The organism is Maribacter sp. MAR_2009_72 (assembly GCF_007827235.1).
GTDB classification, from domain to species: domain Bacteria; phylum Bacteroidota; class Bacteroidia; order Flavobacteriales; family Flavobacteriaceae; genus Maribacter; species Maribacter sedimenticola.
This window is the reverse complement of the sequence record NZ_VISB01000001.1, coordinates 3979329-4094671: the sequence shown is the minus strand read 5'-3', so window position 1 is coordinate 4094671 and position 115343 is coordinate 3979329. Positions and strand designations below refer to the sequence as shown.

At 37.1% G+C, this 115343-nt stretch carries 117 protein-coding genes (2 of these 117 cut by a window edge); 52 read left to right on the top strand and 65 right to left on the bottom strand.

Annotated elements, in window-relative coordinates; genetic code table 11:
* The 4 genes in view from JM81_RS17255 to JM81_RS17240 are tightly spaced (at most 50 nt apart) and all read right to left on the bottom strand, a layout consistent with a single transcriptional unit that may run on beyond the window.
* Nucleotides 1-866 carry the 5' portion of a glycosyltransferase family 39 protein gene (locus JM81_RS17255; protein ID WP_144805240.1) on the bottom strand. It extends 793 nt beyond the left edge of the window, so the window shows 866 of its 1659 coding nt (coding positions 1-866); it begins with the start codon at nucleotides 864-866; its stop codon lies off the left edge, out of view.
* Complete coding sequence (locus JM81_RS17250; RefSeq protein ID WP_144805238.1) at nucleotides 863-1432, bottom strand: phosphatase PAP2 family protein; 570 nt, start codon at nucleotides 1430-1432, stop codon at nucleotides 863-865. Before JM81_RS17250 ends, JM81_RS17255 begins: the two co-directional genes overlap by 4 nt.
* Before the next feature lie 5 nt (nucleotides 1433-1437).
* Nucleotides 1438-1665 (bottom strand): hypothetical protein, encoded by a 228-nt coding sequence (locus JM81_RS17245; RefSeq protein ID WP_089262132.1) that lies wholly within the window; start codon nucleotides 1663-1665, stop codon nucleotides 1438-1440.
* Between the two features lie 50 nt (nucleotides 1666-1715).
* Nucleotides 1716-3083 (bottom strand): MATE family efflux transporter, encoded by a 1368-nt coding sequence (locus tag JM81_RS17240; RefSeq protein WP_144805236.1) that lies wholly within the window; start codon nucleotides 3081-3083, stop codon nucleotides 1716-1718.
* Nucleotides 3084-3334: 251 nt separating this feature from the next.
* Here JM81_RS17240 and JM81_RS17235 point away from each other — a divergent pair, with 251 nt between their 5' ends.
* Nucleotides 3335-3751: a response regulator gene (locus JM81_RS17235; protein ID WP_144805234.1), complete on the top strand. Its 417-nt coding sequence runs from the start codon at nucleotides 3335-3337 to the stop codon at nucleotides 3749-3751.
* Here JM81_RS17235 and mazG read toward each other — a convergent pair.
* On the bottom strand, nucleotides 3748-4524 hold the full coding sequence (gene mazG, locus JM81_RS17230) for a nucleoside triphosphate pyrophosphohydrolase (protein ID WP_144805232.1): 777 nt from the start codon (nucleotides 4522-4524) through the stop codon (nucleotides 3748-3750). The two genes, JM81_RS17235 and mazG, sit on opposite strands and share 4 nt — an antisense overlap.
* A gap of 158 nt (nucleotides 4525-4682) precedes the next feature.
* Here mazG and JM81_RS17225 point away from each other — a divergent pair, with 158 nt between their 5' ends.
* The 6 genes from JM81_RS17225 (at nucleotide 4683) to JM81_RS17200 (ending at nucleotide 10570) form a co-directional block, all read left to right on the top strand.
* The gene (locus JM81_RS17225; RefSeq protein WP_144805230.1) at nucleotides 4683-5516 is read left to right on the top strand and encodes a sugar phosphate isomerase/epimerase family protein; all 834 of its coding nucleotides are present in this window, start codon (nucleotides 4683-4685) and stop codon (nucleotides 5514-5516) included.
* Nucleotides 5517-6437, top strand: a complete 921-nt coding sequence (locus tag JM81_RS17220) for an SMP-30/gluconolactonase/LRE family protein (protein WP_144805228.1) — start codon at nucleotides 5517-5519, stop codon at nucleotides 6435-6437.
* A 199-nt stretch (nucleotides 6438-6636) separates the two neighbouring features.
* The gene (locus tag JM81_RS17215) at nucleotides 6637-7365 is read left to right on the top strand and encodes an MIP/aquaporin family protein (protein WP_144805225.1); all 729 of its coding nucleotides are present in this window, start codon (nucleotides 6637-6639) and stop codon (nucleotides 7363-7365) included.
* Between the two features lie 10 nt (nucleotides 7366-7375).
* Nucleotides 7376-8251, top strand: coding sequence for an alpha/beta hydrolase (locus JM81_RS17210; protein WP_144805223.1), 876 nt, complete (start codon nucleotides 7376-7378; stop codon nucleotides 8249-8251).
* Nucleotides 8252-8272: 21 nt separating this feature from the next.
* Nucleotides 8273-8947, top strand: coding sequence for an SGNH/GDSL hydrolase family protein (locus tag JM81_RS17205; protein ID WP_144805221.1), 675 nt, complete (start codon nucleotides 8273-8275; stop codon nucleotides 8945-8947).
* Nucleotides 8948-8956: 9 nt separating this feature from the next.
* Nucleotides 8957-10570, top strand: a complete 1614-nt coding sequence (locus tag JM81_RS17200) for a family 20 glycosylhydrolase (RefSeq protein ID WP_144805219.1) — start codon at nucleotides 8957-8959, stop codon at nucleotides 10568-10570.
* Nucleotides 10571-10586: 16 nt separating this feature from the next.
* Here the strand turns inward: JM81_RS17200 and JM81_RS17195 are convergent, their stop codons facing one another.
* The 6 genes from JM81_RS17195 to ruvX all read right to left on the bottom strand — a co-directional run bounded on the left by JM81_RS17195 (nucleotide 10587) and on the right by ruvX (nucleotide 14474).
* Nucleotides 10587-10991, bottom strand: a complete 405-nt coding sequence (locus JM81_RS17195) for a response regulator (protein WP_144805217.1) — start codon at nucleotides 10989-10991, stop codon at nucleotides 10587-10589.
* 18 nt (nucleotides 10992-11009) lie between these two features.
* Entirely contained in the window at nucleotides 11010-12101 is a 1092-nt protein-coding gene (locus tag JM81_RS17190) for an ATP-binding protein (protein WP_144805215.1), read from the bottom strand.
* A gap of 196 nt (nucleotides 12102-12297) precedes the next feature.
* Nucleotides 12298-12726 (bottom strand): DUF5606 domain-containing protein, encoded by a 429-nt coding sequence (locus JM81_RS17185; RefSeq protein ID WP_089262156.1) that lies wholly within the window; start codon nucleotides 12724-12726, stop codon nucleotides 12298-12300.
* Nucleotides 12727-12784: 58 nt separating this feature from the next.
* A complete protein-coding gene (gene def / locus JM81_RS17180; protein WP_144805213.1) occupies nucleotides 12785-13375 on the bottom strand; it encodes a peptide deformylase in 591 nt (196 codons plus the stop codon).
* Between the two features lie 2 nt (nucleotides 13376-13377).
* Complete coding sequence (locus JM81_RS17175) at nucleotides 13378-14061, bottom strand: DUF1919 domain-containing protein (protein WP_144805211.1); 684 nt, start codon at nucleotides 14059-14061, stop codon at nucleotides 13378-13380.
* On the bottom strand, nucleotides 14058-14474 hold the full coding sequence (gene ruvX / locus JM81_RS17170; RefSeq protein ID WP_144805209.1) for a Holliday junction resolvase RuvX: 417 nt from the start codon (nucleotides 14472-14474) through the stop codon (nucleotides 14058-14060). Before ruvX ends, JM81_RS17175 begins: the two co-directional genes overlap by 4 nt.
* A gap of 101 nt (nucleotides 14475-14575) precedes the next feature.
* Here ruvX and JM81_RS17165 point away from each other — a divergent pair, with 101 nt between their 5' ends.
* Both JM81_RS17165 and JM81_RS17160 read left to right on the top strand, forming a co-directional pair.
* The gene (locus JM81_RS17165; protein WP_144805207.1) at nucleotides 14576-15391 is read left to right on the top strand and encodes a 2,3,4,5-tetrahydropyridine-2,6-dicarboxylate N-succinyltransferase; all 816 of its coding nucleotides are present in this window, start codon (nucleotides 14576-14578) and stop codon (nucleotides 15389-15391) included.
* A gap of 255 nt (nucleotides 15392-15646) precedes the next feature.
* Nucleotides 15647-16441 carry a glycosyltransferase family 2 protein gene (locus tag JM81_RS17160; RefSeq protein WP_144805205.1) on the top strand — a complete coding sequence of 265 codons (795 nt, stop codon included), beginning with the start codon at nucleotides 15647-15649 and terminating at the stop codon, nucleotides 16439-16441.
* On the opposite strand, the gene JM81_RS17155 is transcribed toward JM81_RS17160, so the two are convergent.
* Nucleotides 16423-17241, bottom strand: a complete 819-nt coding sequence (locus JM81_RS17155; protein ID WP_144805203.1) for a glycosyltransferase family 2 protein — start codon at nucleotides 17239-17241, stop codon at nucleotides 16423-16425. The genes JM81_RS17160 and JM81_RS17155 overlap by 19 nt on opposite strands.
* Nucleotides 17242-17339: 98 nt before the next feature.
* Between JM81_RS17155 and JM81_RS17150 the strand changes: the two genes are divergently transcribed.
* The 6 genes from JM81_RS17150 to JM81_RS17125 are packed head-to-tail and all read left to right on the top strand — an operon-like array spanning nucleotide 17340 to nucleotide 22851.
* Nucleotides 17340-18170 carry a zinc-binding alcohol dehydrogenase gene (locus JM81_RS17150; RefSeq protein WP_144805201.1) on the top strand — a complete coding sequence of 277 codons (831 nt, stop codon included), beginning with the start codon at nucleotides 17340-17342 and terminating at the stop codon, nucleotides 18168-18170.
* Nucleotides 18171-18183: 13 nt separating this feature from the next.
* A complete protein-coding gene (locus tag JM81_RS17145) occupies nucleotides 18184-18744 on the top strand; it encodes an L-threonylcarbamoyladenylate synthase (RefSeq protein WP_144805199.1) in 561 nt (186 codons plus the stop codon).
* A 4-nt stretch (nucleotides 18745-18748) separates the two neighbouring features.
* Nucleotides 18749-20173, top strand: a complete 1425-nt coding sequence (locus JM81_RS17140) for a CCA tRNA nucleotidyltransferase (protein ID WP_144805197.1) — start codon at nucleotides 18749-18751, stop codon at nucleotides 20171-20173.
* Nucleotide 20174: 1 nt separating this feature from the next.
* A complete protein-coding gene (locus JM81_RS17135) occupies nucleotides 20175-21245 on the top strand; it encodes a COX15/CtaA family protein (protein ID WP_144805195.1) in 1071 nt (356 codons plus the stop codon).
* Nucleotides 21235-21732, top strand: a complete 498-nt coding sequence (locus tag JM81_RS17130) for an IS1096 element passenger TnpR family protein (protein ID WP_144805193.1) — start codon at nucleotides 21235-21237, stop codon at nucleotides 21730-21732. Before JM81_RS17135 ends, JM81_RS17130 begins: the two co-directional genes overlap by 11 nt.
* Nucleotides 21733-21792: 60 nt before the next feature.
* Entirely contained in the window at nucleotides 21793-22851 is a 1059-nt protein-coding gene (locus JM81_RS17125; protein ID WP_089262180.1) for a nucleoid-associated protein, read from the top strand.
* 80 nt (nucleotides 22852-22931) lie between these two features.
* On the opposite strand, the gene JM81_RS17120 is transcribed toward JM81_RS17125, so the two are convergent.
* Entirely contained in the window at nucleotides 22932-24014 is a 1083-nt protein-coding gene (locus JM81_RS17120; RefSeq protein WP_089262182.1) for a hypothetical protein, read from the bottom strand.
* A 91-nt stretch (nucleotides 24015-24105) separates the two neighbouring features.
* Between JM81_RS17120 and JM81_RS17115 the strand changes: the two genes are divergently transcribed.
* The 7 genes from JM81_RS17115 to JM81_RS17085 all read left to right on the top strand — a co-directional run bounded on the left by JM81_RS17115 (nucleotide 24106) and on the right by JM81_RS17085 (nucleotide 34449).
* Nucleotides 24106-25008 carry an ABC transporter ATP-binding protein gene (locus JM81_RS17115; RefSeq protein WP_144805191.1) on the top strand — a complete coding sequence of 301 codons (903 nt, stop codon included), beginning with the start codon at nucleotides 24106-24108 and terminating at the stop codon, nucleotides 25006-25008.
* A gap of 10 nt (nucleotides 25009-25018) precedes the next feature.
* A complete protein-coding gene (locus JM81_RS17110; protein WP_144805189.1) occupies nucleotides 25019-25852 on the top strand; it encodes an ABC transporter permease in 834 nt (277 codons plus the stop codon).
* A gap of 95 nt (nucleotides 25853-25947) precedes the next feature.
* Nucleotides 25948-27714, top strand: coding sequence for a T9SS type B sorting domain-containing protein (locus JM81_RS17105; protein WP_144805187.1), 1767 nt, complete (start codon nucleotides 25948-25950; stop codon nucleotides 27712-27714).
* A gap of 4 nt (nucleotides 27715-27718) precedes the next feature.
* Nucleotides 27719-29152: a T9SS type B sorting domain-containing protein gene (locus tag JM81_RS17100; protein WP_144805185.1), complete on the top strand. Its 1434-nt coding sequence runs from the start codon at nucleotides 27719-27721 to the stop codon at nucleotides 29150-29152.
* 15 nt (nucleotides 29153-29167) lie between these two features.
* Nucleotides 29168-30637, top strand: coding sequence for a T9SS type B sorting domain-containing protein (locus tag JM81_RS17095; protein WP_144805183.1), 1470 nt, complete (start codon nucleotides 29168-29170; stop codon nucleotides 30635-30637).
* A gap of 159 nt (nucleotides 30638-30796) precedes the next feature.
* Entirely contained in the window at nucleotides 30797-32788 is a 1992-nt protein-coding gene (gene uvrB, locus JM81_RS17090; protein ID WP_089262192.1) for an excinuclease ABC subunit UvrB, read from the top strand.
* A gap of 134 nt (nucleotides 32789-32922) precedes the next feature.
* Nucleotides 32923-34449 carry a M20/M25/M40 family metallo-hydrolase gene (locus tag JM81_RS17085; protein WP_144805181.1) on the top strand — a complete coding sequence of 509 codons (1527 nt, stop codon included), beginning with the start codon at nucleotides 32923-32925 and terminating at the stop codon, nucleotides 34447-34449.
* Between the two features lie 69 nt (nucleotides 34450-34518).
* On the opposite strand, the gene JM81_RS17080 is transcribed toward JM81_RS17085, so the two are convergent.
* Entirely contained in the window at nucleotides 34519-34944 is a 426-nt protein-coding gene (locus JM81_RS17080; RefSeq protein ID WP_144805179.1) for an Hsp20/alpha crystallin family protein, read from the bottom strand.
* Nucleotides 34945-35153: 209 nt separating this feature from the next.
* Here JM81_RS17080 and JM81_RS17075 point away from each other — a divergent pair, with 209 nt between their 5' ends.
* The gene (locus JM81_RS17075) at nucleotides 35154-36422 is read left to right on the top strand and encodes a DUF2254 domain-containing protein (RefSeq protein WP_144805177.1); all 1269 of its coding nucleotides are present in this window, start codon (nucleotides 35154-35156) and stop codon (nucleotides 36420-36422) included.
* Here JM81_RS17075 and JM81_RS17070 read toward each other — a convergent pair.
* The 6 genes from JM81_RS17070 to JM81_RS17045 all read right to left on the bottom strand — a co-directional run bounded on the left by JM81_RS17070 (nucleotide 36419) and on the right by JM81_RS17045 (nucleotide 45188).
* A complete protein-coding gene (locus JM81_RS17070) occupies nucleotides 36419-36820 on the bottom strand; it encodes a TerB family tellurite resistance protein (RefSeq protein WP_144805175.1) in 402 nt (133 codons plus the stop codon). The genes JM81_RS17075 and JM81_RS17070 overlap by 4 nt on opposite strands.
* Nucleotides 36821-37026: 206 nt before the next feature.
* On the bottom strand, nucleotides 37027-38970 hold the full coding sequence (locus tag JM81_RS17065; protein WP_261375125.1) for an OmpA family protein: 1944 nt from the start codon (nucleotides 38968-38970) through the stop codon (nucleotides 37027-37029).
* A 10-nt stretch (nucleotides 38971-38980) separates the two neighbouring features.
* The gene (locus JM81_RS17060) at nucleotides 38981-39904 is read right to left on the bottom strand and encodes a type IX secretion system membrane protein PorP/SprF (RefSeq protein ID WP_144805173.1); all 924 of its coding nucleotides are present in this window, start codon (nucleotides 39902-39904) and stop codon (nucleotides 38981-38983) included.
* Between the two features lie 45 nt (nucleotides 39905-39949).
* On the bottom strand, nucleotides 39950-43621 hold the full coding sequence (locus JM81_RS17055) for a gliding motility-associated C-terminal domain-containing protein (RefSeq protein ID WP_144805171.1): 3672 nt from the start codon (nucleotides 43619-43621) through the stop codon (nucleotides 39950-39952).
* A 264-nt stretch (nucleotides 43622-43885) separates the two neighbouring features.
* Nucleotides 43886-44365: a CAP domain-containing protein gene (locus tag JM81_RS17050; RefSeq protein WP_186435601.1), complete on the bottom strand. Its 480-nt coding sequence runs from the start codon at nucleotides 44363-44365 to the stop codon at nucleotides 43886-43888.
* 343 nt (nucleotides 44366-44708) lie between these two features.
* A complete protein-coding gene (locus tag JM81_RS17045) occupies nucleotides 44709-45188 on the bottom strand; it encodes a CAP domain-containing protein (protein ID WP_186435601.1) in 480 nt (159 codons plus the stop codon).
* 323 nt (nucleotides 45189-45511) lie between these two features.
* On the opposite strand from JM81_RS17045, the gene JM81_RS17040 reads away from it, so the two are divergent.
* On the top strand, nucleotides 45512-45889 hold the full coding sequence (locus JM81_RS17040) for a DUF1456 family protein (RefSeq protein ID WP_144805167.1): 378 nt from the start codon (nucleotides 45512-45514) through the stop codon (nucleotides 45887-45889).
* A gap of 43 nt (nucleotides 45890-45932) precedes the next feature.
* Here JM81_RS17040 and JM81_RS17035 read toward each other — a convergent pair whose 3' ends face one another.
* The 3 genes from JM81_RS17035 to JM81_RS17025 form a co-directional block, all read right to left on the bottom strand.
* Nucleotides 45933-46268 (bottom strand): hypothetical protein, encoded by a 336-nt coding sequence (locus tag JM81_RS17035; RefSeq protein WP_144805166.1) that lies wholly within the window; start codon nucleotides 46266-46268, stop codon nucleotides 45933-45935.
* A gap of 381 nt (nucleotides 46269-46649) precedes the next feature.
* Nucleotides 46650-47843: an ADP-forming succinate--CoA ligase subunit beta gene (sucC, locus tag JM81_RS17030; protein ID WP_144805164.1), complete on the bottom strand. Its 1194-nt coding sequence runs from the start codon at nucleotides 47841-47843 to the stop codon at nucleotides 46650-46652.
* A gap of 150 nt (nucleotides 47844-47993) precedes the next feature.
* Nucleotides 47994-48632 carry an LON peptidase substrate-binding domain-containing protein gene (locus JM81_RS17025; RefSeq protein ID WP_144805162.1) on the bottom strand — a complete coding sequence of 213 codons (639 nt, stop codon included), beginning with the start codon at nucleotides 48630-48632 and terminating at the stop codon, nucleotides 47994-47996.
* Nucleotides 48633-48783: 151 nt separating this feature from the next.
* Between JM81_RS17025 and lysA the strand changes: the two genes are divergently transcribed.
* Both lysA and JM81_RS17015 read left to right on the top strand, forming a co-directional pair.
* Nucleotides 48784-50022 (top strand): diaminopimelate decarboxylase, encoded by a 1239-nt coding sequence (gene lysA / locus JM81_RS17020; protein WP_089259716.1) that lies wholly within the window; start codon nucleotides 48784-48786, stop codon nucleotides 50020-50022.
* Nucleotides 50023-50078: 56 nt separating this feature from the next.
* The gene (locus tag JM81_RS17015) at nucleotides 50079-50615 is read left to right on the top strand and encodes a thioredoxin family protein (RefSeq protein ID WP_089259715.1); all 537 of its coding nucleotides are present in this window, start codon (nucleotides 50079-50081) and stop codon (nucleotides 50613-50615) included.
* A gap of 63 nt (nucleotides 50616-50678) precedes the next feature.
* Here the strand turns inward: JM81_RS17015 and guaB are convergent, their stop codons facing one another.
* From guaB to JM81_RS16985, 6 genes are all read right to left on the bottom strand, one after another.
* Nucleotides 50679-52151 (bottom strand): IMP dehydrogenase, encoded by a 1473-nt coding sequence (guaB, locus tag JM81_RS17010; RefSeq protein ID WP_089259714.1) that lies wholly within the window; start codon nucleotides 52149-52151, stop codon nucleotides 50679-50681.
* 39 nt (nucleotides 52152-52190) lie between these two features.
* Nucleotides 52191-52703 carry a hypothetical protein gene (locus JM81_RS17005; protein WP_144805160.1) on the bottom strand — a complete coding sequence of 171 codons (513 nt, stop codon included), beginning with the start codon at nucleotides 52701-52703 and terminating at the stop codon, nucleotides 52191-52193.
* Entirely contained in the window at nucleotides 52703-53236 is a 534-nt protein-coding gene (locus tag JM81_RS17000) for an FMN-binding protein (RefSeq protein WP_186435600.1), read from the bottom strand. Before JM81_RS17000 ends, JM81_RS17005 begins: the two co-directional genes overlap by 1 nt.
* A 17-nt stretch (nucleotides 53237-53253) precedes the next feature.
* Entirely contained in the window at nucleotides 53254-54432 is a 1179-nt protein-coding gene (locus JM81_RS16995; RefSeq protein ID WP_144805158.1) for a hypothetical protein, read from the bottom strand.
* Between the two features lie 149 nt (nucleotides 54433-54581).
* On the bottom strand, nucleotides 54582-55451 hold the full coding sequence (locus JM81_RS16990) for a hydroxymethylglutaryl-CoA lyase (protein WP_144805156.1): 870 nt from the start codon (nucleotides 55449-55451) through the stop codon (nucleotides 54582-54584).
* Between the two features lie 49 nt (nucleotides 55452-55500).
* Nucleotides 55501-56124, bottom strand: coding sequence for a LysE family translocator (locus JM81_RS16985; protein ID WP_144805154.1), 624 nt, complete (start codon nucleotides 56122-56124; stop codon nucleotides 55501-55503).
* A gap of 176 nt (nucleotides 56125-56300) precedes the next feature.
* Between JM81_RS16985 and JM81_RS16980 the strand changes: the two genes are divergently transcribed.
* On the top strand, nucleotides 56301-56618 hold the full coding sequence (locus JM81_RS16980) for a Dabb family protein (RefSeq protein ID WP_245838815.1): 318 nt from the start codon (nucleotides 56301-56303) through the stop codon (nucleotides 56616-56618).
* Nucleotides 56619-56700: 82 nt separating this feature from the next.
* On the opposite strand, the gene JM81_RS16975 is transcribed toward JM81_RS16980, so the two are convergent.
* Both JM81_RS16975 and JM81_RS16970 read right to left on the bottom strand, forming a co-directional pair.
* On the bottom strand, nucleotides 56701-57738 hold the full coding sequence (locus JM81_RS16975; RefSeq protein WP_089259710.1) for a quinone-dependent dihydroorotate dehydrogenase: 1038 nt from the start codon (nucleotides 57736-57738) through the stop codon (nucleotides 56701-56703).
* A 62-nt stretch (nucleotides 57739-57800) separates the two neighbouring features.
* A complete protein-coding gene (locus JM81_RS16970; protein WP_144805152.1) occupies nucleotides 57801-58247 on the bottom strand; it encodes a hypothetical protein in 447 nt (148 codons plus the stop codon).
* Nucleotides 58248-58319: 72 nt separating this feature from the next.
* Between JM81_RS16970 and pepT the strand changes: the two genes are divergently transcribed.
* Together pepT and JM81_RS16960 are read left to right on the top strand one after the other, a co-directional pair.
* A complete protein-coding gene (gene pepT, locus JM81_RS16965) occupies nucleotides 58320-59543 on the top strand; it encodes a peptidase T (RefSeq protein ID WP_144805150.1) in 1224 nt (407 codons plus the stop codon).
* Between the two features lie 2 nt (nucleotides 59544-59545).
* Entirely contained in the window at nucleotides 59546-60142 is a 597-nt protein-coding gene (locus JM81_RS16960; RefSeq protein ID WP_144805148.1) for a YdeI/OmpD-associated family protein, read from the top strand.
* 14 nt (nucleotides 60143-60156) lie between these two features.
* On the opposite strand, the gene JM81_RS16955 is transcribed toward JM81_RS16960, so the two are convergent.
* From JM81_RS16955 to nusB, 4 genes are all read right to left on the bottom strand, one after another.
* Entirely contained in the window at nucleotides 60157-61506 is a 1350-nt protein-coding gene (locus JM81_RS16955; RefSeq protein WP_089259706.1) for a Gfo/Idh/MocA family protein, read from the bottom strand.
* Nucleotides 61507-61600: 94 nt separating this feature from the next.
* Entirely contained in the window at nucleotides 61601-61885 is a 285-nt protein-coding gene (gene yajC / locus JM81_RS16950; protein ID WP_089259705.1) for a preprotein translocase subunit YajC, read from the bottom strand.
* Between the two features lie 24 nt (nucleotides 61886-61909).
* Nucleotides 61910-62380: a DUF1573 domain-containing protein gene (locus tag JM81_RS16945; RefSeq protein ID WP_089259704.1), complete on the bottom strand. Its 471-nt coding sequence runs from the start codon at nucleotides 62378-62380 to the stop codon at nucleotides 61910-61912.
* Nucleotides 62381-62423: 43 nt separating this feature from the next.
* Nucleotides 62424-63368, bottom strand: a complete 945-nt coding sequence (gene nusB / locus JM81_RS16940; RefSeq protein ID WP_089259703.1) for a transcription antitermination factor NusB — start codon at nucleotides 63366-63368, stop codon at nucleotides 62424-62426.
* 170 nt (nucleotides 63369-63538) lie between these two features.
* Between nusB and JM81_RS16935 the strand changes: the two genes are divergently transcribed.
* Both JM81_RS16935 and JM81_RS16930 read left to right on the top strand, forming a co-directional pair.
* Nucleotides 63539-65290 (top strand): ABC transporter ATP-binding protein, encoded by a 1752-nt coding sequence (locus JM81_RS16935; RefSeq protein WP_144805146.1) that lies wholly within the window; start codon nucleotides 63539-63541, stop codon nucleotides 65288-65290.
* 65 nt (nucleotides 65291-65355) lie between these two features.
* On the top strand, nucleotides 65356-65739 hold the full coding sequence (locus JM81_RS16930) for a PUR family DNA/RNA-binding protein (RefSeq protein WP_089259701.1): 384 nt from the start codon (nucleotides 65356-65358) through the stop codon (nucleotides 65737-65739).
* Nucleotides 65740-65809: 70 nt separating this feature from the next.
* Here the strand turns inward: JM81_RS16930 and JM81_RS16925 are convergent, their stop codons facing one another.
* Genes JM81_RS16925 through JM81_RS16910 form a run of 4 tightly spaced genes read right to left on the bottom strand, consistent with a single transcriptional unit; the run spans nucleotide 65810 to nucleotide 68426 of the window.
* On the bottom strand, nucleotides 65810-66865 hold the full coding sequence (locus JM81_RS16925; protein ID WP_144805144.1) for a lysophospholipid acyltransferase family protein: 1056 nt from the start codon (nucleotides 66863-66865) through the stop codon (nucleotides 65810-65812).
* Nucleotides 66862-67782 carry a bile acid:sodium symporter family protein gene (locus tag JM81_RS16920; RefSeq protein ID WP_144805142.1) on the bottom strand — a complete coding sequence of 307 codons (921 nt, stop codon included), beginning with the start codon at nucleotides 67780-67782 and terminating at the stop codon, nucleotides 66862-66864. Before JM81_RS16920 ends, JM81_RS16925 begins: the two co-directional genes overlap by 4 nt.
* 3 nt (nucleotides 67783-67785) lie before the next feature.
* A complete protein-coding gene (locus tag JM81_RS16915; protein WP_089259698.1) occupies nucleotides 67786-68124 on the bottom strand; it encodes a tRNA-binding protein in 339 nt (112 codons plus the stop codon).
* The gene (locus JM81_RS16910; protein ID WP_089259697.1) at nucleotides 68124-68426 is read right to left on the bottom strand and encodes a phosphoribosylpyrophosphate synthetase; all 303 of its coding nucleotides are present in this window, start codon (nucleotides 68424-68426) and stop codon (nucleotides 68124-68126) included. Before JM81_RS16910 ends, JM81_RS16915 begins: the two co-directional genes overlap by 1 nt.
* A gap of 89 nt (nucleotides 68427-68515) precedes the next feature.
* Between JM81_RS16910 and JM81_RS16905 the strand changes: the two genes are divergently transcribed.
* Both JM81_RS16905 and JM81_RS16900 read left to right on the top strand, forming a co-directional pair.
* Complete coding sequence (locus JM81_RS16905; RefSeq protein ID WP_089259696.1) at nucleotides 68516-69079, top strand: thioredoxin family protein; 564 nt, start codon at nucleotides 68516-68518, stop codon at nucleotides 69077-69079.
* A gap of 14 nt (nucleotides 69080-69093) precedes the next feature.
* Nucleotides 69094-69618 (top strand): GNAT family N-acetyltransferase, encoded by a 525-nt coding sequence (locus JM81_RS16900; RefSeq protein ID WP_144805140.1) that lies wholly within the window; start codon nucleotides 69094-69096, stop codon nucleotides 69616-69618.
* Here the strand turns inward: JM81_RS16900 and JM81_RS16895 are convergent.
* Nucleotides 69615-70157 (bottom strand): YfiT family bacillithiol transferase, encoded by a 543-nt coding sequence (locus JM81_RS16895; protein ID WP_144805138.1) that lies wholly within the window; start codon nucleotides 70155-70157, stop codon nucleotides 69615-69617. The genes JM81_RS16900 and JM81_RS16895 overlap by 4 nt on opposite strands.
* Before the next feature lie 106 nt (nucleotides 70158-70263).
* Here JM81_RS16895 and JM81_RS16890 point away from each other — a divergent pair, with 106 nt between their 5' ends.
* Nucleotides 70264-70902, top strand: a complete 639-nt coding sequence (locus JM81_RS16890) for a peroxiredoxin (protein WP_144805136.1) — start codon at nucleotides 70264-70266, stop codon at nucleotides 70900-70902.
* Between the two features lie 129 nt (nucleotides 70903-71031).
* A complete protein-coding gene (locus tag JM81_RS16885; RefSeq protein WP_027064347.1) occupies nucleotides 71032-71226 on the top strand; it encodes a cold-shock protein in 195 nt (64 codons plus the stop codon).
* A 337-nt stretch (nucleotides 71227-71563) separates the two neighbouring features.
* Here JM81_RS16885 and JM81_RS16880 read toward each other — a convergent pair whose 3' ends face one another.
* Nucleotides 71564-72496 (bottom strand): peptidylprolyl isomerase, encoded by a 933-nt coding sequence (locus tag JM81_RS16880; RefSeq protein WP_089259692.1) that lies wholly within the window; start codon nucleotides 72494-72496, stop codon nucleotides 71564-71566.
* A 192-nt stretch (nucleotides 72497-72688) separates the two neighbouring features.
* Here JM81_RS16880 and JM81_RS16875 point away from each other — a divergent pair, with 192 nt between their 5' ends.
* Nucleotides 72689-73831 (top strand): acyltransferase family protein, encoded by a 1143-nt coding sequence (locus JM81_RS16875; protein WP_144805134.1) that lies wholly within the window; start codon nucleotides 72689-72691, stop codon nucleotides 73829-73831.
* A gap of 48 nt (nucleotides 73832-73879) precedes the next feature.
* On the opposite strand, the gene JM81_RS16870 is transcribed toward JM81_RS16875, so the two are convergent.
* Together JM81_RS16870 and JM81_RS16865 are read right to left on the bottom strand one after the other, a co-directional pair.
* On the bottom strand, nucleotides 73880-75286 hold the full coding sequence (locus JM81_RS16870; RefSeq protein ID WP_144805132.1) for a M28 family peptidase: 1407 nt from the start codon (nucleotides 75284-75286) through the stop codon (nucleotides 73880-73882).
* Nucleotides 75258-76139: a PPK2 family polyphosphate kinase gene (locus tag JM81_RS16865; protein ID WP_144805130.1), complete on the bottom strand. Its 882-nt coding sequence runs from the start codon at nucleotides 76137-76139 to the stop codon at nucleotides 75258-75260. Before JM81_RS16865 ends, JM81_RS16870 begins: the two co-directional genes overlap by 29 nt.
* Before the next feature lie 176 nt (nucleotides 76140-76315).
* Here JM81_RS16865 and JM81_RS16860 point away from each other — a divergent pair, with 176 nt between their 5' ends.
* Nucleotides 76316-77023: a hypothetical protein gene (locus tag JM81_RS16860; protein WP_144805128.1), complete on the top strand. Its 708-nt coding sequence runs from the start codon at nucleotides 76316-76318 to the stop codon at nucleotides 77021-77023.
* Between the two features lie 2 nt (nucleotides 77024-77025).
* Here JM81_RS16860 and JM81_RS16855 read toward each other — a convergent pair whose 3' ends face one another.
* From JM81_RS16855 to JM81_RS16810, 10 genes are all read right to left on the bottom strand, one after another.
* Complete coding sequence (locus JM81_RS16855; protein WP_089259687.1) at nucleotides 77026-78189, bottom strand: sigma-54-dependent transcriptional regulator; 1164 nt, start codon at nucleotides 78187-78189, stop codon at nucleotides 77026-77028.
* 12 nt (nucleotides 78190-78201) lie between these two features.
* Entirely contained in the window at nucleotides 78202-79101 is a 900-nt protein-coding gene (locus JM81_RS16850; RefSeq protein ID WP_222430313.1) for a DUF6268 family outer membrane beta-barrel protein, read from the bottom strand.
* Nucleotides 79094-79996 carry a mechanosensitive ion channel family protein gene (locus JM81_RS16845; protein WP_089259685.1) on the bottom strand — a complete coding sequence of 301 codons (903 nt, stop codon included), beginning with the start codon at nucleotides 79994-79996 and terminating at the stop codon, nucleotides 79094-79096. Before JM81_RS16845 ends, JM81_RS16850 begins: the two co-directional genes overlap by 8 nt.
* Nucleotides 79996-81336 (bottom strand): ABC transporter permease, encoded by a 1341-nt coding sequence (locus JM81_RS16840; protein ID WP_144805124.1) that lies wholly within the window; start codon nucleotides 81334-81336, stop codon nucleotides 79996-79998. The genes JM81_RS16845 and JM81_RS16840 overlap by 1 nt, the downstream gene beginning before the upstream one ends.
* Nucleotides 81329-82267 carry an ABC transporter ATP-binding protein gene (locus JM81_RS16835; RefSeq protein ID WP_144805122.1) on the bottom strand — a complete coding sequence of 313 codons (939 nt, stop codon included), beginning with the start codon at nucleotides 82265-82267 and terminating at the stop codon, nucleotides 81329-81331. Before JM81_RS16835 ends, JM81_RS16840 begins: the two co-directional genes overlap by 8 nt.
* Nucleotides 82268-82501: 234 nt before the next feature.
* Nucleotides 82502-83614: a molecular chaperone DnaJ gene (dnaJ, locus tag JM81_RS16830; RefSeq protein WP_089259683.1), complete on the bottom strand. Its 1113-nt coding sequence runs from the start codon at nucleotides 83612-83614 to the stop codon at nucleotides 82502-82504.
* 9 nt (nucleotides 83615-83623) lie between these two features.
* Entirely contained in the window at nucleotides 83624-84187 is a 564-nt protein-coding gene (locus JM81_RS16825) for a nucleotide exchange factor GrpE (RefSeq protein ID WP_089259682.1), read from the bottom strand.
* Nucleotides 84188-84329: 142 nt separating this feature from the next.
* Nucleotides 84330-85292 carry a TIGR01777 family oxidoreductase gene (locus tag JM81_RS16820; protein WP_144805120.1) on the bottom strand — a complete coding sequence of 321 codons (963 nt, stop codon included), beginning with the start codon at nucleotides 85290-85292 and terminating at the stop codon, nucleotides 84330-84332.
* Nucleotides 85293-85415: 123 nt separating this feature from the next.
* Nucleotides 85416-86078 (bottom strand): tRNA (5-methylaminomethyl-2-thiouridine)(34)-methyltransferase MnmD, encoded by a 663-nt coding sequence (gene mnmD, locus JM81_RS16815; protein WP_144805118.1) that lies wholly within the window; start codon nucleotides 86076-86078, stop codon nucleotides 85416-85418.
* Nucleotide 86079: 1 nt separating this feature from the next.
* Complete coding sequence (locus JM81_RS16810) at nucleotides 86080-86499, bottom strand: DUF4920 domain-containing protein (protein WP_261375124.1); 420 nt, start codon at nucleotides 86497-86499, stop codon at nucleotides 86080-86082.
* A gap of 186 nt (nucleotides 86500-86685) precedes the next feature.
* Here JM81_RS16810 and JM81_RS16805 point away from each other — a divergent pair, with 186 nt between their 5' ends.
* A complete protein-coding gene (locus tag JM81_RS16805; protein ID WP_089259678.1) occupies nucleotides 86686-87756 on the top strand; it encodes a branched-chain amino acid aminotransferase in 1071 nt (356 codons plus the stop codon).
* Nucleotides 87757-87779: 23 nt separating this feature from the next.
* Here the strand turns inward: JM81_RS16805 and JM81_RS16800 are convergent, their stop codons facing one another.
* Nucleotides 87780-88166: a nucleoside triphosphate pyrophosphohydrolase family protein gene (locus JM81_RS16800; RefSeq protein ID WP_144805114.1), complete on the bottom strand. Its 387-nt coding sequence runs from the start codon at nucleotides 88164-88166 to the stop codon at nucleotides 87780-87782.
* A 351-nt stretch (nucleotides 88167-88517) separates the two neighbouring features.
* On the opposite strand from JM81_RS16800, the gene JM81_RS16790 reads away from it, so the two are divergent.
* The 5 genes from JM81_RS16790 to JM81_RS16770 all read left to right on the top strand — a co-directional run bounded on the left by JM81_RS16790 (nucleotide 88518) and on the right by JM81_RS16770 (nucleotide 92125).
* The gene (locus tag JM81_RS16790) at nucleotides 88518-88697 is read left to right on the top strand and encodes a hypothetical protein (RefSeq protein WP_144805110.1); all 180 of its coding nucleotides are present in this window, start codon (nucleotides 88518-88520) and stop codon (nucleotides 88695-88697) included.
* An 18-nt stretch (nucleotides 88698-88715) separates the two neighbouring features.
* Entirely contained in the window at nucleotides 88716-89087 is a 372-nt protein-coding gene (crcB, locus tag JM81_RS16785) for a fluoride efflux transporter CrcB (protein WP_144805108.1), read from the top strand.
* A gap of 292 nt (nucleotides 89088-89379) precedes the next feature.
* On the top strand, nucleotides 89380-89718 hold the full coding sequence (locus JM81_RS16780; protein ID WP_089259673.1) for a P-II family nitrogen regulator: 339 nt from the start codon (nucleotides 89380-89382) through the stop codon (nucleotides 89716-89718).
* A gap of 30 nt (nucleotides 89719-89748) precedes the next feature.
* Nucleotides 89749-90987, top strand: coding sequence for an ammonium transporter (locus JM81_RS16775; RefSeq protein ID WP_144805106.1), 1239 nt, complete (start codon nucleotides 89749-89751; stop codon nucleotides 90985-90987).
* A 103-nt stretch (nucleotides 90988-91090) separates the two neighbouring features.
* A complete protein-coding gene (locus JM81_RS16770) occupies nucleotides 91091-92125 on the top strand; it encodes an outer membrane beta-barrel protein (RefSeq protein WP_144805103.1) in 1035 nt (344 codons plus the stop codon).
* Nucleotides 92126-92177: 52 nt separating this feature from the next.
* Here JM81_RS16770 and JM81_RS16765 read toward each other — a convergent pair whose 3' ends face one another.
* A complete protein-coding gene (locus JM81_RS16765; protein ID WP_144805101.1) occupies nucleotides 92178-92825 on the bottom strand; it encodes a DUF1684 domain-containing protein in 648 nt (215 codons plus the stop codon).
* A gap of 86 nt (nucleotides 92826-92911) precedes the next feature.
* On the opposite strand from JM81_RS16765, the gene JM81_RS16760 reads away from it, so the two are divergent.
* Nucleotides 92912-93652, top strand: a complete 741-nt coding sequence (locus JM81_RS16760; RefSeq protein ID WP_144805098.1) for a DJ-1/PfpI family protein — start codon at nucleotides 92912-92914, stop codon at nucleotides 93650-93652.
* Here JM81_RS16760 and JM81_RS16755 read toward each other — a convergent pair.
* Complete coding sequence (locus tag JM81_RS16755; protein WP_144805096.1) at nucleotides 93639-95051, bottom strand: alpha/beta hydrolase; 1413 nt, start codon at nucleotides 95049-95051, stop codon at nucleotides 93639-93641. The genes JM81_RS16760 and JM81_RS16755 overlap by 14 nt on opposite strands.
* Before the next feature lie 106 nt (nucleotides 95052-95157).
* Nucleotides 95158-95607: an Lrp/AsnC family transcriptional regulator gene (locus JM81_RS16750; RefSeq protein ID WP_144805094.1), complete on the bottom strand. Its 450-nt coding sequence runs from the start codon at nucleotides 95605-95607 to the stop codon at nucleotides 95158-95160.
* Between the two features lie 117 nt (nucleotides 95608-95724).
* On the opposite strand from JM81_RS16750, the gene JM81_RS16745 reads away from it, so the two are divergent.
* The 6 genes from JM81_RS16745 (at nucleotide 95725) to JM81_RS16720 (ending at nucleotide 104518) form a co-directional block, all read left to right on the top strand.
* Nucleotides 95725-96114 (top strand): hypothetical protein, encoded by a 390-nt coding sequence (locus JM81_RS16745; RefSeq protein ID WP_089259793.1) that lies wholly within the window; start codon nucleotides 95725-95727, stop codon nucleotides 96112-96114.
* Between the two features lie 86 nt (nucleotides 96115-96200).
* Nucleotides 96201-97052, top strand: a complete 852-nt coding sequence (gene purU, locus JM81_RS16740; protein WP_144805092.1) for a formyltetrahydrofolate deformylase — start codon at nucleotides 96201-96203, stop codon at nucleotides 97050-97052.
* Nucleotides 97053-97079: 27 nt separating this feature from the next.
* Nucleotides 97080-97790, top strand: coding sequence for a DUF4197 domain-containing protein (locus tag JM81_RS16735; RefSeq protein WP_379920844.1), 711 nt, complete (start codon nucleotides 97080-97082; stop codon nucleotides 97788-97790).
* Between the two features lie 383 nt (nucleotides 97791-98173).
* Nucleotides 98174-99535 (top strand): helix-turn-helix domain-containing protein, encoded by a 1362-nt coding sequence (locus JM81_RS16730; protein WP_186435599.1) that lies wholly within the window; start codon nucleotides 98174-98176, stop codon nucleotides 99533-99535.
* 319 nt (nucleotides 99536-99854) lie between these two features.
* Nucleotides 99855-103076, top strand: a complete 3222-nt coding sequence (locus JM81_RS16725) for a SusC/RagA family TonB-linked outer membrane protein (RefSeq protein WP_144805088.1) — start codon at nucleotides 99855-99857, stop codon at nucleotides 103074-103076.
* Nucleotides 103077-103087: 11 nt separating this feature from the next.
* Nucleotides 103088-104518 (top strand): SusD/RagB family nutrient-binding outer membrane lipoprotein, encoded by a 1431-nt coding sequence (locus tag JM81_RS16720; protein ID WP_144805086.1) that lies wholly within the window; start codon nucleotides 103088-103090, stop codon nucleotides 104516-104518.
* 89 nt (nucleotides 104519-104607) lie between these two features.
* Here JM81_RS16720 and JM81_RS16715 read toward each other — a convergent pair whose 3' ends face one another.
* Nucleotides 104608-105384, bottom strand: a complete 777-nt coding sequence (locus JM81_RS16715; RefSeq protein WP_089259662.1) for an alpha/beta fold hydrolase — start codon at nucleotides 105382-105384, stop codon at nucleotides 104608-104610.
* A gap of 223 nt (nucleotides 105385-105607) precedes the next feature.
* On the opposite strand from JM81_RS16715, the gene JM81_RS16710 reads away from it, so the two are divergent.
* A complete protein-coding gene (locus JM81_RS16710; RefSeq protein ID WP_089259660.1) occupies nucleotides 105608-105799 on the top strand; it encodes a hypothetical protein in 192 nt (63 codons plus the stop codon).
* Here the strand turns inward: JM81_RS16710 and pyrF are convergent.
* From pyrF to JM81_RS16680, 6 genes are all read right to left on the bottom strand, one after another.
* Complete coding sequence (gene pyrF, locus JM81_RS16705; RefSeq protein WP_144805084.1) at nucleotides 105782-106612, bottom strand: orotidine-5'-phosphate decarboxylase; 831 nt, start codon at nucleotides 106610-106612, stop codon at nucleotides 105782-105784. The two genes, JM81_RS16710 and pyrF, sit on opposite strands and share 18 nt — an antisense overlap.
* A gap of 3 nt (nucleotides 106613-106615) precedes the next feature.
* On the bottom strand, nucleotides 106616-107692 hold the full coding sequence (gene prfA / locus JM81_RS16700) for a peptide chain release factor 1 (RefSeq protein WP_089259658.1): 1077 nt from the start codon (nucleotides 107690-107692) through the stop codon (nucleotides 106616-106618).
* A gap of 109 nt (nucleotides 107693-107801) precedes the next feature.
* The gene (locus JM81_RS16695) at nucleotides 107802-108788 is read right to left on the bottom strand and encodes an FAD:protein FMN transferase (protein ID WP_261375122.1); all 987 of its coding nucleotides are present in this window, start codon (nucleotides 108786-108788) and stop codon (nucleotides 107802-107804) included.
* An 84-nt stretch (nucleotides 108789-108872) separates the two neighbouring features.
* Entirely contained in the window at nucleotides 108873-109316 is a 444-nt protein-coding gene (locus JM81_RS16690; RefSeq protein ID WP_144805082.1) for a Rieske 2Fe-2S domain-containing protein, read from the bottom strand.
* A 51-nt stretch (nucleotides 109317-109367) separates the two neighbouring features.
* On the bottom strand, nucleotides 109368-110546 hold the full coding sequence (locus tag JM81_RS16685) for an AIR synthase related protein (RefSeq protein WP_144805080.1): 1179 nt from the start codon (nucleotides 110544-110546) through the stop codon (nucleotides 109368-109370).
* A gap of 89 nt (nucleotides 110547-110635) precedes the next feature.
* Complete coding sequence (locus JM81_RS16680; RefSeq protein WP_089259789.1) at nucleotides 110636-112822, bottom strand: glutamine synthetase III; 2187 nt, start codon at nucleotides 112820-112822, stop codon at nucleotides 110636-110638.
* 192 nt (nucleotides 112823-113014) lie between these two features.
* Here JM81_RS16680 and JM81_RS16675 point away from each other — a divergent pair, with 192 nt between their 5' ends.
* Complete coding sequence (locus JM81_RS16675; protein WP_089259656.1) at nucleotides 113015-114031, top strand: glutamine synthetase beta-grasp domain-containing protein; 1017 nt, start codon at nucleotides 113015-113017, stop codon at nucleotides 114029-114031.
* A gap of 58 nt (nucleotides 114032-114089) precedes the next feature.
* On the opposite strand, the gene JM81_RS16670 is transcribed toward JM81_RS16675, so the two are convergent.
* Nucleotides 114090-115343: the 3' portion of a carboxypeptidase-like regulatory domain-containing protein gene (locus JM81_RS16670; RefSeq protein WP_144805078.1), read on the bottom strand. 342 nt of this gene lie beyond the right edge of the window; only the last 1254 of its 1596 coding nucleotides appear in the window; its start codon lies beyond the right edge, outside the window; its stop codon occupies nucleotides 114090-114092.

The window sequence follows — 115343 nt, the reverse complement described above, 5'->3', positions numbered from 1 at the left end:
CAATATGCAGTAATACCAATAATGGTCCAAGGAAGGAAAACCCATAAAAAAGTGTGGAAAAAGAAAAAGAAATCACTACTGTTCTTACCTATGCCCTCACCGCTTAAACGTTCAAAACTTTGTTCCCAAAATATAAAGAAAATACCGCTACGATTGCTTTTACCTCTAATCACCTTTTCCGGATGCAGATCAAACTGCGTGTAATAGGCATATAACATAGGAGTTATTGTAAGTCCAAAAATCAATAAAGCCAAAAGAACCTTCCAACTTAAAAAAGCATTCCATTTTCTAGTGTATGCTATATGACAGATCAAGGGCAAACCAATTACAAGAAGTGCTATTTGCCCTTTGGTAGAAAAGGCCATTCCGGCTGCAAAAGCACCTATGACAATACTATGTACCGATCCATGCTCCACATATTTAGCCAATTGCCAAATGGCCAGTATGCTAAAACCGGTCAAAACAGCATCTGTACGAACGTCAATTGCACCTAAGACTATGGTTTGGGCAGTCATGAATATTAAAGCTGCCAATCTACCCACATCTTTGTTATACAGTAAAGCGCCAAGTCCATAACAGCTATAAGCCGCAAGTAACGTTGCCAAAATTCCTGGAATTCTATAGGCCCATGCATGCAAGCCAAAAATTTTGTAGGAAATGGCGGCCAACCAATAATGCATATGGGGCTTATCCAAATATTCATTGGGACCTTTAAAAAGACTTAAAAAGTCATTTTCCTGGACCATCCTCATGGCCATCACGGAAAACTGGGCAGAATCGTTCTCAAATAAGGTTGCAAACATACCGGCCAGGTAGACCAAGAAAATCAAAGCAATTAAAAACCAATACCTTAGATTGGATATCATAGGGAAAATTTGCGAAGTGCAAATATAAATAACTTTATAAACAACCAACCAAACAACGAGCCCAATACCGCACCCGTAAAAATATCAAGCGGAAAGTGAACTCCAATATATACCCTACTATAGGCAACAAGAGCTGCCCATATCAACAGACCAACGCCTATGTACTTAATTTCAGATTTTAATAAAATGCTAAAAAACACGGCTACCGCAAATGCGTTTGCCGCATGGGCGGAAAAATAACCGTATTGGCCTCCACAATAACTTTTTACCAACCGCATTACCGGTGCAATTTCAGGATTGTGACAAGGCCGCAATCTAGCCACGCCATATTTAAAAAAATTGCTTAGTTGATCGGTGACGGTTATGAGCAAGGTAATGGTAACCAATAAAACCAAGGTTTGTTTTAGGCCTAGTTTTTTATAGGCAAGGACCAACAAAAACATATATAGAGGTAGTGCACTTAGCTTATGGGAGACAAACTGAAAAAAAAAATCCCATCGGTCTGTACCTAAACCGTTTAAGAATATAAATAAATCCTTGTCAAATTCTAGTAGTTCTTGAAGCATATTGATTACTCTTCATATCTGGAAACCTCACGATCGTAGAATGCAGTGGCGGCCGCAATTAGGTTCTCCGCCTCTTCTTCCAACTCCTTTTCATCTTCTTTTGAAAATTCCTCCAACCATTCTACCTCATCATTTTCCAGATTGATAATAAACCTGGGGAATTCAGTATGTACTACGAAAATTGCGGTAGGAAAATCGGTATTATCACCCAATAAAAATTTCGGAAACTCCATAATCTAAAAACTAATGTTCATTATAATCATATATTGATGGCGCAAACGCTTTAACCAACAATTAATTTTTTTGTCAAATAATTAAATCGAAGATACAACATAATGGCCGATGCCGATAATCCTATAAGAAGCCCGATCCAAATACCCGTGCTTTTAAAAGGTGTGTAGAGCCCTAAATAAAAACTGACAGGAAAACCTATTAACCAATACGCTATAAAGGTTATAATTGTAGGTATGCGCACATCTTGCAATCCCCTTAAAGCTCCTAAAACAACGACTTGTATACCGTCTGAAATTTGAAAAAAGGCGGCTACAAGCAATAATTCAGCGGCCATTATCAACACCTCTGTATTATCTGCCATATTAGCTACATCGTTTACATCTAGGTAGAGCGCCGGAAACCAGTGTCTACCCAAGAGAAAGAGTGCGGCAAAAACAATTTCCAGAAGCAAGGTCAAAAAGAAAATGGATTGTGCAATTCGTCTTAACTCTTTAAAATTGCCCAAGCCTTTTTGATTGCCCACGCGAATCATGGCGGCTATGCCCAGCCCCATACCGAACATAAAGGTCATACTACTCAAATTCAGTGCAATTTGATTGGCCGCCTGAGCATTTTTTCCAAGCACCCCGCTCAGCCATATTGCTCCGGTAAATATGGCCACCTCAAAGAACATCTGCAATGATGAAGGAAAGCCTAAGGCTATAATTTTACGAATAACCTTTTGCTCAATTATTCTAAAATTGAATCCGGTAACATAATAATTGAATTTTTCCTTACTCTTTAAAATATACCAAATGTAAAGCACCATTAATATTCGTGAAACCAAGGTACCAATAGCCGCACCTATAATACCCATTTTAGGAAAACCAAAATTGCCAAAAATGAGGAGGTAATTTAAAACAATGTTGATGATGTTGGCCACAATGGTAGCATACATAGGATATTTGGTCTGTGACAAGCCTTCCGAAAATTGCTTGAACGCCTGAAAAACGATCAGAGGCACCAAAGAAAAGGCAACCAAATCCAAATAAGGCATGGCAAGTTCCACAACCACCTCGGGCTGCTTCATGGCGTACATTAACGGTTTGGCCACTATAATCAACCCAAATAGGGACAGCCCCAATATGGTGCACAACACCAAACCGTGCTTTAATGCATTCTTTGCATCTTGTTTGTTTTCGGCACCATCAGCTTCTGCAACCAAAGGTGTTATAGCCGTTGAAAAGCCTATTCCCAAAGACATGGCTATGAATACAAAACTATTGCCCAACGAAACTGCAGCAAGTTCTGCGGTACCTAATTGACCCACCATAATATTATCCGCTAGCTGTACAAAAGTGTGGCCCAACATCCCCAGTATTACGGGAACGGACAATTTAATATTATAGCTAAACTCTTTTGTATATGCTTTGAACAAAACTAAGGAACTAAATTTCGGACAAAGGTACTTCTAATTCCAAAACCTAGGGTAAAGCACCGAATCTTAATACTATTAATTTAAAAACCATTAATTGCATAAGTCAGATGTTGGTTAGAAATCCATTCCTTTACCGAAATTTTAGGATAAATGCGATGTAATTTTTTACGCAATTTTTCTACTTTACAGAACACTATTTTAGCATATAAAACGTTATTGTTGTAACCATTAACTAATTCCCCCAAAAAAAAATGATTGCACAACCATTGGTTTGGGTTATCGATGATGACGATATTTCAAAATTTGTCCTAAAACGTAACCTACAGGAAATAGGCATAAAAAAAACAATTGAATTTCCAGACTCAGTTGAACCTTTAGAGGTCTTGTCCAAACATAGACATTCTGAAGAAGTAATCCCGGATATTATTTTTCTAGACCTAAATATGCCGGTCTTAAATGGATTTCAATTTTTAGATGAGTTGAATTTTTTCCAAGAAGAATTGGCAAAGAAGATACATATTTTTATGTTGACCTCTTCTTTGAACAATAAGGATATGCTTCACGCCAAAACCTATTCCATGATTTCAGAATACTTTGTAAAACCTTTGAAATATGATTATTTGGTTAGAGCGATCGGAAAAGTAGCGGAACATCTTAAAGAGGTCTAGTCGTTCATTTTTGCTTGGTTCCAATAAACATCCATTTCCTGTAAGGTCATGTCCTTTAATGATTTTCCCAATTTGGCCGCTTGCGCCTCCAGAAATTGAAATCGTTTTGTGAATTTTTTATTGGTCCGTTCAAGAGCATTTTCAGGATTCACTCCTAAAAATCTAGCGTAATTGATCATTGAAAATAGCACATCACCAAATTCTGATTCTATTTTCTCACCATTACCAGTGGAGACTTCGGCTTGTAATTCACCTAACTCTTCCTGTACTTTGCTAAATACCTGTTCTGGCTTTTCCCAATCAAATCCTACACCGGCCACTTTATCTTGTATTCTATTGGCCTTTACAAGTGCAGGTAAACTTCTTGGAACTCCTTCCAGTACACTTTTTTTACCTTCCTTTAGCTTTATTTGCTCCCAATTTTGCTTCACTTCATCTGCGTTGGCAACCTTAACATCTCCATAAATATGAGGATGCCTATGAATTAATTTTTCGCATATGGCATTAGCTACATCGGCAATATCAAAATCACCGGTTTCAGAACCAATTTTAGCATAGAAAAAGATATGTAACAACACATCACCAAGTTCCATCTTTACTTCATTAAGATCTTCATCAAGAATAGCATCACCTAGCTCATAGGTTTCCTCTATTGTGAGGTGCCTTAAGGATTGCATGGTCTGTTTTTTGTCCCATGGACACTCTGCCCTGAGCTCGTCCATAATGGTCAATAACCTGTCCAATGCCTGTAATTGATCTTTCCTACTGTTCATACCGTGGATTTTTGCAAAAATACGTATACCAATGGTTACCCGCTATAATCCTATGCAGATTTCGTACATTTAGAATGTAGGAGAACAACATTGTAACTTATTATTTGGTTGAATGCATTGTAGCTCCTTAGCTAATTAACAATCATTAAAATAAAACAATGACCACTCGTAGAAAATTCATAAGACAAACGGGCTTATTTGGGGCCGCAACATTTCTTATGCCGCAGATCAGTTGTGCTTCTAGTATATCCACTGGTTATGGTGTACAACTTTATTCATTTAGGGAGAGCATGCTCTCAAATCCAAAAAAGACATTGGAGACCATAGCTAAATTAGGTTTTAAGGAAATTGAAAGTGCTGGATCAAGCAAAGGATATTATTATGGATTGTCCCCCAAGGGGATGGCGCAAACCTGTAATGATTTAGGCATGAAATTAACAAGCGGACATATAAGATTAGATGCTGATTTTGAACGCACTATGGAAGATGCGGTGGCTTCTGGTCAACGATATTTAATTTGTTCCTCCATGCCTACAGATGGGCAAACTGTGGATAATTATAAAAAAGTGGCGGAACAATTCAATAAGGCGGGAGAAGCCTGTAAGAAAGTAGGTTTAAAATTCGGTTACCATAACCATGAATATGAATTTGAATCGCACAACAATGTTGTCCTTTACGATGTTTTAATGGACCATACGCAAGCGGACCTGGTTTATATGGAGCTTGACTTGGGATGGGTCGTGGTGGCCGGTAAAAATCCGATTAACTATTTTAAAAAATATCCGGGAAGATTTCCATTATGGCATCTAAAGGACATGGATATGGACAAAAAGGAAAGTACAGAATTTGGTAAAGGAATACTTGATATACCTTTAATGTTAACAAACAGGGAGCTTTCTGGAGTAGAGCATATTTATGTAGAACAGGAAGAGTATGCCAATAACCCGGAGAAAAGTATGAAGCATAATATGAATTTTTTAAACACCATATAAATGGTACACTTTAAAATTACCCTAAAATCGATTTTTATCATATTATTGGTCGTAAACTTTTGTTCCTGTACATCGCAATCCACTGGTATTATTGCAGAAGGGGCAGAACTAAGCCAAATAGCCAATACCTTTAGTTTCACGGAAGGCCCTGCCGCCAATGAGGAGGGAGATGTTTTTTTTACAGATCAGCCAAACGATCAAATTTTAAAATGGAGTGCATCAAAAAACACCATTGAAGTTTTTAAAAAACCCTCTGGAAGGGCAAACGGTCTATATGTTGACCATAAAGGCAATCTATTGGCAGCTGCGGATGAACATAATGAGCTTTGGCAGATTGGCATGAATGGTAATATTGACACATTGATCACACAATTTGAAGGTAAGAAATTAAATGGCCCCAATGATTTATGGGTAGATCTAAAGGGTGGCATTTATTTTACCGATCCTTATTATCAAAGACCATATTGGGATCGCACTACTCCGGACATCAAGGAAAAACGAGTGTACTATGTAGCTCCAAATAGAAAAGATATAACTATAGCCGCCGAAGGTTTTGTTCAACCAAATGGAATTATAGGCACAGCAGATGGCAAGACATTATATATAGCGGATATAGGTGCAAAAAAAACCTATTCATTTACAATAAATGATAATGGAGATCTTACCAACAAGACCTTTTTTACCGAAATGGGTTCCGATGGAATGACCATAGACCACAAGGGCAATGTGTACCTAACAGGTGATGGCGTTACAGTATTCAACAAAGACGGTAAACAAATTGCACATATTCCCGTAAATGAAGAATGGACAGCAAATGTAACTTTTGGCGGCAAAAATCAAGAGACACTTTTTATTACGGCCAAAGGCGCTGTTTATACGTTGCAGATGAACGTTCATGGAGTTAGATATCCAATGGACTGATTTAAAAATCAGTTTCAAGAAATTTTATTTGTAATTCTGCTTCTAACACTAAATATGGGCGATGTGATAATTTAATTTTTCTTAAATATTTATCCAAGAAAAAGATATTTCCGCTAAAATTGACAATAATGCAACAAACAGTTTTAAATATTAGTTATTCCTTCTTTTTTTCTATCTTAATCCACTAAATATTTAAAGCATGAACATTTATATTTTTGAAATCATTGGTACAGCAATGTTAATTTTAATTGGTAACGGTATAGTTGCCAATTTGGTATTAAAAGGAACCAAAGGAGGGGATTCCGGTTGGGTGGGTATATCCCTTGCGTGGGGTATAGCTGTATTTATAGGTGTTTTTATATCTGCTGATATTAGTGGTGCACACCTAAATCCGGCAGTAAGCATAGGGCTTGCCACAGCCGGTAAATTTTCATGGAATTTAGTGCCGGGATATATTGTAGCGCAAATCATTGGTGCCATGATCGGTAACCTTTTGGTTTGGTTGACCTATAAAAAGCAGTATGAAGCAACAGAGGATGAAAATGCAATATTGGCCACTTTTTCTACGGCACCAGCGATCAGAAGTCCGTTCTGGAATCTGGTTACGGAAATTATAGGTGCATTTGCCTTGGTATTTGGGGTTTTCTATATAGCAGGCGGTACCGTAGGTGATAATGCCGTATCGTTGGGTTCTTTGGACGCTTTGCCGGTAGCCCTTTTGGTAATGGGTATTGGCTTTGGACTTGGCGGTCCTACGGGATATGCCATTAATCCTGCACGTGATCTTGGGCCACGTCTAATGCACGCACTACTTCCTATAAAACACAAAGGAAAAAGTGATTGGGGCTATGCTTGGGTACCTGTTGTAGGGCCAATAATTGGTGGTGTTTTAGCAGCCCTACTTTATATGTTGATCGAGACTATTTAAACTAACAGCTATGAAAACAATATCTATATTTACCTGTTTATTACTTTACATGAATAGCATTGCCCAAGAAATTATTGAACTGCCCTATTCCACAGACTCCCAAGTTACATGGCATACGGAGGAAAAAGAATTTTATTCAGAAATATGGCAAACCCAAGTGGTGACGAACGTATCCGTTCCCCGTTTAGAGATATATAAGGCCAATAACCCAAATGGTACGAGCATCATAGTAGCCCCTGGCGGAGGACTTTACGGACTTAGTATAGAAAGTGAAGGCAGGGAAGTTGCAAAATGGTTAAATGATAGGGGTATTACGGCATTTGTCCTTAAGTATAGATTGGTACCCACAGGTGTAGATGGCATCAAGGAAATTAGTGATGAATCTGTCAGCAATCCTGCTAAAATTGGGGAGCGTGTTAAACCAGTCTTGCCCTTGTCCATTACAGACGGGCTTGCGGCCGTAAATTATGTTAGGACCAACGCCAAAGAGCTTGGGCTAGACCCCAATAAAATTGGCTTTATGGGATTTTCCGCCGGTGGTGCGGTGACCATGGGCGTTACACTAAACTACACCATCGCAGATAGACCGGATTTTATAGTTCCCGTCTATCCTTGGATGACCGTGCTAGGAGATTTTGAAGTTCCGGAAGATGCGCCAGCCATGTTGGTAATCTGTGCATCGGACGACCCCTTACAATTGGCAAAACCAAGTGCGGCATTGTATATGGCATGGTTGGAAAACAACAAAACCGCAGGATTGCACATGTATTCTAAAGGAGGGCATGGCTTTGGAATGAAAAAACAGGATTTGGCCTCAGATGATTGGATTGCCCAATTTTATTCATGGGCACTTACAGAGGGGTTTACCACGGTAAGTGCAAATTAACAAAAAACCGATATAAGATTTATGTATAGAACACCCTTTAAACTACTACATCTTTTAGCCTTTTGCATACTGTGCGGCACTTTTGGCACACAGGCACAATTAGAAAACGGTTTTAAGGATGAAGTAGCCCAGATCAATAAAAAATATGACTCTATTTGGGATTCACAAAGAGAGACCATTGTTTTCACAGGTAGTTCCAGTGTGCGTTTATGGAAAGGTCTGGAAGAGCGTTTTGCCGACCATCAAATTCTGAATACAGGATTTGGGGGCTCCCAATCATCTGACCTACTCTATTTTTTGGACACTTTGGTATTAAAATATAGCCCTAAAAAGGTATTTATTTATGAAGGCGACAATGATTTATGGGCCAAAAAAAGACCAAATCAAGTTATTGATACGACCGAAGAAATCATCCGTCGAATAAAAGCGCACAATCCTGGTACTAAGATTATATTGATAGCTGCAAAGCCCAGCATTAGTAGATGGAAGATACGTGGGAAATATAAACGGTTAAACAGAAAAATGGAACGGTTATCCGGCAAGGACACCAATTTATTTTTTGTAGACGTGTGGAACCCTATGTTGGAGAACAAAAAACTAAGAACCGATATTTTTATCGAAGATGGGCTACATATGAATCAAAAAGGATATGACATATGGTATAATGCCATGATAAACTTAGTCGAGAACCAATAATTAGAAATAATGATCAAAACCTTTAGCATAAGAAGTATTTGCTTTCTTGCAATTACTTTGGTATGTATTGCCTGTACTGAAAAAAAGAAAGCACGTATACCAATGCCCACGACGGATTTATCCGTCAACAGCTTAATTCCCAAGCCATTAAAGACAATACCAACAAACTCCGCCTTTGCCCTTGACCAATTTACGGCAATCTACACGTCAACAAATGCTGCAGGATTTGAAGAGGTAGGAAAGTTCTTGTCCCAAAAATTGAACGACCATACCAAGTTGACCATTCCTGTTAATACCAAAGGCAACAATACGGTTGAAAGAATTATTTATATTAATCAATCTGATAGTTTGGAACTGGCTGCACCAGAAGCCTACCAATTATACATCAATCAAGATTCCATTATTATCAATGCCAACAATTCTGAAGGTGCCTTTAGGGGAATACAGACCCTGCGCCAATTAATTCCAATACAAAGCAATGACACCTTGGCACCACAACAGGTTTGGCCGGTACCTTCCGGTAAAATTTATGATAATCCCAATTTTGCATATAGAGGATCAATGCTTGATGTAGCTAGACATTTTTTTAGTGTAGAAGATGTTAAAAAATACATTGACCTATTGGCCTATTACAAGATCAATGTACTTCATTTACATTTGAGCGATGACCAAGGATGGAGAATAGAAATAAAATCTTGGCCCAAACTTACAGAAATTGGTGGGCAAACCGAGGTTGGTGGTGAATCTGGTGGATTCTACACCCAAGAAGAATATAAAGAGATCGTTGCGTATGCGGCAGAACGTTATATGACCATTGTACCTGAGATCGATATGCCTGGCCACACCAATGCAGCTTCTGTAGCCTATCCCTTTTTAAACGGAAACGGGAAGACCCCAAAACCATATGAAGGTACCCGAGTAGGCTTTAGTACGTTTGATACTAGAAAAGATACCGTGTATGCCTTTATAGATGATGTGGTTAGGGAAATTGCCGCAATTACGCCCGGACCCTATTTTCATGTTGGGGGAGATGAAAGCCATGTTACCAAAAAGAACGATTACATTTATTTCATCAATAAAGTAGAGAAAATTGTTCAAAAGCATGGAAAGAGAATGATTGGTTGGGACGAAGTTGCCATAGCCAATGTAGATGAAACATCCATTTCACAATGGTGGGCCAGTGAAGAAAATGCTAAAAAAGCGGTAGAAAAAGGGATGAAGGTAATAGTATCGCCTGCCAAAAAAGCCTATTTGGATATGCAATATGATACCCTATCCAAATTTGGACTGCACTGGGCAGCATATATACCTGTGGATACGGCCTATACCTGGTCCCCTGAGGAATATGGAATTCCCCGGGAAAATATCCTAGGGGTGGAAGCTCCATTATGGTCAGAGACTATCAGTACAATTGATGAGCTGGAATATTTAGCTTTTCCAAGGATAATAGGGTACTCTGAACTTAGCTGGAGCATACCCGATAACAGAAATTGGGAAGATTACAAAGTCCGTCTTGCAGAACAGGCACCATTTCTTGACCGTATGGATGTTAAGTACTACCGTTCTCCTCTCATTGATTGGAAAAAGAGCGATTATACTTACGAAACCATAATAAAAGATTAATAGTTTAAAGCCTCGATTATAACGAGGCTTTTTTTGTCCTATTGATTTTTTTAGCCTGAATATCCTTTAGTATAATATTCAATGCATTGAAATCTATAGGTTTTTCCATATAGTTCATTACATTATCATAAGTTGCTGCCATGATCCTATCTTCCGGTCTTCCAGAAGAGGTGGTAATGATTATGGGTACGTTGGGACAAAGGTTTTCACGTTCTTTCGCTTCCAAAAAGTCCCACCCGTCCAATACAGGCATATTCACATCAAGTAGTATGATATCGGGGCACATATTAGACCGTAAAAAATCCAAGCCTTCTTGACCGTTAAGGGCCACGCTAATATTTTTGAACCCAAATTTTTCCAATGTGGATTTAGAAATGAAATTGGTAATTTCATCGTCTTCGATTATTAATATTTTTATCATTTTTATATATATTCTAATTTATAATTGTATTCTAAATTCCGTTCCTTTATTCTTTTTACTGCTAACCTCTATCTTACCGCCGTTTTCACTAACGATGGAATTCATGATATAAAGTCCTATGCCCAACCCCTCTACATGGGTATGCATTCTTTTAAACAATAGAAATATTTTGTCCGCCAGACTTTGGTCAAAGCCCAGGCCGTTGTCCTTAAAGGTTAAAATGGTTTTTCCGTTTACTTTTTTAGTTGAGATACGAATACTTAATTTTCTATTGTGATGGCGGTACTTTAAAGCATTGGACATCAAATTTTGTAGTATACTCTCTAATTGTACCGGATTATATTCTATGCTAGGGCAGCTTGAAAAGTCTTCCTTTATAATAGTTCTTCCTTCAATAATATCTTGAGAATGGCTTAACTTGATTTTACCGATCACATCTGCAAAAACCATTTCTTCTGTATACTCGCTAAAATTCGATTTTATACTGATGACCTGGTTCAACGCTCTAATCTTGTCGCACATAACTTTTGTAACGACCTGCATTTTCTCAACTACAGGATAAATTTCAGTCGAACCCGGATCGGCCGTCAAGACCATTTCCAGCAAGCTTTTTAAATTGGTAAGCGGAGCTCTAAGATCATGGGCGGCAACATAGGAAAAGTCCTTTAATTCCTGATTTTTACGTTGTAAATTTTGATTGACCTCCTTTAAGGAAGTTTGGGTACTTTTTAATTTGGCAATGGTTTCCACTAAACTGGTGACATCTAAGGTAGACACCCCTAAATATTCACCTATTTTAAAGGCCCTTACCATAAACTTAAATTCAACGTTGGCACCTTTGAACAATAGTTCGTCAAAACCAATTGGCACGCCGGTCTTTATAACATTTTTGTAAGCATCATAGCGTTTGGTACCTTCCAGATAGGGAAAAATATCCAATAGATTTTTACCGATAAAATTTTCTTTGTTGATCCCCAAGGTTTTGACACCTGCATGGTTTACGCCCACAAAATTCATATCACCATCCAAAATCACAAAAGGTGAATGGGCGTTTTCAAAAAAAGCGCTTTTTATATCGTTATTAATTTCGTCTATACTATTCTTGACCATTTTTCCAAGTACTAAATTGAACACTAATTTATAGTGCTAAGGTCTAGAGTATTACGTTGAATCTTTTGTGTTTTAGGTTATTTGCAAGGAAACTATCGGGGAATTGCCGTTAACTGTCGTTGAAACAGTTTTATCGATAAACAAAAAAGCCTCGATTTATTAAAATCAAGGCTTTTTAAATTCTATTAGTGTATTGTTATTCTTCTTCAGAAGCTGCTTCCTTATCTTTCTCTTCGCTTGTAAAGTCCGTTATATCGTTATCAACCAGTATATTGTACCACTGTATTATTTTTTTGATATCACTTACATATACACGATCCTCATCATAATTAGGCAACACCTCAAAAAAGTATTCCTCTAATTTTATTTTCTCATCTTTATGGCCTACTGCAGTCTTACCCCCATTTTCTTTGGTCTGTATCTTTTGAAAAACCTCTCTTAAAGGTACTTCTTCCTCAAGGGTATAGATAGCTATTTCAGAAAGTACACTTACACTGCTACGTAGGCTTACCGTAACCCTCTTACCATCTAATAATGATTCCGCTACAAATCCTGTCCTGGTTTGTGTTATCAATTTATATAAACCTGGTTTTCCAGCAACGGACAATATTTTCTCTAAACCCATAGTATATTTTAAATTTAAGTCGACAAAGATTATACTTTTCTATTAATTACAAAGAGAATTAACGTCCTTTTTTTAAAGCTGGAAATTTCATTCTATAATCTACTATAATCTTCCCCTTGGATATGTTTGTCAACCTGCCCTTTAACATTCTTTTCTTCAATGCAGATAATTTATCCGTAAAGAGAATACCTTCTATATGATCATACTCATGTTGTATAACCCTGGCCAAAAGACCATCAAAGGTTTTTGTATGCTGCTTGAAATTTTCATCTAAATAGGTTACCTGTATGGTACCTTTTCTATTTACATCCTCCCTAACATCCGGTATACTAAGGCAACCTTCGTTAAACGCCCATTCATCACCTGTTTCTTCGGTTATCTTTGCATTGATGAACACTTGTTTAAAATCCTTTAATTGTAGTTGCTCATCCTTTGTAAGGTCCTCATCATCTGAAAAAGGTGTGGTATCAACAAGGAATAAACGAATGGGAAGTCCAATTTGTGGCGCTGCAAGTCCTACTCCGCTAGCATTGTACATTGTTTCCCACATATTGGAAATCAACTCGTTTAATTTTGGATATTCCTTATCAATATCCGTAGCAACTTTTCTCAATACGGGATCACCGTATGCAATAATGGGTAAAATCATATTTACGCTTTAAATCTTGTTCTAATTACAGTTTTATCATTTAACCAACGAACCATATCAAAATACAAAAAACTTAGTTTGAATCTTTTTTTGCCGTTGGGTGCACTCCCTTTTTTCTTCAAAGGGTCTTTTATAAATTTTATATGCCGACGGTTGCATAAACCATCAATACGTTCAAATGAAAAAGACAATTTGTTCTTAAAATCCATTTCGTGAAACTCCTTAATGTCATTAGAAGTCACGTTACGCCGATCACATATGGTGTAAAAATAATTATCCTTGGACACTTTTAACATTCGTTGCTTTCTTCTCTCCCATTTTTCACGCGCCTCATTTTCATTGTCATAATGTTGAAAATGTATTTCAACATCGCCAAGTAAGCCTATAGGGTGGTTGTTATAAGCATCTGGATATTTAGAAATTTCAATAAACCTTAATTGCTTATGTATATATTCATCAAAATTACGCAGCAATTTCATGTAACAAGGGCCGTATAGAAATAGTCCAACAAAAGGAGTATTATAAGGTTTTCCCAACCATTGATATGCTTGTCCTCCCCAGCAATTTCTAGAAATCAATACAAAATCCGTGTTCCTTAATCTGTCCCGATCATTTTTTTGATAAAAGGAAGAGAATTTTTTGCGGAATTTTCGCTTTATGAATATTTCCAATCGTTGCAACATCATATACCACTTTTTCCTAAATACGATTGTAAAATTATGGTTGCGCTGATTTCATCTATCAATGCCTTGTTTTTCCGTTGCTTCTTCTTTAGTCCGCCGTCAATCATGGTCTGGAAGGCCATTTTAGAGGTAAACCGCTCATCATGACGTTCTATGTCTATGGTAGGAAAAGTTGTTTTAAGCTTTTCTACAAAAGGTTGAATGTACATTTCAGATTCTGATGCGGAATTATCCATTTGTTTAGGCTCCCCTACTACGATCAATGAAACGTGTTCCTTCTTAAAATAATCGGTCAAAAAGGAAAAAATGTTGGAAGTCTCTACAGTAGTAAGACCAAATGCGATCATCCGCATTTCATCAGTTACCGCCAAGCCAATTCGCTTAGTTCCATAGTCAATTGCAAGAATCCTTCCCAAACTTAATTTTTGGCAAAAATAAAGGATAATTTGTTATATGTGCTTTTGCGAATGGTGAATTCATCTTCTTCAACTTATATTTGATAAAATTTTTGAAGAAAATGACAGAACTGAGAGCACATATTGAAAAAGCTTGGGATAACAGAGACCTATTAAAAGAGGCCGCTACCCAAGAACAAATTAGAAAAGTAATTAATTTATTGGATGCAGGCGAGCTTAGATGTGCCGAACCAACAACCGATGGATGGCAGATTAACGAATGGGTCAAGAAGGCAGTGGTCATGTATTTTCCAATACAAAAAATGGAGACTTTGGAAGCCGGTATTTTTGAATACCATGATAAAATGCCATTGAAAAGAGGCTATGCCGAAAAAGGTATTCGTGTGGTGCCCAATGCCGTGGCAAGACATGGATCATATATTTCCGCAGGTACTATTTTAATGCCAAGTTATGTCAATATTGGTGCCTATGTAGATGAGGGCACTATGGTAGATACTTGGGCCACCGTTGGTAGTTGCGCACAAATAGGCAAAAATGTTCATTTAAGTGGTGGTGTTGGTATTGGTGGGGTTCTGGAACCATTACAGGCTGCTCCGGTAATCATTGAGGACAATGCCTTTATAGGTTCTAGGTGCATTGTCGTTGAAGGCGTACGTGTGGAAAAAGAGGCCGTATTGGGTGCAAATGTAGTATTGACCGCTTCTACAAAGATTATTGATGTAACCGGTGAAACACCCGTGGAAAGAAAAGGGTTGGTACCTGCACGCTCTGTAGTTATTCCTGGAAGCTATACCAAAAAATTTCCGGCAGGAGAGTTTAATGTTCCCTGCGCGTTGATTATTGGAAAAAGAAAGGAAAGCACCAACAAAAAAACTTCACTTAATGATGCGTTGAGAGAATATGATGTTGCTGTTTAAATAATTAACAACTATATATCACCTCTCCAATTACCTGATTACCAACGGATAATTGGAGAGGTTTGTTTTTTACGCCATTTTGTTTGAAAATAAACGCAACCATTTAAAAAAAATGCCTCTAGATTATATGTAGGAACAAGCAAACACTATATAGGGAATTTGTAAGAATTTTAGTCGTTTACACAATTTTTTAATTCCTTTTTTGTTATAACTTTGTTCACTCCGGTTTGAGTAAACCTACCAATTTGGAAATTTATGGTTACCGCAAAAGAAAAACTTACAGCATTGATCATCACTTATAATGAAATGGGATACATTGAAAAATGTATAGAATCCGTTTCATTTGCAGATGAAATCATTGTTGTGGATTCTTTTAGTACGGATGGCACATATGAATTTTTAAAAAACCATCCAAAAGTAGAGGTAATACAGAACCCGTTTGAAAATTTCACAGCACAAAAATCATTTACTTTAAAACAGGCAACCAATGATTGGGTACTGTTTTTAGATGCAGATGAAATAGTGACCAGTGCATTGCAGCAGGAAATATTGACCACTATTTCCAGTAAAACGGAAATTTCCGCTTTTTGGTTCTACAGACAGTTCATGTTCAAAAATGAAAAGTTGAACTATAGCGGTTGGCAGACCGATAAGAATTATCGTCTTTTTAGAAAAAGCAAGGTGAAATTTTCCGACTGTAAAATAGTTCATGAAACATTGGATGTGAATGGCACATCTGGTATTCTCAAGGAAAAATTAGTGCACTATTGCTATAAAAATTACGAGGATTACAAAGGCAAAATGCTTAAATATGGTCGCTTAAAGGCCATTGAGTCTTTTTACAAGGAAAAGCAATACAATTATGTAAAAATGGTATTGAAGACCGGATGGAAATTCTTTAACCACTACATTTTACGCTTAGGAGTCCTAGATGGCAAAAAGGGGTTTATCATTTGCTATCTTAATGCTTTGGGCGTACTTGAACGTTACAAGGAACTAAAGCGATTGGAACAAAAGAATGAATTGGCCTATTACTTGGTAATGCCGTAGAACGTCCACACCCGTTTCTCTTTCTTGGTAGTATTACGTATTCCTACGTTTTTTGCGATAGACTCTGGGGTTTTATATCCTCTTTTATGGTCTAGGTGCACACAAACTGCACTATAACGAAGTTGTTTGGATTTAATACCAAAATTAAAGAGACGTTCCCCCAACTCCCTATCTTGACCACCGTATTGCATACGCTCATCAAAGCCATTGACGTTTACAATATCCTTTTTCCACCCAGATGAATTATGCCCGTTCCAACTTGCATTGGTAGGCGTTATCCAGTTTAATATTTTGGAAATAAACCCCTGGGCGGTCAGTTTATTGTTTTTAAATGTTTGGGGTATACCTTTTTCCTTGAGCCATTGTATATTGAAACAACGTTGCTTTTCAATATCCTCTAGAGTGATAAGTTTTGAAATATTCATGGGAAGCATGTAATATCCCCCAGATATAAAATATCCTGGTTCCTTGTTGATATAATGAACCTGCACAAAATCTTCCCTAGGGATACAATCCCCATCGGTCATGATAATGTAATCCGCGGTACACGCGGTAACCGCCTTGTTTAAAATTCTTGATTTTTGGAAACCATCATCTTTTTGCCACACATGAACAATAGGGTAATGCACCTTTTTGGACATTTCCGCGATGAGATTTTTTGTAGCCGGCCCGGAACCATCATCGGCAATAACGACCTCAAAATTTTTAAAGATCTGTTGTTCAAAGCCCCATAACACCTTTTTCAACCACTCTTCGGCATTATAGGTACTAACAATGATACTAATTTTAGGAATCTCCATGCTACTTGTAAATTACGGCAAAAATATAAAAGTCTTATCTATCTTTGATGCAGAAAAGACGGTCTAATTTTTAAAAGGACAAATTACAGCATTGTAAAATGAAGTTAAAAGAAATACCTGTATCAATTTACACCTCTGCCAAACTTTTAGCTATTTCCCCTTCTAGGATGAACAAGAAGGAAAAAGACCCTGTTCCCGTAATTGTTTCTTTGACTTCAATACCATCTAGATTAGGCACGCTCCATTTAACTATAAGGAGCCTACTAAATCAGAATATAAGACCTAAAAAAATAGTGTTATGGTTGCACCAGTCCTTGAAAATGGAGATTCCCAAACGACTATCACACTTAGAATCGGATATATTTGAAATAAAATATTCACATTTAACCTGCTCTCATCGTAAGTTAATCCATAGTCTGGAACATTATCCCAATGAAACCATTGTTACGTGCGATGATGATATGATGTATAGAGATAATTGGTTACAGTTGTTATATAAAGAACACCGGCTACATCCTAATACCATCATTGCAAACCAGACCAGATATATTACCTATAATGAAGAGGGACATGTACTACCTTATAAAAATTGGGTATATCCAAAACACAATTCTATCAATAGCACTGCAGTAATACCAATTGGAGCCGAGGGCGTACTATACCCTCCAAAAAGCCTTTCCGAGCAAGTAATGAATACAAGTCTATTTTTAAAACTTGCACCTAAGGCAGACGACCTGTGGTTCAAGGTAATGGCCGTACTTAATGAAACGCAAGCCAAATTGGCCGAAAATAGGACAAAAGCTCCCATACCTATTATTGGGTCACAAAAACAATCGCTTAAAAAATTAAATATTGGCGAGGATAAAAACAGGGTACAATGGCTGGCACTGACCCAGCATTTCAATATAGAACCAGAAATATTTCTTTAATCTACAATTTACAATGACAGAGGAAATCAACAAATGCATAGAAGTTTTGGAAAACGGTGGACTTATCCTTTACCCAACTGATACCGTTTGGGGTATTGGTTGTGATGCTACCAATGCAGAAGCCGTAAAGAAAGTATATGCCTTAAAAGTACGTGATGACAGTAAGGCATTAATATGTTTGGTAGCCAATGATGCCATGTTGGAAAAACATGTTGAAAAAGTTCCTGAACTTGCCTATGATATTATTGATTTGGCCACCAAACCGACAACTATTATTTATGATAGACCGCGTGGGGTTGCCAAAAACCTCATTGCACCGGACAATACATTGGCCATACGCGTTGCAACGGATAAATTCTGCCAATATCTTATTGGGAAATTTAAAAGACCTATCGTATCTACCTCGGCCAATATTTCGGGTCATCCCACACCAAAAAGTTTCCAAAATATAGAGGAAGCCATTTTAAAAGGTGTGGACTATGTGGTAAATTTGCATAGAGAGAAACAGAATAGTTCCTCATCATCGATCATTAGATTATCTAATGATAATACCGTGAAGATTATTCGAGAATAAAGACATGCAAGAGAGCTATATAGATGCTTTAAAAAATCCTATTTTTCAAACTATATCCCAAGCCGCAGAGGAACTTGCGGTAGATTGCTATGTTATTGGTGGTTTTGTCAGGGATTACTTTTTAGACAGGGACATGCCAAAAGATATTGATGTCGTGGCCATTGGTAGCGGTATTAAACTTGCTGAAAAAGTAGCTTCAAAACTGAACGGCAATCCACAGGTCTCCGTGTTCAAAAATTTTGGAACGGCCATGATAAAAAGTGAGGGCATTGAACTGGAGTTTGTTGGGGCCAGAAAAGAAAGCTATCAACGAGATAGCAGAAAGCCAATAGTAGAGGATGGTACTTTGCAGGACGATCAAAAAAGGCGCGACTTTACCATAAACGCATTGGCCCTCTCTTTAAACAAAGGTAATTATGGTTTCCTTGTCGATCCATTTAACGGAATGGAGGATTTAGGGAACAAGATCATAAAAACGCCTTTAGCACCTGGCATAACCTATTCTGATGACCCGTTGCGCATGATGAGGGCCATAAGGTTTGCCACACAATTAAATTTTCAGATTGCCTTGCCCTCATTACAGGCGATCACTGAACATAAGGAACGAATTAAAATAGTATCCAATGAACGTATATTGGACGAGCTCCATAAAATCATGCTTTGCCCAAAACCTTCGGTAGGATTGTCACTGTTACATGAAACAGGGCTGTTACCCTATATTTTGCCTGAACTAACGGCATTACAGGGTATAGAAGAAATTGAGGGTCAAAAGCACAAAGATAATTTTTGGCACACATTAGAGGTCGTCGATAATATAGCTCAGGCCACGGATAATCTATGGTTACGATGGGCCGCCCTATTGCATGACATAGGAAAGGCACCAACCAAAAGGTTCCATAAAAAAATTGGTTGGACATTTCACGGGCATGAGTATGTGGGTTCCAAAATGGTTTACAAATTATTTAAGCGCCTAAGGATGCCCTTGAACGATAAAATGAAATTTGTTCAAAAAATGGTCCTGATGAGCTCAAGACCAATTGTACTATCAGAAGATTATGTTACGGATTCTGCCGTGCGCAGGCTTATTTTTGATGCCGGTGAACATGTAGAGGATTTAATGACACTATGCGAGGCGGATATAACCACCAAGAACCCAAAAAAACAACGTAAATACAGACAAAATTTCAAGGTCGTACGCCAAAAAATAGAAGAAGTAGAAGCTAGAGATCACGTAAGAAATTTTCAGCCACCAATAAGTGGGGAAGAAATCATGGCAACTTTTTCCTTAAAACCCTCAAAGGAAATTGGCATCATCAAGGAAGCAATCAAAGAAGCTATTTTGGAAGGAGAAATTTTAAATGAATATGAAGCGGCCAAAAAGTTTATGTATCTTAAGGGTAAAGAATTAGGACTAGAAATTTCAAAGTAGTATGGTCATTACGTTTAGAAGAATTGCAAAGATATCTTTAATCTTAGTTTATCTAGTAATTGTGGCCGGTGCGGTCGTTAGAATGACCGGTAGCGGCATGGGTTGTCCAGATTGGCCAAAATGTTTTGGTTTTTATATACCGCCCACAGAAGTTGAGGAATTACAATGGAAACCAAATAAAACCTTTGAAAAAGGTCAGGTAATCATTTGGCGCGAAACTTTACAGGTTGCGAAAGAATCCTTTACTACACAAAAAACGTTCAATCCAAACCATTGGGAATTGTATACCAAACATGATTATGCAGAATTTAATCCTTGGCATACTTGGATAGAATATATAAATAGATTGATAGGAGCGGTTGCAGGCCTGGCCACATTAATTTTGGCCTTAGCATCCGTAAAATATTGGAAAAAGAAAAAACGTATTCCAATATTTGCTTGGTTGGTTGTCTTTGGTATGGCCTTTCAAGCATGGTTGGGTGCTACGGTGGTATACTCCGTTCTAGAACCGGTGAAGATTACGGTACATATGTTTATGGCCTTGGTGATTGTAGCTTTGTTACTCTATATTATATATTTGGCCAATACCGAAAACAAGCATATTTACTACGATAACAACACCCTATATCTTTGCTTGTTTGCATTGGGCATTACCCTTGTTCAAATTATAATGGGTACGCAAGTAAGACAATTTATTGATGAGCAAATAGATATTTTTGGGTATGATGCCAAAAGTTCCTGGTTAAAGAATCCGGAACTTTTATTTTACATACACCGATCTTTTTCCATTTTGGTAATCGCCACCAATATATATTTGGCCTATAGGATTACTAAATTGAACTTGGGCCATATTAAAATATACTGGGTACTTTTCTTGTTATGCGTTGAGGTCCTTACCGGTATGGCAATGAATTATCTTAATTTTCCGGTTACCAGTCAGCCGCTTCATCTGGTCATTGCGTCCATTCTCTTTGGGGTGCAGTTTTACATTGTTTTAGATGCATTGATGCCTAGAAAAACTCCAAAACTTCGTAACTTTGCCCTCCCACAAAAAAGACGGTATGATTTATAAAATTCGTATAATTTTAGATGCTGATGACGATATTTTCCGAGATTTGGAAATAGAATCGCATAATTCATTAGAAGATTTTCATAATGCCATTACACAGGCGTTTGGATTTCTGGGCAATGAAATGGCTTCTTTTTATACCTGTGACGAAGAATGGAGACAAGACGAGGAAATAGCACTTTTTGACATGAGCGAATCTGGATCTAATGTAAGGTTGATGAACGAAACCTTTTTAGAGGATATCATTACAGAAAAGAGTCCAAAATTAATCTATGTCTATGATTTTATGAACATGTGGACATTTTTTGTTGAATTGGCCGATATTGAAGAAAAAGAAGATGGTAGGGCCTATCCCAATGTATTGTTTTCCTTTGGCGAATTGCCCGAAACACCACCAGAAAAAAAGTTTGAGGCAGATGAAAGTGCCTTTGATTTTGATGATACCTTCGATAGTTATGACGACCTTGATTTCGATGAAAATTGGAACTAGGAACATGTACAACTTTCACAAGTTTTAAAAGCAGAACAACCCTTTAAACAAATACATTATATGATCAACTTATATGCAACCCAAATTGAAAGTATTTCTATTCATAGAGTTGGTAATAAAAATAAAAATGAGGGCATTTTCTTATCTGAGGAGCCTTTTAGACTTAATGATGAAACCACTGGTTTATTAAAGGAATATTTCTTTAAGCCTTTTCGTGAAAAGGAAGAAAACTATTATAAACTGGCCAATGAGGTAGATGTGGAGTTCAATGAGCTTCATAAGATTTCAAGTGCAATTTTTGCCGATCCTTCAACCGCGCACATAAATTCCAAAAAAATAGCCTCCTTACTTTTTGAACAATCCAACCACCCCCATATCAAGAGCGGAGAGGTTTATGTAGCTTATCTTACCGGTTTGCTTTTGGACAACAAAAAGGTAGATGCTTTGGGTATTTTCAAAAGTGAGCTTAAACATGATTTTATTCAGTTTGAGGAAAAAGATTCCAATTTGGATATCATTATACAACAAGGCATCAATATCAATAAATTGGATAAGGGTTGCTTAATTTTTAATGTCGATAAAGAAGAAGGTTATAAAGTATTGTCAGTAGACAGTAACAAATACGATACCAAATATTGGATAGAGAACTTTTTGGGTGTAGACCCCTTGGCCGATGACAATTTCAAGACCAAAAACTACCTTAAGTTCTGCCAAAATTTTGCCAAGGATGTGGTACTTCCCGCAGAAGACAAACAACAAGAAGTGTTGTTCATGAACCGTGCGGTTAACCATTTTGCAAAAAATGATTCTTTTGAAGAATCCTCATTCTTGAACGAAGTCATGGAAAATCCGGAACTGATTCCGGAATTCAAACACTATAAAACGGAAAAAGGTCCTAAATACAGTATAGAGGATGTTTCTAATTTTGACATTGCCAACAAAGCAGTATCAGATGCCCGTAAAAAAATTAAGAATGTCATTAATTTAGATACCAATATTCAAATTAAATTGGATTTTATCAATCCTGAATCTGCAGAGAAATTCGTGGAAAAAGGATGGGATGAAGAAAGACAAATGTATTATTATTTGGTGTATTTCAACAAAGAACAGAAAAGTTAAATTGGTGCCTTTACTCAAATAAAGACCGCTATACAATAATATATTGAATAGCGGTCTTTATTGTTTTTTAGAATTTAAGGTCAAATCTTGATGTTGTTCTCCATTATCTGTTTTAAACTAACATCCTCATAATTTCTTCTCACAAAATTGAGTGCCAAATCCAATACTTCGCCCATAGTGGTACAATTCTTAAAATCCATATCCATGGTCAGTTCCTCTATCTGATCTCGCAACATCTTAATATTTTGATCGGTAGATATTACATCTGTTTTACATATGGCCCTAAGTTTCTTTATTCTGTTCCCGGAACTTAAGATACGTTTGGCCACCATGGAACGTTCTTCCAGTTTATATTGATCTACGGAATCCCGCGTTAATTTGTTCCTGACCAACTCTACCATTTTATAGTTCTCCTTAAAGAACTGTGGTCTATATATTTTTAGCTTTCCTTCAAAGCATTGTTGATCAAAGTCTATTGCCCGTATTTTGTATACTACATGATCAAAATCATGGGTTGGTACAATAACGTAATTGTATGACCGCATGTCTCCCAACAGCCTTATCATGCACCGTTCGTTAAATTTTACGAACTCCTTGGCCAATTGGGCCTTTTCTGGCTCTGTACATTTGGGTAACATTGTTTTTATAAACTCATCTCCGGGAATGCCTGCAATATGTTCCTCTATCAATGTATCCTTATATACTAAAAAGTTAAGGTTATAGGGAGATAGCATATGTTCTAGCTCCAACCCATAGATACGGGAAGCATCTGTCTTTTTAATATAGAAATAGGTGAAATTGTCGTTCAAAATATTCCTGATTTTTATCCGGAACGGTTTAGAATTACCAAAAGTGCAAAAATCGACTGCATCTACATTGAGGTATTGATTAATATTATTACTACCATCGGAATGTAAAATGGAATACACTTTTTTAAGGGAATCATCTATTTCCTTTCTATCATATTCAGAATAATATACCCTGATCCATAATGTATCCTCGTCCTCATTGTCATATACTACTACAGATCCGGAAAAACGAAGCAGGTCTTCGTAAAAGATAGGAATTTCCGTTTTTCTGCTATAATGTTCCAAATAGCCATCCAGGGCCTCACTAACGGGATATGCCGGTTTCTTTTTAGACATTAAACGTTCTTCTGACATACTATTGATATAAATTACTAAGGTATAACTTGTAACAAAGTTAGGCTTTCTTCGTCAACTAGGTATATCAATCAAAAAACATCAACCTATTTTGAATTCTATACTGACCGTACACAACCTCACCAAAAAATTTGGGTCGCTTACAGCCGTTAAAGATTTATCGTTCACCATTGAGAAAGGTAACGTTTATGGTATTCTAGGCCCTAACGGTAGCGGAAAATCCACCACATTGGGCATTGTTTTAAATGTAGTGAACAGAACCAGTGGTGAATTTGCCTGGTTCAATGGCGCATTGTCAACACACAATGCCCTGAAAAAAGTAGGTGCCATTATAGAACGACCCAACTTTTATCCCTACATGACCGCGGTACAGAACCTTAGACTGGTATGTAAAATAAAGGAAGTAAAAGAAGACAAAATCGAGGAGAAATTAGATCTGGTTGGCCTTTTGGACAGGAAAGACAGTAAGTTCAAAACTTTTTCCTTAGGAATGAAGCAACGTTTGGCCATAGCCTCTGCCCTACTTAATGACCCGGAGATACTAATATTGGACGAACCTACCAACGGTTTGGACCCACAGGGTATTCATCAAATTAGGGAAATTATAAAAACCATAGCCGCCCAAGGCACTACCATACTCTTAGCCTCCCATCTATTGGACGAAGTAGAAAAAGTTTGCAGTCATGTTATCATACTAAGAAAGGGTGTAAAATTATATTCTGGTAGGGTGGACAGTCTTCAGGCCAGTTTTGGCTTCTTTGAATTAAAGACGACCAACATGGACGCATTAACCGCATATTTAGAATCCAATTCTAATTTTGGGGAGGTTAAACACTCCAGCGGATTGATAACAGCATTTCTAACCGCAGAGTTGGATGCACAGACATTGAACAAATTACTATTTGAAAACGGCATTGTGGTATCTCACCTTGTCAAGAGAAAAGAAAGTTTGGAAGAGCAATTTTTACAATTAACCAAAAATGCAACCGCCTAAAACACAACCAATGATACGTTTACTACAAATAGAATTTATAAAATTATGGAACAACAGGGCCAGCAAGGTACTGATCATTTCCTATTTTGCCCTATTGACTTCCATTGCGCTGTTTGCGGCCATAAAATTTGATATAGGTCCAGTACAGTTTCATTTGGCGGACCAAGGTATTTTCAACTTTCCCTATATATGGCATTTCAATACCTTCATAACCGCTTTTTTTAAATTGTTTTTAGCAATTGTTATTGTGAGTATGATGTCTAACGAATACAGCAATAAGACCATAAAACAGAATTTGATAGACGGCTTGTCCAAAAAAGAATTTATCCTGTCCAAATTTTTGACCGTAATTTCATTTTCACTGATATCCACAATATTCGTATTTGTAGTATCCTTAATATTGGGCTTGGTATATAGTGATTACAATGAGTTCGTAATCATAGTTACAGATTTAAAATTTCTTCCCATTTTCTTCATTAAACTCATGGGCTTTTTCTCATTCTGCCTCTTCTTGGGCATTTTGGTAAAGCGTTCCGCGTTTGCCTTGGGCTTCTTGATTTTATGGCAAGTTTTTGAAGGTATTTTTAGGGGAATTCTACGTTGGAAATTTTTTGACGAAGAAACCACGGATATCATTATGAATTTCTTTCCGTTACAATCAATGTTCAATCTTATAAAAGAGCCGTTCTCCAGATTGGGTGCTGTACAATCCGTAGCCAACCAAATAGGTACCGAGGTTGCCCTGAATTATAACACCTACTGGTATGAAGTACTCATTGTACTGGCATGGACGGCATTGTTTGTGTATTTATCCTATGCCCTACTTAAAAAACGTGACCTTTAATTTCAGTTCCTACATCGACCTTAAGACTTATTTAAACAGAATTGTAAAGACATAATTTTCTTTTTATAGTATATTGTAGTGATTACGAGCACGCTATGAAAACAAAACAGGACTTGGAACTATCCAGAATATTGGCTATGCCCTTATTTTTCCTGATGTTATGTATGAGCTCCTTATGTATTGCCCAAGAATGTCCTAAATTGTTAAGTCCATTGGATGGAGCTACCCAGGTAGATGTCAATACTACAATCAATTGGGAACCAATAACCGGGGTTCCGGGTTATATACTATCCATTGGTACCACCCCTGGCGGAACAGAACTCTTAAACGAAAAAAATGTTGGATCATCTACTACCTATACGCCGCCTTTGGGACTTCCTGAAAATACAGAGGTATACGTAACCATATCGCTCTTTTTCTTTAATAGGCCTACCGTAGTGTGCGAAACGCAAAGATTTACAACTGGCCCATTAACCGAAATTCCACAGTGCACCACCCTTCAGTTGCCTTTAAATAACGCAAACAATGTTAACCCTGCAACGAATATTTTATGGGCGGCTTCACCAAACGCTACAGGATACAGAATAAGCATTGGTACTACAATGAATGGCAGGGATATTATAGACAATCTGGATGTTGCAAATGCCTTGACCTATAACCCGGTCAATGATTTTCCGGCGGAAACGACCCTTTACATAACAATTTTACCCTACAACAGGTTGGGAACAGCAATAAATTGCACCACGTTCAACTTTATAACGGCGCCAGAAGCACAACTACCCAATTGTTCCAGTTTGATTACTCCTTTGGACGGAGAGACCAATGTACCCCTCAGCCCGTTTCTGGAATGGACCCCTGTTGAAAATGCCACCGGCTTTAGGATAACTATTGGCACTTCTCCTTTTGACAGTAACATTTTAGACAATGCAATATTTTACAAAACGTCTACCGTAATTATTGATTTTGAACCAAACCGAACTTTCTTCGTAACCATTACTCCATTTAATCAAGCAGGTGATGCCCTTGGTTGCCCTCAAGAAACCTTTTCCACTTTAATTGGATGTGGCCCCTATTATGATATGGTTTCAGGGGAACTGACCGTACTTAATCCAGAATTTACCCTTCCTGAAAAAATTGCGCTCTGCAGTAATACCTCCAATAAAACCATTACTGCACCAATAAATGCAGATGGTTATAGATGGTACAAAGTGGAAGAGAACGGAAGGGAGACCTTGTTAAGCACGACCAAAGAAATTGTGATCCTAGAAGAGGGCAACTATGCCTTGGAGGCCTTCAATATTATTAATGATGCCAATAATACGTTTGAATGCGCCACAACTACCTATTTTGAAGTAGAAATTTCTGTCCAACCAACCATCAAGGATGTGGTGGTAACCCAACAAGCCAATTCTTTAAGCTATGAAATAATGACCGATAACGTGGGAGATTATGAATATAGTTTGGATAATGAGCAGGGACCTTATCAAGATATAAATTTATTCAGCGGACAGTCATTAGTAACACACATTGTGTATGTACGCGATAAAAATGGATGCGGTACAGCATCTAGAATATTGGAATATGATCCTACTATCAATGGATTTCCTGATTTTTTTACACCAAATGGTGATGGAATCAATGATTTTTGGAACTATCTACCCGTATTAGAATTAGATAATGACAAGATTGCTACTGTTCATATTTTTGATAAGTATGGCAATCTGATCTTTATCTTTAACTCCGACTCCAATGGTTGGGACGGTTCATATAATGGCAAACAATTGCCTGAAGCAGATTATTGGTTTAAGGCCCAAATGTTCTCCAACAAAATATTCAAAGGCCATTTTTCATTGAAAAGGTAATATTATGAACAAAAAATACATTTTGTTTATTATTTACATAGGGTTTGGCCTCAATATGTCGCTTAGCTTGGCCCAAGAATGCCCTACAATGACTTCCCCTTTGGATGGTGACCTCAATGTACCTTTGGACAACCTGATTACCTGGACAGAAGTAGACGGAATTATTGGGTATTTGGTTTCTTTGGGAACAACCCCTGGCGGAGGTGAAATTATCAATAGAAGGTCATCTGGACTGAATAATTTTTATCAACCGGAAATAGGCTTACCCGCCAATACACGTATCTACGTAACCATTAGTCTTTTTTTGCCCGATGCCCCTATCAAGGTATGCCCCTTAAAAGTTTTTGATACCGCATCTATTTCTGAACCTCCAAATTGTACCACATTGGCCTCTCCATTAAATGGCGAATCAGAAGTTAGGGTAGATACAAATATTAAATGGAACTATGCCTATGGAGCCACCAACTACAGTATATCAATTGGTGAAAGCCCAGGTAATTATAACATTATCGAAAACCACGAAACCGGAAACACTCTTTTTTACAGGGCAGACCAAAATTTTGCCTTAGATCAGACCATATATGTAAGGGTCGTTCCACTTAATGAGTACGGTATGGCGCTCAACTGTACGGAAGAATCCTTTACTACGGGGGTGCCCACTGTACAATGCAACACCAATGACTTTCCTTCTATTTCCATACCGGACAAGATACCATTCTGTACATCCGCTCCAAGTGCTATTTATACGGCCAATGATATCGCAAGGGGATATAGATGGTATAAATTAAATGAAAACGGCACTGAACAAGTCATATCCAATACGGCAAGTATGGAATATAACGAAGTAGGGTTCTACAAGTTGGAATTGTTTAATACCGTATCTGAATTTGGAGCCACTATAGAATGTCCGGTCAGTAAAATATTCGAAGTTGTCAATTCGGACATTCCGGTAATTGAAAATGTTATAATTTCAAGGGATGCTGATCAATACCGGATAGAAGTCGTGGCAACAAGTCCAACCCCCGTTGAATATTCATTGGAAAGTGCTGACTTTGGATTTCAGGATAGCCCTGTTTTTATAGGTATTGCCCCTGGAGACCGTATTGTATATGTTCGGGATAAACTAGGGTGTGGCCTAAGTAAGCGACCCGTGGAAGAAAAATTGGAACCGAAGGATTTCCCGGCATTTTTTACGCCCAATGGAGACAACATTAATGATTATTGGAACATAACAGAGGAGAAGCGCAAAAAGGACCCTAACATTGAATATATTCATATTTTCGATAGGTATGGTAACTTATTGGCACAAGTAAATCCACAATCAAATGGATGGGACGGTACTTTTAATGGTAAGGATGCACCCGAGGCTGATTATTGGTTTAAGGCCCAAATGTTCTCCAACAAAATGATTAAGGGACATTTTAGCCTAAAACGTTAACCTAGACAAATTCAAATGAATTTAAAAAAATGGTTCCGTTGTACAAGTTCATTGGCTATGTTATTTATGTACGCCTTAGTTGTTGCACAAAATGATTGCCCAGAGTTAACCTTTCCTTTAAATGGCGACACGGACATTGCCGTAAATGCTACATTTACATGGCCAGAAGTTATAGGATACAATGGTTATATATTGTCCATAGGCACTACTCCCCAAGGAAAGGATATCCTCAATGCAAAACCAATAGGAACGGATACGTTCTATACACCGCCAGTAGGTTTACCTGCCAACAGTCTGTTATACGCCACTTTAAGTCTTGTTCCATATGACGGACCTCCTATTGGCTGTCAGGAAATCTCGTTTACCACAATACCCGTAACCACCCCGCCAGGTTGCTCCATTTTAGTGACACCGGATAATAATGCAGCCAGTGTAACTATTATAACGGATATTGAATGGGCATACGCACCCACGGCTACCGGTTACATTTTATCCATAGGTACGGAACCAAATGGTACGGATATCGTTAATGCCTTGGACATGAAAAATACACTAAGCTACGATCCCCCAAATGATTTACCACAAAATGCAAATATTTATGTTACGGTAACTCCCTATAATGAACATGGTGCACCTACGGGCTGCATAGAGGAAGTTTTTACTACTAGTATGGATCTATATATCTGTGACCCCTATATAGATGATGTTACCGGAACATATATATACCCTGCCCCACAAATTGAACTGCCCAATACGGTAGGTATATGTAGTGACGAACTACCATATAGAATTACCACCAATGACCTTGCGGACGGATTTAGATGGTACAAAACCAATAGTGGTAGTGAAGAGACCTTGTTGAGCCAATCAAGAAATGTTGATATTTTAGGCCCTGGCCGATATCGGCTAGAAGCCTTTAACGTCATTGAAACGGAAAATGGAACAATTGAATGCTCCAATTCCAAACTTTTTGATGTAGTATCCTCAGAACCAGCTACCATTATAAAAATCGATGTTTTAAACTTCACAAATAGCAAGGATATTACCATAGTTGCTACAGGAGGGGGGCAATATGAATACGCATTGGATGATAGTGATGGCCCCTACCAAGACTCCCCAATATTTACCGGGATTCCGTACGGCCAACATATGGCATATGTGCGGGATAAAAACGGTTGCGGCATCACCCAAAGAACAGTGGATAGGGATATTGACACCAAAGATTTTCCATCCTTTTTTACGCCAAATGGTGACGGTATAAACGACTTTTGGCAGTTTATACAGCCCCCAGAAAATTTTGAATCTGTCATAGACCTCATTTTTATTTATGATCGGTATGGGAACTTTATACATCAAATCAACCCTAACGGCAAAGGATGGGACGGTCATTTTAACAACAGCCCCCTACCGGAGACGGACTACTGGTTTAAGGCCACATTTATCAATCGGCAAGATATTTTAGGACATTTTTCCTTAAAGCGTTGAAAGAAATCCTTTAATAATACGTCTATTATAGTTCTTGACTTTTGTATTTTTAACTAAAGGATTGGTTTTACCATACCCCAAATACCACTTAATACCATAGTACAAGAATAGATAATTGGATAATGGCGCAACGCCCCATTTAAAAGAGCACTTACATACATGAAATTTAAAGTAGTATCAGAATTTAAACCTACAGGTGATCAACCCAATGCCATTCAACAATTGGTAAAAGGCCTTAATGAGGAAGAAAAATTTCAGACGTTATTAGGGGTTACTGGTTCAGGAAAGACATTTACCGTGGCCAATGTAATCGAGCAAGTTCAAAAACCTACGTTGATATTGGCCCATAATAAGACATTGGCGGCACAATTATATTCAGAATTTAAACAATTTTTCCCAGATAATGCGGTAGAGTATTTTGTGTCATATTATGATTACTATCAACCAGAAGCCTTTATACCTACGAGCGGTGTTTACATAGAAAAGGATCTTTCCATCAATGAGGATATTGAAAAATTAAGACTTAGCACCACCTCATCACTACTTTCAGGAAGGCGTGATGTAATTGTGATTGCCTCAGTATCTTGCCTATATGGTATTGGTAACCCAGTAGAATTTCAAAAAAATGTAATTTCGATAAAAAAAGACCAGGTCATTGCTAGGACCAAACTTATGCACCTATTGGTACAGTCTCTTTATTCCAGGACCATGGCAGATTTTAAAAATGGTAATTTTAGGGTAAAGGGAGATGTGGTAGATGTATTCCCAAGCTATGCGGACCACGCGTTCAGAATTCATTTTTTTGGCGATGAGATTGAGGAAATTGAAGCGTTTGACCCGTTCAACAATAATATTTTGGAAGTATATGACTCACTTACCATATATCCGGCCAACATGTTCGTTACCTCTAAGGATGTATTGCAGAATGCCATTCATCAAATACAGGACGACCTTGTAAAACAAATAGCATACTTTAAGGACATAGCAAAACCACTTGAGGCCAAGAGGTTGGAAGAACGTACTAATTTTGACCTAGAAATGATTCGTGAACTGGGATATTGTTCAGGTATTGAGAACTATTCAAGATATTTAGATGGCAGGGAGCCCGGCACAAGGCCTTTCTGTTTACTGGACTACTTCCCGGACGATTATCTAATGGTAATCGATGAAAGCCATGTTACTATACCACAGGTACATGCTATGTACGGGGGAGACCGATCAAGAAAGGTGAATTTGGTTGAATATGGATTTAGGCTACCCGCGGCAATGGATAACAGACCTTTAAAATTTGAGGAATTTGAAGCACTACAAAACCAAGTCTTATTTGTGAGTGCAACACCTGCGGACTATGAACTTCAATTAAGTCAAGGTGTATATGTGGAACAGGTGATCAGACCTACTGGATTATTGGACCCGATAATTGAGATCAGGCCCAGTTTAAATCAAATTGATGATTTGGTAGAGGAAATTCAACAACGGGTAGAAAAGGATGAACGTACCTTGGTTACAACATTGACCAAAAGAATGGCCGAGGAATTGGCAAAGTACTTAGACCGGATCAATGTTAGGTGTAGGTATATCCATAGTGATGTTGATACCCTGGAACGGGTAGAGATTATGCAAGATCTTAGAAAAGGTATTTTTGATGTCCTGATCGGGGTCAATCTTTTACGTGAAGGTTTGGATCTTCCAGAGGTTTCTTTGGTGGCTATTTTGGATGCGGACAAGGAGGGTTTTTTACGCAGTAACCGATCATTGACACAGACGGTTGGTAGAGCCGCAAGGCACTTGAACGGTAAGGCAATAATGTATGCGGATACGATAACCCAAAGTATGCAAAAAACAATTGATGAGACAAATTACAGAAGGGAAAAACAAATAAAATATAACACCGAAAATAACCAAACCCCAACCGCCCTGAACAAAAGTTTGGACAATGTATTATCCAAGAATTCCGTCTCCACCTATCACTTTATTAAAGAGGAATTACGTGCTGCAGAACCAGACCTGAATTATATGACCAAAGAGCAAGTGGAGAAGATGATCAAGGACAAAAGAAAGGCAATGGAAAAAGCCGCAAAAGAACTTGATTTTATGCAAGCGGCAAAGTTAAGGGATGAGATAAAAGCATTACAAAACCAAGATGATTAGAAAAAACAAAACTAAAAATCCCAAATTTTAAAATTGTAATTAAAAACTTTATATAACACTATTCAACAAATTGGTAAACAATTAATTAATGTAATTTTTTAGACAAGACTAAAACACTTATTTACAGATAAAATATGAAAAAATGGGTTATAATTTGCGGTATGGCACTCAGCTATTTCAATGTGTTTTATTGTAATGGCCAGACCCTTGAAACTGACCGAATAAAATCGCTTACCAGTCAAAAATTCAACGTAGCGATTACTAATTTACACCATTTTTTGAGACTACAAAACAATGGAAATTTTCCGGAACAGATACAGAAAAATTTACATTGGTGCGATAGTGTTTTTACCGCTTTAAATTTTGAAACCAGGATTATAAAATCGCCAGGTGCACCCCTACTCTTCGCCGAGAAAAAATCCACCAAAAACACAAAATCAATTCTCTTCTATTTGCAGATAGACGGTCAACCTGTAGACCCAAAAGAGTGGTCCCAAAGTAACCCTTTTGAACCTACAATCAAAGAATTCAAAAATGGAGAGTGGAATACGTTGAATTTTGAAAAAGCGCACAAATTCATAAAAGATGATTACAGAATTTTTGCACGTTCCGCATCAGACTCCAAAGGTCCGGCCATGGCCTTGATTACCGCTTTACAAATTCTTAAGGAACAAGACATAAACCCTGAATACGATATTAAGGTCATTATGGATTTTCAGGAGGAATTAGGTTCGCCGGATTTACCATACGCCGTTAATGAACATAAGGAACTATTACAATCAGACATGCTCCTGATTATGGATGGCACAAGACACCTTTCCAATTTACCTACATTAACGTATGGTGCTCGGGGAATTGCTACGGCAAGCATTAAGGTATTTGGACCAAATTACGCTTTGCACAGTGGTCAATACGGCAACTATGCTCCAAATCCTGTATTTGAGGCCGCAAGATTGATCAGCAGCTTTAAGGATGAAAACGGACGTGTTTTGGTGAAAGACTTTTATAAGGGTGTACATTTAACGGAAAAGGAAAAAAAATCACTTTCATCTATCCCAGAAAACAATATGAGTCTAAATAACAGACTGGGTATAGCCACTCCAGAAAAAGTGGGCTCCACCTACCAAGAAGCCTTACAATATCCTTCACTGAACATTAGGGGCCTAAGAGCTGGGTGGACAGGAAAGGAAGTACGTACCATTATTCCAGAAGATGTACTTATTGAAATTGACATGAGACTTGTACCGGAAACACCTGCAGAAAGACAGCTTGCTCTTCTTAAGAGCCATATTTTATCACAAGGATATCATTTGGTAGATTCCGTGCCCACAAACGAAGAACGCGCACAATATAAAAAACTGGTATCCTTCAATTACAGGATAGGCTCCAAACCATTCAGGACAGATATAGATTCGCCTATAGGCACATTTTTAAATAAAGCCCTTACCAGGGTTTTTGGTAATCAGATAATCAACATGAGAACAACTGGCGGATCACAGCCTATTGCACCCTTTATCACCACTTTGAACATCCCTGCTGTTTCCGTGAGGATTCCAAACCCGGACAATAACATTCATGGGCCAAATGAAAACCTAAGAATAGGAAACTACAAAGAAGGCATCTGGTCCTGCCTAGCTATTCTTACCCAACCCCTTCCATAAAAAAAGTGCTTTGATTGCTCAAAGCACCTTTCAACTAAACACTAACCAACCTAAATTATAAGGCACACCTTATTTTAACTCGATCATTCGTTTTGGTTTCGGTAAAGCCTCTTCCTTTTTAGGAAGGTTAAATTTTAAGATACCACCCTCATATGTAGCATCAACCTTATCCGTAGCTACAGTTTCAGGAAGGGTAAACGATCTTTTAAAAGAGGAAATAGTAAATTCCCTTCTTGTATAATTTTCATTGGATTCATTCTTTTCTTCCTTGATTTCAGAAGATATGGTTAGAATAGAATCATCTAATTCTACCGTAAAATCTTTTTTGTCCCTACCGGGTACAAAAAGCTCCAATTCAAAATTATCTTCATTTTCCTTAATATTAACAGCAGGCATTGCCGTTCTTACATTCTGCGTTCCTCCAAACCAATCTGGTCTAAAAATTTCATTCATTAATGCAGGAAACAAAACATCATTTCTCTTTACTAAACTCATTATTGTATATTTTAAATTAATATTCCTTTTATTAAACAATAGGTAATAAGCAAAGCACATACCAGAGCATTTTTTATGACATTTTGACACATATTACTGTGCTGTAGTGGACATTTTGACATGTATTTGCTAATTATGAGCTTGTAATTTCTTGGAAAGAGTCATTATAATGCTACAAGCTTCACTAGTTTTACCCTTTATCAATTAATATGGACAAACTTTCCAACCTTCTTTTTAAGATTCGAAGTAAAATAGCCTTTTTCCCTACTATTATTTCATTGGCCGGATTAGTAATGGCATTTGCCATGATATATGTTGAAAAGTTGGGGATTTCTGACTATTTAATGAACGTAGCACCTAGTTTGGTCATAGACGATACAGATACGGCCAAAACAATACTAAGCACATTAATAGCGGGACTCATATCATTAACGGTCTTTAGCTTTTCTATGGTTATGTTATTGTTGAGCCAGGCATCCAGTAATTTTTCACCTCGGGTTTTACCAGGCATAATATCAGATCAAACAAACCAAATAGTTCTAGGGCAATATATTGCGACCATCCTTTATAATATTTTTATCCTTATCTCTTTGGAGCCTAAAGAAAATGAATACCAAACACCCGGATTTTCAGTATTGCTGGGAATTATTCTAGCTGTCCTTTGTTTGGCATCATTCATATATTTTATCCATCATATTTCACAATCCATACAAGTAGGAAACATACTTACCAATATTCATGCAAGGACAAAATCTGCATTGGAAAGTATGCTCAATACACAAAAAAATCAAAGCAATGAATTTCCCGATACAAATACTTGGACTGGCCATAAAATATACAAAACCGGATATTTTTACGGAATTCTGAACGATGACCTCTTGGAACTTTGCAAAAAATACGATACAAAAATCTACATACATTTGTTCAAGGGTCAATATATATTAGATGGCACAATGGCCTTTTACATTAAAAACAACCTTGATGATGATGCCTTGGATGCGATTACCAATACCTTGCTTTTTAGCAACGAAGAACTGGTAGGAGATAATTATGTATATGGTTTTAGGCAATTATCGGAAATTGGAATTAAGGCTATGTCTCCTGGTATAAACGATCCAGGAACCGCCTTGAACACGATAGATTATTTAACTTCCCTTTTCCTTGAGCTTACTAAAAAATGGGAATTTGAGTTTATCACAAGTGATGATGGTGATAATTGGGTAAAGATAAAATGTGCCAAGTTCTCAGAAATACTGTATAACGTCATGGCCACATACCGCCTGTATTGTAAACATGATATTACGGTAGTACGCAAATTAATGCAAATGCTACGGACGCTAGCCAATTTTTCTGCTAACGATTCCCATCATAAAATCATTGAACTAGAGATGGAACAATTGACAAAAGATGCCGAGAAAGGCATTAAAAATGAAAGGGACCTCAGTAAAATGGATGCGGACTTTATTAGTTGGTCCTAGTTATAGTGCGATTTAAATATAGTAATCAAAACATCTGGCGGAACAATTTTATTGGGATATTGATGCATAATCAATAGCACTTGTTGAATTGCGCCCGGGGGTAATCCCATTTTTAAACCAATATCATGTAATTTTTTTATCTCCGTAATATCTTGTTGATGATCAACATTCATTAATAAAACCAAGCGATGAAATTGAATAATACGTTCCGCTTGGGACTTAGGAAGAATATGCTCTACCCTTTCCTTGAACAAACGATCAAAGGTTTCTTTGGTAATATTTAACCGTTGCGCCACCATAAATAAAAAATCATATTCCATCCTCCTTATTTCATTGTCCACCTTTGCAAACTCTATCATTTCCGATAATATACTTAGCTTCTCTCTTTCTGTAGGCATAATCGCAATTACTTGATTTTCATAATAATAACTAAAAATTGAATACTATATTTCAAAAACACATTAAATCTTGAACATTGGAAAACCATAAAAGCATATAAAAGGTAGTTCATTAATTCTTTATTGCGATCAAAAGATTAACTCAAAAAATAATAATACCGGCCATGGGTTGTACTTCATGACCGATATTACATTCACCGCACTCCCTATTTGCTTACGATATTCTCTTTCAATACAATAAAATCTGACCTTCTATTTAGCAAGTGCTCCTGTTCTGAACATTTAACACCATTACTGCATTCATTTATCAACATGGTCTCCCCATAGCCTGTAGCACTCAATATCCTGTATTGGGCAATTCCTTGGGCAATTAAATATTTCCTGGTAGATTTTGCCCTATCATCAGATAAACGCAGGTTATAACTGTCCGATCCACGGGAGTCTGTATGCGATTCTATCTTAATTCTTATATCAGGAAATTGCTGCATGGCAAATAGCACCTTTTTCAATTCTATCTCAGCCCTTGCCGTTATGTTAGATTTGTCATAATCAAAGTAAATGGGATCTACCTTTATTTTCTCAACAGCCCCATCTTTTTCTATGATATCATCATAAGGTGTTAAGTATACCAGATTATCTGTAGATGGGGGTTGTGGCTTATCTGTAGTTATGACAGACACCTGTTGCTTTGAGAATCTTTCCTTAAAAAATACCATTTTATTATCCCGATTACAGGGGAGTTCTATTTCATAAAAACCACGTTCATCGGTCAACAGAATTTCTATAAGTCCGTCAGTAGGATTCTTTACTTCCACATTGGCAAACGGTACAGGTTCATTGGTAATTTTATTCAACACCTGACCGGAATAGACCAGGCAATGGGTTGGATCTATTTTTTTAAATGCATATATGTCATCATCACCAACACCGCCCATTCTATTAGAAGCAAAATAACCACTATCAAAATCCTCATTTATGATCAAGGAGAAATCATCCATATTACTATTAAAAGGTTTACCCATATTCACCGGTAAGGAGTATTCATCCTTAGCGATGATCTTTGACTTAAACACATCCAATCCGCCTAAACCATAGTGCCCGTCAGATGAAAAGTACAACACATCGTTCACTACATACGGAAACATCTCCCTACCCTTGGTATTGATAGCAGGTCCCAAGTTTTTTGGAGGAGACACCACAGTACCATCGCTATCCAAGGAAACCACATAAATATCTGACCCGCCATAACCCCCAGGCATGTTAGAGGTAAAGTATAATTTTTTACCATTGGAACTCAAGGCCGGATGCCCACATGAATAATCCTTATCGTTGATAGAGAGGGATTGTATATCTTCTATATCCCCGTTATACAAATTACCCATAACGATCTGCATATTGGATAGCCCATCATTATTGGCCTGTAACTTACTTTTTTTATAATAGTTACGGGTTAAGTAAATACGGCTCATATCTTTGGTTACGGTAACAGATGCGTCATGAAAATCTGACATTCTATTGGCCGCGAATTTTTCAGGAACAAAACCAAGGTCTTGCGGAACGGTCATAAAAAGATCCAAATAAGGCTGATTGTTCCAAGGATAAATTTTGCCCCCAGCGGTTATAGAATCACGGGTACTGGAAAACACAATGGAACCATCCCTATAAAAAGCGGGCGAAAAGTCGGATTTTGGACTATTGAAACCTAAAGTATCCATTTGAAATCTTGCATCGGTCAACAGTAAACTATCCAAATGTTGACGTTGAGCCAATATCATTTCCAACCGACCTTCATCTTTATAATAGTCAAGCAGTACCTCATCTGCCCTTTCTTGATTATGGCTCGCCTTTAAACATTGAACAAGTTTAATCATATTGTTCTCCCCTATTTCATTTCCTTTTTGCACATATAGTTTGGAGTACCATTTTTCCGCATTGGTATAGTCACCTATATTAAAATAACTATCTGCCAAATTTTGAAGTACGTGGTCATCTATACGCCTGTTCTTATTGGCAATTTCCGCATAAAGCTCAATAGCCTTATTGAATTTAAAGTTCTTAAAAAATTCATCTGCACGGGATTCTTTGGTCTGACCCTGCATTACCATACATGCGCACAACATGATATATATATATCGTAATTTTATTTTCATAATTATAGGATTAAAAGAATCTTGGAGACAATGCCCTTTTTTTCAAGCCGTCTAGATTGTAGGTTAGTATAATTTCATGAGAACCATCGTTATAGTTTTCCAGGCCCGTGACCGAATAATCATACGCATAGCCCAAAAAGAAATTATCGGTAATATGGAATCCCGCCAAAGCACTAATGGCATCATCATACCTATAGGCCAAACCTAGACTTAGGCGTTCACGCAAAAGAAAATTGGCGGAAACATCTACGGACAAAGGTGCCCCGGAAACTATTTTGGCCAATACTGCAGGTTTAAACTTAACGGATTCACTGATATCAAACACATAACCGGACATTAGGAAATACTGACTCTTTCTTTCCGTTACCGTGCTATCATCATCTTTATAAATACGGGAGTTAAGCAAGTTATTGCTAGATATGCCAACATACCATTTAGAACCAAAATAAAATGCCCCTGCCCCAACAATAGGCCTAGTCTCACTAAGATTTTCTTGAAATACGGGATCTAATTCATTGGAAAAATTTCCTTTGGAATAATCTATATTGAAAATATCCAACCCGGCGTTTAATCCAAATGACAAAGTGGTCGTCTCCCCGGTTTTAATGTGGTACGCAAAATTTGCATTGACCTCCACGTTGTTAGACGCTCCTAAATTATCGTTCAGAACGGTCAATCCAACTCCTATCCTATCCTTGACCAGTCCATGGGCAGAAAAGCTTTGGGTTTCCGGTGAACCATCTATACCCACCCACTGTGACCTATAAAGTAAGCTTGCGGCCAATTTGCCTTGAGTACCCGTATAACCGGGGTTCAAGGTTTGGGTATTGTACATATATTGAGTGTATTGTGGCCGTTGCTGCCCTCTGACCACTGTGGTCGTCAGGTACAACAAGCAGGCAAAAGATGCTATAATCGTTATATAATTCTTCATGTGATTAATCGTTTTTGGTTTTGAGATATTTAAATGTGTTCAAGATTACCTGGCAAGTTGCAACCAACCAACCAAATCACGGTTTAGTTCAGGTATGTTCACTACATAATAATAAGTACCGGCCGGCAAATGTTCCCCAGCTCCAATTACTCCGTTAACATTGGCTATACCATCCCAATTATTTTGGTAATCTTGGGTCTCAAAGACCAAGTTCCCGTTCCTGTTATAGATCTGTAGGGTATTGGCATAGTCCGTTATACATTCAATCTCAAAAAAGTCGTTGTATCCATCTGCGTTTGGTGAAAATTCATTGAATACCTCAAGACAAAATTCCGCTCCTAGTACCTCACCACAACTCTTGGTAGCAATTTCCTGTGTCATGGAAGTATTTTCCGCACAACCGTTAGCGCTTGTAAAGGATACCTGTATAGATGTATTCTCCAAGCTGGTCCATGTTACGGTTACATAATCATCGGTTGCGGTTCCCCCCTCGGTGATCGTTCCGCCATTTACGGCCCATACATAATTTTCCTGACCGCTTACTGTGGTATAGGTATATGAACGCTCCATACATGCATCTGTAAGCTCACCGTTCAATACTATGGAAGTGTCCTCAAAAACAGTTGCATTAATGTGCAGCCTGTCTTCGCTTTCACAGCCATTCTCTATACTTGATACGTAGTAATCCCCACTTACAAGAGGATCCGTTGGATCGAGCATAGTACCGTTTTCAGGGCTATCATAGAAAACAACATTGTCCTGATCTACTTCTAAATCACCAATTAGCGGATTTGTATTCTCACAAAAAGTCTGAGCATCATTTGTTGTAGTTGGTGCATCTACCGTAATGACCGATACCGCAATCCCTATTCTTGCATAGACGGATATAGGAATATTCAATAATCCCATATAATATACTTGGCCATCTACCAATGGGGTATCCATACCCAATACGCTACCTCCTACCAACGCATTGAACAATACGCCATCTACCAAGGACAATTCCAAATCCAATAAGGTAGGATTGTCCGAAGCACAAAATACTTGTACGACATTGCCCAATGGCAATTCTGGAATTGGTAAGGGTAATTGGTATGAAGAATTACAACCTCCTGATGATATAGTCAATTCTACTTCTTGGTCCGCATCCAAAAGAACATCCAAGCCATTTACCGCTACACTATATTCCAAATTTTGGTCTAATGTACCTATGTATTCAGTGCCGTTCACTTGCAAGGTCAACTCATCTCCTTGAGCCACATCCCCAGTAACCGAACCTTCTAATTGAATAGCGGAATTTTCTGTATTGATGTCGTATACATCCTGTAAACTTATGACCGTTTCCAAGGTGGGTACTGCCGTAAAGTTAGAATCCATTATTGTTACGGCCACTTCCTTTAGTTCACCATTTACATTATCACAGCCAGCAACCGCACGCTCCAGTCCTACATAAAAATTATAAGGGGAATTGATATCGCTCAAACCACTTATGGTCAATGTACCGGAATCTGAAACGGCATAGGAAACATTGCCTACTACCATACCATCGACAATAGGGTTGGTTTTATTTTCATCAAAATACCACTGATACGAACCACTTATTGCACTAGATGGAACAAGAACCACGTCACTGGAGCTACAGATCGGGCCATCCGCACCGAATACGTTAATATCGTCTGCGGTAGGTCTATCCAATACATTGATATTGATAGTTGCTTTTGCGGTTTCCAGCAAACAGCCTATTCTACCCACTGCCACGTAAAATGTGGTGTCCGCATTAAGTATACCGGTATCAAACGACGCACCGGATTCTACGGTGTCCAAGAGGTTACCCCCAGATAAGGCATCGTACCATCTAATTTCCAAGTCAACATTATTCTCCAATGTGGCCAAAATATCCACACTTGTACCCGAACAAATTGAGATTTCCTGGGAATCAATTGTAATCTCGTTTGCGCTGGATAAGTTTAAAAGTTCGGAAATAAAGTCGACCGTATTGAGCAAAAGACTGGCTTCCAAACCTGTTTCGGTTACGGAAACAGTTACCTCCCTTAAATCTCCCGGGGCATTTTCACAAGAGGCACTTTCTTCAATTAAGCGGGCATAAACGCTAAACGTATCAAAATTTTCCTGTAAGCCAGTAATATCAAGTACTCCATTAGAACCTATGGTATACGTAACACCATTGACCACTTCCCCATTGGTAATTTCATTTACCGCTCCTGCGTCTAAAAACCATTTGAACGCACCTGCAATAGTACTGGTAGGCGTTAAGGTCAACGTACCTGTTTCGCATATACCGTCATTGGTTATTGCTACATTAATATCATCTGCAGTAGGAACCGGAACAACATTAACCACCACTTCTAACAATGATGATAAATCCGTACAACCTTTATCACGTGCTGCAACAAAAAATGTCGTTGTCTCCGTTAAATTTGTTGGTACAAAAGGTTCTCCGGAGTCAAGAACTTGCAGTTGTGCCCCATCTGCATTGAACCAAACCAGTTCCTCGTTAAGTTCATCTGAGGCCAAGGCTACTAGATTGGCCTCTGTACCTGCGCAAATAGTAGTATTGGTCATATTGGTATCCAACGTTGGTTCAGCCGGCGCCTTTCTAACATCATAGATACGAATACGTTGATCTAAACCAATACCCACTAAAGAACTTAATTCCAAGGTCAACCTATCTATGGGAACACCTGGAGCAATAGGAACATCTACCGTGCCATTTTCTGCCAATAGGCCCAGAAGGTCTAGATTCAGTAAATTATTGGCATCTTCCTGAAAAACTGCGGCAGAAGATCCATTATTTGCCCTTATCTCAATATTGTTCAATAAACCAACTTGTAATAATGAGGGATCAACACCCAAGGTAATATAGAATACGTCATCCGCATTTGAAACCGTATCAAAATAAAAAGTTTGAGATAGTGAGGCCGCAACGCCCACAATTCCAAATCCCATCTCAGCATAGGTGTCGCTAGTGTCATCTATTGCCAGTTCCGGATTACTGACCCCTGCTCCACTAAGCTGTAGAAGATCCAAGGTTATACCCGTACCATCAAATGAAGTATAGGCTGCGTTTAAGCAATTGCCTAAAGTTGTGTTATCCATAAAAGCGCCATAAACATCCAGGGATTTTTCAGAACCCAAGCCAACTAAAGAACCCGTTCTATTGGTAAAACGAATTCTATTATAGGCTGAATTAGGTGAAATGGACAAAAAGTATTCGCCGTTTTCATTAGTAACAACCCGCATTTGATCTGTGGTAAAAGCACTACTTATAGCGGAATCATTGGTTAGAATTACGGTGTTGTCGTTTTTAACCTCAACGCTAAATTCCTGATTTCCCAAAATTACAACCCCAACAACATCGGCCAACAGTCCGCCCAAGTTTCCCCCTAGCAAGAATGGCAGTAGTTCATCTTCGGTATCCAAACGTACATAACTGGTCTGTAGCGCGGGAATCTCGTTGGCATACTCCAGTTCCAAGTGTCCAGAATAGGCTCCTAAACCTAGGACTAGGCCAGAATTGGCTCTGATGGTGGCGTGTGTAGAAAGGTCATCATCAATTGCCCTGTTCGAGAAATCAACTTGAGATTCACTACTGATGGTCTGGGCAAACTGCTGTTGTCCAAAGGCAACTTCCGCACCTATCAACATGCTGATTAGTGCAAAGATCAGTAGAAAACTATTAGGGTAATTTTTTTCCATATCGCTATATTTATAAGAATTTTCTTACAAATATAACGTGGAGATATTTATTTGATTTTATGACGAATTGTCTTTACGATATCCTGAAGAAAAACATCGATAAAGTGTATAATAAAATCGACAAAATACACTTCACATCAAAATATTACGATTTTTACTAATTAATTGCACTATGATTAACTAAAACTCAATATAAAGCCTTAAAAATCAGAAATCTACATAAAGCTTTAAAATGGGATAATAAAGTAAAAAAAAAGTATAATCTTATTTTATAAAGACTTGCGTAAAGTAAATCATACCGTTTGCATCTGCATAGGCAGAGATGGCCGTGGCATCAAAATCGCCCTCTATATTTTTAAGGTGGCTTGGGCTATTCAACCAAGCTTCAAAGACACCTTGCGCAGTGGCAAAGTTCCTCCCTACATTTTCAGATACCTTGACCGCGTTGAATTCCTCAGAAAGCGCAGATGATCTTAGAGCAAAATTATCATGGCTTATCTCTTCCTTTGAAATCATGTATAGATTGTGTTCCGTAGTATAGGCTTGGGCACGGGTGTCATAGGATAAGGAAGAAAGTCCCAATTCTATCCTGTAATCGTTAACTAGTTCAAATATCTCCAGTTCCATTTCGCTATTGGAAACAATCAATGCCGTGGAATTGATCTGCTCATCAACAAGCTCTTCTTTACTACATGAGCTGGTCATCACTAATATCAACATTAAGAACAGTATTGGAAATTTCATTTTAACTTGCTTTATCATTAATTACACTACAAAGTTAGGTGTGATATAAAGCTTGTTTGGAGAAACTTCGTGCAATGGACATTAAGTGTCGATAAGAGGTTAATTCCTATGGATATTGTAGTATTTAACCGTCAACATATAAAAAGTTAATCGGATTTTTTGACCGTTAATCTGCTGTAGAAGTTAGGCGTATTCTTTTGGTAGATGAATTATAGTAGAAATTATTAAAGACTATATTCTGTATAACGCCATAAAGGATGTAGTAAGAGAAAATAACATTTTAAAAATCCCAAAGACCTAAAATAAAACGGGACAAAAATAATTGTTCTAATAGACTAGCCTATTATTTAATGAAAACTTGTGTAAAGTAAATCATACCGTTTGCATCTGCATAGGCAGAGATGGCCGTGGCATCAAAATCGCCCTCTATATTCTTAAGGTGGCTTGGGCTATTCAACCAAGCTTCAAAGACACCTTGCGCAGTGGCAAAGTTCCTCCCTACGTTTTCAGATACTTTAACCGCGTTGAATTCCTCAGAAAGCGCAGATGATCTTAGAGCAAAATTATCATGGCTTATCTCTTCCTTTGAAATCATGTATAGATTGTGTTCCGTAGTATAGGCTTGGGCACGGGTGTCATAGGATAAGGAGGAAAGTCCCAATTCTATCCTGTAATCGTTAACTAGTTCAAATATCTCCAATTCCATTTCGCTATTGGAAACGATCAATGCCGTGGAATTGATCTGCTCATCAACAAGCTCTTCTTTACTACATGAGCTGGTCATCACTAATATCAACATTAAGAACAGTATTGGAAATTTCATTTTAACTTGCTTTATCATTAATTACACCGCAAATTTAGGTTCGGTATAAAGTAGGTTTAGTGAAACTTCGTGCAACGGACAATAAGTGTCGATAAGAAGTAAATTCTTATAGATAGTGTAGTATTAAACGTTCATAATTAAAATTGGTAATCGGATTTATTGGTAGTTAATCGGGTTTCAAAGTAAGATGTAGGTATTATAAATGCACAGATTTAAAATGAACGTTAAAAATGACTTTTGTTTCTTTAAAAGTTGAATAACTTACTATGGTAATTTAAGAGTACATAAATTTATAATACCTTGCACAGCTAAATCTTCAAAGTATGACCAACAATGATATTTTTAAAAAATTAAGAGTTGCATTAAAATTTAGGGACGATGATATTGTAGAAATTCTTCAATTAGTAGATTTCAAGATTTCAAAAAGTGAACTTGGGGCTTTTTTCAGAAAAGAAGATCATCCTAACTATATGGAATGTGGAGACCAAGTGCTGCGCAATTTTTTAAATGGCCTGGTAATCCACTTAAGGGGCACTAAAGAAAATCCAAAGATACCGGGAGAGGTTTTATTGGCAATGTCCTCATCAACCAACAAGCCCATAAAGAAATTCAATACAAGGGAAGATTTTAAAACAAAGCAACTTAAAAAGGTGGACAAAAGCATTGACCAAGTAAAGTATAAAAACAAAAAAAAATCCTGAAACGTTGTCTTGTTTCAGGATTTTAGCTTCTTAAATAGGTGGTTTACGCCTTTATACGAACTGGTATAGTGTAAATTTTACCTTCTTCAACTTTGCTCAAATCTACTTTTTTGTAATTCAAGCTATTTTTCACGAATCTCTCCATTCTTTCATATTGACTATCTACGGACAATACGACGATTTCGCCTTCGCTGTTTAATGTAAAACGAACTTGGGCAGTTAGGTCAAAATCAATTTCCGAAAAATTGTTGTTGGCCAACATCACTGAAATCTGTGAAGAAAGACTTTTGGCAGGACCGATATCCGTGTTATCGTTTGCCATTACATTACCTGTTGCGAATAAAACTGCTGCTACTACTACTAAACTTAATTTTCTCATGACTTTTTGTTTTTTTCCCTGGAATATCCAAAGAATGATTAATAATTGATTGATGATGTTATATTATAAAGACGATAATACATTTAGTTTGTTACGGCAAAAAATCATTTTAACAATTATTTAAAATTTCAAATCTGTTTCAACTTTTTACTTAAACTCAAATTACATCCGTAAATATTGGGGAAATACCAATAACAACCCTCTTAATTAGTGAAATCCTAATATTTAAATAAAATTGAATTTAACGTCAATTTCACATTTGCTATATATAATGGTACTGTATAAAAGGAACTGAATAAGGATATTCAAAAATTTTGAACATAAAAAAAGACCATCTAATTGATGGCCTTTTTCAATATAAACTAAAATCAGGTAATTTTATTAGGCTAATACTTCCTTAACCTTATCCGCAGCTTCTTGGAATTGTACCGCAGAATGAACAGCTAAGCCAGAATTATCAATAATCTCTTTGGCCAATTCTGCATTGGTTCCCTGTAATCTTACAATAATTGGCACTTTCATGGCATCTCCCATATTCTTGTAAGCATCTACTACACCTTGGGCTACACGGTCGCAACGTACTATACCTCCAAATATATTGATCAATATTGCTTTTACGTTTGGATCTTTTAAGATAATCCTGAAAGCCTCCTCTACTCTTTTGGCATCTGCGGTACCGCCTACGTCCAAGAAGTTTGCAGGCTCACCACCGGCCATTTTAATTAAATCCATTGTTGCCATTGCAAGACCGGCACCGTTCACCATACAACCCACGTTACCATCAAGGTCTACATAATTAAGACCTACTTCCCTTGCTTCTACTTCAATAGGGTTCTCTTCCCTTAGATCGCGCATTTCAGCATATTGCTTCCTGCGGTAAAGTGCATTATCGTCAATAGAAACCTTAGCATCTACCGCCATAATCAAATCATCAGATGTTTTAAGAACAGGATTGATCTCAAACATACTTGAATCACTTTCTACATATGCTTTATACAATGCAGCTACAAACTTAGTCATCTCTTTAAAAGCAGTACCGGAAAGTCCAAGGTTAAAAGCTATCTTTCTTGCCTGGAATCCTAGTAACCCCGTTGCAGGGTCTATCTCTTCTGTAAAAATCAAATGCGGTGTATTCTCCGCAACCTCTTCTATATCCATACCACCTTCGGTAGAATACATAATCATATTCTTACCGGTAGCCCTGTTAAGTAGCACCGACATATAAAATTCGTTGGTTTCACTATCTCCTGGATAATACACATCCTCGGCTATCAATACCTGATGAACTTTTTTACCCTCGGCAGAAGTTTGCGGGGTTACCAAATTCATACCAATGATCTGATTTGAAATTTCCTCTACTTCCTTAAGGTTCTTGGCCAATTTAACACCACCTCCTTTTCCACGACCACCTGCGTGAACTTGAGCTTTAATAACATGCCATCCTGTTCCGGTTTCTGCGGTCAATTGCTTGGCGGCATCAACGGCCTCTTTTGCATTATGGGCAACTATTCCTCTTTGGATGCGCACCCCAAAACTTGCTAATATCTCTTTTCCTTGATATTCGTGAAGGTTCATATATATGGTGATTTTAATTGTTTGACAAAAATAGGAAACAGGAGGTTATAATCTAAAAATACGGGTGATTAATTGGATATTCTGTAAAAAAATAATGGTTCATGTCCTATATGCATAGCCAATTACCACAAATTACACCTAAAATTAGCCCTACATATCTATATTTTTAAAATCCAATGGGTCAAAATTTTTAAAATGACCATTGAGCTCTATAATTTTTTTGGTACGTTCCACTTGTCCTAGTACTGTTATCATAGAGGTCAAATGTAGACTGATAAAATTTAAACGGTCATTTTCATTCGGTATTTGCAACAATTGATATTCCTGTTCAAAGGATAGACCTATTTTATGTGCCAAGGTAAAACTATTGAATTCATTGACCTTGATTTCCTTAAAAGGAACTTCCATCATAGCATATAACTGTTGAATACCATCTAAAACAGTTTTTTTCTTTTCCACACTAGCTTCATAATCATAATCGATCAACTTAACGATTCCTCCAGCATATAATTTACCGGACATTATAGGGTCAAAGTCCAACAACTTAAAAACTTGCCTTGCCACGCACACTACATCCATCTCTCCGCTATCATAAGTGGTAACCACTTCCACAAGCTGTACCTCAACACCGTATTCCATTTTATTGTTGATGTATACAGGAATGCCAAATGTTATTGCCTCATCACGGCAGTCATTGATCAATTGTTTATATCGCTCTTCAAAAATATGTAATGGCACGGTCTCCCCCGGATAGAATATAGACTGTAAAGGAAATAATGGTAATTTCATTATATAAAAATACAAAGGTATTTGCCTTGCGGCAAAACAAAAAAAATGTCAAATTGTTTTAAATAACACAATTTGTTATTTTAATCATTTTTCTGTTATTTTTTTTGCCACATTCCATTTAGAAAACTAAATTCGTAAAAAAAATGATCGTATGAATAATGAGGATTTATTGCAAATAGCAAAAACCTACGGTGATCCGGTATATGTTTATGACTCGGGTAAAATAGTATCTCAATTTAATAGATTGACAAAAGCTTTTGGATCGGTAAAGAAATTAAAACTGAATTATGCGGCCAAGGCGTTGTCCAATATTACTATATTAAAATTAATGAACAGTCTGGGCAGTGGTCTGGATACGGTTTCCATACAAGAGGTACAATTAGGGTTAATGGCCGGATTTAAACCCGAATCGATCATTTTTACACCTAACGGGGTTTCTTTGGAAGAAATAGAAGAGGCATCAAAACTTGGTGTTCGCATCAATATAGATAACCTTTCCATATTGGAGCAGTTTGGCAGCAAACATCCAAATGTACCTGTTTGTATAAGGATCAACCCACATGTAATGGCAGGTGGAAATTCAAATATATCAGTAGGCCATATAGACTCTAAATTTGGAATTAGCATTCACCAAATTCCTCATTTATTGCGTATTGTTGAATTGACCAAAATGAATATTAATGGTATACACATGCATACCGGAAGCGATATTTTGGATATCGATGTGTTTTTATATGCATCTGAAATATTATTTGATACGGCCCGTAATTTCAAGAATCTTGAGTTTATAGATTTTGGTAGTGGTTTTAAGGTTCCTTACAAAGAAGGTGATATTGAAACCAATGTTGAGGAATTAGGCAAAAAATTAGGAAGTAGATTTAATGAATTCTGCAAGGAATACGGAAAGGATCTTACATTGGCGTTTGAGCCTGGTAAATTTTTGGTTAGTGAGGCCGGTCTGTTCTTGGCGAAAGTAAATGTTGTAAAGCAAACGACATCTACCGTTTTTGCCAGTATAGATTCTGGATTTAATCATTTAATTCGTCCTATGTTGTACGGTGCAACGCACACCATCAAAAACATCTCCAATCCAAAAGGTAGGGAGCGGTATTATTCCGTTGTAGGATATATCTGTGAGACGGATACTTTTGCAAGCAATAAAAGAATAAACGAAATTACCGAAGGAGATATTCTTTGCTTTAAAAATGCCGGGGCCTATTGTTTTACAATGGCAAGTAACTACAACTCAAGGTTTAGACCACCAGAGGTACTTTGGCATAAGGGCAAAGCTATTCTTATTAGGGAAAGGGAAACTTTTGATGATTTAATACGCAACCAAGTGGACATTAAGGACTTATTTGCCGTAAAAGAAGTTGAAAAAGTAAAATAAAGGAAAGGAAAAAACGTTAGTTTTGGTATAGTTGTTGGACTAACCATTAAAAAATTATGAAACGATCTTTCTTTTCCTCTACTAATATAATTTTAGGCCTTGCGTTCTTATTAGGTACATTACAGGGTTTTGCCCAAGAAGTCAAATGGCTAACTTGGGATGAGGCCGCAAACTTGAGCGCAACCGCTGAAAATCCTAAAAAAGTATTTATTGATGTGTATACGGATTGGTGCGGATGGTGTAAGAAGATGGACAAGGATACCTTTCAAAATCCTGAAGTTGCCGCATATATGTCTGAAAATTACTATATGGTAAAACTTGACGGAGAAGGAAAAGAGCCCATAGTCTATAAAGGAAAGACCTATAAATTTGTACCGTCCGGCAGAAAGGGATATCACGAATTTGCAGCCACTTTGATGCAAGGTAGATTAAGTTACCCAACCACTATATTTTTAGACGAGGAACTGAATATGCTTTCACCGGTACCAGGGTATCAAAAACCAAAACCGTTTTTGAACATTGCCCGTTATTTTGGTGATGACATTTATTTGGAAAAGGATTGGAACACTTATGCGGGAAAACCCGGGAAATAATAAATAATTGATATAAAAAAAGAGGTCCGTTATGGACCTCTTTTTTTATATGCATAGTAGAAATTACCTACTATAGTTAGGGCTTTCCTTTGTAATGGTTACATCATGAGGATGACTTTCATTGATTCCACTAGCAGTAATTTTCACAAATCGCCCAGTTTCCTTCAATGTGGCTATATCCTTGGCCCCACAATATCCCATTCCTGCTTTTAGTCCTCCAACGAACTGATGGATACTTTCGAACAAATCTCCTTTATACGGTACACGCCCAACAATACCTTCTGGCACCAACTTTTTAATATCATCCTCTACATCTTGAAAGTAACGATCCTTACTCCCTTGCTTCATGGCTTCCACGGAACCCATACCTCTATAAGACTTAAACTTTCTACCTTCGTAAATGATGGTTTCTCCAGGAGATTCTTTTGTACCTGCCAAGAGAGAACCAAGCATTACGGTATCTGCCCCTGCTGCAATTGCCTTAGGGATATCTCCCGTATAACGGATACCGCCATCTGCAATTACGGGTACGCCAGAACCTTTTATGGCCGCAGATACTTCTAGAACTGCAGAAAATTGAGGAAATCCTACACCGGCAACGACCCTAGTTGTACAAATTGAGCCTGGACCTATACCAACCTTTACGGCATCTGCACCGGCCTCTACCAAATATTTTGCGGCCTCGCCCGTAGCAATGTTCCCAACAATAACCTCCAGATCGGGAAATTTATTTTTTACCGCCTTCAAAACTGATACCACACCTTTTGTATGCCCGTGCGCAGTATCGATTACCACAGCATCTACCCCCGCATTGACCAAGGCCTCTGCCCTATCTACGGCATCTGCGGTAACCCCTAAGGCTGCCGCTACACGTAATCTACCATACTGATCTTTATTGGCACTTGGTTTTTGGGTCAATTTTGTAATATCCCTAAACGTAATGAGTCCAACAAGCGTATTATCCTTGGTTACAACAGGTAATTTTTCAATCTTATGTTGTTGTAAAATATCCTCTGCTTCGGAGAGCGAGGTACCTTCATCTGCCGTTACCAAATTTTTGGAGGTCATTACCTCTGAAATAGGCCTTTCAACATTCTTTTCAAAACGAAGATCTCTATTGGTGACGATACCTAACAGTTTACCTTGGGCATCCACTATAGGAATACCTCCAATGCTATGTTCCTTCATACTGGCCTTGGCATCCTTGACCTTAGAATTTAATGGAAGGGTCACGGGATCTAAAATCATACCGCTTTCCGCCCTTTTAACTTTTCTGACCTTCATAGCCTGCTGCTCTATGGTCATGTTCTTATGCAATACTCCAATACCACCTTCTTGCGCCATGGCAATTGCCATTCTGGACTCCGTAACGGTATCCATTGCAGCAGAAATAATCGGCACATTGATGGTAATATTTCTTGTAAATTTTGTTTGGATGCTTACTTCCCTCGGAAGCACATCTGAAAAGGCAGGTACCAACAATACGTCATCGTATGTTAGACCTTCTCCTAGTATTTTATTTTGGTGGGCTTGCATAGCAATTAAGGATTTAATTGCGTGCAAATATAGTGAATATTATTGATTTAACGCTTGTTCTTTATGAACCGGTTTACATAATTGCAGAAGAACGACCAATGCCGAAATTGTATACGTGGCCGTCATCAAAATTCCCGAAATCATAATGATATATTTAAACCAAATGATACCTGTCCATAACATATAAATACCGCCAAATGTAAGAACCACGGATATAAAAGGTTCCACAGTTAAGAAAAGTTTGATCTTTGTGGGCATATTACATAGCCAAACCAGTATACCCAATAAAAAGAAAATAAATGACATGGAAAGAATATGAGTATGAATTATAGTCAACATCTCCCGTTCACTCTTTTTAAATTTCATGATAGCCGCCTCTTCATCTGCTTCATTGCCTAAATAATTCTCTTCGATACCTTGGGGGTTTGCAGTACTTGTTTCGGTAACGAACAACAGGCCTGTAAAGTACCCAATGGAAAGGACAACCACAAAAGCAGCAATAAAAATCCGGATAGATTTTGGAAAAGTGCTTAAGTACCCGTTAAAATTCATTATAGTACTTCATTTTCCTTTAAAATAGCCAACGACTGCAAAAGTTCATCAATGGCATTGGTCATGGAGCGTACAGAAATAGTAGCACCGGCAATACCATCAATATTACTTTCGTGATCTACGCGGTTACCAGCCATTTTGCCTTCAAATTGCCTCAGCCATCTTTTGCTTCCTATTTCCCCTCCATATTCCTCTCTATATATCAATACTTTAGATCTTACAATTTTTAAGTTATTATCGAGCAGGACCAAATAATCGAACTTAGCGGTCTTACTTGGAGCTTGATCAATATATACGTAGCCAATTGGCGTTTGTTCGTCAAATAGTCGAAAAAAGTTATTCTCATTGATTTTGCTGGGTAATTCTAAATGTTTACCGCTGTCCAGTAAGGCAGGTTTCATTTCAAAAATTTCAATTTCAAAGTAATCCTTTATTTCTTTGTCTACTTTTTTCTCGATGTTTTTTGGCAAACCAAATCCCATTAAAAAAAGAGGCAACATCCAAATAGCAAATTTTCCTAAAGAATTACCCATAACATCAATTTTATTCATTAAAACCAAACACCAATACCAAAATTCAACCTATCCTTAACATCGCTAACGGATGATGCGTTACTACGAAACTGATAATCACCCTTTACCACCACACCTGGAGCTATATGATAGGTCAGTCCGGTAGTAACATCCGTACGGTCATACGCTTCGTTACGGATTAAACTTCCCGCTGTTCCTGCATGAGTATTATACTGTTCATACCTAGTAAAAACAAATAATTTTTGTTCCCTATCCATAGAAAGTAAATTATAGGCTCCCTCAACATAAAAACCACGTAGGGCACTACCTAAATCCCTACCTGTAGCATTATTATAGGCTTCGGTATCGGATAAGGATGCATTGATAAATTGCCCCCTGGCCGTAAATCGGTCATAGGCATATCGTGCATCAAGACCGATCATGGCAATGCCTATATTTGCACCTTCTACGTTCTCAATATCATCCTCTGCCTGTGTTTTACCGAAATAGGTAGAAAATCCAAGTCTAAGCCCCGGAATACCGTAATAATCAAATTTTGTGGAAAGAGTAGGACTATCTATTGTCGACTGAATTGCTTTTTGACGACCTCCACGCAATCCACTTGACCCACCTATAAATCCTGAAAGTCCGCCTTCTCCATTGGCCTCGGTAGATTTAAACCCGTTAAATACATATGCTTGGTATGCCAAACTTATATCATTGAACCTGCCTGCAACACCAATACCAATTTCACGCCATGTAGTGGGTACAACGGCATTGTCCATACCAGGCCGTTCCGTTCCATTAAATGTGGTTGGTTCATGAAATTCATTTATAATTCCCATAGGCACCAGCATTAACCCTCCGCGTAGACTAACGTTACTACCTACAGCATAATTTACGAATGCTTGTTCTACATATACCTCGTTTACGTGCTCCAGTTCAACCTCTGTAACAAATTGAGTTTTATCATTGAATCGGTATCCAAAAAGCAATACCATTCTTTGTATATCCAATTCGCCGTTATCTCCTTCAGGTTGATTATATAACATTTCTGCATAGGCACCCACTGTAACCGCTGACGCATAGTTCCCCGACAATAAACGTTGCGCCGCATTGATTTGGGTTTGAGGCACTAATGTAATGGAATCTGTTTTGGTTTGTGCGGCCACAAAACCAAAAGTTAACAATACAAGGAAGACAAATATGTGTTTCATTTTTAATCTTATAGATGCTTATTAGCGTTAACATTTCATTAACGCGATGCAAATTTAAAGTCTAAAAAGTACTTTACAAAGTTTATTTGTACTAAATCTAAATAAAAGTAATAACTGTTGTTAGGTTTTGGTCCAAACATTTAACCTAATCAATGATAGGCCGAAAATAATTCTGTTGCTTTATTATAAGCGGCTTCAAAAGCCATCCAGTTAACGCCCATTTCCGCTTTTTTTGTAGTAAAATAAGATAGCATTTTTTCCGTAGGCATATTGCCCGTTAAATCGTCCTTTGCCATTGGACAGCCGCCAAAACCTTGAATAGCGCCATCAAATCTACGACAACCAGCAAGGTAGGCTGCATGTATTTTTTCGTGCCATTTACTCGGTATAGTATGTAAGTGGGCTCCAAATTCAATGTCTGGATACGAAGGAATCAAATTGGAAAACAAATATGAAATGGTTTCAGGATCCGATGATCCTACCGTATCGGAAAGCGATAAAATCCGTGCTCCCATTTTTGCCAATTTCTCTGTCCACTCACCCACAATATCAACATTCCATGGATCGCCATAAGGATTTCCAAATCCCATGGAAATATAAGTGACCACTTCTTTATTGGCCGCATCTGCAAGATTAAATATTTCCTGTAATGTCTGTACGGACTCCGCTATGGTCTTATGTGTATTGCGCATTTGAAAATTTTCCGAAATGGAAAACGGAAATCCCAAATAATCAATTTCAGGATGGGAAACGGCATCTTGCGCTCCCCTAACATTCGCTACAATGGACAACAATTTTGTAGAGGTTCCGGACAGGTCCAACTCACCCAATACCTTGGCCGTATCTACCATTTGTGGAATAGCCTTGGGAGAAACAAAGCTGCCAAAGTCCAAGGTATCAAAACCGCAACCCAATAATGATTGAATATACCTTACCTTTTGTGGGGTAGGTATAAAATCCTTGATACCTTGCATAGCATCACGTGGACATTCAATGATCTTAACCTTGGTATTTGACATGATGTAAAAATACGAACTCTAAATAAGTAAGTTGGGTAATTTCTTCTAATTACCAACTAAAAAGTAAATAAATGGCGATACCAACAAATACTACGATCTGCAGCCATTTTAATAGGTAGCCAGTACGCTCATTTGCGGTCAAAAAGGTTGACACTTGACCCGACAATAATGCAATACCGCCAAAAACCATTGAAGATATAAAAATGAACAAAAAACCTAGAATGTAGAATTGAAACGCTGTGCTCAATGTTTCCGAAAAAAGAAATCCAGGAAAAAAGGCTAGAAAAAAAATAGTGACCTTGGGGTTTAAAACATTCATTATAAAACCTTGTTTATAGAGCGCCAAATAGCTTTTTGAATTAACCGAAGTTTTTGTTATCTGAATCCTATCGTCGCTTTTATAGACCATTAATGCCAAATAAATTAAATATGCGGAACCAAAGAACCGGATCATATTAAAAATTACAGGATTGTTCTTTATTAGAACCGAAACCCCTATAGCCAAAAGTGTTGTATGCACTAAACAACCCGTCATAAGTCCTGCAACAACGGCCAGTCCGTATTTTTTGCCATTACCCATACTTTGAATCAACACAAAAATATTATCAGGGCCCGGGGACAGTGACAGTAAAAACGTGGCCATTGAAAATGCCAGTAAAACTTCGTAATTCAATTGTATAGCATTTAGTTAATGTTGAAAATTACGAATATGGTTTAATTCGTCCTATTTTTAATATCTTGTTTAAAATTAATGACACCATGAAAATTAAAATAGTAGTATTTCTGGCAGGGTTGGCATTTATAGCTAATGCCCATGCCACAACACCTCAAAAATTAAATGAAGAAATTATGACCAAGACCGATAGTCTTTTAAGACATGTAGTTCTTTTTAAATTTAAGCAAGGGACTACCACGGAACAAATAGATAAGGTTGAAGCGGCTTTTAGTGCCCTACCATCTAAAATTGAACAAATACAAGGTTATGAATGGGGAACAAACAATAGCCCAGAAGGTCTGGACAAAGGATTTACCCATGCATTTTTCCTAACCTTTAAAAGTGAGGAAGATCGCGCCATTTATTTACCCCATCCAGACCACAAAGCATTTGGGGCGGTTTTGACCCCACACTTAGAAGATGTACTTGTCATTGATTATTGGACCAAATAAATGCATTAAAAATCACGACAGCCTTTAGGTTTTATATATCTAAAGGCTGTTTTATTTTAAGAATCAGAGTTAATTTCTCTAGCTAAGACTTTTCCAGAAGTTTCTGGTTTATTTCTTTGACAAGTGCAGGACCCTCATACACAAAACCTGTCCATAATTGAATTAAATCTGCGCCAGCCTCTAGTTTTTCTATGGCATCCTGTGCAGAATGGATACCCCCTACACCAATAATTGGAAATGCCTTGTTGCTTTTTTCCGCAAGGAAACGAATAACTTCTGTACTTCTATCCTTTAAAGGAGCACCGCTCAATCCACCTTTTTCCTCTACCAATAAGGCATGGGACTTTAGGTTATCCCTTGAAATAGTGGTATTGGTAGCAATTACCCCATCTATACTTGTAAGGCTTACAATATCAATAATATCATATAATTGGCTATCCGTAAGATCTGGCGCAATTTTCAGCAAAATAGGTTTACGCTCCGTATTCTTTCTTTTACTAAGCTTTGCATTCTCTAATTGAAGTTCGTTCAATAAAGCGGTAAGCGGTTCCTTATCCTGTAACTCCCTTAACCCAGGGGTATTAGGTGAACTGACATTGACCACAAAATAATCCACATAATCAAAAAGGGCATCAAAACAAATAAGGTAATCTTTAATGGCCTCATTGTTAGGGGTAACTTTATTTTTACCGATATTACCGCCTATAAGTACATTATGTTCCTTTTTTAAATTCTCCACTGCTTCAAAAACCCCTTGATTATTAAAGCCCATACGGTTAATAATTGCTTTATCGGCCTTTAGTCGAAACAGTCTTTTTTTTGGATTGCCTGCTTGCGGCTTAGGGGTAAGCGTACCTATTTCTATAAAACCGAATCCAAAATTTGAAAGCTCGTTATAGAGAACCGCATTTTTATCGAAACCTGCAGCTAGACCAACAGGATTCTGGAATTTTAATCCAAAAAGTTCACGTTCCAAACGCTTGTCCTGAACTAAGAACATTGACCTTATAAGTCCGGACAATCCTATTCTGGACAGAAACTTTATGCTTGAAAAACTTAAATAATGAACTTTTTCCGGGTCTAACAGAAACAGAATAGGTCTAATGAGAAGCCTGTACATTGAATTATTTTAGGTGCTGCAAAAATACAAAAGTGTAATTGAAATTCTATTGCAATTCAGCATCAGTTTTTATGGTAAAGACTATCTGAATATACCGTTGGCTCCACTAAAAAAGGAGAGCGCGATGCTTCTTTGCAAAGCGATTGGTATAACTGATATTGCTTTGGGTTGAACAGGGCCAACATTCTTTTGTCCAACATAGTTTGCACCCTTGCCATACTGTCCATGACTTCCTTATACTTTTCTGCCAAATTTCGCAATTCCGTTACCGTACTTTGTGGATGTCGCTCTTTAATGTTCCGTAATTCAGTATTAAGCAGCCCATTCCTATATTTTACCTCGGCACCAAAATTTAGCAGTTGTTGTTTTTGTGCTTCATTCAATTGAAAGACATTTGAAATTACCGTGTCATTGGTTACCCCCACGCCCAATACACAATCTGCTTGAGCACATATATAGGAAACATTGAGACATAACCATAGTAAACTAAAAAAACCTGTTCGCCGCATTGTATATAGTATAGAAACTTAGGTTTACTAAATTACAATTTATAACCCTATTTTTGATAAAACCATTTTACTATGCAACATATTATTGACCGCTTTATCAGTTATGTCACTATAGACACCCAGAGCGACCCTACATCAGAATCTACCCCAAGTACAGAAAAACAATGGATTTTAGCCCATAAGTTAGTGGATGAACTGCGTAGTATTGGTCTACATGATGTCACCATAGATGAGAACGCATATATAATGGCCACATTACCGGCCAACGTGGAGCACGAGGTACCTACAATAGGATTTATTGCCCATTTTGATACATCGCCAGATTTTTCAGGTACGAACGTGCGTCCTCAAATAATCGAAAATTACAATGGTCATGATATTATACTGAACGAAGAAAAAAACATTATACTTTCCTCTTCTTATTTTGATGATCTATTGCAATATATAGGCCAGACGATTATAACTACGGATGGCACTACCCTATTAGGCGCAGATGACAAAGCTGGTATCACGGAGATTGTAACCGCTATGGAACACTTAATACACAATCCGGAAATTAAACATGGTACCATTAAAATAGCTTTTACGCCAGATGAAGAAATTGGAAGAGGCGCCCATAAATTTGATGTGGAAAAATTTGGTGCCCAATGGGCCTATACCATGGACGGTAGCCAAATAGGGGAATTGGAATATGAAAATTTCAATGCGGCAAGTGCAACTATTTCCATCTCGGGTAAAAGTGTTCATCCGGGCTATGCCAAGGGTAAAATGGTCAATGCGGTGATCATTGCCAATAAAATTATTGAAGATCTTCCCAGACACGAAATCCCGGAGGAAACTACCGGAAGGGAAGGATTTTTTCATGTTCATACCCTAAATGGTGAAATTGAAAATACCACTATTGAAATGATTATTAGAGATCATGATATGGACCATTTTCTTCGGAGAAAAGAACTTATACGGGCAATTGTAAAAAAGTATAATCAAGCATATGACGATTGTATAACCTTAGAGATCAAAGACCAATATTTTAATATGAAAGAAAAAGTGGAACCTGTGTTCCATATTGTAGAAATTGCCCAGAGAGCTATGGAAGACATTGGTATTAAGCCCATCATAAAACCTATACGCGGAGGCACGGACGGTTCCCAACTTAGTTTTATGGGCCTACCCTGTCCCAATATTTTTGCCGGAGGACATAATTTTCATGGTAAATATGAATACGTACCTGTAGAAAGTATGCAAAAAGCCGTAGAAGTAATCGTTAGAATCTGTGAACTGACCGCAAATAGATAATAATGGACAAGCAGGAACTACTACATAAATTTTACACCGAAGATCATCAATTTAATATAGGGGTCAATGAGTTAAGGGCATTGATATTAGAAACAGGCCTACAAGAAACGTATAAATGGAATTTCCCCACTTATACGTTAGGCAACAAAAATATTGTAGCCATATGCAAGTTCAAGGCCCACTTTGGAGTCTGGTTTTTTAACGGGGTTTATCTTAGCGACCCCAATAAGGTATTGGAAAATGCCCAAGAAGTAAAAACAAAGGCCATGCGGCACTGGAAATTCCACTTCGTTGAAGACATAGATTTCCAGACCGTAATATCCTATGTATTGGAAGCAATAGAAAATCAAAAAAAAGGACTGCAATTGGTTCCTGAAAAAAAAACACTTACCCCACTTATAATACCTTCCTATTTATTAGCCGCCTTGGGTAAGAACAACGATTTAAAAAAAGCATATTATACCTTAAGCCCGTATAAGCAAAAGGAATATGCCGATTATATTGCCACTGCCAAACAGGAAAAAACCAAATTGTTCAGACTTGAAAAATCTATATCGCTAATTTTAGAAGGTAAAGGACTAAATGACAAATACCGATAAGACGTTGAATAACCCTACGAAAAGGGAACTTTATAACCATTTTTATAATTGGCCTTAAGATATTCATTGGCCGCGGCATCAGAAAATTGCCTTTGTTCCTTATCCCAATAGATTCTATTGCCGGTCTTGTAAGCTACGTTACCCATGTGAGAAACTACCGCCGCATCATAACCGACCTGCAATGGCGCCGTTAATATGGAACTGTCCCTTTTTTTCACCGCTTCAATAAAATTTTTAGTATGTAGGTCCAACCCGCTAACCCCATTATTATCATAGGAAACAGCTTCCATTTTAGGAATACCTTCCTTTCCCCACCCTTGAAATTCTTTTTCTGGAATAACTTCCCAACCCCCTCTATCCAATACCAAGGTGCCGTTGTTACCTATAAATGCAATACCGTGATTTCTACCATAATTTCCACCGTCAATACCGGTGGCATGTTCCCATAGAATGGAAAAACCCTCATATTCATAAACTGTCTGTAAGGTATCCGGAGTTTCTGAAGCGTCATTGGGATAGGCAAATTTACCCCCTAACGCCATTACCGATTTTGGATAGCCAGCTTTCATACCATATAAGGCATAATCCATTAGGTGCACTCCCCAATCGGTCATTAATCCGCCTGCATAATCCCAAAACCATCTAAAATTAAAATGGAATCTATTGGCATTGAACGGCTTAATAGGTGCTGGCCCTAACCACATGTTATAATCCACTCCATCAGGAGCCGAAGAATCCGCAACTACGGGTACGGGCTTCATCCAACCTTGATAGGCCCACGCTTTGGCCAACCTGATTTCTCCCAAAGCTCCGGAATGTACAAATTTAATAGCATCTACAAAATGTGGCTGGCTTCGCTGCCATTGCCCAATTTGCACCATACGGTCACTGCTTTTGACACCGTGCAACATACTATCTGCCTCTTGTATGGAATTGGCTATGGGTTTTTCGCAATATACATCCTTGCCTGCCTGTAGGGAATCTATTAATTGTAGGCAGTGCCAGTGATCAGGTGTACCTATAATAACCACATCAATATCCTTATTATCCAATAAGGCCCTGTAATCCTTATACCATTTTGGCTTTTTTATCCCTGCTTTTTGCAAATCTGCCGTTCTGGATTTTAATACATTTTCATCAACATCGCAAAGTGCCATTACATTTATTTCGCTCATTTTCAAAAAAGAAGAAAGGTCTGAAAAGCCCATACCTTTACAACCTATTAATCCTACATTTATAGTATCGTTTGGCCCTACTTTTTTTCTGATCATTGACAACAACTCCATTGGAAACATGAATGATGCCCCCGTTGCCATTAATCCTACAGTACTTTTTCGTATAAAACTTCTTCTATTTTGTAACATGTCGTTGATTTTAATGCCATTAAATATAGGATTTTAGGAGCAAAAAAAAACACTAATGTTACTATTAGTGTTTTTAATACATTTAAAAATGTTTTTATTTTTCAGGAGCATTCAGTTTTTTGCTCATCTCCATAGATATTGCAGACCTATCAAATTTTAATTTTCCTGCCATGGTTTCCAATACACAAGAAAAATCTTTATCATTTAAATCTACCACTTTCCCGTGCAGTCCACTTTTGGTGATTACACGATCACCACGTTTTAATTCTGCCGAAAATTTCTTTTCATCCTTCTGTCTTTTCATTTGAGGTCTGATCATAAAAAAATATGCGACCACAAAGATTAAGATCATTGGAAGAAACTGTCCTAATTCACCCATTATTTGGTATGTATAAAATTATAATTATTTAACAGGTCCTAATGGAGCTGCCCCTTTTGGATTTACAAAAGCTTTGATTCTTAAAAGTTCCGATCCTTTTTCCGTATTGGCCGTAACCGTAATTGTTTTTGTTACCTGGTTTTGTCCCGATCCGTTAAAATTTACCTTTAACTCCCCAGACTCACCTGGTGCAATTGGATCTTTTGGAGGATTGGGTACGGTACAACCACAGCTACTTTTTGCATCAGTGATGATCAAGGGAGCATTACCTGTATTCGTAAACTTAAAAACCGTTTCTTGTGGTGTTCCTTGCTCAATGGTACCAAAATCATGCTCTGCCTTTTCAAATGACATAACCGGCACGGCTTTGGCAGCTTCATCCCTTTCTGCCGCCTCTGCTACATTATCACTTTTAATCTTACTTGAAGCATTTTCCTTACAAGAAGTAAAAGCTACCATTGATACAAGACCAACAATTAAAACTATTTTTTTCATACTTTTTAGATTTATCGATTTAGTGTAAAATTATAAAATATTTTTATAACAGCCCTCTGCCCATTTTATTGAGTTTTCCTGCTGTTTTATACTCTTTGGTAAGCTTGTCCAGAATACCGTTAATGAATATACTGCTCTTAGGCGTAGAATATTCTTTAGCAATTTCCAGATATTCGTTTATAGTAACCCGCTCCGGTATGGAAGGAAAATGCAACAGTTCACAAATTGCCATTCTTAACAATATACTATCAACCTCAGCAATCCTATCCTTGTCCCAGTTTGGGGTCTTGCCCTCTATCTCCTTTTCAAGCTCGGCATTCTTTAAAAGCGTTCTGGAAAGGAGTTGTAAGGCAAACTGCATATCCTCATCATCCTTCAACAAACTTGGTAGAAAAAAAGATTCTGAATGAGATTCTTTGGTTTTCTTTAAGTGCTTTAAGACAAAAGTGTTTACTATAGGAATATCGTCTACCCATGTTAATTTATCGTCCTCGAAATAATCATATATTTTTTCGTTGGGAGCAATAATGGTCTTGAACAATGTCATAATAAATTCTTTGTCCGATGCATAGTCACTACTAGGTATGGACATATATTCCTGATATACCTCACTATCCAGGATAGCTTTATAAATCAACTTTACATATTCCTCGTTCAAATACCAATTATCTAACTTTCTATGGGCAATTTCCTCTTCCAACATCTTATTGTCGGCAATTTGCAGTAACAATTTGTTCTGCATAAATTTTTTAGGATTGGGATATACATTTTTTTCGCTGATGTATTTATTAGCGGAAAGGGAAATCTGATCAGCAGCTCTCTTTTGTAATTCTACAAAAAGACCTAACCATAGTAAATAGAGCGTATAGGTATTCTCTATGCTTACTTTTAAAAACTTCTCTTGTTTTTGCAAGGAATCATCCTTGGATTGAATTAGGGCGTAAATGCTCTGCATTACCTTGACCCTAATGTGCCTTCTTGTAAGCATTTTAAAGAACTTATTTAATTAGGTTATTCATTAACGCTGCAAAGGTAAGTATCTATTTAAAGGGTCACAATAGCAATTGCATTTATCTTAGGTAATTTATAACATTAGGTTTTAGGGCAAAAAACTATCTTTGACCAAATATTTATATTTTTCTTTTTTTTGCAAATCCTATGAAAGAACTTAAGCATCTTAATAAATACTTTAAAAAATATTGGCTTAAACTCTTTCTAGGAATCATAATTACCATTGTAGCCCGGCTTTTTCAACTGATTATGCCCTCCTACGTAAATAAGAGTATATCTGTTGTAGAGCGTTTTTTAAACGCGGAGATCGCAAAAACAGAAGCTCAAGATTTGCTCTTACAATTTATCCTTATTATTGTTGGCGCCGCATTGCTATCAGGCTTCTTTACTTTCTTAATGCGGCAAACGATCATCAATATTTCCAGGTATATTGAATACGACCTAAAAAATGAAATCTTTGATCACTACCAAAAACTGAGTCTTAATTTTTATAAGAAGAACAGAACGGGCGATTTAATGAACAGGATCAGTGAAGATGTCAATGAAGTCCGTATGTATGCGGGTCCGGCTATCATGTACGGCATACAGACATTAACGCTCTTTGCCTTTTTAATACCATTAATGTTCATTAAGGCCCCCACTTTGGCGGCATATACACTTTTGCCATTACCCATTTTATCCGTTTTAATCTACCAGATCAGTAAGGTCATCCATAAACGAAGCACCATTGTACAACAATACCTATCTACTCTATCGACTTTTACGCAAGAAGTATTTTCAGGAGTTTCCGTCATTAAGGCATATGCCCTGGAGCCACAGACCAATGAAGATTTAACCCGCCTTGCCAATGAAGGCAAGAACAAGAGCATTAGCTTGGCAAAAGTAAATGCTTGGTTTTTTCCCCTTATGATCTTGTTGATCGGTATAAGCAATATCCTTGTCATCTATATTGGTGGCAAGCAATATTTGGCGGGTGAAATAAGTGTTGGTTTGATCGCAGAATTTATTTTATACGTAAATATGCTGACATGGCCCGTTGCCATTGTTGGCTGGCTGACATCCATTGTGCAAAGAGCTGCGGCAAGTCAAGAAAGAATCAATGAATTTTTAAGGGAAACTTCTGAATTGGACAATACCCCTACCCATAAACACGATATAAAAGGTAAAATAGAGTTTAAAAATGTAGGCTTTACCTATGAGGACACCAACATAACGGCTTTAACAGACCTTTCCTTCACCATCAATACAGGAGAGACCACCGCAATTATTGGTAAAACAGGTTCCGGAAAATCTACCATATTGGATTTAGTTGCACGGTTGTACGATACCACTTCCGGAGAAATATTAATTGATGATGAACCTATAAAACATATTGACCTAACGGACTTAAGGGAATCTATAGGAGCGGTACCCCAAGATGCATTTTTATTTTCGGACAGCATAAGGAACAACATTAAATTTGGGAAGGAAAATGCCACTGAAGAAGAAATTATAGCTATTGCCAAGGATGCCGTAGTCCATGAAAACATCATGGGCTTTTCCAAAAAATATGATACGGTTCTAGGAGAAAGGGGTATTACATTAAGCGGTGGACAAAAACAACGGGTATCCATTGCAAGGGCACTTATTAAAAAACCGCAAATTTATTTATTCGATGATTGCCTTTCCGCGGTAGATACCGAGACCGAGGAAGAAATTTTAAACAATTTAAAAAAGGCCTCTAAGAATAAGACTACCTTGATTGTAAGTCATAGGGTTTCATCTGCCAAAAATGCCGACAAAATTTTGGTATTGGAAGACGGCAGGCTTATTCAGCAGGGCACGCATGATGAATTGAACATAACGGATGGCTATTATAAGGAACTATACACCAAACAGCTGTCCGAGAAAGAAAATTAGAAAATTGTTGTCGGATAGCGTTTTTTTTTCCATTTTTGATAGTATAATGACACTAAACATAAGAAATGAGCGAAAGAGATTTATCAGACCAGGAAGAAATTCACTCCAAAGTATTACGCGCAGGCAGACGGACTTATTTTTTTGATGTAAGAAGTACCAAGGCGGGCGATTACTACCTTACGATAACGGAAAGCAAGAAGTTTACACATGATGATGGTTCATTCCATTATAAAAAACATAAAATCTACCTTTACAAAGAAGATTTTGAAGCTTTCAGGGAAAATGTGGAAGAGATGATGGATTTCATTATTAATGAAAAAGGTTCTGAAGTTATTTCGGAAAGACATCAGAAAGATTTCAAGAAGGAAGATACTGAGGCAGAGCCAGAAGTTGAAAAGTCACAAAGCAGCACCTCTAGTTTTACCGATGTTAGTTTTGAAGACATTTAATACAATTTAATAGTCTATATTGTTCAACGACCCTTTTCAGGGTCGTTTTCATTTTGGTATATTTTTAAAACTACCTGAGCACATATTTTATTAAACATAAGGAAACAACAACCTGTATGGCCAGAATGAATATAGCCATTTTGACACTTACCATATTTACCAATATCAAAAACAGAAGGCACAGATAAACAGGGTACGCCAAAAGTCCAAATGCAAATTTGAACGTTCCCATAAATTCCGCTTCCGGTACTTTTGGTTTCATCCAATATTTCCAAAGTAAATAAACAGGTAGATTCAACAAATACAAAAAAAACCTAAACGAGCCTTTACCCCTATTTTCCGAAGAAGAATTACTACTACGATTAGAAATGCCTGATGAACTATACGTTTTCACCCAATTATTTGTAGCAATGGGATCCGTAAGATCTATTCCTTCATATTCCAATCTACCAACAAGACTTTCATAATTGTCATCGTCTTCAATATGGGTAGTCAGTTTTTGGAGGGCAGTAGTAATTTGTTCCTTTATTGCCTTACTTGTTTGGGTATAATCATTGGGGTCAAAAAAAAGTTTTGCCGAAATTGGTTTGCCGTAATGGACCGATACCCGATCTGGAAAATGGGTAGCATTTTTATAGTTTAGTCCCACCGGTACCAATTGAATATCCAAATTTGGATACAGTTCTAGGCTCCTAATGATTATTCTAGTAAATCCTTTACTTAAAGGTCTAACCCTTCTACGAAGATTATGATTTGCCTCTGGAAAAATAACCAACGCATTTCCGTTACCCAAAACTTTTGCACAGGCATTAAATATTTTATTGTTATTGGATAAGGAATTTCTGCCATCTCGTATCCGGTATATGGGCATCATTTGAAAATAAGTAAAAATTCTTTTTAGAAATCTACCCTTAAACACATCTGCACGGGTCAAAAAATAAGGTTTACGATTACAATCCGTAGCAATGAGAAGAACATCCATCAGAGCACTTTGATGATTGGGCAAAAACATTACCGGTTTGTATGTAGGCACATGCTCCAAGCCCTTAATTTCAATCCGTTTATAAAATCCATATAAACCTGTCTTAATAATAAATTTAACAACAGAATACATAAATTCGTTCAAGCTATAGTATTTTTTACGATTACTTTATTATTCCAGATTGCGGCCAAGATCAAACCAGATACAATATGCCAAATTCCCCAAAATGCTGCTAATAATGCCATACCCCCAAGTCCATCAAAAAATGTAAAAATCAAAAGTAAGCCTAAGCCAGAATTCTGAATACCTGTTTCAATCGTAATGGACCTTCTACTCTCCACGGGCAACCGAAATAGTTTTGCCATTCCGTATCCTGTTGAGAAAGCAATTAAATTATGTAGTACCACGATCCAAAATACATAGTAGATATAATCCAAAAAAATTATACGGTTTTTATATAATGCTATGAAAACCAAGCTCACAAAAAAAACCAAGGATACTATTTTAAGTTTTTTTGCTATAGCAATGGCAAGTGACGGTTTTTTGTAATTAATAAACATACCAAGTACCAACGGAAGACCCAATAAAAGAGATACCAGTTTGATCATTTCATATGGTGATATAGAAATTTCTTTAATAAGGCTTGCTCCAGGACCATAAAAAGATGACCAAAAATGAAAATTTATAGGCGTCATGGCAATTGCCAATAAGGTAGCAATTGCAGTAAGGCTAACGGACAAAGCAGTATTTGCCTTTGAGAGATAGGAAATAAAATTAGAGATATTGCCCCCAGGGCAGGCGGCCACCATAAACATGCCCAATGCAATACTAGGTAACGGTTCTATAATAATTACGAAAAGAAAAGTCAAGGCTGGCAACAGAATAAATTGACTGCACAGACCCACCAAAATTGCTTTAGGTCTTGTCCACAAAGGTTTAAAATCCTTAATTGAAATTTCTAGCGCCACACCGAACATGACTAGACCCAAAACCATATTCATGACCCACAATGATTCAGAATCAAAATTGATATGAACGTTATCTAAAAGGTTATTTGTCAAATATTAGGAAATTTTCAATCCGTTGGGCACCTTCATTTGCGGTTGCAACAATATTACGGATGAATTGTCTACAGCTCCTAATATAAGACATTCACTCATAAAATTGGCAATTTGTTTTTTAGGAAAATTAATAACGGCAATGACCTGCATACCAATAAGCTCTTCTTTATTATACTTTAAGGTAATCTGGGCAGAAGATTTCCTAATGCCTATTTCATCGCCAAACTCAATGGTGATTTTATAAGAAGGATTTCTAGCTTCCGGAAATTCATCTACGGAGAGAATGGTACCCACTCTCATATCAATTTTACTAAAATCGTTCCAGGTAATGGTTTCTTGCATTATGTAAGCCTAAGTTTTTCAATAAGATCTTTAGGAACATTACCGGAATATGCACCATAGGCATCAACCAATAATCCTTTTTCCCCTTTACTGGTCTCTATAACATAAAGAATAGTATTGTCATCTGGATTGGTCATTCCCTCAAAACGATAGAATTTAACAACTTCCAAATCTGTGGCGGCATGCACACTTTTTTTACTTTTATTCTCTACACCGGCATCACAAAGATTAAAATCTTCTGTATAACCCTCTTCTTGCAATGCTTTAATAGCGACGGACAGTGAAATATATGATTTTTCCATAATATATGTGTTTTAGAATGTATGAATACCGTAAAGTAAAAGCAAGCCTCAATAATTTCTTAACTTAGTACGATTAAATTTTAGTTTGTATGGCAAGAACAGAGAGTAACATGTTGGCTTTGGGAACCATAGCACCAGAATTTAGCTTATTGGATACCGTAAGCCAAAAAACCATGAACCTTCATACATTGACCGGTCCAGAGGGTACGGTAATTATGTTTATATGCAATCATTGCCCTTTTGTAATTCATGTGAACCCGGAAATAACTAAAATGGCAAAGGACTATCAAGAAAAGGGTATTGCATTTATTGCCATTTCCAGCAATGATATAGAGAAATATCCTGAAGATGCCCCTAATTATATGAGAATAAAGGCAAAAGCCGAAAACTATACGTTCCCCTATTTATATGACGAAGATCAGTCCGTTGCCAAAGAATATGATGCCGCCTGTACTCCAGATTTTTATCTTTTTGACAAAGGATTAAAGTTGGTATACCGTGGTCAACTAGATGGTTCCAGACCGGGTAACGATATACCGTTAACCGGAATGGACCTGAGGAGTGCAATGGACAATTTATTATCCGGTAAAGAGATTGATCCTAATCAAAAACCGAGTATAGGTTGCGGCATTAAATGGAAATCTGAAATCTAGTTTACGAGTAGACTATGGGCAACCTACATTTTCAGCCACTTACACCGTCCCTATATGATGATTACATTAAAGTAGGTACATTGGCTTACAATCAACATTATAAACATCTTTGGCCCAACGGAGATACCTACACGTATATTAAAAACAGCTTTACCGCAGAAGTATTATATAATGAGGAAAAGGACAAGAACACCAAATTGTTTTTAATAGTGAAACATACCCTGCCAATTGGTATTTTAAAACTTACAAATAATAAAAACTTTGCTCACTATAAGACTACCGAGACCCTTTTTTTGGATAAAATATATATTACCCAAGAATATACCGGTCAAGGCATAGGAAAGGCGGCTTTACAATTTGTAGAAGCAATGGCCAAAACCAAATCAAAAAAAGTCATCTTTTTGGAAGCCATGCAAAAAGGTAAGGCATTAAATTTCTATTTAGCTCAGGATTTTATGATCGTAGGAACTACCAAAGTACCTTTTGATATTGTTATAGAAGAAGAAAAACCAATGTATGTATTATCAAAGGAAATTTAATCTATCCACTTTTTCCTATCTATTAGGTTTTTGATATGTGCATAGTGGTGATTGCTATGCCAAGCATATTTTCCTAAATTCTCAGCGACGGAAACATTCATGTTCCCATCTGGATGAATATAACTTTTCTGATAATCCAAAGAAGAAATATGGGTCAACATATACACCAGTTTAGCGTGTATAGCGGTTAAATAGTTCAATGAAAGGGCTATAGGCGCACTTTTGGCATCAGTTAAATTACTCCAATCCTTTTCTTCATAGGCCTTGATCAGTGGTCTGTTTTCTGTTAATGCCCACTTAAACCGGGTGTAACTATGATGATGGCTATCCGCAAGGTGATGAATTACCTGTCTAACCGTCCAGCCGCCGTCTCGGTAAGGAGTATCCAATTGTTGCTCGTTTAAATCCTTGACCAGTTCATGCAATTTTTTCGGTAAATTATCCAACACGGAAATCCACCTATCAATATCTTCCTTGGATATTTCTTTTGGACACTCAAAATGCCCTATAGGATACTTTAATTTTTCTAACTCTTCCATTAGCTAAATGTAAAAAATTTTAATAGACTTTTAACCAAAAATCTAAAGTGCCCCCTTAATAATCTAGTAACTTTATAGGATAAAACATTATTTAAAAAAAAGTACAATGGCAACAATACGATTAGGGGACAAAGCACCCGATTTTACAGCAGATAGTTCAATGGGAACCATTAATCTTTATGACTATTTAGGAGATAGTTGGGGGATATTATTTTCTCACCCGGCAGATTTTACCCCGGTTTGCACCACTGAATTGGGAACGGCATCTAAATTCAAGGATGAGTTTGACAAGCGTAATGTTAAAATGTTGGCGCTTAGTGTAGATGGTGCGGCTTCCCATGCAGAATGGATAAAGGATATTAATGAAGTACAAAATACGGTCGTTAATTTTCCGATTATAGCAGATGAAGACAAAAAGGTTTCTGACCTGTATGATATGATCCACCCAAATGCGGACAATAATTTGACCGTACGCTCAGTATTTATTATTGCTCCTGACAAAACGGTAAAACTTACCTTGACCTATCCTGCTTCTACAGGAAGAAATTTTTATGAGCTTTTAAGAGTGATTGATTCCTTGCAACTTACTGTATATCATAAAGTTGCAACACCGGCCAATTGGGAAAACGGTAAAGATGTTGTAGTGAGTCCTGCAATTTCAACTGCAGATGCAAAGGAATTATTTTCCAAAGGAGTAACGGAAGTTAAACCATATCTAAGGATGACTCCAGATCCTACCGCTTAAGCTCAAAAAACGGTTCATAGTCAATTAGTTAAGCACATTTGTTTAACCTTAAGATAACGTGTAAGAATATTACTTATTAAATAATTAAATACTATATTTGCCCTTTAATTAATATTTAATTTTTCTATTATGAGTAAAGGAACAGTAAAATTCTTCAATGATTCCAAAGGTTACGGATTTATCACTGAAGATGGTTCAAACGAAGATCATTTTGTACACATTTCTGGCTTAATCGATGAAGTTCGAGAAGGTGATGTTGTGGAATTTGAACTACAACAAGGTAAAAAAGGATTAAACGCCGTTAATGTGAAGGTAATTGACTAGGTAACGATTTAACTTTTTTATAGTATGAAACCCGATTCTATGGAATCGGGTTTTTTTATTAAAAAAAATACTTTTTTACGCAACCATTACTTGCCTTACGCATCTACCAATAAACACCTGTAGTTCCCCAAACTTAAATAATTAACTATGAATATATTTTTAACCGTACTATTGGTATTATTGATTGTCAACGTAGCATTGATCTTAGGAAGTTTTGCTACTAGAAAAAAGTAAAGCCTATTCCTTTTTTATTGCGCATTCTTTACTAGAAAACTACACATAAAAAAACACCTATATCTTTAGACATAGGTGTTGATTATATTAGATGTATTTAAGCTTATCCTACTTTCATCAATTCAACGTCAAAAATCAAAGTAGCATTCGGTGGAATTACCCCACCTGCGCCTGCAGCGCCATAAGCCAGATCAGATGGTATAACAAAACGTGCTTTATCACCAACTTGCAATAAGGCAATACCTTCATCCCATCCCGGTATAACTTGACCAATTCCCAACTGAAAATCAATGGGAGAATTACGTTTGTATGAAGAGTCAAAAACCTGTCCGTTCAATAGGGAACCTTCATAATGTACGGAAACCTGTTTCCCTTTTTCCGCTTTTGCCCCATCTCCTTTTTGAATCATTTTATAACGTAATCCAGAAGCTGTAGAATCAAAACCGGCAGAAACTTTATCAAGTTCAGCTTTTTGCTTTGCCTTTTCCGCTGCCAAACGTGCCTCACCTTCAGCATTGAAGTCTTTGAACGCTTTTAACGCATCCCATCTTTCGGCTTCTTCCCCAATCCTTACAATTTCCAAAGAATCTATCTTATCATCTTGAGCAATGGCGTCCACTACTTCCTGACCGCTGGCTACAGCTCCAAATACGGTATGTTTGTTATCTAACCAAGGGGTTGGCCCATGTGTAATAAAAAACTGGCTTCCATTTGTGCCGGGGCCAGAATTTGCCATGGACAATACACCTGGGGCGTCATGTTTAAGGTCCGGGTGAAATTCATCATCGAACTTATAACCGGCATCTCCCGTACCACGACCTAAAGGACATCCACCCTGTATCATAAAATCTGGGATTACCCTATGAAATTTTAAACCATTATAAAATGGTTCGCCTTCGCTTTTTGCGCTATTTTCCATTTTACCTTCAGCCAAAGCCACAAAATTACCCACTGTTCCAGGAGTCTTTTCATGTGTTAATTTTACTAATATCTCGCCTTTGCTCGTATTGAACTTGGCATAAATTCCATCTTCCATTATACTGATTTTTAATATCGGGCAAAGGTAAAGAAATTTTACCGTTCGTGAATTTGAGCTGAACAAAACCCAATTATAATATCCTATTAAAAAGAAGATGAACCAATTTATTTATACTTCTGTCGAGAAGAATAAATTATTGTTCAAAATATAGCGTTGTTTGTTTTCTTATACAAAACGCATCATTTTAGTATGGCTGTAAAACAACGTATTTACCAAATTGATTTATTACGATTTGTTGCCGCAGTTGGCATAATGTTAGTGCATTATTTATATAGGGGGTTTAAAGCGGACAACCTAACGAATTTGAGCTTTTTGGAACTTGCAGGGGAATGGGTAAAGTATTGTGCCGTGTTCATTGACCTATTTTTCATAATAAGTGGTTTTGTTATTGCATTATCGGTCGCCAATAAATCGGTTACCTATTTTTTTAAATCTCGTGTAGTACGCCTGTTTTCTGTATACTGGCTTTGTGCCCTAATTACTTATCTGGTCACCGTATTTTATGGAGCCCCAAGGTTTACGGCAACATTTGGACAATTTCTTTTCAATTTAACCCTTTTACAGGATTTCTTCGATATAGAACGCCTAGACGGGGCGTATTGGACCATGTCCGTAGAATTAAGGTTCTATGCTCTGGCACTTGGATATCTAATTCTTTACAGGTATAAACAAGTGAAAATTGCAACAATTGCCTATATATGGTTAGGGTTAACCGTTATTTATCCACTAGTACAGAACTTATTGGTTTTTAAGGTACTTAACCTCTTTCTTATGTTTCAATGGTCGCCTGCTTTCATTGCCGGTATGTTGATGGCGGATATCTACAAAACCAAGAAAGTAAATCTCAAGAATGGCATTGCCCTTGCCGTATGTTTTGCATTATCCTGTTTTCACCGATTGATATATGCCAAAATGGCTATGGTCATTTATAACGAAACGTTCTCTGAAGCTTTAATAGTTGCTGTAATGTTCGGTGCTTATGGTATTATGTTATTAGTCATCCTAGGAGGTTTAAAATGGATGAACAAACCTTACTTTTTATATTTGGGCATAATGACCTATCCGTTATACTTATTGCACCAACGTATAGGGTATATCATCTTTAATAACCTTATGGATTACATGAACAAGTATGTGATATTGGTAGGCACCATAACCCTAATGATTACCGTATCCTTTTTGATCGTAAGATATATAGCTGGTCCTTTGTCCAATTTCATGGAAAAGTATCTTGGAAAGGTAATTGATTATGTATTGGGCATTAAATGGAAATCTGACTCTTTACCAAAATCGGAAATTGAAAATATTCCAGGTAAACTTTCGGATAAATAAGTTGGATTTCTTATACAACTTAAGGTACTGACAACTTTGCTCTAAATTTTAGTCTATACCATATTTATCTACCAAATATATTAAACTTGTCATGGTAGCGGCTCCCAATTGTAGTTCTCGTTTGTTCACTTGTTCAAAGATGTCATTTTCTGCATGGTGATAATCAAAGTAACGCTGTGAATCTGGCCGTAGACCTGCCAAGACTATCTTCTCGTTCGTTATTTTTTTTAGCGGTCCAATATCGGCACCTCCAAAACCTTTTTCAAAATAGTGAACAAGGTAAGGTTTAAACAAAGTCTTCCAAGCCTCTATGTGTTGAACCGCATTGTCCGATCCATCAATGGTAAATCCTCTAGGTGTAAAACCACCAGAATCACTTTCAAGTGCAAAAATATGATGCTCCTTGCCTGTACTTGCCCATTCCGCATATTTGTTACCACCCCGTAATCCGTTTTCTTCGTTCATAAAAAGAACGGCCCGGATTGTGCGTTTTGGCCTATATCCGGTTTTCTTAAAAAGATTAAGTACTTCCATACTTTGAACGCACCCAGCACCATCATCATGTGAACCGTCTCCCAAATCCCAAGAATCTAAATGTCCGCCTACTACAATAACTTCATTAGGTAATGTACTGCCGGTTATTTCCCCTATAACGTTATACGACTCAACGTCTTGAAACTGTTTACAATTTTGTTTGAAATAAAAATTAATGTCCGGATTTAATTTTAACGATGTACTTAATAGCTCCGCACCATTGGTACTGATGGCCGCTGCTGGAATTCTTTCATTTACCGGTTGGTCACCATACCCCATTGAACCGGTATGGGGAAAGTCATCTAAACGCAAATTCATAGAACGGACAATTACCCCTACTGCCCCATACTTGGAAGCTTCCATGGCCCCTGCGTAACGTTGATCCACACAATTGGAATAAGCATCAAAAGTATTAACGGAGGTAGGATCCATAGGTTTATTGAAAAACACGATTTTGCCCTCTATACCTTTTTTACCAAGCTGTTCCAAACCTTCAATACCGGTTACTTCAACTATTTTGGCCTTTAATCCTTTTGGTGGTGTGGCCACTGACCCTCCAAGAGCACATATGGCAACATTGGTGGTCATACCGGGAGTGGTTTCGTAATATGCGAATTCAGGGGTACCCCTAACCCATTTTGGGACCATTACAGGCTGCAGCCATACATTGTCCAGCCCAAGGGAATCTAATTGCGACTTGGTATAATCAACTGCCTGTTGGGCCTGCACAGACCCTGACAACCTGCCACCTATTTGATTGGAAATGTAATTCAACCAGTTGTAACCGGTTCCATTGATCAAAGCCGTATCATAAAAAGCCTTAATTTGTTCCTGATCGCTTTGCTGTGCATTGGAACTACCTGCATAAATAAAAACCAATAAACAGAAAAGCTTAACCCTCACGTTGTAGTTGTTCTTCATAGGAATCTAAATTAGCCATAATTTTGTCGCTTAACATAGGCTCCTTGATATCTTTATATTTTTTTAACGATTTTAATAGGATAGACGCTACTATTACCCTTGCCGCCTTTTTATTATCTGCGGGTATGGAAAACCAGGGAGCATGCTCTTTTGTAGTTCTTGAAATAGCCTCCTCGTAACATTTTTGATAAACGGACCACAACTTTCTTTCCTTTAGGTCTCCCGGAGAAAATTTCCAATGCTTATCCTTAACGGCAAGCCTGCGCAATAATCGTTGACGTTGTTCTTCTTTGGATAGATTTAAAAAGAACTTATAGATCAATGTTCCGTTCTCCGCCAAGTGCCGTTCAAAATCATTGATTTGTTCAAATCTTTTGTCCCAGAATTTCTGGTCAATGTCCTCCACGGAGTGAATGCCCGGTATATGTTCGTTTAAGATATATTCCGGATGAACCCTAGTCACCAAAACATTTTCATAATGCGTTCTATTAAAGACCCCAAATTTGCCCTTAGCGGGCAAGGCTATATAATGTCTCCAAAGATAATTATGGCTCAATTCCAATTCCGTAGGCACTTTAAAACTATGCACCTCTACTCCACTGACATTAAAGTCCTTAAAAACTTCACGGATCAAACTATCCTTTCCGGCAGTATCCATGCCTTGTAGACATACCAAAATGCTATACTTGTCATGGGCGTAAATGGTGTCCTGAAATTCACCTAACTCCCTTCGTATAACAGCCAGTTCTTTTTTTAGTTCTTTATCCGTTTTACCAAAATCTTCAAAAGTTGGAGCCTTCGCCAACTTAAAATCGGCATTGGCCCTATATGTATCTATTGCTATTTTATCCATACCGAAATATAAAGTTTAAATCTCATAGATACCAAATCTTATTGCACATGACTTTGTACAGAGGATCCGTTAATCGTATTACATGGGTATTGTATCGAAAATAATAGAAATTAGCCACCACAATTTTTAAATTTAAAGTTGTAAAGTCCCAAATTTTACAATCCTAAAACCTACCAATGAAGAAATATGCCTATATATTCTGCACCTCCTGCATACTATTACTGTCTTCCTTTAGCTCAAATTTAGATTGCGAGTATGCAAATTCCAACATGGCTTTTGCCAAAGCACGTATTGTTGAAGCCTTACAAACCGAGGATATAAACAAAGCTAGATTCTATTCCTATAAGGCCCTTAATGTACTTGAGAAATCTAAAATGCAATTGGATCAATGTGGATGCACCCTTGCAAGGGAAAAAATGGAAGAAAATCTAGAGAATTTAATAGCCGCCACAAAATCTACCACATTAATCGGTACACAAAATTTCTTAAAAAAATCTTTATCAATTACGGAAGACACCATGGTCGTACTTGCTGAACATAATACCCATAACAGCATTTATACAAATGATCTTTTGGCCATGAATACTAATGTAAAACCAACGGAACACAAAATTCCTACGATAGTAAAGGAGCCCTCAAGCCTAACCGAAAAGATTGATCAGTCTCTGGAAAAATATAGAATATCGTTGAACAAAGTTGTAGAAACCGTTGATTGTAAGGAAGCTTATGTTTTTGCCAAAAGAATATTTGACGAGTGCGAACAACAGCTTTTAAAAACAGATTTGTCCTATGGTAGTAAATACTATAATTTAAGGACAAAAGAAATTACCCAACAAGCATTGAACAAATTGGGTAATTGTGCTAAAATTGTAGAGAGTAAATAATCTTACTTACTGGCAAATAGTTTTACATCATCCTCTGACACATTTTGTCCACCAAGGATAATTAAGCGTTCCACTACATTTCTAAGTTCTCTTATATTTCCAGTCCAATCATAGGCTTTTAAAAGTTTGACCGCCCCGTCTGAAAATGTTTTGGTTGCCATACCCTGTTCTTCACAGATTTTCTTTGAAAAGTGTTCGATCAGCAAAGGAATATCGTCCCTTCTATCATTTAAACTTGGAACTTGTATCAAGATAACCGCTAATCTATGGTAAAGATCCTCTCTAAAATTACCTTCTTCTATTTCCTTTTTTAAGTCTTTGTTGGTAGCTGCAATGACCCTAACATCTACTTTAATATCCTTATCCGTACCAACCCTAGAGATTTTACTTTCCTGTAAGGCCCTTAAAACTTTTGCTTGGGCAGAAAGGCTCATATCCCCTATTTCGTCCAAAAATATTGTTCCCTTGTTAGCAGCTTCAAACTTACCCGCACGATCCTTTACAGCAGAGGTGAACGCCCCTTTAACATGACCAAAAAGCTCACTTTCAATAAGTTCCGACGGAATGGCCGCGCAATTTACCTCTATAAACGCCGCGCTACTTCTTCCACTTTTTTCATGGATCCAATGGGCCACCAGCTCTTTACCCGTTCCGTTAGACCCGGTAATCAATACCCGGGCATCTGTAGGGGCAACTTTCTCTATCATACCCTTGATCGTACTGATTTCATTACTCTCCCCGATCATTTCATAATTCTTGCTGACCTTTTTCTTTAATTTTTTATTTTCTACCACCAATACCTTTCTATCCAAAGCATTTCTTACCGTAGTCAACAACCTATTTAGATCTGGCGGTTTGGATATGTAATCAAACGCTCCTAAACGCATGGTATTTACAGCGGTGTCAAGATCACCATGACCAGAAATCATAATAAACGGAATCTCAGGTTTTATCTTTCTGGCCGCTTCAAGTACCTCAACACCATCCATCTTTGGCATTTTTATATCACATAGCACCAGATCATAATCATTGCTTTTAATCGTTTCTATTCCTTTGAGGCCATCCTCCGCTTCTTCAACGGAATAAGCATCGTTTTCTTCACTAAGGATTTTTACCAATACCCTTCTAATTGCCGCTTCATCTTCAATTACCAAAATTTTTGACATACTGTTATTTTTTTAAATTCCAATTCTAAAGCCAGTTCTAAAATAAAGCCCCGCTTCATCATTTAATGTAAATATATCATTCCTTTCCTGATCACGTAATACCCCGTTCTGAAATAAGGAATGACCTCCTATAAGGTAAACGGACATATCTTTCGTTATCTTATATTGATATCCTAGGGTCAATAATAATGCCGTAGATGATACATCTGTTGACAAATTATTTCCTGGAAGCAAAATATTGTTCTGAATGTTTACATAATACCCGTCCAAAAAAAGCTCAGTCTGAAAAAAGTGTCCCTTTTTAGTAAAATACTTCATCCCGGATTTTGGTGCTCCCAATACATAGGACCAATTTTTATGAAATCGTTTTTCAAAGTATAAAAAGGGTAAGGGTACATCTATAGGCGAAGTTCCATTATAGGAAAGGCCCATTACCAATATATAAGGCTTCTCTACATCCTTGATGTTTTTATACGCCCCGGCCGTTAGGTTGACATTAAAATCCTCTTGTTGTAATTCTTCCACAAAATTAGAGGACCATCTTGGTGTAACCACACCCACCAAACGCCAATTTTCACTAAGCTTATACATATAGGCCAAATTGACATCCACAACATGAAATTTATTGATATCATCCGCATTAGGGAATAAATTGTCCGGAACTTCAAAATTGTACCGATTATATTCCGCCCCCAGAACGACATAATCTTTCTTGTCACGAACTGCCAAAGGTACGTTCAGCACCAGTTTAATACGTGAAGTTTCTACATTGGCACTATTGTCCGGCATCAACATATACTCTATTCTAAAAACATCTGGTGTTTGGCCAAACGTATAGAATGTAAAAAACATGGTAATGGAAAAAAATATTCTTGCCAAGAGCTTGTTACAAGCATTTATCCTGCTACTCATTCCGTAAAGTGCCTTGTTGATAAATATGGACATCCCTTTGGGGAAAAGGTATCGTTACCTTATGCTTTCTAAATTCGGCATCAATTTTATACCTTAATTCACTTTTAATACGCGGTACCGAAAAACTATCGGTGATATAAAAATTAAGAACAAAGATCAATGCAGAATCACCAAAATCTTCAAAAATCACAAAAGGCTTGGGACTCTTTAACACATTTCGATGCGATTTTATGACCTCTAGCAATAGCCGTGTTACCAACTCTACATCACTTCCGTATGCGACACCTATTTGTATAGATTCTCTGGTAGTTTTATGATTTTGGGTATAGTTGTAGACAATATCACTTATAAACTTATGGTTAGGAATAATAATGACCTTATCATCCCTGGTTACTGCCCTTGTAGTCCTTAATTTTATTTCAAAAACCTTACCTACCTTATTATCTATTTCTATAATATCACCCACTCTGAGCGATTTATCAACGATAATGAAAATTCCTCCGATAATATCCTGAAAAATTTCCTGTAAAGCCAAACCTAGACCTACGAACAATGCAGCGGATGCAGTAATCAATATGGTAATATTAATACCTGCGGCGCTCATGGTGAATAAGATGACCACAACATATACCAAGTACTTAATGAACTTAAAAATACTGATGAACTTAAGCTTGTCATCAGTTTCCATATTCCTGGTAAAAAATCTTCTTATACCCTGCAATACGGTACTTGTAAGTAAAAAGGCAATGGTTAACAAAAGTAGAAGTCCGACCGTAATATGTATGGATTTTTCTCCTTCGCCAAATTGATAACCAAGGTCAAGAAATTTCTTTATGGTACCCCAGACATCATCTTCAATGATATCCTTTATTTTTTCGGTACCTTCTTGTATCATTAAGAATATTTGAGCCATTTGAACAAATCTTTATAACTAGGCTTTTTGCCGTACATAAGGATACCAACCCTATATATTTTAGCTGCAACCCACACTATACCAATAAATGTAGCTATTAATATTAAGATAGAACTAATCAATTGCCAAACAGGCACGCCGCCTTCACCAATACCCCATGGCAAACGCATGAGCATTACAATTGGGGAGGTCAACGGAAAAAGGGAAAAGGCTACCGCAATTGGACCGTTAGGATTGCTAAATACGGAAAAGAAACCTACGTAAATAGCCAGCATTAACGGCAAAATTACCGGGAATATAAATTGTTGGGTATCCGTTTCATTATCTACTGCTGCCCCTATAGCCGCATAAATAGAACTGTATATTAAATATCCCAGTACAAAATAGATGATAAAGAAAATCAACATGGCCAAGATAGGAATCTCAAAAATTTCCTGGGCATATAGTTGAATATTTTGGGTAACGCTATCTACATCCATACCTGTACCATTGCCCATGGTCTGTGGCATACCCCCTTTTGTCAAGGCAGAAGGATCAATGTCAAAAATAGCCAAGCCAATGAACAACAAAATTACACCGGAAACGATCCAAATACCAAATTGGGTAATACCCGCCAACGAGGTTCCAATAATTTTACCCATCATTAGATGAAAAGGCTTTACGGATGATATAATGACTTCAATAATACGGCTGGTCTTTTCTTCTATGACACTACGCATTACAAATCCTCCATAGATAATGATGAACATCATTATTAAATAACCGAATGCGCCACCTATTACCGCTTTAATCTCATTGATTCCCTTAATATTCTGCAGCCCATCAAACGTCTCTATGTTAAGGTTATAGCTACGATCCATTTCTGCATATTCTTTTGGGGAGAGACCCAGTTCTCTTAAACGCTCCTGTCGTAATCTACTGGTGATCACATTTTCCAATTTTTCTAGTATCGATGCGCTTGGCGCATCCTTGCTATAAAAAAATGCACGTTGCGCCACACGCTCCAAATTGGGTTCTTCCGGTAAATATACCAATCCATAATATCCCAAGCTTAGCGTAGAATCTTTTGCCTGAGCCAAAGAAATATCCCTAAAATTAACATAGGAAGTAGCTTCAGTGGCTACAAATTCATTAGCAAAATACCCACTTTCGTTCAAGACCGCAATTATTCTTTTCTCATTGTCGTTCAACTGGGTTAGATAGGTAATCAACAAAATCATGCCCACCATTAAAATTGGACTTAAAAATGTCATGATTACGAAAGACTTGTTTCTAACCTTTGCCAAATACTCTCTTTTAATTATCAGCGGCAATTTATTCATGGGATAAATTTCTTTTTTGGATGGTCTGAATAAATATATCATTAGCCGATGGAATGGTTTCTACAAAACCATTTACATTGGCCTTTTGACCTAAATAATTTAAAATTTCCCTAGAATCATTAGAGGGTAATTGAACGGAAATATTCAATTGGCTCTCTTTACTGTCATATTCATGGGTCAAGACTTTGTATTTTTGTTGTAGGTCCTCTAACAAACCATTGGCACCCGTGCTCTCCAATCCTATCTTAAAAATATTATTCTTATAGGCTTTTTTGATTTCTGACAATTTACCATCCAGAATTTTTTCTGATTTATGAATCAATGCTATATACTCGCACAACTCTTCCACAGATTCCATACGGTGTGTAGAAAATATTATGGAGGTCCCATTTTCCTTTAATGCCAAAATTTGTTCTTTGATTATATTGGCATTGATAGGATCAAATCCGCTAAATGGTTCATCAAATATTAATAATTTAGGTTCATGGAGGACAGTTACAACAAATTGTATTTTTTGGGCCATACCTTTGGATAGTTCCTGTATCTTTTTATTCCACCAATCACCAATTTCCAATTTTTCAAACCAGAATTTCAATCGTTTTTTTGCTTCAGCCTTGGACAAACCTTTTAACTGTGCAAGATATAGAGCTTGCTCCCCAACTTTCATGCTCTTATATAGACCTCTTTCCTCTGGCAAATATCCTATTTGTGCAATATGTTCCGGTTTTAAAGGTTCCCCATCAAAAAAAACCGACCCTTGATCAGGATAGGTTATTTGATTAATGATACGTATTAGGGTAGTCTTACCGGCACCGTTAGGGCCAAGCAATCCATAAATACTGTTTTTTGGAATATCTAGGGAAACGTCTTTTAAAGCTAAATGGTCACCATAGCGTTTTGTGACATTAGTAGCTACCAAAATGTTGTTCATGTAAGCAATTTGTTCAAAGATATTGAATTGTTTTGACTACCTATATTCTTTATGAATCCTTTATAGTCAAATATTTTATGCTAAATAATTGATAAACAGCAACCTTATAAAAAGCAAAACCCACCCTCAATAAATCAAGGATGGGAAAAAAATTGCTATGAAAAAGAAAATTAATATTGGTTGCCCAATATTATCTCAAATATACGTTTTTTATTTAAAAACAATCTAAAATACCTAAGAGAACATATCTTTAACTTTTTCAAAAAAAGATTTGTCAGATTTCTCCGGTCTAGGCTCAAAATTATCGTTGCCGTTCATTTTTTCAAAAAACTCACGTTGTTCCTTATTCAATTCTTTTGGCGTCCATACATTTACGTGTACTAACAAATCTCCAGAACCATAACCGTTCAGGCTAGTAATCCCCTTACCTCGTAATCTCAAGATTTTTCCGGACTGTATACCAGGTTCTAACTTAATGCGTACTTTACCGCCAACGGCATCTATTTCCTTTGAAGTTCCCAGTACTGCCTCTGAAATACTCACATAAAGATCATAATGAAGATTGTCTCCTTCACGCTTTAAGGTACTATGCTCCTGGGTCTCAATAGCCACCAATAAATCTCCAGGCACACCATTGCCCGGTGCATCATTACCTTTATTGGGTACTTTAAGCTGCATACCATCCTCAACACCGGCAGGTATGTTTATGGAAACTGTCTCTTCCGTAACCTTAAGTCCTTGGGCATCCGCATCATTTGGTTTACTGTCCAAAATTTGACCACTACCGCCACATGCACTACAAACCGCTGCGGTCTGCATTCTCCCCAAGATGGTATTCTGTATTTTGGTCACCTGTCCCCTACCACCACATGTACTACATGTTTTATAGGTTACACCTTCTGCCTGAACCTTTCTTCTAACCTTTACCTTTTTCTCTACACCATTGGCAACTTCTTCCAAACTAAGGGTTACCCTAATGCGCAAATTACTACCCTTGGTCCTGCGTTGACCGCCACCGCCGCCAAAACCGCTAAAGCCACCGCCACCAAAGCCTCCGAAGATATCACCAAACTGACTGAAGATATCATCCATATTCATACCGCCGCCGCCAAAACCGCCGCCACCTTCAAAGGCGCGATGTCCAAACTGGTCGTAACGTGCTTTTTTATCCGGGTCGCTCAAAACCTCATAAGCCTCGGCAGACTTTTTGAACATTTCCTCTGCCTCACTATCACCTGGGTTTTTATCCGGGTGGTATTGCAGCGCTTTTTTACGGTATGCTTTTTTTATTTCAGCGGCAGAAGCACTCTTACTAATGCCCAATACCTCATAATAATCTTCCTTCATGCCAATTTTTTAATTTCCTACTACAACTTTTGGATGTCTAATAATACGGTCACCCAATGAAAAACCTTTTTCGATGACATCAATGATCTTACCTTTCATTTTTTCATCCGGTGCAGGTATCTGTGTAATTGCCTCATGTATTTCAGCATCAAAAACATCACCCGTATTTACCTCAAGCATTTGTAATCCTTTGGATTTTAATGTTTCCCTAAGTTTTACATTAATCAGCTCAATACCTTTGAACATCTCTTCATCATCAGATTTTGCCAATTCTTTCATTGCCCTGTCAAAATCGTCCAATACAGGTAATAACGACACAATTACTTCTTGACCGGCAGTCTTGAACAAATCCATTCGCTCTTTTGAAGTACGTTTTTTGTAGTTTTCAAATTCAGCGAACAACCTTAAAAATTTATCCTTTTCTTTAGCCAAATCTTCCCTTAGCACCTCTTCTTCTGTACGCTCCTCAACATTTTCCACATCTTCAAGTGTTGCTTCTTGCTCATTTATATCATCTTCTTGAATCTCATTTTCCAAGAATTCATCATCCAAAGTGTTTTCTTTATCACTCATATTTTTCCTAATATTTAAATAGCCGTTTAAAAGCAGGCAAAAGTACTGCCAATTCTTTAAAAATGTCAAAATGTCACAAAAGTTTAAAAAAAAATCCGCCAAAAAGCGGATTCATACTATAGAAATTAATCACATTAGGTAATCAGGACACAAACTCTTTTGTCATATTAGTTTTTGAATCAACACATTCCAAATCGTTTTTAAAGATATCCGCAAGTGCATGACAGATATTGGCATATTGAAAAACATAGCCTTCTTCTTCTATTTTCTTACTACTAACACGCTGACTGGCAAAAAGTAAATAGGCCATCTCTCCCAACACCGTATACATTATAAATTTAGGTATATTGGGCAACACCAAAGGTCTTTCCAAATTTTTGGCGATTTCCTTTACCAGCTTTGTATTGGTAACAGGGTTTGGTGCCACACCGTTAAAAACGCCCTCTAATTCATATTGTGCAACATGTACAAAAATTCTGGCCAAATCAGCGATATGTATCCATGACTGCCATTGCTCTCCACTTCCAAAGGCGGCACCTACAAAATACTTGACAGGTTTTGCCATTTGCGGCAATGCACCTCCTTTATTGGACATAACCAAACCAATCCTTACCTTGGCAACAGTAAGTCCCAATTGTTTGAATTCATCAGCCTTTTCCTCCCAAACCTCTACTACACGGCCCAGAAAACTATCATCTACTTTTTGTTCATCCTCACTATAGTAATTACTTAATGAATTTGGATACACCCCTATTGCGGAGGCCGATACAAGCGAAGTAACCTTGTGGTCAAAAGTATTTTTCAGCGTCTTTTTTAACAGCTCCAATGAATTTACGCGACTGTCCAAAATCATCTTTTTGTATTTGGAAGTCCATCGTTTAGAAATGCTTGCACCTGCCAAATTAATGATAACGGATACGCCCTGTAAGCAATCTTTATCTATTTCATCCTTTTCAGGATTCCAATAAAAACCTTGGTAGTTAGATTTAGATATGATTTTATTCCTATTTGTAGTAAGGTAGTTTACATCATATCCTTTTTCATGGCATTGAGACACCAACTCGCTACCGACCAAACCCGTTGCACCTGTTATCAATACTTTCATATCATAAAGGTATTCCTTTTGATGCTTCTTTATATGCTATTTAATTTGGATTTAACATTGTTGTTCAATGCATTGGCCTTTTCAAAAGATTGAAAATAAAGTAGATTGGTTTATACTTAAAATTTATGGTTTTTTAGCCCTCAACATTTCTCTTTTACCGGGTGGACCAGGTAATCTTTCAACTAAAAAACCAACTTCTAACATAGCTCTTCTTACGCTACCCTTTGCTGCATAAGTAACCAGATAGCCCCCTTTCTTAATAGCCTTGAGCATAATTTCAAAAATATCAACGGTCCATAATTCAGGTTGAACACGAGCGCCAAAAGCATCAAAATACACAAGGTCATATTGCGCAATGTCCTTTATGTCCTTAAAATCCTTTTGCTGCTTTTTAAGATTGAATTTTGGGGAAATGGGTATAAGCTCTTCCCACGGGGAAGCATGCATCTCATTAAACATTTTGGTAAAGGACAGTGCGTTCAGTTCCTTTAGATAATTCAATTGTCCTATCTCTTCCTTGGAGACCGGATAAGCCTCAACACCGGTATAGTCAATACTAAGGTTTTGGTGTTCTGCCTCCATGAGGGTAATCAAGGCATTTAAACCTGTGCCAAAACCTATTTCCAAAATATTAAGATCACAATTTTTAAAGAGGTGCAATCCGGAGTGGATAAATACATGATAGGCTTCTTGAATAGCTCCGTGTTTAGAATGGTACTGTTCGTTCCATTCTTTTATCTGTATGGTTTTTGAACCATCTGCCGTAGTAATAATTTCCCTTTTCAAATTAATTGGGAATAACTACTCCAGAGGCTTCAAAACTATATGTTCTTTTAGGAGCTACGATTGCGGCAATTTCAGCTTCATCCTTACCTGCATCTTTTGCATAATGTCTTTGATCATCAACGCTCATTTCCTCAACAAAGGCTAAACCGTTCATCACTACGGACTTATCTACTATATCATTTGGCATAAAAAATCCATAATCCTTAAAGCGAACCATAGCCTGCTCTCCCTGCGGAAGCTCAATGACCATCCAACAACCCTTTACCTTACAAACCTCATTGACTTTAGATTTAATGGTTATGTTCAACGTATCCGTAACAGCCATACCTTTATATAATGACATCATCTCCTCAGAGGATTTTATGTCCTTAAGTTCAAAGGAATCCCCTAGAAATGTAACTTTTTGATTGTCACTAGACAAACGGAGCTGCTTTTGTTGCTGGGCTTGACAAGAAAATATCCCAAATAATAATACAAGTAAAATGTTAAATCCTTTCATAAACCTTAAAAATGATGAATTCCCTGCAAATCTGGTCAATTTTAATCTAAAAAAGAAGGACCAATAGCGATATTTGTTTAATTTTATTCAACTAAAGTTACGTATTTTATGAGCATTGAAACTAAAAACATCATTGTAGAAAAGGTAAAAAATTCAAAAATTGACCAAGTTGATTTTGATAATCTGGCTTTTGGTTCCGTATTCACGGACCACATGCTTGTCTGCACCTACAAAAATGGTGTCTGGGAAACTCCCACCATTGTTCCATATCAACCAATTACTTTAGACCCATCCTCTAAAATCTTTCATTATGGACAATCCATATTTGAGGGAATGAAAGCTTATAAGGACGATAATGGGGATGTATTTTTGTTCAGGCCACTGGATAATTTTAAACGCCTGAACATTTCCGCAGAAAGAATGTGTATTCCTGCAATTCCCCAAGAATATTTTATGGAGGGTTTAATTACCTTATTAAATTTGGACAAGGCCTTTATACCCACACAAGAAGGCAGCTCATTATATATAAGGCCATTTATGTTCGCTTCCGGAAACGGATTTCATGCCTCACCGGCCAATGAATATAAGTTTATAATTGCCTGTGCACCTTCCGGCTCCTATTTTTCAGGGAAGGTAAAGGTATTAATTGAGGAAAAATATTCCAGGTCCGCCAATGGTGGTGTTGGCTATGCAAAAGCAGGAGGTAATTATGCCGGACAGTTTTATCCTACCCAACTTGCCATAGACAAAGGTTACAATCAAGTAATTTGGACAGATGACACCAATCACGAATTTATTGAAGAAGCTGGTGCAATGAATATTTTCATTAGAATAAATGATACACTAATGACCGCCCCTACAAGTGATCGAATTCTAGATGGAATTACACGTAAGAGTATTTTGGAAATAGCCAAGGATCAAGGTATTAAAACAGAGGTTAGAAAAATATCTGTAAAGGAAGTTGTAGAAGCAGCAAAAGATGGCTCCTTAAAAGAAATGTTCGGTGCAGGTACGGCTGCGGTAATTTCTCCAATATCCGGTTTTGGCTACAGAGATACGGATTATGAATTACCAGAACTACAACAAAGTTATGGTGCTCGATTAAAGAAAATAATAACCGACATTCAATATAATAAAAGTGAAGACAAATTTGGATGGCGCTATAAAGTAGGAAATTAAAAAAGGGGCCAAATGGCCCCTTTTTATTTTTTAAGTATTGTAGCAATATCCGGACTAAAATAATTAGGACCTTTTAGAACTTTACCATCTTCCCTGTAAATAGGATTGCCGTCCTCACCCAATTTACTCATATTACTTCGTTGTATTTCATTGAAAACTTCTTCAATTTTATATTGCATACCGTGTTCCAAGATTGTACCGCATAATATATACAACATATCACCAAGTGCATCTGCAACTTCAACAAGATCATTATTTTTGGCGGCTTCCAGATACTCTTTATTCTCCTCATCCATTAAATTGTAACGTAACAAGTTTTTAGCATCACCTAAATTTGCACGCATTTTCTCAGAAACACCCAAGCCAAACGAGTTATGGAATTCTTTGACCGCTTTAAGTTTATTTTTCATATATATTCAGTGGTTTTCTATTAGCTTTGTGTAAAAATAGGGAATATGTTCAGCACGGGACAAATTGTTTTTGCAATCGCTTTCGCAATAGTTTTTGCCATTATTATCATCTTATCATATAAAAAAGACCGCAAACATCATCAAAAAAATTTCAAGGGCGTAAAATGGATTGGCATTTTCTTTGCACTATTCATAATATCACTGCTTTGTACTAAATATTTACTTAACGATTAGTTAATATTTTACTTACACCACAAAAATTGGCCTTCTTACAACAGAAAAACGCTTTTTACACCGTTAGTATAACAAATAATGTAATTTTGCGTTATTCATACATAAGGGCAATTAATTATGATGACATTTCTTACAATCTTTATAATTTTAATAGGTATTAATTTGGCAATGGTAGTAGTTAGTCTATTGAGTGTTTCTCAAAAATCCAAGACATCTACCAAAAAATTATCCAACGAACCTGTTTCTGTAATCTATCCTTTAGATTTATTGACAACTAGCTACAAGAAAGCAGTATAGTTTTTACCTTTATAAGGTATGAAACAATTCTTGTTAGTTTTTTTGGGAGGAGGATTTGGTAGTATTCTACGCTACTATATTTCCAAAACACTAAACCCTTATTACTCCAATTTTTATTTAGGTACTTTTTTGGTCAATATTATTGGCTGTCTTCTAATTGGTCTATTGATCGGCATTTCCTTAAAACAGAATTATCTTACCCAAAACCAAACTTTATTATTAGCTACAGGATTTTGCGGTGGATTTACAACTTTTTCCACGTTTGCTCTTGAAGGCAATTTATTATTTAAGGAATCTTCTTTTTTATACGCCTCACTTTATATGGGGTTAAGTGTAGCAATTGGCATTTTGGCCATTTCTTTAGGAATATACATAAGCAAGATGTTATAAAAATAACATTAGCACCAAGTATTTTTATTTTTTTGATTTTTTTTTAGCAAAATCGTGTTTTAATGCACAATCGTCAGGTTATTTGCTAAAATTCTGACAAATAATTTAAAAAAGCCTTTTTTAAGAATAACTTCAAAACCACTATCCGTAAAATAAATCACTTCAAATAGACATACCCTAAAAATATAGGGGTATAAATTGCGATACTCATAAAAATCACTAAACACCCCCATAAAAAATTAGGGTATACTTCAATTTAACATATATTTGGCAATATTAAAAACTTAGTCAAATGAAAAAAATCGAGGCAATTATCAGAAAATCAAAATTTGACGATGTCAAGGAGGCATTACATCAAATAGAGGTTAACTTCTTCAGTTACTGGGACGTAACAGGGGTCGGAAATGAAAAGCAAGGTCATGTATACCGTGGTATTTCGTATAGTACTACAGATATACAGCGTAGGTACTTATCTATTGTAGTATCGGATGACTTTTTAGAAAAAACGGTGAATTCCATTTTAGAATCTGCTTACTCCGGTAATGTGGGTGATGGTAAAATATTTGTATCCGAAGTACTAGAAGCTTACCGAATTAGAACTAAGGAAAAAGGATTGGCAGGAATCAACTAAAACGAAAACACTAACTAAAAATAAAAAAAGATGGACGCAGGATTATTTACAGCAAACAACGTATGGATGATGTTGGCTACCGCATTGGTATTCTTCATGCACACCGGGTTTGCCTTCTTAGAAATTGGATTGACCAGACAAAAGAACACAATTAATATTTTGTTTAAGAACATTTTCATCATAACGGGTGGTTTGCTTCTTTATTACGCATTTGGATTTAACTTAATGTACCCTGGTTTTGAAGATGGGGACATGGGAATTTTAAAGTTCGCAGGATTTGGAATTGCTGCACCAGAAGGAGGCATGACTCCAGATTATGCCGATGGTGGTTACACGTGGTGGACAGATTTCCTTTTTCAAGGAATGTTCGCAGCTACGGCGGCAACAATTGTTTCCGGTGCTGTTGCAGAACGTATTAAAATAGGTTCTTTCATGATTTTCACGGTAATCTATGTAGGTTTAGTATATCCTATAGTAGGTGCTTGGAAATGGGGTGGCGGATTCTTGGATTCTTGGGGATTCTATGATTTTGCCGGTTCTACATTGGTACACTCTGTTGGTGGATGGGCCGCATTGGTAGCCATATTCCTATTAGGTTCCAGAATTGGAAAATTTGGCAAGGATGGCAAGCCTAATGCAATCCCTGGACATAATATTCCATTGGCCACTGCCGGTGTACTAATATTATGGTTAGGATGGTTTGGATTTAACGGTGGTTCCGTATTGTCCGCAGACCCAGAATTAACTTCATTGGTTCTGGTTACAACAAGTTTGGCTGCAGCTGCAGGTGGATTTGGCGCAATGATCACTTCTACCATATTATATAAGAATTTAGATTTGACCATGTTCTTGAACGGTATCCTTGGTGGTTTGGTAGGTATTACTGCCGGAGCAGATCTAATGTCTCCTAACGAAGCTGTGATTATTGGTCTTTTAGCCGGTATAATCATTGTACTTGGTGTGGCATTGGTAGATAAACTTAAATTGGATGACCCTGTAGGTGCTGTTGCCGTACACTTAATCTGTGGTATATGGGGTACATTGGCCGTTGGTATTTTTGGTAGCATGGCCAGTGGTGCACAGTTCATGACCCAGTTATATGGAGTATTGATTGTAGGTGGTTTCTGCATAGTTACCTCCGGAATAATACTAGTTGTCCTAAAAGCGACAATAGGTCTAAGAGTTGCTAAAGAAGAAGAAGTTGAAGGGCTTGATATTCATGAGCATGGAATGGATGCTTATGCAGACTTTAGAATGAACCAACACTAAAAAAAATACGGAGCGTTTTGCAGAACGCTCCGTTACATAACCTTTTCAATAAAAAATTTCTCAAAATTAATTCATCCTCAATAGAGGTTTAAATCAAAAACTTATGAAAACGATTATCAATACAAAATACGTAAAAAATATTTTTTTAGCAGGTATTGCACTTGTATCCACCGGTATTTTTGCACAAGAAGAAGAGAAGAGTGCACTTAGCCTTAGTGGTTCTATAGATACATATTATAGAACAACTTTCAATGAAGCAGGTGTCGATGAGTCTTCATCATTTACATCGTTTGCTAACCAAACAGGTTTTGCTTTAGGTATGGCAAATATTATAGGTACTTATGAAACTGGTAACACAGGCTTTGTAGTAGATTTAGTTTTTGGTCCAAGAGGAACAGAAGCGACATTTAATAATGATGTGTTGAATGGTATTATTAATCAGGCTTATGCATATTGGAATGTGTCTGAAGGAACTACTTTAACCATTGGTAGGTTTAATACGTTTCTAGGATATGAAGTTATTGCTCCAGCAGCGAACTTTAACTATAGTGTTTCGCATCTATTTTCGAACGGACCGTTTTCACATGTTGGTTTAAAAGCTGATTTTACTTTATCTGATGATGTTAGTTTAATGCTTGGCGTTATGAACCCATGGGATACCAATGATATAACGGGAACTGGGGAATATTCTTTAGGTGGTCAATTAGGTTTTTATGGCCAATTCTTAAATCTATACTATGATAGTGGTAAAAATGATGGATTAGGTTTCGAAATTGATTATACTGGTGGTTTTGATGTATCTGATGATTTTTTCTTTGGCATAAACGCTGCATATAATAAAAACTCAGAGACTGAAAGCGGTTTCTACGGTTTAGCAATTTATCCTCAACTTACCACTTCAGAAACTTTTGCCATCGGTCTAAGGGGTGAATATATGACCTTTACACAAGAAGGTTTAGACGATACACCTGTTCTTGCCGCTACATTAACAGGTAGCTACACAACAGGTAATTTAATAATCAAACCAGAGGTACGCTTAGATAGCTGGGGCAATGATGTAGAACCTTTTGGTAATGCAACTGACCCAACAAATTCTCTAGCATCCTTTACTTTAGCGGCAATCTATTCTTTCGACTAAGCAAATAAAGAACAATAATTACTAAAATCCTCTAACAGCACGTTAGGGGATTTTATTTTTTTACAAAATCTTTTACCCCGGCCACTATCCTTGAATCAATATTATTTACAGATGGCACCAAAGGACAGGAATATTTTTTGTTATAGGCACAATACGGATTATACGCTTTGTTAAAATCCAGAACAATTTTATTTCCTTTAGGAATTCTTAGGTCTAGATATCTACCGCCACCATATGTTTCCATACCATTTGTAGCATCGGTAAAGGGAAGAAATAAGTAATCTTTATATTTTTCTTGGGCAATTAACTCAGGGGTCTGGTACACTTCCAATTCATACACTTTTCCTTTTAGATTAAATTTGGCAATACCATATAATACTTCCGTAGAAATACGATCAGTGGTAGTGGGCATTGAAAATGGTAATGCTTCTGGCGTTCTAATAAAATCGGCCTCTATTACAAAGGCGGTATCAGCTTCAAAAAAATCCAATGTTTCAAAATCTGCCCTAAATCTATCCGGTAAAGGAGACGTTTCCGGATCTTTGAATTCTGCATTCAATTTTTGTTGAAATTTTAATATGTCCATCAACTTGTCTGACTGTATAGATTCCACTGCCACTTTTTGTTCATCGTGGTATTTTTTTTCTTGTCTACATGAACATAAAACTGCAATTAACAGAAAAGTAAAAAAATGCTTCATTGGTATTAATTTAATCTTCAAAAATACAATTAATTCATTTTAAGATTTTGATTATAGTTGTACTTTACCCCAAAATGCTAGAAACAATGAGAATTGCACACTTTACTTATTTGACCATTTTACTGGCTACTATGCTAAGCTGTTCAGAAAAAAAAGTTACAGCAAGTACCGCCTTGGAACAGACCAAAGGACCCACCATGGACCCGGATGGGTACAATGTTGCCTTTCTCATTATGAATGGCACATATAATACAGAATTCACTGCCCCTTTTGATATTTTTCAACATACCAAATTCAGAAAAAATATTAAGGTTATGAATACTTTTACCGTTGCTAACACCTTAGACCCCATTACAACTTTTGAAGGGGTTAGGATCCTGCCAGACTTTGATTATACAAAGGACACTTTACCTAAAATAGATATTTTGGTAGTCCCTAGTGCAGAACACCATATGGATTCTGATTTAAATGACACCACACTTCTTAACTTTATAAAAAAAATAGATGAGAACGCACTTTTTGTCACCAGTCATTGTGATGGTGCCTTTCCGTTGGCCAAAACAGGAATCTTAGATGAAGTAACCTCTACAACATTTCCTAGCGATATTGAATCTTACAGAAAAATGTTTCCCCATTTAAAAGTTCAGGATAGTGTTTTATTTGTTCATGACGGCAAATATATTACCTCTGCCGGAGGGGCCAAAAGCTTTGACGCCGCATTGTACCTCTGCCAATATTTATACGGAGAAGAAATTGCTAAATCCTTAGCCAAAGGACTGGTCATAGAATGGGACCTAGGTCAAGTTCCACACCTTATTGTGGAATAATATCATAACGGGCATTCGTTAAATATTTCTCTATTAACTCATTAAACTCTGGGGTAATTCGTAATAAGGCAGAATTTTCCAAGGTATATAGTTTAGCCTTATCGGTATATCCATTTTTTAAAAGTTCCTCTAAATAGAAAAGGGCCGTTCCAAAATCTTCCATACCGGCACTTATAGTTATGACCTTTAAATAGGATTCATATTCTTTTGGAACCGTTATGGTCTTGATCATATATAATAAATTCAAGGCATCCATATCAACTTTTTCCGCAGATACTACGTAATCTACATTGTCAGCAATTAAGGCATTTATAAATCCTCTTAATCTACTTGAGGACTGTCTTTCAAAAAGTTGGCTGCTCTTATCCAATTTGTCCAACTCTTTCATTTGATAGTTCCACCATCCCAAATTAGCGTAATTATAGGTTATAATATCTTCCTCTAAATAGTAGCTATAATCCCCCTTAGCAAAATCTTCTTTTAAAATTATATTGTTCTGTGTTCTAATTGCCTTTTTATAAGAAGTACTTCGACGCAGGGATTTTTTGGTTGTCTTTAACGAATCCATTGTTATTAACGGGGCTAAAACCCTTTCAATATCAGAAATTAGGTAACTGGCCAAAATAGGTTGATCATTTGTAAAAAAGGTGTTAGCCTTCACCAAAAGTTCATAATAAGTATCAGCAATCAGCGTACTGTCTTTAACAATATGTCCTTTTGCCATGCTGCTCAGCGTCAACATTCTCATAGCCATAGCCAAGGTATTACCGTCCGGTAAATGTTTCTCCCCGTCAAATACAAATAGTTGATTTGGAAACTTTAACCTATCTAAAACTTTACGCTCTTCAAGCATATCCGGAAAGTTATAATCAGTTCTATTTACCACACCAATAAACTGAAATTTCTGTCTTACGTTCAATATATCAATACTGCCTAATGTGGCCCCAACAGAAATAACTCCGTTAATATCTGGAATAAAGGTGGGTAAAATAGAGGCGAATTTTGCTCCACTTTCAAAACCTGCCGTGTACATTCTATTATTGGTGATAGGCAAGGAAGTGACAATGGCATTCAACATTCTATTTGCAATCAAAACATTTTCGCTCAATGAAAGACTATCGTTTAGACTATAGGAACTGGCCAGCACATACCCTTCCTTTTCAGCCGAATTTACCAGCATAGAAATTGATGATTTGGCATTGCCCCTCATATCCGTCACAAAAATTACGGGCCAAGATTTATCTAGACTAAAATTAGATGGAGTATAAATAGCCATAGTTTCTCCTATGGAATCATTAACCAACAAATTTTCTGTAATTGCTCCTTTAACCAATTTAAAATCTTGTGAAAAGACAAGGGTTGCAGATAGTAATAAAGTGTAGAGTAGTGTTTTTTTCATCTTTAATTCATCATCAAAAATCTAGCCAAATTTTTAATTTTGGTTATCGTTTATTAAAGATATCATTTTTGATTCCATTTTAAAATGTCGATTAACAGGTATACCATTATTTAATTTTATGCATGGGAGCGTTGGATATTACTTGAGACAAAACTATGTGCGTTCTTGTTTCACCGTATTGTATGAGCTGGTCAATAAATTTCTCTAAATGAAATTGATCCTTTAAAACAACTTCCATAACAATATTTTCATTACCGGTAATCCTATAACAATTTATTACTTCTTCAAGAGTGCCTACAATGGCCAAAAACGGTTTCAATTTACCCATAAATGCCCGTAGAGTAATGATTGCTTTAAGTTGATGTCCTGTCAAGGCATGTGAAACGGTTGCTTTATAACCCATTATTATTCCCAGGTCCTCCATTTTCTTAACACGCTCCGCAACTGCAGGCGCGGTAAGACCAATGGCCCTACCTATGTTGGCAAAAGATTCCCTGGCATTTCGCTGTAACTGTTTCAGGATTTTCCAGTTTAACTCATCTATCTTTGGATTCAAAAGTTTTATCGTTTAAAAATTATGTATCTAAAGCAAATTTACAAAAAGCGTTTGCTTTCCATAGAAAATTATGAGATAACTGATGTAATTTTATATATACTAATATTACCCCACAGCATGGCATATCGTAGTCTTAAAAACTTACCGATTTACAGAAAGGCACTGGAGCTTTGCACAATGAGCAGGGAAATAGCGTCTTACGTTACTTTCAACAAAGATCTTGTAAGACTATATGAATCTAAAAGCCTAAGGGACATCATAGCTAATTCCATATTAACCGATGCAATATTGATACCTCAAAAAATTGCACAGGTAGAACATTCTAACTGTACCAATGAACGTTTGGAGCATATCTCCTTTATAAATATTATAATAAGGAATATAAATTCTTACTGTTTAGGTCTAGAAAAGCATGGGGTTAAGGAAACGGAATACATAAACTTATTACGTGCGGAGATTAAAAGTTTTAGAAAATCCTATAAAAAATGGAGAATTGAGCATTTGTAAATGCTGAACTCATCCTGGTAAATTCTCCTTTTTCCCAACAATTTTAAGAATTATGGACTATTTTTGGAAGCTAATTTAGATTTCCATTGAAAACTACCATTTTAGTACATTGCCCTGATCAATCTGGCATCATTAGTACCGTTACAGGATTTATCCATAAAAATCAAGGTAACATTGTTTATCTGGACCAACATGTAGACAAAAATGCCGATGTGTTTTTTATGCGAACAGTCATTGAATTTGACACCCATTTTTTAGATCTTGAGAAATTTAAAACTTTATTTCAAGAGGAACTAGCCTCTAAATATAAAATGAAATGGAGTTTGCACACAGACGAAAAATTGCCCAATATGGCAATATTCGTTTCAAAATACAATCATTGTTTATATGATTTGTTAAGCAGATATCGTTCTGGGGAACTGGCGGTAGAAATACCTTTTATTTTAAGCAATCACAATGATTTAAGATATATTGCCGATCAATTTGAAATTCCGTTTTATCATATACCGTTCAATAAGGAAATTAGGGTACAAGCAGAACTGCAACAATTAGAACTTCTTCAAAAATATAATATAGATTTTATTGTACTGGCCAGATACATGCAGATTGTTAGCGAAAAGCTGATCAGCAAATTTCCAAATAAGATCATAAATATCCATCATTCTTTTTTACCTGCCTTTGCCGGTGCCAAACCTTACCATGCAGCATTTAAAAGGGGAGTTAAAATTATTGGTGCCACAAGTCATTACGTCACCGAAGAATTAGATGCCGGCCCGATCATTGAGCAAGATGTTACTACGGTAACACACTCCCACTCCATAGAAGATTTTATTACAAAGGGTAGAGATTTGGAAAAAATTGTTCTCTCCAGAGGAGTAAAATTACATATTGCACGAAAAACAATGGTGTATAACAATAAAACCGTCATTTTCTCGTAAGCTATTTAGAACCTTTAACTTTCAGTTATGATTAAAAAGATAAGCATACTTATTTTGGTAATGTTCATGGCTTCTTGTAATGAGTTGCAACAAGTAGTCAACCAAATGCCAGGATCAACAAATACCGTTTTAAGCAATGAAGTAATTGCAAACGGATTAAAGGAAGCATTGGACCAAGGTATTGAACAACAGGTGAGTAAATTAACGGCACAAGACGGCTTTTACAAAAATGAACTCGTTAAGATATTATTGCCGGAAGAACTACAAAAAGTAGATAAAACATTGCGTGATATAGGGTTGGGAAATCTTGCGGATGAAGGTTTAAAGGTTCTTAACAGAGCTGCTGAAGATGCCGTTTCCGAAGCAACACCGATTTTTGTAAATGCCGTTAAGGAAATGACCTTTACCGATGCCAAAAATATTTTGTTGGGAGCGGACAATGCCGCCACTACGTATTTGGAAAACAGAACTAATACAGCACTCTATGATAAATTTAAACCTGTTATTGATGCTTCGTTTAAAAAAGTAAATGCGGATAAGGTATGGAATTCTCTCATTTCTAAATACAATGCTATTCCACTTACTAATAATGTAAATCCAGATTTAACAGATTACGTTACCCAAGAAGCATTAAATGGAGTATATAAAATGATAGAAGTGGAAGAAAAAGAAATTAGAACCAATTTATCATCACGAACCACGGATATTTTAAGGAAAGTATTTGCTTTACAGGACTAATTTTAAATATTTAACATTCAGAACAATAACATTAAAAGTTATACGTTAAAAAGTTATAAGAGCAATATTTGATTAGATACAAAATTTCTATTTGAGTTAGTTATTTTTTGAGTTAGTTAGTTAAAAAACCGGTGGGAGCACCGGTTTTTTGTTTTTTATCTATTTAAAAGTTCTAATTTTGATTTTTATTCAACTTTTGCGAAAGTTGAAATACTTCCTAATCAATTCATTTTATTATTAATAATTATTAAGAAATAGTATCTACAGTGCTAAAATTCATTTTTGCCTTTTTTATTTACGTATTCTCTTTATTACCATTGCTTGTTTTTTCACAAGGGCATAATGGCAATACCAATGAGGACTGTAACTTAATGTTATCCTCTTTGGAAAAAAAAGAAATAAAAAATAGTACGGCAAATGATTATTTTGAATTAGCCATTTGCATGTATGAAAATGAACGTTTTAACGCTGCATATGATTTTTTCATAAAAGCAAGATCTTTAAATTTCACGGACAATGAAGAGCTAGAAAAATATTTAATCCTATGCAGTATTGCCATGGACGATAATGAAAATAGTTTAGATTTAAACCCACAGGTCCAAGCACCTGATAAGACCTTACTTGCAAACAACTATAAGCACACCATACAGGTACACTTGCTCAACCTTATATTTATCATAGTTGCATTTACGGGCATTGTAACCGCCCTAATTTTGTTTAAAAAGTACAAGAACAATAAAAGCAATATATTTCTGGGCATTTTCGTGATGACAATTTCCTTTGCGCTTTTAGAACTGGTATTATTTTGGCAAGATTTTTTTGAATATTCACCTACAGTAGCTATTTACAGGGTATTGTTTTTTCTATGGGCACCTTCCTTATATTTTTATGTAAAAAGCAAATTTATTGATCTTAGGGTTACCAATACAACGGTCATTTTACATTACATTCCATTCATAATTGTGCTTATTAGCCTTGTAATCTTGGGAAATTTTAATGTACGCACACATGCGCCTGAAAATGCTTTTTTGGATAGTATTAGTTTTATAATCAACGATAATTGGATTAAGACCGTGCATTTACTCATCTATCTAATTTTAATATTTAACATTTTCAAATACCATAAAACCATAATGCAGAAAAATTCCAAAAATTGGATTAAAACATTAATGGTATTTATATTGATCTTGATTTTGTTTTTAGTTACAAGAGCAGGATTTGAGCATATTTATGCCTTTGATTACATCTCAAAATACTTTATAGCGGTCTATTTTATACTCTTTATTTCCATTCTTGCCACATTACTATTGATCCAACCAGAAGTAATCACAGAATTGATAACCGCAACCTATACCGACCAACCAACAAAGGATAAATACAAGAATTCCGGATTAACGACCACAATGAGCCATCAACTAAAATCTCAACTTGAAGATTTGCTTGAGAAGGATAAAATTTACTTGGATAATACATTGACCCTTGCCAAACTTGCAAAAAACATGAATGTTGATCGTTACAGTCTTTCCCAAGTTATAAACCAAGAATTGAATAAAAATTTTTACGAACTTATCAATGATTACAGGATTAAGGAAGCAGTAAGTATCATTGAATCCAAACAAGAAATACAGGTGGTAGATCTCATTTACGAGAGCGGTTTTAACAATAAAGTCTCCTTCTACAAAGCGTTTAAAAAAAGGCTGGATATGACCCCAAAAGATTACATGGCTAAAACGTGGAACAGCTAGTACATTCTTAAGATTTCCTCAAAAACTTTAAAATTTTCACAATTGCGCTTCGGAATATACTTACTTCTGAAAATCAATTTATTACGCAATAGGTTAACGTTAATTTAAATCGGTTTACTATTAACCTAGGTCGGCTTCAACCCTTCTACCCTCCTTCCCTTCATATTTTTGCCGTTGGTTTATAGAGTCGGTCAATATCAAAAAAATTATAGTTTTTGATTTTCATTTTATTGAGTTAGCTATCATATAGAATAAAGGGCCGACTCTTTATACAACTATTTATAAAGCTTACTTATTTACTAACACTCAAATTAATTTTATGAGAACTAAAACAAGATGTTTTTTAATGCTTGTATTCGCTTTGGTAGCGCACATTGGTTTTGCGCAGGAAAAGACGATAACAGGTACGGTAACAGATCAAGGCGGACTCCCATTACCTGGAGTTTCGGTATTAATTATTGGTACAACTAATGGTGTACAAACAGATTTTGATGGTAATTATAGCATCAATGCATCTACTGGTCAAAGTTTAAGGTATAGTTACTTAGGTCAAAAGACTGTAACTAAGGAAGTAGGTTCGGCCTCCGTAATCAATGTAGTTTTAGAAGAAGATGCCCAAGCGCTAGATGAAGTAGTTGTAACTGCATTGGGTATTTCAAGGGAAAAGAAATCATTAGGTTATGCCACCCAGGAAATTCAAGGAGACCAGGTAAATACCGCAAAGGACCAAAACTTCGTAAACTCCTTATCCGGTAAAATTGCCGGTTTGGATATTAAGAAAAGTTCAACCCTTGGTGGATCTGCAAACGTTGTAATAAGGGGATATTCTTCCATTACTGGAAACAACCAAGCACTATTTGTAGTAGATGGTGTTCCGTTGAACAACGATACGAACAACTCTACATCCCAAGCAGAGGGTGGTGACGGCTATGATTATGGTAATGCCGCAAGTGATATCAACCCAGATGATATAGAAAGTATTAACGTACTTAAAGGTTCTGCGGCAACGGCACTATATGGTTCTAGGGCTGCAAACGGTGTTATTATCATCAATACCAAAAAAGGTAAAAGAGGAAGTGGACTTGGGGTATCTATTACCAGTTCCGTAAATATTGGAAAATATGACAAGGATACATTTCCAATTTTTCAACAAGAGTATGGTCAAGGTTACGGTCCGTTTTACGGTGCTGGTTACATCGACTCTATCGATGTTGATGGTGACGGTATAGAGGACATTACGCCACCAACCGGTGAAGATGGCTCTTTTGGATTACGTTTTGACCCCAATCTAATGTTATATCAATGGGATTCTTACTATCCACAATTAGACACTTATTTACAAAAAAGCCCTTGGATCGCGGCGAAAAACGGTCCTGAGTATATCTTTCAGAACAGCGTAACAAGCTCACAGAACATAGCAGTAAGCCAAGGTTTTGAAACTGGTAGCTTAAGAATGAGCTACACCCGTTTAGATCAAACAGGAATTTTACCAAATAGTGAAATAGGAAGACATAATGTTGATTTGGTCGGGACAATGGACCTTAATGAAAAGGTTACCGTAACCGGTAAGGCAACATACACCAAAAGTTCTGGACTTGGAAGGTACGGTACAGGATATGATGCTGAAAACATCATGACCAATTTTAGACAGTGGTGGGCCAATAGTACTGATTTAAAAGATCAACGAGATGCATACTTTGCCACTGGACAAAATATAACATGGAACCCATCCGGCCCATCTAGCTTAGGCCCAAAGTATTGGGATAACCCATATTTTACCCGTTATGAAAATTATAATACCGATGAGCGTAACAGGTTATTTGGTTACGGTAGTATATCATATGATGTTTTGCCATGGTTAGAAATCTTTGGTAGGGCTACTGTAGATACATATGCAGAATTAAGGGAAGAAAGAAACAATATAGGAAGTATAGATACGCCTGAATATTCTAGAAAGAATATCAATTTCTCTGAATACAATTATGATTTCTTTTTAAATTTCAATGGAGATATCTCCGATAGATTTGGTATATCAGGTGTTGTGGGTACCAACTACAGACAGACCAAGAACAATTATGTAACGGCAACTACAAATGGTGGTTTAAATCTGGAAGGAATTTATGCTCTTTCAAACTCGATTAACCCAATAGTTTTTGATGCCAGTTCTGAATATGACGCAGATGTTAGGGTATTTGGTGTATTTGCAAATGCAAGTATAGATTACGACAACATGTTGTTTTTAGAAGGTTCTTTGAGAAACGATACTTTCTCAACTTTACCAGAAGGACAAAACTCCTTTTATTATCCTGCGGTTTCCGCAAGTTTTGTGTTCTCCAATCTTTTTGATAGTAACGCAATCTCATTTGGTAAGCTAAGAGCCGGCTATGCAGAAGTTGGTAACGGTGCAACTTCATACCAACTTCTAAATACGTTTAATCCTATTGCAGGATTTGGCGGTGCCACTTTATATTCTAACCCGGGCACATCTAACAATCCTAATCTTAAAGAAGAACGTACGTCTAGTAAGGAATTGGGTCTGGAGATGAATTTCTGGAACAGAAGAATAGGTTTTGACCTATCACTTTACGAGCAGATTACCAGTGATGCCATTATACCTGTAGAGATTACACCTTCAACAGGTTTCACGAATACAGTAGTAAACTCGGCCGAAGTATCGAACAAAGGTATAGAGACCCAATTGTATTTTACGGCAATTGAGTTACCAAATTTTTCTTGGAGGACGGATATCAACTTTTCTACCTATAAGAGTGAAGTGTTGAACTTGTTCCAAGATTCACAGAACATCTTGGTCAATAGCTTTTTTGGGGTAAGTTTAAATGCTGCTAAAGGTGAAGCCTACGGAACACTTAAGGGAACCGATTATGTTTACCTAAATGGCGAAAAAGTAATTACCGAAGATGGCCAGTACGCCAAAACAGAGTCTAACCAAGAAATTTTGGGAGATATCAACCCAGATTGGAAAGCAGGTCTTACCAACACATTTAAATACAAGGATGTAAGTTTAAGTTTCTTGATCGATATTCAGGAAGGTGGCAGCGTATTTAGTGGTGATACCTATTTTGGTATGGCTACAGGTATCTATGATGTTACAGCTGGCTTAAATGATTTGGGCAATCCGTTAAGAGACCCTGTAACCAATGACAATACTTCTGGTGGTGTAATATTACCAGGGGTGCAGGCAGACGGTTCTCCAAATACGGTAAGGGCAGATTTTACAACTTACGAAAACCCTTATGGACGATATGGTAACGCACCGGATGCACAATTTGTTTATGATGCCTCATATGTAAAATTAAGGGAGGTTACTTTAGGCTACACATTACCTAAGAAATTTGTTGACGCCCTTCCATTTACGGCCGTTTCTTTCACAGCGGTAGGTAGGAACCTTTGGATCATTAGTAAGGACCTTCCATATGCAGATCCAGAACAAAGCTTTGGAGCAGGTAATTTACAAGGATTCCAGATTGGGGCTTATCCTTCGGTTAAGGAATATGGTTTTAACATTAAATTGGAATTTTAAACAAGAGAACGATGAAGAATATATATTTAATTTTAGCAACCGCAGGCATATTGTTGTCTAGTTGCACAGAAGATATTACAGATTATAATAACGACCCCAAATTACCAACTGCAGTCCCACCACAAACATTAGTGGCCAATGCAGAAAAGAATTTGGCAGATAGAATCACAACGATAAGCGGTTCCAACGTATTTAGACTTTGGGCGCAACATTGGGCACAGGCCACCTATATTGATGAGTCTAACTACTTAATTATTGGTAGAGATCCTTCACAGGCCTATTGGACTACATATTATAACAATGTGATCAATGATCTTAATTCCGCTCAGGCATTGATAGAGGAAGATGAGATTTTAGATGCCGTTACCAGAGGCAATCAATTGGCCATTATCGAAACTATTAAAGTCTATACGTTTCAACACCTTGTAGATTTGAACGGTGATGTACCTTATAGCGAAGCTGCGGACATTAACAACCTATTTCCAAAATATGATGATGCAGCCACCATCTATACGGATTTAATCTCTAGAATATCCGCTGCACAAGCCGCATTGGCCAACGGTGGGGAATCTTTTGGCTCTAATGACATTTTTTATTCCGGTGATGTAACCGCCTGGAGAAAATTGGCCAATTCCGTAAAATTGAGATTGGGTATGCGTATAGCCGATGTAAATCCTACATTGGCAAGTACCACCGTCAAAGAAGCTGTAGATGCCGGCGTATTCACTTCTAACGATGACAATACTATCATTAGGTATGAATCATCGCCTACAGCGAACAACAACCCTATTTACAATCTTTTTGAAACTGAAAACAGAAGAGAGGATTACATTGCAGGTAAAACATCTTTAGATAAGTTGGTTGCTCTAAACGACCCTCGTTTAGATGATTATTTCGCGGATAACAAGGACCCGTACATTGGCGGACCAATTGGTGGAAATAATTCATACGCCAACTTTACCCATTTAAATTTTGATATCGTTGGTGATCCAACTTATCCAGGATCTATTATGGATTATGCTGAAGTTGCCTTTTTTCAGGCAGAAGCCGTTGAAAGAGGTTTCATTTCTGGAGATGCGGAAGCATATTACAATGCCGGTATTGCTGCATCTATTGCCTATTATGGTGGTACACAAGATGAAATAGATACATATTTGGCACAGCCAGAAGTTGCCTATGCTACCGCTACAGGTGATTATAAACAAAAAATAGGTACGCAAAAGTGGATTGCGTTGTTCAATAGAGGTTTTGAAGCTTGGACAGAGTACCGTAGGCTAGATTGGCCAGAACTGGTTTTATCTAACCAAACTCAACAAGAAGTTCCTTTAAGGATGATATATCCAGTGAAGGAATCTGCGGTAAACGGTGAAAATTATGACGCCGCTTCAAGTGCAATTGGTGGTGACCAATTGACAACTCCATTATTCTGGGACGTTAATTAGTAGTTCATTTATAATTAAGTTGATTGTTAAGACCGGTGCAAACCGGTCTTTTCTCTTTTAGAAATAAGATTGAAAAATATGCGGGTCAACTACCCCTTTAAATAACGGACCACTTGTTCATTAAAAAAATGTGGTTGCTCCACATTCACCACATGACCGCAATTTTCAACTACCAAAAGCTCTGATTTTTGATGGCTACGGGCTATTTTTTTAACACTGGGCAGAAACAAATAATCTTCTTCACCCATAACATATAAGGTAGGTATTTGTATATCTACAGTCCTAAAAAAACGCAATAGTGGATTAATTTCCGAAGTAAGCCTAAACCAGCGTATAAATTCTTTTTGATATAATTTTTTGGCCTCCCTAACAAACAATAAACGTGATTCCTTATGATTCTTATTGGGCATTATTACAAAGGCAAAAAACTTATATAACCATAGATAAGGAACAACGGATTTAAAAATGACCCCCAATTTCATTAGAATCTGCGACCTTAGGTTCAATTTCATAATTGCCCCGCCCAAAACCATACTGGCAACGCGTTCAGGATATTTTTCCGCAAGGTTCCTTATTAAAATAGTTCCAAGGGAAATCCCCACAAAATGCGATTTTTGAATATTTTGAAAATTAATGACCTCAACGATATCATTGGTAATGACATCAAAGGTGTATTTATCATCAAAAACACTTTTTAAGTCGGGTTTGGAATTGCCATGCCCTCTTAAATCCAATAATAAAATATTAAAATGCTTTTTAAATTCACGAATCTGTTTATACCAAATTGATGAACTGCCTCCGGCACCATGGACAAACGTTACCCAAACAGGAGAAGATGAATGAACATACGTTATATGGTGAAGCAAAATTTAGACGGATTAAGATATCGTTAAGGCAATATATAATTAACTTTTTAAAATGTACCCAGCATCATAAATAATTAGCTATTTTACTGTCATTTTTAAATTTTTGAACGTGTTCATGTTAAAAAAAAGACAAATAACCTGATAATTAGTTGTATGACCCCTAGAGTCGACATCCAAAAGGCCATTCTGATCGTATATTTGCAAAGAACTAACGTATAGCATTATGGAAAAGCAATATTGTAAAGTAGGAACCGTAAAACCTATTGCAGCCGAAGCGGATATCATAACCTTATTGGAGTATCAATATCAAAACTTTTTGGAAAAGGCTTCCAATATGCCAACCAATACCCAATTGGGAGAATTTTTTGAGCAAAAGGCACAAAAGATAAAAAGGACGTTAGAAAACTTGGTGTAAGCCATCAAGTTCCTTCTTCATGGCAATTTGCAATTCGCTTGCTTTTTGCTGGGCCGCTTCTGCAAAATTTAGTTCTCCAGAAGCGTAAATTATTCCGCGCGAAGAATTAATCAAAAGTCCAACATCCTTTGTCATACCATGTGCGCATACATCATGCAAGTTACCCCCTTGTGCACCAACCCCTGGCACCAGTAAAAAACTATTGGGCACAATTTTTCTTATTTCCTTAAAATATGCTGCCTTGGTAGCACCAACGACATACATTAAATTTTCAGATCCTTTATACGTTGTTGAGATAGACAGCACTTCCTTATACAGTTCCGTATCCCCTATTTTTTTGGTTTGGAAATCAAATGCCCCCTCATTGGATGTCAGAGCCAATAAGATAGTATGCTTATTCTCAAAAGCAAGAAATGGTTCTACAGAATCCTTACCCATGTATGGAGCTATGGTAATACTATCAAAATTAAGATCTTCAAAAAAGGCCTTTGCATATCTGGTAGACGTATTGCCTATATCACCACGCTTGGCATCGGCAATGGTAAAAATATCAGGATAGTTCTCATTAAGATATTCTATTGTTTTTCTAAGTGAGGACCACCCCTCTACACCATACGCCTCATAGAAAGCAATATTTGGTTTATATGCTACACAAAGATGGTGCGTAGCATCTATAATTGCTTTATTGAACGTAAAAATGGGATCTTCCTCCTTTAATAGAAATTTTGGAATTTTGTCCAAATCTGTATCCAGGCCAATGCATAAAAAAGATTGCTTCTTATGAATTTGGGCAATAAGTTCTTGGGTAGTCATACTTTAAAAAATCTCAGAGGCCTCTCTCAATTTCTCTGTATTCTCAACTAAACTCAATTCGTCTATTATTTTTTGAATGTCCCCATCTATTATATTGGACAAATCATACAATGTAAGACCAATACGGTGGTCCGTAACCCTACCCTGGGGATAATTATAAGTTCTGATCTTTGCACTACGGTCACCACTACTTACTTGGCTATTACGTTTTGCGGCGTCCTCTTCCTGTTTTTTGGCCAATTCCATATCATACAATCTGGAGCGCAGTACCTTAAAGGCCTTGTCCTTGTTCTTATGCTGCGATTTTTGATCTTGGCACTGTGCCACCAATCCGGTAGGAATGTGCGTTAGCCTCACCGCGGAATAAGTAGTGTTTACAGATTGCCCACCAGGACCTGATGAACAGAAAAAATCTATACGAACGTCCTTGGGGTCTATTTGAACGTCAAAGTCCTCTGCCTCGGGCAAGACCATGACCGTTGCGGCACTTGTATGTACCCTACCTTGGGTTTCTGTCTGTGGCACGCGTTGTACACGGTGTACACCGGCTTCAAATTTTAACGTACCATATACATCCGTCCCATTTACCTCAAACTGTATTTCCTTAAAACCTCCACTGGTACCTTCACTAAGGTCAATAACATTGGTTTTCCAGCCTTTGGACTCACAATATTTGGTGTACATGCGAAATAAATCTCCTGCAAAAATACTAGCCTCGTCACCACCGGTTCCGGCCCGGATCTCTACGACCACATCTTTGGCGTCCTCTGGATCTTTTGGAATCAACATTAATTTTATATCCTCCTCTAATTTTGGCAAGGCGCCCTTGGCCTCTTCCATCTGCATTTTGGCCATTTCCAGCATCTCTTGATCGCTGCCATCGGCAATAATCTCCTCTGCTTCTGAAATATTATTGGTAAGCTCAAGATATTCCTTACGCTTTTCCATTAGATCTTTAAGATCTTTATATTCCTTGGTAAGCTTTACATAACGCTCTTGGTCCGTAATGATATCGGGCTGTATGATAAGGTCGGAAACCTCATCAAAACGTTGCTTAACAATATTTAATTTTTCTATCATAATCTTACTTCACTTGTGCTGCGAATTTACGATAATTTTGCAGATGCCCTAAAGGGTTGTGCATGCTAAGCATTAAAATAAATTAAAAAAAGAGATAGGTTAAAGTGGTTCAATTTAAAATGATGCCATTGCTCTTGTACATTTTATCATGTTCATCTACAATGATCACTTCCGTATCTCCCAACTGATTGATCAATGCCAATCCTGCATTGACACCCATAACAAAGATAGAGGTTGCCAAAGCATCTGATAGCTCTGCGCTTTTGGCAAATACGGAAACGCTTTGAATGCCTGCGGAAGGGTATCCGGTCCTTGGGTCCAGGACATGGGCATATTTTTTGCCGTTCACTACCATAAAATCTGCATTTCCGCCAGAAGTTGCAACGGAAGATTCCAAAATAGGTAGCCAAGAAAACAGTCCTTCCTGCCCTTCTGGATTTAAAATTCCTATCAACCATTTTTCTCCGGTAGCCTTTGTTCCCCATGTAGTAATATCCCCACCAACATTTATAATACCGCCTTGCACCTGTTTGGAAACCAAAAGAGCCTTGGCCTTATCCGCAGCATATCCCTTACCAATGCCTCCAAAAGAAATTCGCATACCCTTTTTTGCAAGGTAAACGGTTTGATCTTTACTATTAAGTCGAATATTTTTATAGCCGATCTTTAGTGCCGCCTCTTTAATAGCCAATTTTGATGGCATTTGCGTCATGGAACCATCAAACTTCCATAAATTTTCAAGTGCGGTATATGAAATATCAAAAGCCCCATTGGTAAGTTCGGAAATTTGGATAGCACGCTCTATTAATTTAAAGAGCTCCCAACTTACGGCAACTGGCCTAATCCCGGCATTGGCATTTATCTTTGAAGTTTCGGAATTGGGGTCCCAAGAGGAAATCAACTTTTCTATTCTTTGAATTTCAGCAAAAGCTTCTTGAATATAAATATAGCCCAGCTCCTCTTCCAATGAGACAACAGTAATATCAAAATCACTGCCCATTGCAGTAAAAGATTTTTTTACGGTGATGAACTGCTCCCCTTGACCAAATGCAAAGAAAGTCATTAAAAAGAAGATAATGGGGGGAAGATTCTTCACTAGCAAGCTCTATTACGGACTATGATTTAATTGTAAATATAGATTTAAGTTAAACTATTTTATAGATTTTTTTACGATATACCCTTACTCGAACACGCGTAACAATGAGCCTTCTAATGAGGTATTGTATATTTTCAATGCTTTGGAAGTACTGTTGGGTATGGTATTCAACGGTGTACCGTTTTGACTAAATTCAGAACCATGAACGTCACAATAAAAAATGCCTCCGTCCTTATTTACAAAACGCACTTGGTCATATTGTTCATGACTACAAATTTGTGTTGCCGCTACAAAATTACCTTCCAAATTTTTAGCTACGACCACAAGATTTTTGAGAATAAAATCACCGTTATTGGCCAATTTTTGGCCTTCCGAAGAATTTAGGTCAATAGTAAAATCAATATTGGTAGGTGGGGTTACGATGTTTCCTTCCGTTTCGCTCTCTTTGGAACAACTGCCCAAACAAGGAAAAGTTATGGCAAAGGCTGCCCCTGCCCCTAAGGTTCTTAAAAATTGTTTTCGTTCCATAGCAAAATAGGTTTATACTATAGAACGATATTTTTGGCCTAATCGTATGTACTAATACACAAAGGTTCCATTACTACCGGAAATGGTCAATTTTTTGGAATCTGATGGCTCTACCCTACCAATAATCTGCGCGTCTACCCCAAAATCATTAGAAATCCGTATAAGATCGTCTGCAATATTTTCAGGTACATAAAACTCCAATCTATGCCCACAATTGAATACTTTGTACATTTCTTTCCAATCTGTACCGGATTGCTCCTGAATAAGTTTGAACAGGGGCGGCACCTCAAATAAATTGTCTTTTATTATATGCAGCTCATCTATGAAATGAAGTATTTTGGTTTGTGCTCCACCACTACAATGAACCATACCATGAATATCCTTAGCATCAAAGTTGGAGAGTATTTTCTTGACTATTGGTGCATAGGTTCGTGTTGGGGAAAGTACCAGTTTACCTGCATCTAACGGGGAATCCTTTACCTCATCCGTTAGTTTTACCGTACCACTATATACTAGATCACCAGGTACTTCGGCATCAAAACTTTCCGGAAATTTCTCCGCCAAATAATTGGCGAACACATCATGCCGGGCAGATGTTAGTCCGTTACTCCCCATACCTCCGTTATATTCCTTTTCATAATTGGCCTTGCCAAAAGAGGCCAGACCAACGATAACATCGCCTGCCTTAATATTTGCATTGTCTATGACATCTCTTCTCTTTATTCTGGCCGTAACGGTAGAGTCCACGATAATGGTTCGTACCAAGTCACCAACATCCGCAGTTTCACCACCGGTTGAATGAATGGTAATACCAAATTCACCTAAATCCTTGATCAGTTCTTCGGTACCATTAATAATAGCGGACAATACCTCTCCAGGTATCTTGTTCTTGTTTCTTCCTATAGTGGATGACAACATAATATTGTCCGTAGCACCTACACAAATTAGGTCATCTATATTCATGATAAGCGCATCTTGGGCTATACCTTTCCACACTGAAATATCACCAGTCTCTTTCCAGTACATATAGGCTAAGGATGATTTGGTACCCGCACCATCTGCATGCATTACCAAGCAATAATCATCATCTCCCGTAAGGTAATCCGGTACTATTTTGCAAAAAGCTTTTGGAAAAAGACCCTTGTCTATATTTTTGATTGCGTTGTGTACATCTTCCTTGGAGGCAGAAACACCCCGTTGCTGATATCTTTCACTGCTTGATGTGGACATATTCTTATTTTGTGGCAAAAATAAGGGAAACATTAAAAATGTTGCCTCTCATCTCATTTAATATTATACAATATGTTGGTTAGGCCAATTTATTTAAGATTCAACAACTCCCTATATTTTGTCAAGGGCCATAATTGATTATCCATTAATTTTTCCAACTTATCGCTATGCAACCTTATATCTAAAAAATAGGGCTTAACATTGTTGCAGTAAGCCTGTGCCTTTTTCTTGGTATCCTTTAATGCGTTTGCCTTTTTACGTGCATCTGCCATGGCATCTACCATTTTCTTTAAACTGACCACATGTTCCGCAATTTCCTCTATCATGGTCAATTGGCCTTCAGAGAATTTTTTATGTGCCGCACCATAGATTTCCTTTAGACCAGACACATTTTTAATTAAAGTATTCTGGTAAGCTATTGCCGCAGGAATTATAAACCCGTATACCAGTTCATTATAGACCCTACCTTCTATCTGGGTATGCATAATATAATTTTCCAAATCTACCTCTTGCCTTGCACGAACTTCAACCTCGCTCATAACTTTCATAGACTCAAACAGACTTAGACTTTCCTTAGAAGTTAGAATCTCAAGTGCTTCCGGTGTATTTCGGTTATTACTAAGTTTTCTTCTTTTGGCCTCGTTTTCCCAGTCTTGGCTATACCCATCACCGTCAAAACGAATTCTCTTTGATGTTTTAATGTATTCCCTTAAAATATTGAAAACGGCCTCATCTTTCTTTAATGATTTTTTATCGATAAGCGCATCGACCTCTTTTTTAAAGTCCTTTAATTGTTTGGCCACAATGGTATTCAAAATTGTCATTGGTTTGGCACAATTGGTTTTGGAGCCCACGCCTCGCATTTCAAACTTATTGCCCGTAAAAGCAAATGGAGAAGTACGGTTGCGATCTGTATTGTCCATTAAAATTTCTGGAATCTTACCTACTACATTAAGCTTTAATTCCGTTTTTTCCTCTGGTGACAATTTACCTTTGGACACGCCCTCCAATTCATCTAGTACACTACTTAACTGTTTGCCTACAAAAATTGAAAATATGGCCGGCGGTGCTTCATTGGCCCCCAAACGATAATCATTACTGGCAGATGCAATTGAGGAACGCAAAAGCTCTTCATAGGTATCTACCGCTTTTATCGTGTTGATGAAAAAGGTCAAAAATTGTAGGTTCTTCATTGGTGTAGACCCCGGACTCAATAGATTGACACCCGTATCCGTTGCCAAGGACCAGTTGTTATGTTTTCCTGAACCATTGATTCCTGCAAATGGTTTTTCGTGGAACAGAACGGTAAATTGATGCTTATCCGCAATTTTATCCATAACGTCCATCAATAAAAGATTGTGGTCTATGGCAAGATTGGCCTCCTCAAAAACAGGTGCCAATTCAAACTGATTTGGTGCAACTTCATTATGCCTGGTCTTAACGGGGATACCCAATTTGGTGCACTCTTTTTCAAGATCACTCATAAAGCTGAGCACCCGCCCGGGAATAACACCAAAATAATGGTCGTCTAGCTGTTGGCCCTTGGCAGGAGTTTCACCAACCAACGTTCTACCCGTCATAATAATATCCGGCCTAGAATGCGCAAGCGCCTTGTCAATTAAAAAATATTCCTGTTCCCAGCCTAGGGTGGCATTCACCTTGGTCACATTCTTATCAAAATATTTGGCTACAGCGGTGGCAGCTTCATCAACGGCACTCAAAGCCCGCAATAGCGGAGCTTTATTATCCAAGGCCTCTCCCGTATATGAAACGAAAATAGTAGGTATACAAAGTGTTGTGCCATAGATAAAGGCTGGTGACGACGGGTCCCATGCCGTATACCCCCTGGCTTCAAAAGTATTTCTTATTCCGCCACTTGGAAAACTGGACGCATCCGGTTCTTGCTGTACCAACTGTCCGCCACCAAATTTTTCCAATGCGGTGCCATCTGGCATTAAATCAAAAAAAGCATCATGTTTTTCTGCCGTAGAACCAGTTAAAGGTTGAAACCAATGGGTATAATGCGTAGCACCCATAGATATTGCCCAACCCTTAATAGCCTCTGCCACTTGATCGGCTATTTTACGGTCGATCTTAGAACCGGAAACCATGGCATCCTTTAAACTTTCCAGCGCATCCTTAGTCAAATATTGGAGCATTTTATGTTCATTGAACACATTGACCCCAAACAATTCCGATCGTCTACCTTTCTCTTCAATTGCTATACTATTTCTCTGCTGGCTATTGGCTATTGCGGCAAATCTTGATGATTTCATACGTAAATACATTATTAATATGGCAAAATTACGTTCTTAAAATATAAATATGACAAAATACCCGATAAATTATGGGGGTATAAAACAGTTTATTTAATTTTTAAAGATTAACCCCCTTAAAAATGTGTGGGAAATGATAAAAAACATATTTTTGTTTGTCTTTTATTTTAAAAAATTATAACGATCACAATTATGAGCAAAACAAAATTAGAATACATCTGGTTAGATGGATATTTTCCAACCCAAAACATGAGAAGCAAGACCAAAGTGGTTAATGACTTTGGTGGTAAATTAGAAGACTGTCCAATGTGGTCTTTTGACGGAAGTTCAACTCGTCAAGCTGAAGGTGGTTCTTCTGACTGTTTGCTTAAGCCTGTTGCAATTTTCCCGGACCCAGCTAGAAAAGATGGGTATTTGGTGATGACTGAAGTTCTTAATGCCGATGGTACTCCGCACGAATCTAACGGAAGAGCTACTATTGAAGATGAGGACAACGATTTCTGGTTCGGTTTTGAACAGGAATATTTTATCATGGACACTTCAACAGAATTGCCTTTAGGTTTCCCAAGAGGCGGATATCCTGCTCCACAGGGTATGTACTACTGCTCTGTTGGTGGAAAGAACACGCACGGAAGACACATTGTAGAGGAGCACGCCGATCTTTGTATAGCTGCCGGACTTAACTTTGAAGGTATTAACCAAGAGGTTGCTTGTGGTCAGTGGGAATTTCAATTATTTGCCAAAGGCGCTAAATTGGCAGGTGATGAATTATGGGTAGCCCGTTACTTATTGGATAGGTTAACCGAATCTTACGGATACTATATAGAGTACCATCCAAAACCATTAGGTAAGGATATGGACTGGAACGGTTCAGGTATGCACGCAAACTTCTCTAACTCTACATTGAGAACATGTGGAGACAAAGCAACTTATGAGAAAATATGTGAGGCGTTTAGACCTGTAGTAAAAGAACACATATCCGTTTATGGTGAATTTAACGACCAACGTTTAACCGGACTTCATGAAACTGCAGCAATTACCGATTTCAGCTACGGTATATCTGACAGGGGAGCATCTATCCGTATTCCTATTGCAACCGTTGAAAGCGGATGGAAAGGATGGTTGGAAGACAGAAGACCAGCTTCTAACGGTGACCCATACAAAATTGCAGGTAGAATCGTTAAGACAGTTAAATCTGCCAAAATTTAATACTACATTAATTATTTTTTATACTAAAAATGCCTTGGACTATTCCACGGCATTTTTTTTAATTACTAATTTTTTTCAATGGTGTGTTCATCCAATACTCATTAAAGTTATCTGGTTTAACTATGTATTGATTCTCAAAAATGGGAATATCTTTTTTCATAAATAAGGTATCTTTCAACCCACTACCATTGACTTTGATTTCTTGCACAAAAAACTCTCTAAATTGTCTGTACGTTTCATATTTCATTTCATCGACCTTAGCACCTTCAAGATTTCTAACGTCGGTTACTTTGGCAGAAAGAAGTTTCATTAAATCAAATTTCCTTGATTGAGCTGCATCCATTTTGTAAATCAAATTTCTAAAGTCTTTATCTGTTAATTTCGGATAAACCTCTACTTCGGTTTCCAACACTTTAATTCTATCTATTTCAATTTTTTTATCTTCAAAACGAATATCATAATTCCCTTTTTTAGATGCTGACTCTTTCTCTACTATACGATTAAATTTTACTATAAAGCAACCTTTAGGCCCATCTAATAAGACTTCTTTAACTATAAACTCTGGTAACTGCCCAACTTCGAAAATATTGAAGAAAGAAATGTAGTTTGGATACATTTTACCATACTTTGATTTATATTCTGTTAACACTTTAAAAATGGCAACATTATCGATACCCTGTTTATCTACTTGCCCATTTTCAACCTTCCTTATACGATCATAAAGTTTATATTCCATTTTATGGATGGCAAAATTATTCTTAGCTATAAATAACTTACCATGTACAAGATACTTAAGAAAAGATTGCTTAAAACTAATTACATATAGAACCTCATTATCATTTTGAATATCATTTTCTTTTTTAAAATAATGATTATTTAAAAGATCATTTTCCAATATATTGACAAAATCATAAGAATTTACATTATAATTCCTAATAGCGTCATGAACACGTAATATGGTAAACTCGTTACCCCCGTAACTATCTAAATAGGCTTTATCAATAAATTTTTTAAATTTTTTATAATCATATTTTCTTTCACCTTCTGCATCCCGCATAAAATTTATATTATTGATATAGTCGTAAATACGAAATTTAGAATCTGCATAATCATTGGTGTGGAAGCCTTTATCGACAACTTCTAGAATTGCCTCGTTCAAGTTTACATAGTTATCGTCTTTAATTTGGTAATCCCTATAATAACCGATGGCAGCAAATTCGTTAGCAGGATAATTGTTGGGAATACCACTTATTGCCTTTCTTACAATAGTTCTAGCACTGAGACCACTTCTTTTTCTTTTGGCACTAACTAC

Bases quoted from the DNA above. Each gene is read 5' to 3' on its own strand.
- mazG (WP_144805232.1), bottom strand. From the start codon at position 4,524: ATGAACAGTAGGAAAGATCAATTACAGGCATTGGACAGGTTATTGACC.
- JM81_RS16820 (WP_144805120.1), bottom strand. From the start codon at position 85,292: ATGAAAGTATTGATAACAGGTGCAACGGGTTTGGTCGGTAGCGAGTTG.
- crcB (WP_144805108.1), top strand. From the start codon at position 88,716: ATGAAACAATTCTTGTTAGTTTTTTTGGGAGGAGGATTTGGTAGTATT.
- JM81_RS17140 (WP_144805197.1), top strand. From the start codon at position 18,749: ATGCAAGAGAGCTATATAGATGCTTTAAAAAATCCTATTTTTCAAACT.
- JM81_RS16895 (WP_144805138.1), bottom strand. From the start codon at position 70,157: ATGGAAGAGTTAGAAAAATTAAAGTATCCTATAGGGCATTTTGAGTGT.
- JM81_RS17245 (WP_089262132.1), bottom strand. From the start codon at position 1,665: ATGGAGTTTCCGAAATTTTTATTGGGTGATAATACCGATTTTCCTACC.
- JM81_RS16690 (WP_144805082.1), bottom strand. From the start codon at position 109,316: ATGGAACGAAAACAATTTTTAAGAACCTTAGGGGCAGGGGCAGCCTTT.
- JM81_RS17150 (WP_144805201.1), top strand. From the start codon at position 17,340: ATGAAGTTAAAAGAAATACCTGTATCAATTTACACCTCTGCCAAACTT.
- JM81_RS16855 (WP_089259687.1), bottom strand. From the start codon at position 78,189: ATGTCAAAAATTTTGGTAATTGAAGATGAAGCGGCAATTAGAAGGGTA.
- JM81_RS16915 (WP_089259698.1), bottom strand. From the start codon at position 68,124: ATGCAAGAAACCATTACCTGGAACGATTTTAGTAAAATTGATATGAGA.
- guaB (WP_089259714.1), bottom strand. From the start codon at position 52,151: ATGCAAGCCCACCAAAATAAAATACTAGGAGAAGGTCTAACATACGAT.
- JM81_RS17045 (WP_186435601.1), bottom strand. From the start codon at position 45,188: ATGAAATTTCCAATACTGTTCTTAATGTTGATATTAGTGATGACCAGC.
- JM81_RS17070 (WP_144805175.1), bottom strand. From the start codon at position 36,820: ATGCCTACAGAAAGAGAGAAGCTAAGTATATTATCGGAAATGATAGAG.
- JM81_RS17110 (WP_144805189.1), top strand. From the start codon at position 25,019: ATGATACGTTTACTACAAATAGAATTTATAAAATTATGGAACAACAGG.
- JM81_RS16990 (WP_144805156.1), bottom strand. From the start codon at position 55,451: ATGTCAAATACCAAGGTTAAGATCATTGAATGTCCACGTGATGCTATG.
- sucC (WP_144805164.1), bottom strand. From the start codon at position 47,843: ATGAACCTTCACGAATATCAAGGAAAAGAGATATTAGCAAGTTTTGGG.
- JM81_RS16885 (WP_027064347.1), top strand. From the start codon at position 71,032: ATGAGTAAAGGAACAGTAAAATTCTTCAATGATTCCAAAGGTTACGGA.
- JM81_RS17085 (WP_144805181.1), top strand. From the start codon at position 32,923: ATGAAAAAATGGGTTATAATTTGCGGTATGGCACTCAGCTATTTCAAT.
- JM81_RS17205 (WP_144805221.1), top strand. From the start codon at position 8,273: ATGTATAGAACACCCTTTAAACTACTACATCTTTTAGCCTTTTGCATA.
- JM81_RS17075 (WP_144805177.1), top strand. From the start codon at position 35,154: ATGGACAAACTTTCCAACCTTCTTTTTAAGATTCGAAGTAAAATAGCC.
- JM81_RS17120 (WP_089262182.1), bottom strand. From the start codon at position 24,014: ATGTCAGAAGAACGTTTAATGTCTAAAAAGAAACCGGCATATCCCGTT.
- JM81_RS16960 (WP_144805148.1), top strand. From the start codon at position 59,546: ATGGACAAGCAGGAACTACTACATAAATTTTACACCGAAGATCATCAA.
- JM81_RS16805 (WP_089259678.1), top strand. From the start codon at position 86,686: ATGAGCATTGAAACTAAAAACATCATTGTAGAAAAGGTAAAAAATTCA.
- JM81_RS16935 (WP_144805146.1), top strand. From the start codon at position 63,539: ATGAAAGAACTTAAGCATCTTAATAAATACTTTAAAAAATATTGGCTT.
- JM81_RS16755 (WP_144805096.1), bottom strand. From the start codon at position 95,051: ATGAAAAAAACACTACTCTACACTTTATTACTATCTGCAACCCTTGTC.
- JM81_RS17235 (WP_144805234.1), top strand. From the start codon at position 3,335: ATGATTGCACAACCATTGGTTTGGGTTATCGATGATGACGATATTTCA.
- JM81_RS17215 (WP_144805225.1), top strand. From the start codon at position 6,637: ATGAACATTTATATTTTTGAAATCATTGGTACAGCAATGTTAATTTTA.
- JM81_RS16945 (WP_089259704.1), bottom strand. From the start codon at position 62,380: ATGAAAAAAATAGTTTTAATTGTTGGTCTTGTATCAATGGTAGCTTTT.
- JM81_RS16685 (WP_144805080.1), bottom strand. From the start codon at position 110,546: ATGTCCACATCAAGCAGTGAAAGATATCAGCAACGGGGTGTTTCTGCC.
- prfA (WP_089259658.1), bottom strand. From the start codon at position 107,692: ATGATAGAAAAATTAAATATTGTTAAGCAACGTTTTGATGAGGTTTCC.
- JM81_RS16790 (WP_144805110.1), top strand. From the start codon at position 88,518: ATGATGACATTTCTTACAATCTTTATAATTTTAATAGGTATTAATTTG.
- yajC (WP_089259705.1), bottom strand. From the start codon at position 61,885: ATGGGTGAATTAGGACAGTTTCTTCCAATGATCTTAATCTTTGTGGTC.
- JM81_RS16745 (WP_089259793.1), top strand. From the start codon at position 95,725: ATGGCATATCGTAGTCTTAAAAACTTACCGATTTACAGAAAGGCACTG.
- JM81_RS17195 (WP_144805217.1), bottom strand. From the start codon at position 10,991: ATGATAAAAATATTAATAATCGAAGACGATGAAATTACCAATTTCATT.
- JM81_RS16710 (WP_089259660.1), top strand. From the start codon at position 105,608: ATGGAAAAGCAATATTGTAAAGTAGGAACCGTAAAACCTATTGCAGCC.
- JM81_RS16840 (WP_144805124.1), bottom strand. From the start codon at position 81,336: ATGAATAAATTGCCGCTGATAATTAAAAGAGAGTATTTGGCAAAGGTT.
- JM81_RS16825 (WP_089259682.1), bottom strand. From the start codon at position 84,187: ATGAGTGATAAAGAAAACACTTTGGATGATGAATTCTTGGAAAATGAG.
- uvrB (WP_089262192.1), top strand. From the start codon at position 30,797: ATGAAATTTAAAGTAGTATCAGAATTTAAACCTACAGGTGATCAACCC.
- JM81_RS17175 (WP_144805211.1), bottom strand. From the start codon at position 14,061: ATGATGTTGCAACGATTGGAAATATTCATAAAGCGAAAATTCCGCAAA.
- JM81_RS17055 (WP_144805171.1), bottom strand. From the start codon at position 43,621: ATGGAAAAAAATTACCCTAATAGTTTTCTACTGATCTTTGCACTAATC.
- JM81_RS17025 (WP_144805162.1), bottom strand. From the start codon at position 48,632: ATGAAATTACCATTATTTCCTTTACAGTCTATATTCTATCCGGGGGAG.
- JM81_RS17065 (WP_261375125.1), bottom strand. From the start codon at position 38,970: ATGAAAATAAAATTACGATATATATATATCATGTTGTGCGCATGTATG.
- JM81_RS17165 (WP_144805207.1), top strand. From the start codon at position 14,576: ATGACAGAACTGAGAGCACATATTGAAAAAGCTTGGGATAACAGAGAC.
- dnaJ (WP_089259683.1), bottom strand. From the start codon at position 83,614: ATGAAGGAAGATTATTATGAGGTATTGGGCATTAGTAAGAGTGCTTCT.
- JM81_RS17130 (WP_144805193.1), top strand. From the start codon at position 21,235: ATGATTTATAAAATTCGTATAATTTTAGATGCTGATGACGATATTTTC.
- JM81_RS17060 (WP_144805173.1), bottom strand. From the start codon at position 39,904: ATGAAGAATTATATAACGATTATAGCATCTTTTGCCTGCTTGTTGTAC.
- JM81_RS16800 (WP_144805114.1), bottom strand. From the start codon at position 88,166: ATGAAAAATAAACTTAAAGCGGTCAAAGAATTCCATAACTCGTTTGGC.
- JM81_RS16735 (WP_379920844.1), top strand. From the start codon at position 97,080: ATGATTAAAAAGATAAGCATACTTATTTTGGTAATGTTCATGGCTTCT.
- JM81_RS17125 (WP_089262180.1), top strand. From the start codon at position 21,793: ATGATCAACTTATATGCAACCCAAATTGAAAGTATTTCTATTCATAGA.
- JM81_RS16865 (WP_144805130.1), bottom strand. From the start codon at position 76,139: ATGGATAAAATAGCAATAGATACATATAGGGCCAATGCCGATTTTAAG.
- JM81_RS17250 (WP_144805238.1), bottom strand. From the start codon at position 1,432: ATGCTTCAAGAACTACTAGAATTTGACAAGGATTTATTTATATTCTTA.
- JM81_RS16980 (WP_245838815.1), top strand. From the start codon at position 56,301: ATGACCAAGACCGATAGTCTTTTAAGACATGTAGTTCTTTTTAAATTT.
- JM81_RS16850 (WP_222430313.1), bottom strand. From the start codon at position 79,101: ATGAGTAGCAGGATAAATGCTTGTAACAAGCTCTTGGCAAGAATATTT.
- JM81_RS16725 (WP_144805088.1), top strand. From the start codon at position 99,855: ATGAGAACTAAAACAAGATGTTTTTTAATGCTTGTATTCGCTTTGGTA.
- JM81_RS16880 (WP_089259692.1), bottom strand. From the start codon at position 72,496: ATGGAAGATGGAATTTATGCCAAGTTCAATACGAGCAAAGGCGAGATA.
- JM81_RS17050 (WP_186435601.1), bottom strand. From the start codon at position 44,365: ATGAAATTTCCAATACTGTTCTTAATGTTGATATTAGTGATGACCAGC.
- JM81_RS17155 (WP_144805203.1), bottom strand. From the start codon at position 17,241: ATGGAGATTCCTAAAATTAGTATCATTGTTAGTACCTATAATGCCGAA.
- nusB (WP_089259703.1), bottom strand. From the start codon at position 63,368: ATGCTTACAAGAAGGCACATTAGGGTCAAGGTAATGCAGAGCATTTAC.
- def (WP_144805213.1), bottom strand. From the start codon at position 13,375: ATGATTTTACCCATTATTGCATACGGTGATCCCGTATTGAGAAAAGTT.
- pyrF (WP_144805084.1), bottom strand. From the start codon at position 106,612: ATGACTACCCAAGAACTTATTGCCCAAATTCATAAGAAGCAATCTTTT.
- JM81_RS16890 (WP_144805136.1), top strand. From the start codon at position 70,264: ATGGCAACAATACGATTAGGGGACAAAGCACCCGATTTTACAGCAGAT.
- JM81_RS16900 (WP_144805140.1), top strand. From the start codon at position 69,094: ATGGGCAACCTACATTTTCAGCCACTTACACCGTCCCTATATGATGAT.
- JM81_RS16760 (WP_144805098.1), top strand. From the start codon at position 92,912: ATGAGAATTGCACACTTTACTTATTTGACCATTTTACTGGCTACTATG.
- JM81_RS17210 (WP_144805223.1), top strand. From the start codon at position 7,376: ATGAAAACAATATCTATATTTACCTGTTTATTACTTTACATGAATAGC.
- JM81_RS16770 (WP_144805103.1), top strand. From the start codon at position 91,091: ATGAAAACGATTATCAATACAAAATACGTAAAAAATATTTTTTTAGCA.
- lysA (WP_089259716.1), top strand. From the start codon at position 48,784: ATGAATAATGAGGATTTATTGCAAATAGCAAAAACCTACGGTGATCCG.
- JM81_RS17100 (WP_144805185.1), top strand. From the start codon at position 27,719: ATGAACAAAAAATACATTTTGTTTATTATTTACATAGGGTTTGGCCTC.
- JM81_RS17160 (WP_144805205.1), top strand. From the start codon at position 15,647: ATGGTTACCGCAAAAGAAAAACTTACAGCATTGATCATCACTTATAAT.
- JM81_RS17015 (WP_089259715.1), top strand. From the start codon at position 50,079: ATGAAACGATCTTTCTTTTCCTCTACTAATATAATTTTAGGCCTTGCG.
- JM81_RS17105 (WP_144805187.1), top strand. From the start codon at position 25,948: ATGAAAACAAAACAGGACTTGGAACTATCCAGAATATTGGCTATGCCC.
- JM81_RS16910 (WP_089259697.1), bottom strand. From the start codon at position 68,426: ATGGAAAAATCATATATTTCACTGTCCGTCGCTATTAAAGCATTGCAA.
- JM81_RS16955 (WP_089259706.1), bottom strand. From the start codon at position 61,506: ATGTTACAAAATAGAAGAAGTTTTATACGAAAAAGTACTGTAGGATTA.
- JM81_RS17200 (WP_144805219.1), top strand. From the start codon at position 8,957: ATGATCAAAACCTTTAGCATAAGAAGTATTTGCTTTCTTGCAATTACT.
- JM81_RS16675 (WP_089259656.1), top strand. From the start codon at position 113,015: ATGAGCAAAACAAAATTAGAATACATCTGGTTAGATGGATATTTTCCA.
- JM81_RS17145 (WP_144805199.1), top strand. From the start codon at position 18,184: ATGACAGAGGAAATCAACAAATGCATAGAAGTTTTGGAAAACGGTGGA.
- JM81_RS16905 (WP_089259696.1), top strand. From the start codon at position 68,516: ATGGCAAGAACAGAGAGTAACATGTTGGCTTTGGGAACCATAGCACCA.
- JM81_RS17220 (WP_144805228.1), top strand. From the start codon at position 5,517: ATGGTACACTTTAAAATTACCCTAAAATCGATTTTTATCATATTATTG.
- pepT (WP_144805150.1), top strand. From the start codon at position 58,320: ATGCAACATATTATTGACCGCTTTATCAGTTATGTCACTATAGACACC.
- JM81_RS17035 (WP_144805166.1), bottom strand. From the start codon at position 46,268: ATGAGAAAATTAAGTTTAGTAGTAGTAGCAGCAGTTTTATTCGCAACA.
- JM81_RS17040 (WP_144805167.1), top strand. From the start codon at position 45,512: ATGACCAACAATGATATTTTTAAAAAATTAAGAGTTGCATTAAAATTT.
- JM81_RS16845 (WP_089259685.1), bottom strand. From the start codon at position 79,996: ATGATACAAGAAGGTACCGAAAAAATAAAGGATATCATTGAAGATGAT.
- JM81_RS16860 (WP_144805128.1), top strand. From the start codon at position 76,316: ATGAAGAAATATGCCTATATATTCTGCACCTCCTGCATACTATTACTG.
- JM81_RS16720 (WP_144805086.1), top strand. From the start codon at position 103,088: ATGAAGAATATATATTTAATTTTAGCAACCGCAGGCATATTGTTGTCT.
- JM81_RS16875 (WP_144805134.1), top strand. From the start codon at position 72,689: ATGGCTGTAAAACAACGTATTTACCAAATTGATTTATTACGATTTGTT.
- JM81_RS17000 (WP_186435600.1), bottom strand. From the start codon at position 53,236: ATGGGTAATTCTTTAGGAAAATTTGCTATTTGGATGTTGCCTCTTTTT.
- JM81_RS16975 (WP_089259710.1), bottom strand. From the start codon at position 57,738: ATGTACAGGCTTCTCATTAGACCTATTCTGTTTCTGTTAGACCCGGAA.
- JM81_RS16765 (WP_144805101.1), bottom strand. From the start codon at position 92,825: ATGAAGCATTTTTTTACTTTTCTGTTAATTGCAGTTTTATGTTCATGT.
- JM81_RS16870 (WP_144805132.1), bottom strand. From the start codon at position 75,286: ATGAAGAACAACTACAACGTGAGGGTTAAGCTTTTCTGTTTATTGGTT.
- JM81_RS17225 (WP_144805230.1), top strand. From the start codon at position 4,683: ATGACCACTCGTAGAAAATTCATAAGACAAACGGGCTTATTTGGGGCC.
- JM81_RS16930 (WP_089259701.1), top strand. From the start codon at position 65,356: ATGAGCGAAAGAGATTTATCAGACCAGGAAGAAATTCACTCCAAAGTA.
- JM81_RS16995 (WP_144805158.1), bottom strand. From the start codon at position 54,432: ATGAAACACATATTTGTCTTCCTTGTATTGTTAACTTTTGGTTTTGTG.
- JM81_RS16780 (WP_089259673.1), top strand. From the start codon at position 89,380: ATGAAAAAAATCGAGGCAATTATCAGAAAATCAAAATTTGACGATGTC.
- JM81_RS17080 (WP_144805179.1), bottom strand. From the start codon at position 34,944: ATGAGTTTAGTAAAGAGAAATGATGTTTTGTTTCCTGCATTAATGAAT.
- JM81_RS16970 (WP_144805152.1), bottom strand. From the start codon at position 58,247: ATGCGGCGAACAGGTTTTTTTAGTTTACTATGGTTATGTCTCAATGTT.
- JM81_RS17005 (WP_144805160.1), bottom strand. From the start codon at position 52,703: ATGAATTTTAACGGGTACTTAAGCACTTTTCCAAAATCTATCCGGATT.
- JM81_RS17185 (WP_089262156.1), bottom strand. From the start codon at position 12,726: ATGGGTTTAGAGAAAATATTGTCCGTTGCTGGAAAACCAGGTTTATAT.
- JM81_RS17190 (WP_144805215.1), bottom strand. From the start codon at position 12,101: ATGGTCAAGAATAGTATAGACGAAATTAATAACGATATAAAAAGCGCT.
- JM81_RS16680 (WP_089259789.1), bottom strand. From the start codon at position 112,822: ATGAAATCATCAAGATTTGCCGCAATAGCCAATAGCCAGCAGAGAAAT.
- JM81_RS16835 (WP_144805122.1), bottom strand. From the start codon at position 82,267: ATGAACAACATTTTGGTAGCTACTAATGTCACAAAACGCTATGGTGAC.
- JM81_RS17135 (WP_144805195.1), top strand. From the start codon at position 20,175: ATGGTCATTACGTTTAGAAGAATTGCAAAGATATCTTTAATCTTAGTT.
- JM81_RS17095 (WP_144805183.1), top strand. From the start codon at position 29,168: ATGAATTTAAAAAAATGGTTCCGTTGTACAAGTTCATTGGCTATGTTA.
- JM81_RS16775 (WP_144805106.1), top strand. From the start codon at position 89,749: ATGGACGCAGGATTATTTACAGCAAACAACGTATGGATGATGTTGGCT.